Origin of the sequence: Dyella dinghuensis (assembly GCF_003977615.1) — a bacterium.
Classification (GTDB): Bacteria; Pseudomonadota; Gammaproteobacteria; order Xanthomonadales; family Rhodanobacteraceae; genus Dyella_B; species Dyella_B dinghuensis.
The window spans coordinates 574,996-688,142 of sequence record NZ_RYZR01000003.1 but is presented as its reverse complement, the minus strand read 5'-3'; the positions used below and the strand labels follow the sequence as shown (position 1 = coordinate 688,142).

The window sequence follows — 113,147 nt, the reverse complement described above, 5'->3', positions numbered from 1 at the left end:
AGCGCGATTATCACGCCGAGCACATTCCGGGCGCTGTCTTCGCGAGCCTCGATCACGATCTGGCGGATCTTGGCCGCATACCGCTTGGCCTCGGGCGCCATCCGTTGCCTTCAGAAGAAGCATTCTCCGCATCGCTTGGAAAATGGGGCTGGCGTCCGGGCCTACAGGTGGTTTGCTACGACGCTGGGAATGGTGCGCTGGCGGCTGCGCGATTGTGGTGGTTGCTGCGCGTGACGGGCGTAAAGGATGTCGCCGTGCTCGATGGCGGTTTCGCTGCATGGAAGTCAGCGGGGAAACCCGTCGAACAAGCGGCGCCGCAACGCCAGTCGACGCACGTGTCGTTGCACTACGACGCGAATCAGTACCTTATCGATCACGCTGCTGCGGGTCATTTGAAGCAGGAGTTGCTGCTGGATGCGCGCGCCACACCGCGTTATCGCGGCGAGGTAGAACCGCTCGATCGTGCAGCGGGTCATGTGCCGGGTGCGGCGAATCGGCCGTTCACCGAGAACCTTGATGCCGATGGACGCTTCAAGCCTGCTGCGGCACTCAAGCGGGAATTTCTCGCCGTGCTTGGCGATCACGCACCGGATCAGGTCGTCCACATGTGCGGCTCGGGCGTGACGGCCTGCCATAACCTTCTCGCCATGGAGCACGCCGGACTTTCCGGTTCGCGTCTTTACGCGCCGTCCTGGAGCGGATGGGTGAGCGATTCTTCGCGGCCCATCGAAACGAGTGCCGGTAGCACCGGCAACTCGTAATCGTCGAAGACTGCGTCAGTCCTTCTTCTTCAGGCGCGCCACCAGTTGCTGCAGGGTGGTTTGCGTTTCCGGGTGATAGAACGCGTCGACGAAGGTATCGATCGGCAGCGCATCGACGTCGGCGTACGCCGCCATCAAATCGGCACGTGCAATTTGGCGAGTCCCAAGCATCGCGTGCGCAGGGAGTGCCAGCATGCCGTTGAGCCAATGCAGCGCACGCGTGGTGACCTGATCGATGGCGGTGAGTTCATCCACAAAGCCGCACGCCAAGGCTTGCTGCGCATCGATCAACGCTCCCGATACCAACAAGCGCTCCGCGCGATAGGCCCCGACGATGCGGCGCAACGCCATTTGAATACAGTCCGGTGCAATCAGCCCGACCTGCACTTCGTTAAGGCCGATGCGATACGGACCTTCGGCCATCACACGGTAATCGCAGAACAGCGAAAGCACGGCGCCGCCTGCGGGACTATGACCGGTAATCGCCGCAACAACGGGCACCGGCGAATGCGCCAATGCCGCGCAGGTGACGAAGAATTCGCGCCAGAATCCGCGCACGCCGGCACGGTCGAGTGTGAGCAGGGTGGGGACATCCACGCCCGCGGAAAACATGCCTTGCGTACCCGATAGCACGATACCGCGCGCACCGCCTTGAACCGCTTCATTCACTCCGTTTTGAATCGCGCGCAGCAGATCGATGTTGAGCGCGTTGACGGGCGGCCGAGCCATCTGGATTTCGGTGATGGCATCGTGCTTGACGAGATTGAGCATGGTTGGCTCCAAAGAGAAGGTCAGGATTGAGGCTGATCGTCGGCCGTCCATGTGTAGCGTACGGCGTAATCGAGCGTTGCTTTTCCGTTCGCCGGTACGTTGATACGGAACTCCAGCGTATCGGTTGTCTGGTTGCTTGGCTTGGTCGTGGAGGACGTCACCGTCCACTGGCGCCAGCGATTGGGATGTTCGCGCACCAGCACCGTGCGTGCCGTGTCGCCAGTGTTGGTCAGCGTGATGCGAAATGCCTCGTCCAGTGTGCGCCCGGCTTTGTCGACGTGGAAGCTGGTGCGCTCGCGGTTACCGCGAAGGTCGAAAGCGGTGCCGAGCGTGATGGTGGCATCTGCACCTTTCGGCGTGTCGGTGATACGTCCTTCGCCGATGAATTGCGGTACGCCGTTGCGATCCGCCGTCAATACGCGCAGATAGCCGGCCGGCAAGCTATCAAATGCTGTCAGGCGAAATGTGCTGGTGATGCTGGTGTTGTTGTCGGTGTTGAATTGATCGTTCAACATCGGCTGCGGCGGCATCCAGTTGCCACCGTTCTCGTAAAGCGCCGTGCGCTCGCACGTCATGGTTCGCGTGGCGTAGAGCGGCACCTGGCTGATGCTGCCATCAGGGAGATCGACGGGAGCGGGCAGGGCGTAGCTGCGATAGTCGGCCAGCGTGGATTGTTCTGGCATGGCGCCTCCCAGGATCGTTCCCTCGGGAACGGCTTTCGCCATCATCATCGGACGCGGTCCTGAAGGCTTGGCGAAATTCGGTTCACCGGCGATCAGTGTCACCTTCGCATCGTGCCAGTCCCGGCCGCTGCGGTTGGCGATGCTTGCGCGCGACTCAAATTGCGCGCTGCAAGCGCTACCCGATTGAAGCGTCGCCACATATGCGGCGCGCCAACCGATGCCCGACGTGGGATAGCTCAGCACGGCATTTGCATCGCCGCTACGCGATGCATCGACGCGTAAGCGCAGGCTTGAGCCGGTAGGGAAGCTGTTGCTGCCGGTGTTTACCGCGGCATAGTTGCGTACGAGTGTGGTTCCACCGCTGGTGTTGTTCACTACCAGCCCGTCATCACCCGCGCGAAGCAGCGTGCCGCTCGCGAGCGGTTGGCCATTGTCGCCAAGCACACTGATCGTGCTGCCGGTCAGGCCGGTGAGCGCAGCATTGGCGCCCTGGCCCAACAGCAAGCGCTGCGAGACGACCTTGGCTTCGCCGCCGGGAAAACCCAGCGCCATGGCTTCGGCGTCGAGATTATTCGGCAAATCCCCAATAACGATGTCGTGCACACCGGATTGCAACGATACGCTGCGCTGCTCGCGCACGACCGCGTACCCCTCGTCGATGGAGCCGCTACCGTTGCTCGCGTAAAGGCCGGGGTTGTCGCTGCGATAGAGCGTTATCGATGCATTGTCCGCTGCGTTAACCAGCGACGCGAAACAAAAAACGGCACAGGCAACGGCGAGGGCGGTTCGATGTTGAATCGTCATGGGGGCGCTCCATCGGCAGGGGTCCGCCGCCATCATAACGATGCTGTGTGAACGCCGTACGCGGTTTAAGCAGCTGCTCCGGTGGCCGATTCGCGAACCGTTTGGGGAAGCGGCACGGACTTGCCGCTGGCCGGGTCCATCCAGACCATGACCACGTGGCCATCGCAATAAAGCTGGCTCTCATCGCTGGCATCGACAATGCGATGGCCAATCGTCATGGAGCTATTGCCGAGCCGGGTGCAGAGCAGTTGAACGACCAGCTGCGCTGGCCATTCGATGGGGCGGCGATAGTTGATCTCGCTGGCCGCCATCACCGGCGCTGCATTGCCGGTCATCCACGTTCCCGGCAAGTGCTGCAGCCATTGCAGACGCGCTTCTTCCAGAAAGGTGAGATAGCTTGAATTGTTGACGTGATTGAACGCATCGAGATCACGCCAGCGCACACTGATCGACGCCGTGTATAGCAATACGGCTTCATTGTTTGAATCGTTCGAGCTCATGCTTACGACGCTACCTTGCGTTTGGCCTTGGTGGTGCTTTGACCGGATCTTGCGCTGGCCGCTTTGACCGGTTTCAGATGCGGCGCCAGGAAGTGCCCAGTATGCGAGTTGGGCGTGCTGGCCACAGTTTCCGGTGTACCCGTCACGAGAATCCGGCCGCCGCCGGAGCCACCTTCCGGTCCCAGGTCGACAATCCAGTCGGCCGTTTTGATGACGTCGAGATTGTGCTCGATCACGACCACCGTGTTGCCTTGTTCGACCAACTGATGCAGCACGTCGAGCAGCTGTTCGATGTCGTGGAAATGCAGGCCTGTCGTGGGTTCGTCGAGAATGTAGAGCGTGCGCCCGGTGTCGCGCTTGGAAAGCTCTTTCGACAGCTTCACGCGCTGCGCTTCACCACCCGACAACGTCGTCGCGCTCTGCCCAAGCTTGATGTAATCCAGCCCCACGGCACGCAGCGTATCGAGTTTGCGCGCAATCGTAGGCACGTTCTCGAACAGCTTGGACGCGTCTTCCACCGTCATGCCGAGCACGTCGGCAATCGTGTGACCCTTGTAGAGAATCTCCAGCGTCTCGCGGTTGTAGCGTTTGCCGTGGCAGACGTCGCAAGGTACGTACACGTCGGGGAGGAAGTGCATTTCCACCTTGATCATGCCGTCGCCTTCGCAGGCTTCGCATCGGCCACCGCGAACGTTGAAGCTGAAACGACCGGGTGTGTAGCCGCGCGCACGCGATTCGGGAACTTGCGCGAACAGCTCACGCAGCGGTGTGAAAAGACCCGTGTACGTGGCCGGATTCGAACGCGGCGTGCGTCCGATGGGCGACTGGTCGATGTCCACCACCTTGTCGAACAGTTCCATGCCTTCGATGGATTTGTACGGCGCAGGCTGTGTGCTCGAACCATTCAGTTCGGCGGCGGCAAGCGCGAACAACGTGTCGTTGACCAGCGTCGACTTGCCCGATCCGGATACGCCCGTGACGCACGTAAACAGACCTGCAGGAATGGCCAGATCGACGTTCTTCAGATTGTTGCCGGTCGCGCCTTTCAGATAGAGCCACGAGTCTTTATCCAACTGTTCGCGGCGCTCTTCAGGTATTTTGATGCCGCGTTTGCCGGAGAGAAATTGACCGGTGACGGAACGCGGCGATGCGAGGATATCTTTCATCGTCCCCTGCGCAACGATTTCGCCGCCGTGCACGCCTGCGCCAGGTCCAATATCCAGAACGTGGTCGGCCGCGCGAATCGCATCCTCGTCATGTTCAACGACGATCACTGTGTTACCCAAATCGCGCAGGCGAGTCAGCGTGCCGAGCAGGCGTTCGTTGTCGCGCTGATGCAAACCGATCGACGGCTCGTCCAGCACGTACATGACGCCGACGAGACCTGCACCGATTTGCGAGGCCAGACGAATGCGCTGCGCTTCGCCGCCCGATAACGTATCGGCCTGACGATCGAGCGTGAGGTAATTCAAGCCCACGTCGTTGAGGAAGCTCAGGCGCTCGCGAATTTCCTTCACGATCTTCACGGCAATCTCGCCGCGCCAGCCGGTGAGCTTAAAGGTGTCGAAGAAGCCCAGCGCATCGTCGATAGAGCGTGCCGTGAGTACGGGCAACGCTTGATCGGCAACGAATACGTTGCGTGCTGAACGATTCAAGCGTTGACCGTTGCATTCCGGACACGGATTGTCGGTGATGTATTTCGCCAGCTCCTCGCGCACCGCTGACGATTCGGTTTCCTTGTAGCGCCTTTCGAGGTTCGGAAGAATTCCCTCGAATGCATGCTCGCGCGTAACTTTTCCGCCGCGCTCGGTGAGATAGCGGAAGGCGATCTTCTCTTTGCCGCTCCCGTACAGAATGGCCTGCTGCACGGTCTTGTTGAGCTTCTGCCACGGCGTGTCGACATCGAAGCCGTAGTGGTTGGCCAGCGACATGATCAACTGGAAGTAATGCGCGTTGCGGCGATCCCACCCGCGAACAGCGCCGCTTGCCAGCGACAATTCCGGATGACCCACGACACGGTCGGGCGAGAACACCTGTGTCACGCCCAGACCATCGCACGACGGGCATGCGCCCACGGGCGAGTTGAACGAGAACAGGCGCGGCTCGAGTTCAGGCAACGAGTAATCGCAAACCGGGCAGGAGTAGCGCGAGGAGAACAACTGTTCGTTCGCCTTGGCGTCGTCCATGTCCACGACGATGGCCAGACCGTCGCCCAGACGCAGCGCCGTTTCGAATGATTCGGCCAGGCGTTGCTTGATGTCATCGCGTGGACGGAAGCGATCGATCACCGCTTCGATGGTGTGCTTCTGTCTCAGCGTGAGCGCAGGCACGGCATCGAGGTCATGCACGGTGCCATCGACACGCGCACGCACGAAACCCTGTGCACGCAGCTGTTCGAACACCTGCACGTGCTCGCCCTTGCGTTCGCGGATCACCGGCGCCAGCAACATGAAGCGCTTGTCCGGATTCATCGCCAGCGTGGTGTCGACCATCTGGCTGACCGTTTGCGCTTCCAGCGGAATACCGTGATCAGGACAGCGTGGCGTACCCACGCGCGCGTACAGCAGGCGCAGGTAGTCGTAGACCTCGGTAATCGTGCCGACCGTCGAACGCGGGTTGTGCGAGGTGGACTTCTGTTCGATCGAGATGGCGGGGGAGAGACCCTCGATGTGATCGACGTCCGGCTTCTCCATCATCGAGAGAAATTGCCGGGCGTAGGCCGACAGCGACTCCACGTAACGACGCTGCCCCTCGGCGTAGATGGTGTCGAACGCCAGCGAGGATTTGCCCGAACCGGACAGGCCTGTAATCACGATCAACCGATCGCGCGGCAGGTCAAGGTCGATGTTCTTGAGGTTGTGCGTGCGCGCGCCGCGGATGCGTATGGTGTCCATTACGCCTAGATATTTGGGGGACCGCTCACTATAGCAAGAGGGTGCGTTCAGCCCGTGTGGGGATCGAAATAACCTGCTGACAACGTGGTGTCAGCAGACGCGTTTGAAGGATTGCTAGGCAGCGAACCGCGGGGCGAATATGCTCGGCCGCTGTTTCCGAAATTCCTTATACGGCCGGAGGGTGTGACATGGCGGTAAGCAAGCGGGTGATGGGCGTGGGACTTTGCGTGGCACTGGCGTCCGGATCGGCCATTGCCGCACCGCCGAGCACGGAGAAGGTGCAGCAGCTGATCGAAATGATGGGCGTGCCGGCGCAGTTCACCGACATGAACAACCAGATGACCTCAATGATGAGCCTGCAATTTCCTTGCGTGGACGCGAGCTACTGGCAGACCTACATCGACAAGAACGGTCAGGCCCAGCTCGTCCAGGCGATGATTCCTGCTTACCAGCACCACTTCTCGGCCGAGGACGTCGACGGTCTGATCAAGTTCTATAAGACCCCGCTCGGCCAGAGACTGGTGAGCCAGATGCCAGGCACCATGACCGAAGCCGCCCAGGCCGTCCAGCAGTGGGGCCGTCAGCGGACCAGCGAGATGTTCGCGGAGCTGCAGAAATCCGGAAAACTGGACGCCCAGGGCAGGTGCCCGGCTTCGACTTCCGGCGGTAGCACCGGCAGCCCGGGGGCACCTTCGGGTGGCGGTTCGCCGAGCCAACCCTGAGGCTGAACGGGTTGCCGGACGCCCTTTTCGTGCACTGGTCACTTGTTGACCAGAAAAGCGCCTAGTCGATATAATCCACAGTTCACTGCGCCCGAATAGGTCGCGGTGAACCCAAGAGAATAACGACAGAAGGGCTATTGCCATGAGTTATGCAGTCATCAAGACCGGCGGCAAGCAGTACCGCGTCCAGCAGGGCGATGTCCTGCGCGTGGAACTGCTGAACGCCGAAGAAGGCGCCAATGTGAAGTTCGACCAGGTGTTGCTGGTCGGCTCCGGTGAAACCATCACCGTCGGCGCACCCACCGTGTCCGGTGCCACCGTGAGCGCCACCGTGCGCAAGCATGGCCGCGCCGACAAGGTCCGCATCGTCAAGTTCCGCCGCCGCAAGCACTACAAGAAGCAGCAGGGACACCGTCAGCATTTCACCGAAGTCGAGATCACGGGCATCAACGCCTGATTAGCCGGAGTAAAGAGTCATGGCACATAAAAAAGGCGTAGGTTCATCCCGCAACGGTCGCGATTCGAACCCCAAATACCTCGGTGTGAAGGTCTACGGTGGTCAGGCCATCGAAGCCGGCAACATCATCGTGCGTCAGCGCGGCACCCAGTTCCATGCTGGCACCGGCGTGGGTCTGGGTCGTGACCACACGTTGTTCGCGCTGGTCGACGGCAAGGTCGAGTTCAAGGTCCGCGGCGAGAACAATCGCAGGTACGTCAACGTCGTTAAGGGTTAAATCCTTTCCGACGCGATAGCGAAGGCCCCGCCTGGCGGGGCCTTTGTTTTTTGTAGCGCTTCTTCGGACACGCCGCGGCTCGTAGTGCCGCTGCACCCAGCGAAGTCACGTCGTCATTGGCCGGCTCCGCCGTTGAAAAGCGCTTCGGCGCAGGCCGGAATCCAGTGACCTCAGTAGTGAATCAAGTGTTATCGCCAGATTGCGCGCCTTCGCGGCCTGCCATCTCGCGACGAGGCACCAACCCTGCGATAACGTCACTGGATTCCAGCCTGCGCCGGAATGACGGTGTGGCAAGATCGCTTATCCCCACTGTTCCCCAACTCCGGCCTATCCCATGAAATTCGTCGACGAAGCGATCATCAAAGTCCACGCGGGGGACGGTGGCAACGGCTGCATCAGTTTCCGCCGCGAGAAGTTCATCCCGTTCGGTGGTCCGGATGGCGGCGACGGTGGCACGGGCGGTTCCGTGTGGCTCGTTGCCGATGAAGGCCTCAACACCCTGATCGACTTCCGTCACCAGCGCAGCTTCAAGGCACAGCGCGGACAGAACGGCATGGGCAGCGACATGTACGGCAAGGGCGGCGAAGACACCACCATTCGCGTACCGGTCGGAACCGTCGTGACCAACGTCGATACCGATGAGCAGATCGGTGATCTCACCTCGCACGGCCAGCGTTTGCTTGTGGCGCAGGGCGGCAAGGGTGGCCTGGGCAACATCCACTTCAAGAGCTCGGTCAATCGCGCGCCGCGCAAGTCCACGCCCGGTACGCCCGGCGAATTGCGCGAATTGAAGCTGGAACTCAAGCTTCTCGCGGACGTCGGTTTGCTTGGATTTCCCAATGCAGGCAAATCCACATTCATTCGTGCCGTATCGGCTGCAACGCCGCGCGTCGCGGATTATCCGTTTACGACGCTGCATCCCAATCTGGGCGTTGTGAGCCTCGGCACGGATCAGAGCTTTGTGATTGCCGACATTCCCGGCCTGATCGAGGGCGCTGCAGAAGGTGCGGGTTTGGGCATTCAATTCCTGCGTCACCTCGCACGCACACGTTTGCTTTTGCATCTGGTGGATGTCGCGCCGATGGATGGTTCCGATGTCGTCGAGCAAGTGCATGCCATCGAGCAGGAACTGGAGAAGTTCGACCCCGAACTGCTCGGACGCCCGCGCTGGCTGGTGCTCAACAAGGCCGACGTGTTGCCCGAAGACGAGCGTCAGGCCGTCGCGGAAGACATCGTCAAGCGTCTGGGTTGGACGCAACCGTGGTTTCTCGTCTCGGCGATCGCGCGCGAAAACACGATGGCCGTCTGTCAGCAGGTGCAACGTTTCTTCGAAGAGCAGAAGCAGGCACGCGAAGGCCGCAACGACATGCTGCCGGGCGACGTGCGTTTGCGCGGCGAAGATCACAACTAGGACGATCTGCAGGGTCGCCTGATCGCGGCGCATCGTTCATCATGTGACCTTTGCGGCCGCTGGCCGCTGTTTGGAGGCCTTGATGAGTAATCGCCGCGACTTTCTTAAAACCACTTTGCTCGCCACATCAGCGCTGGCCGTCGTGCCGCGCATTTCGCGCAGCGCCGCACAAATGAGTGGCTCCGTTCCTGGAAATGTCGGCGCGCGCGTTGTGTCGACATGGGATTTCGGCGTTCCCGCCAATCAGGCTGCCTGGACGGTGTTGGGTCCCGGTGGCAAGCCACTCGATGCGGTGGAAACGGGTGTGCAGGTGCCCGAGTCCGATCTGAACAATCACAGCGTCGGCCGAGCGGGCTATCCGGACCGCGACGGCAAAGTTACGCTGGACGCCAGCATCATGGATGGCGACGGCCGCTGCGGTGCGGTCGCGGCGCTCGAACACATCGGTCACCCGATCAAGGTGGCGCGCAAGGTGATGGAGAACACACCGCACGTGCTACTGGTCGGCGATGGCGCGCTGGAATTTGCGCTGCAACAGGGTTTCACCAAGGAAAATCTGCTCACGCCCGAGTCGGAAAAAGCGTGGCATGAGTGGTTGAAGCATTCCCAATACAAGCCTGTCGCCAACAGCGAAAACATCGACTACCACCAGGCGCAGCAAAGCCTTGGATTGCCGGGCGGGAAGAACAATCACGACACCATCGGCATGCTTGCTGTCGATGCCAACGGGCGCCTCGCCGGCGCATGCACCACCAGTGGCATGGCGTGGAAGCTGCACGGGCGCGTGGGCGACAGCCCGATCATTGGCGCCGGTTTGTATGTCGATAACGAAGTCGGTGGCGCAACGTCCACGGGCGTCGGCGAAGAAGTGATTCGCAACGCGGGTAGCTTTCTCGTCGTCGAACTCATGCGCCAAGGTCGCAGTCCGCAGGAGGCGTGCGAAGAAGCCGTGCGGCGCATCGTGAAGAAGCGTCCTGATGCTGCCAAGGAATTGCAGGTCGGTTTCCTGGCCTTGCGGCGCGATGGCGAGTGCGGTGCGTACGCTATCCAGAAAGGTTTCACTTACGCTGTGTGCGACGCGCATAAGCAGGATCTTCTGCTGGCGTCGCCCAGCGTTTATCAAACGACATTTAGCTGATGACCACGCCAATCACACTGGAAATTGCAGCCGGCTCACTCACCTCCGCGCAAGCCGCGCAGGAAGGTGGTGCCGATCGCATCGAGCTATGCGGCAGTCTTTCTGAAGGAGGCATTACGCCTTCTTACGGCGTCATTGCCACAACACGCGATCACGTGCGCTTGCCCATCTACGTGCTGATTCGTCCGCGTGGGGGCGATTTTCTGTATGGCGATGCCGAATTCGATGCCATGCAGCGCGACATCGAAACCTGCGCGCGTCTTGGTTGTGATGGCGTGGTGGTTGGCGCGCTCACGGACGATGGCGCGGTCGATCCGCGCTGTCACGGGCTCGTCGCTGCGGCAGGGAAAATGGGTGTGACCTTCCATCGCGCATTCGACGCGAGTGCGGACTTGCAACGTTCGCTGGAAGACGTCGTAGCGCTTGGCTGTGAGCGAATCCTGACGTCCGGCGGCCGTGCGAATGCGTTGCAGGGCGCGGATGTGATTGCGGGATTGGTCAGACATGCGGCTGGCCGCATCGCGATCATGGCTGGGGCGGGTATTCGCTCGGGGAACGTGGTCGATATCGCCCGGCGAACCGGTGCGCATGAATTTCACGGCTCCGCGCGGGGTGTTCAGCCCTCGCGGATGCGTTACCGCAATCCGGCGCTGCAGGATCTGTCGCCCCATACGGACCAGACGAATGTGGACGAAGTGCGTGCCATGAAGAAGCAGCTGCTGGCGCTGCGCTGATCGCCGTGCGCTGCGAGGCGAGGCCGCAAACGCCGGAGACGAAAAAGCCGGCGTTTCCGCCGGCTTTTCGACAACCCGTTTGGACGCGGAAGCTTAAGCCAGCTCGTGGATCTTCGCGTTCAGGCGGCTCTTATGACGAGCAGCTTTGTTCTTGTGGATCAGGCCGCGAGCGGCATAACGATCCATGACCGGCTGGGCAGCAGCAAAAGCGGCTACGGCGCCGTTCTTGTCCTTAGCCTCAATGGCCTTGACGACCTTGCGCAGGGCGCTGCGCACCATGGAACGGGCGCTGACGTTGCGCAGGCGGCGCTGCTCGGACTGGCGCGCGCGCTTCTTCGCGGACTTGATGTTAGCCAAGGTAGAACTCCGGAATTGCTTTGGGTTGGAGAAAGACGCCGATTATGGCTTCAATTTCCCGATGGGTCAAGCGGTTGGGCCGCTTCCGATGGCCCGTTGCGGGCTATTTTCGCTCATTTGGGACCAGAAGTCTCAGAATGGTTCCGTCTCTGTGCTGGAGTCGGGCCCGTGAAGCGTTTCGGAGGTTTACGAAAACTGCTTTTCATCCATGGGCTGGCGACGCTGGCCGCGGTGGTTGGGCTCACCGTCTCGCCAGCGGCGATACCCGCAGTGGCCGGTATCCATCTGGACCCCGGTTCTTATCTGATGGCCTATTTGCTGGCTGGTGCGGAGTTTGGCCTCTCGTTCCTGTCGTTTGGCGGCTGCCGCCTGACGGATGCGCGCGGCCTGCGGCTGATTGCGTACAGCTGCATCGTTTTCCACGGAACATCGGCGCTGCTCGAGGCCTATGTCGCCTATGGGCAGCGAGAAAACACGGTGCTGTGGATCAACATCGCGGTCCGCATCGTCATCATCGCGCTGTTCGCCTTTTTCGCTCGCCCGGCGGCCAAATCGGCATCCGAGTCGTAAATCGGGGTTATGCATCCGATTTCCGCCAGATCAGTGACCATTGCAACACCTTCGGCGACTGTCAAAATCCACGCCTGCGCAACGCGCCGTGCAAAGTCATTGAAGAAGTCGGGAGAGGCATGAAGTCGCCAAGCTTGTTACGCGGGCTGTTGTCGTTCAGCAGCATGACGATGGTGTCGCGCGTGCTTGGGCTGCTGCGGGATATCTCGATCAGTCACGTCTTCGGCGCTAACGTGGCGACCGACGCGTTCTGGGTGGCGTTTCGCATTCCCAACTTCATGCGCCGTATGTTTGCGGAAGGCTCATTCTCTACCGTCTTCGTGCCGGTGTTTACGGAAGTCAAAGAGAAGGGCACTCACGAGGATTTGAAGCGGCTGACGGTGTCGGTTGCAGGCACGCTCGGCGGCATATTGCTGGTGATCACGGCCATCGGTGTGTTGTTCGCGCCGCAAGTGACGACGATATTTACACCGGGCGCTATCGACGAACCGCACAAGTTCGCGCTGACCGTCGAACTGTTGCGGCTCACCTTTCCGTTTCTCTTGTTCGTGTCGCTGACGGCGTTATCGGGCGGTGTGCTGAACAGCTTTCATCGCTTCGGACTGCCAGCGCTCACGCCAGTGATCCTCAACCTGTGCATGATTGCTGGCGCATGGTGGCTATCGAAGCATCTGCAAACACCGATCCTCGCGATGGGCTGGGCGGTGTTCGCAGCGGGCATTTTTCAGGTGATTTTTCAGCTGCCTGCATTGCGGCAGCTTGGCTTGCTCGCATGGCCGCGCTGGGGCTGGAATCACCCTGATGTACGCCGGATCATGAAGCAGATGGTGCCGACATTGTTCGGCTCATCGGTGTCGCAGATCAATCTGTTGTTCGACACGGTGATCGCATCGCTACTGATTTCCGGTTCGCAGACATGGTTGTCGCAAGCGGATCGGTTTCTCGAATTGCCGCTCGGCGTGTTTGGTGTCGCGCTGGGTACGGTGATTCTGCCGTCGCTGTCGCGTCATCACGTGGCGACCGATCACGAAGGTTTTTCCAAGGCGCTCGATTGGGGATTGCGCATAACGCTGTTGATTGCCGTGCCTGCCATGTTCGGCTTGATGCTGCTTGCCGAACCCTTGGTGGCCACGCTATTTCAGAATGGCCAATTCACGCCGTTCGACACGCGCATGGCCACACTCTCGGTGACGGCGCTGAGTTTCGGTGTTCCTGCTTACGCACAAGTGAAGGTGCTGCTGCCCGCTTTCTATGCACGCAAAGACACGCGCACGCCGGTTCGTGCTGGCGTTGCGGCGTTGATCACCAACATGCTGCTCAACGGCCTGTTCCTTGTGCTGCTTTATGCGCTGTGGGCGCCGCCGGCATTGAAAGCGGGGCCGCTGTTCGAAGGTCTGTCGAAGGTGCCGGGGCTGCACTTGGCACTGGGCATGGCGAGCGCCGTTGCCAGCTACGTCAATCTGCTGCTGCTATGGCGCTGGTTGGGGCAGGCCAATATTTACGAGCGTCAGCCGGGATGGCGGCGTCATCTGATCCGTCTGGCACTCGCTTGCGCGGCGATGACGATCGTGTTGCTGCTCGGCCGCTGGTATTGGCCGGACTGGACGCAGATGCACGTGATCGGACGCGTATGGCGGCTGGCATTCCTTGTCGGCGCAGGCGGTGCGACGTATGTGGCGGTTCTGTTCGCCACCGGCTTTCGTCTACGCGAATTGCACCACGCTTGAACGCTATACTGGCGCGATGATGAAACTGTCCCGGGACGTTGCGGGGCCGTGTGTGGCCCCCGGCGGCAGTGTGATTGCGGTCGGCGCTTTCGATGGTCTGCATCGCGGTCACCAAGCCTTGCTCAATCAGGTGCGAGAGCGCGCGCAGGCGCTCGGCTGTATGCCTATCGTGGTGAGTTTCGAGCCGCTGCCGCGAGCGTACTTTTCGAAGGAGCCGGTGCCGCGGCTGTCCAGCGTGCGCGAAAAGTTGCTGGGCTTTGCGGCTTCCGGCATGGAGCACACGCTGCTGCTGCGCTTCAACCAGGCGCTGACTGCCATGTCGGCGGAAGATTTTATCCAGCGCGTATTGATCGAGCGATTGAATGTGCGTGAGGTATGGGTCGGGGCGGATTTCCGTTTCGGCCACAAACGCGCGGGCGATGTCGCGATGCTGGAACGTGTCGGCGCCGAGCGCGGTTTCGCCGCGCACACGATGCCGGTGGTGTTGCTCGACGGCGAACGCATCTCCGCCAGCCGCGTACGTGCCTTGCTCGCCGCCGGCAATTTTGGCGCGGCCGCACCCTTGCTCGGGCGTCCCTTTGTCATGGAAGGCAAGGTCGAATACGGCAAACAGCTGGGCCGTACGCTGGGTTATCCGACCGCCAACATCCATCTGCGCGATCGGGTGACCCCCGTGCACGGCATTTTTGCGGTCCGGGTGGGGCTGGGCGAGGGTGAGTGCAGTTGGCCCGGCGTCGCCAGCCTCGGCACGCGGCCGACGGTCAACGAGGTCGTCGAGCCCTTGCTGGAAGTCCACCTGTTCGACTTCGACGGCCATCTGTACGGCCAGCGCATGGCGGTGGAATTCGTCGCCAAGCTCCGCGACGAGATGAAATTCGACGGATTGGACCCATTAAAGGTACAAATGGATCATGATGCGCGTTCGGCCCGGGAGATCCTGGGCATGAACCCGGTACTGATCGGCGAGTAGAAGGCGAGCCCCATGGCGAAGAAAAACCTGCCTGTTCTATCTGATACGACCGCAACAGCGGCCGTGGCGATCATTATTATTTGAAGCACCCGCCGAAGCGCGTGCGTCTGGGGTGACCTAGGCACGCATTCGTAGTCGTCATGACTTCTGAAAGCGCCGCGGGGTGTGTCGCGCGGCGCAGGGAAGACTGGCTGTCTTTCCAAGCCGTGAGGCGCAGCCCGCGGCGCTTTCAGAAGTCACCCGAAGGGCCGGCTCTGTTTGCCCGCATCTCTTCGGGGCATCGGTTCGACAGACAGCCAGTCTGCCTTCACCGATGCCCCTGTGATCTGCGGACAAACAGAGCCGGTGCCGACCACGAATGCGTGCCTAGGTCACCCCTGACCGCCGCGCGCGGCGAGCAAACGTAAGACGCTTCGGTTCCTCGGGTGATGCTCGGTTATCGAAGCGGGAAGAACGACCGGCGGTGCCGTCACGGTGATGGCATCCCATAGCACGGCGCCCGAGCGATGACCCAGGACTACAAGAGCACCATCAACCTGCCACAGACCACCTTTCCGATGCGCGGGGATCTCCCCAAGCGCGAACCGGGCTGGCTGGCCGATTGGGAAAAGGCAGGCCGCTACCACCAGATTCAGGCGAAGACCGCAGGGCGTCCGATCTTTCTGCTGCACGACGGTCCGCCGTATGCGAACGGCGCGATCCACATCGGGCACGCGGTCAACAAGATTCTCAAGGACATCGTGGTCAAGTCGAAGGTGCTTGCGGGCTTTCACGCACCGTATGTGCCCGGCTGGGATTGCCACGGCATGCCGATCGAAATCCAGGTCGAGAAGCAGTTCGGCAAGAACCTTCCCGCTGCCGAAGTGCAGCGCAAGGCACGCGCGTACGCGCTGGAGCAGATCCAGACACAGCGCGCGGACTTCAAGCGCCTGGGTGTGCTCGGCGATTGGGATCGTCCCTATCTCACGATGGATCACACCAACGAGGCGTCGGAACTGCGCGCGCTCTCGGAGATGTTGCGCAAGGGCTACATCTATCGCGGCTTGAAACCGGTCAACTGGTGCTTCGATTGCCGTTCGGCGCTGGCCGAAGCGGAAGTCGAATACGAAGACAAGACCGACATCGCGATCGACGTGGGCTTTGCGTTCGATGATCCGGCCGCGGTCGCCAAAGCATTCGGGTTGGAGAAACTTCCCAAGCCTAACGGCATGATCGTGATCTGGACGACTACGCCATGGACGATCCCCGCCAACCAGGCGCTCAACCTGCATCCGGATTTCAGCTATAGCCTCGTCGATACGACGAAGGGCTTGCTGATTCTCGCCACCGAGCGCGTGGAAGAGTGCCTGAAGACCTACGGTCTGGAAGGCCATATCGTCGCGTCTGCACCGGGCAGCGCACTTGGCGACTTGCGCTTCCGTCATCCGCTTTACAACGTCGATCCGGGTTATGCGCGCTTGTCGCCGGTGTATTTCGGCGATTACGTGACGCTGGATACCGGTACCGGCATCGTGCACTCATCGCCTGCTTACGGCGTGGAAGACTTCCTGTCGTGCAAAGCGCACGGCATGAAGGACGCGGACATCATCAATCCGGTGATGGGCGATGGTCACTATGCGTCGACGCTGCCGCTGTTCGGCGGCATGTTCATATGGAAGGCGAATCCGAAGATCGTCGAAGCGCTGGATCAAGCCGGTTCGCTGTTGCATCAGAACAAGTACACACATAGCTACATGCATTGCTGGCGCCACAAGACGCCGATCATCTATCGCGCCACGTCGCAGTGGTTCGCGGGCATGGATGTTGTGCCCAAAGATGGCGGCAAGACGTTGCGTGAGACAGCGCTCGACGGTATCGAGGCAACACGCTTCTTTCCGGCGTGGGGCAAGCAGCGTCTGCATGCGATGATCGCCAATCGCCCGGACTGGACATTGTCGCGTCAGCGTCAGTGGGGCGTGCCGATGGCGTTCTTCGTGCATCGCGAAACCGGCGAGCTGCATCCGCGCACACCGGAGTTGCTGGAAGAAGTGGCCAAGCGCATCGAGCAAGATGGTATCGAGGCATGGCAGAGCATCGAACCCGGCGATTTCCTCCCTGCCGACGAAGCAGCGCAGTACGAGAAAAATCGCGACACGCTCGACGTGTGGTTCGATTCGGGCACGACGCACTGGCACGTCCTGCGTGGTTCGCATGTCGATGTGTCGACGTTCCCGGCCGACCTCTATCTGGAGGGTTCCGATCAGCATCGCGGCTGGTTCCATTCGTCGCTGCTTACGGCCTCGATGCTCGATGGCCAGCCGCCGTACAAGGAGCTGCTCACGCACGGTTTTGCGGTGGATGGACAGGGCCGCAAGATGTCCAAGTCGCAAGGCAACGTCGTCGCACCGCAGAAGGTGATGGACACGCTCGGTGCCGACATTCTGCGCCTGTGGGTCGCTGCAGCGGATTACCGCAACGAAATGTCGGTGTCCGATGAAATCCTCAAGCGCGTTGCCGATGCGTATCGCCGCATCCGTAACACAGCACGCTTTCTGCTCGGCAATCTGGATGGGTTCGATCCGGCCAAGCATCTGGTGCCGGTCGAAAGCAGCGTACTGCTCGATCAGTGGGCCGTGGGGCAGGCGTACGAAGTGCAGCAGGCCGTGATCGCCGCTTACGAACGCTACGATTTCCCCGAAATCGTTCAACGCGTCCAGAACTTCTGTACGAACGAGATGGGCGCGTTGTATCTGGATATCACCAAGGATCGTCTGTACACGATGCCGACCGAAAGCGTCGGCCGCCGCAGCGCGCAGAGTGCGATGTATCGCATTCTGGAAGCATTGGTGCGTTGGTTGGCACCGATCTTGTCGTTCACGTCGGAAGAAATCTGGCAGCTCATGCCGGGTACGCGTGGCGAAAGCGTGTTGTTCGAAACCTGGTATGACGGTCTTGAGAATACGCAAGGTTCGCCCGAGCAGCGTCGTTATTGGGCCGATCTGTTGGCCATTCGCGACACGGCTTCGCGTGTACTGGAAGACATGCGCAAGGCCGAACGCATCGGTGCTGCGCTTGAGGCGAAGCTCGTCTTGCACGCCGACGCTGTCATCACTGCGCGTTATGCAGAAGCGACAAAAGCGGACGAAATGCGTTTCTTCTTCATCACGTCCGACTTCAGCTTTGCACCGTTGCAGCCACGACCCGATGACGCGGTCGCCGTTGCGCTGGAAGATGGGGCGGCGTACGTCACCGCGAGTGTGAGCAGTGCTGCGAAGTGCATCCGCTGCTGGCACCGTCGCGATGATGTCGGCAGTCATCCGGATCATCCGGAAATCTGCGGGCGCTGCGTGAGTAATGTGGAAGGGCCGGGCGAAAACCGTCACTGGTTCTGAGCTTTCGCTTTGCTCCCCTCTCCTCCGGGAGAGGGGCTGGGGGTGAGGGTTCGGGCAGCGCGCGATGATGATCTCTTGCAGTGAAATTCATCGCAGTGCTTCGATCGGACCCTCACCCCAACCCCTCTCCCGAAGGGAGAGGGGCTTTTATCGGGAATCTTCGAGAATAAAGATGCAATCCAAACCCAACGCATTGCCCTGGCTGCTGGTTTCCGTGCTGGTCATCCTGCTCGATCAGCTCAGCAAATGGTGGGCGCTGACGACGTTGCAGCCAGCTGGCGTCCCGCATCCGGTCATTCCCGGATTTCTTAACTGGACGCTCGCCTTCAACACTGGCGCTGCTTTCAGTTTCCTCGCGCAAAGCGGCGGTTGGCAGCGTTGGTTCTTCGTCGGATTGGCCGTCGTCATCAGCGTCGCGTTGATCATCTGGCTCGCACGCACGGCACGACGCGAATGGCGTACGGCGTTGCCGCTTGCGATGGTGATTGGCGGTGCGCTGGGCAATCTTATCGACCGACTGCATGCTTCGCAGGTCACCGATTTCATCCAGGTCTATTACCACGACTGGTACTACCCGACGTTCAACGTTGCCGATAGCGGCATCTGCGTAGGCGCCGTGTTGTTGATTTTTTTCGGCTTGCGTCAGTCGGCGCCGAACAAGGCATCGTGAATATTTGATCGCCGCGCCACGCGCGAACTTCGGAAAGGCCTGCCATCGCGCAGGCCTTTTTATTCGCATGAACGCCGCACCGTTTTATTTGCGGTCTCTTTACGCCGGGTTTCCACCGACGGCGTATACGCATAGGGGGCGTGCCCGTTCTTCGTCCGGCTCGAAGGAGGCGTTTATGCGTTGCCGTCTCGTTGGTTGTTGCCTCGGTCTGGTTGCGATATTGCCGCTTGGCGCCGCGTTTGGCACCGCAACGCTCCGGCCCGGTCCGCGTACGACTTATGTGCTGGCGGCCATCCTCGACGTATGCATGAAGACGCACCCTGATCTGACGGACCAGGGGCTTCGCGCGTACGCCAACAGCGTCGGACCGTACGTCAAAGAAGCGCGCGATTACGTCAGGCAGCACCCTAACGCGGCTTATGATGCGCAGTTCAAGATTCCCAATCTGGGCATCACGCAGGCCCAGCTGGACGACATCTGTCCAAAGCTCGCCAGCGCCGGCTGGCCGATGCGTCGCCAGGGGATCGTCAACTGGCAGTTTCGCCAGGGGTATGTCGAAAACATCTGGTGACGTGACACCTAACCCCTACGAATCATGCGCCGCCGATCTCTTCGCGTGGCGGGGGCACTCTTTGTCGCAATAGGACGCGTACGGGCAGTCAGTGCCCGGCGGAGTAGCCGCCTTCAGCCCGCCGAAAGCCTCGCAGACCACGTTCTGATCACCCTGGTGGGCGATCGCCGCGAGCTGGGGGCGCCCCACTAGCGCTGTTATGGCCGAAGCCTCCGAGCATGGGGGGCAATTCGGTCATATTGCGGTGCAGCACGGCACCAAAATGAGAACTACGTCACAAATGGCGCGGTTCTTGCCAGTCCTAGCGCAAGAAGTGGGCATCCGGTGATGAGTCGTTTACGTATGACCTTGTCACTATGCGCCATCTAGGTACTACCTCGATCTAAACGCTGACGCTTGGGTGACGTAGGAACGGGCATGTCGTTGAAACAAGGACAAAAATTTCGCGTGCAACGTTTGAGGCAAGCAAAGACCGCATTGTTCGTGTTTTTGGCCCTATACGGCGTTGGTGATGCCGCATTGGCGCAATCAGCGATCCAATCCGCGACCGATCCCGCGAATCTGTTGGCTATGGCCCGCAAGGAGCGGGCCGCGGGGCATCGCATCGAGGCACTCTCCTATACCCAGGACGTTCTGGCCCGCTGGCCGGACAACCTCGAGGCGCGCGAGCTCAACATCCAGATTCTCTCCGAGCTGGGCGCTGCGGCGCGCGCCAAAGAGCTGGGTGCAAGCCTGCCGGACGCGGCTCAAAAGATGCGGCTCGCCGCCGACTACGACGCCCACGAGGTCCGCTGGGCGCGTGGCGAACCCGTCAATCCGCATCGTCCGTATGACGAAGCCGACAAAGCCGCGGCCGATATCGAGAAACTTGCCGACGATCCCACCGCATCGGCCGATATTCGTGAGCGTGCGCGGATGGACTTGCTGGCGGTACTCGATCAGGACGATCGCGCCAAGGAAGTTCTCGGCGATTACGCGCCGATGAAAAAACGCGGCGTGCAATTGCCCGCCTACGCCGAGGAAGCCGTCGCCGACGCGATGATGCAAGAGCACGACGCGCGCGACGCGATTCCGCTTTACGAAGACAGCATTCGCCGCGATCCAGGCCCTTACGATCCGAGCCAGACCGATCCGCGCATCGGCCTGGCGTACGCGTATCTCGCAGCGGGCCGCACGCACGACGCACTCAAGACGATTAATGATCTCGACAAGCGCGAACCGAAGTGGCTGCATCCACGCGATGTCAAAGGCGCGAAGGAAAACCAGCGCAAGGTCGATGCCGACACCAACGCTGCTTCGATCGAACAAGATGCGGGTTATCTGCGCGATTCCTACAACCATCTCTCCGCACTAAGCGCCGAAGCGCCCGCCAACGCCGATATTCGCCGCGAACTGGCGATGGCAGAGCTTGCGCGTGGCTGGCCGCGCCGTGCGATGGAGACATTGAAAGTCGCCGACACCTATGACGAGCGCGACGCCGCTGCCGCACTCGATCAGGCTGAGGCGCATCGCGCGATGTACGACTATGCGGACGTCGAAGCCGACCTTGCCCAGGCGCAACGGGAAGCCGGCCGCAGCGGCCGCGTGCAAGATGCCCAAGCGGCATGGCAGCGCGACAGCGGATGGCAGTTCGATATCTCGCACGATAACGGCTGGGGCAACAGCCCTGATTACGGCGATCGCGATCAGGAAACCGAAGCATCGCTGGCCAGTCCGTTGCTCGAAAATCATTGGCGCGTCGTCGCGCTGGCCCAGTACGCCTCGGCATCGCTGCCGGAAGGCGATGTGTCGCGCGAGCGTGCCGGTCTCGGCGTGCAGGCTTTTTTCCACGGCATCGAGCTGTACGCGCAGGCGTTGCCGGCGATCGACAACTTTGTTCGCCGCACCGATTTCACGGCCGGTTTCAATTGGTCTCTCAACGATCAGTGGACGTGGTCGACGGACTGGAGCAGCGCAAGCAACGACGTTCCGTTGCGCGCTCAGTATTACGGCATTACGGGTGACGGTCTGAGTACGGCCGTGCAATGGCGCGCCAGCGAACTGACGTCAGCGCGTCTGGCGGTGTATCGCGATCGTTTCACCGACGGCAACTTGCGCGAAGGCTGGCTGGCCGATTTCGTCCAGCGTTTGCATACAGGGGAGAACCTGACATGGGATGGTGGCGTAGAAATTGGCGGCTCACACAACAGCGAAGTCGATCGCCCTTACTTCAACCCGTCGGAAGACCGTTCTTACGCACTGACCAGCGTGTTTCAGAACACGCTCAACCAGTACGAAGACCGCAGCTGGACCGAGCGCGTTGATCTGGCGGTCGGCGGATATGCCGAACGCAATTACTCGACGGGACTGCTGGTGAGCGCGCGTTACGGACAGATATATCAACCGCGCGCGGGTCTGCGTTTCGGCTGGGGCCTGGCATGGCATTACCAGCCTTACGACGGCCGATACGAGTCACGGGTCGTGCTCGACCTCACGATGCATTGGGGAGAGTAACGATGCGCGCCTTTCTGCTGACATTGCTGCTGCTCACCTTCGCCAATCTCGCGCACGCGGGCGAGATGGTGTACGCCAAGCCGAATTTCATCGTGCTCGCGTATCACGATGTGCGTGACGATGTGCCCGACGAGGGCTATCACGATGCCGACGCCACCAACACCGATCATCTCATTGCTCAGTTCGACTGGCTGAAGGGCAACGGTTATCACGTCGTCAGTCTCGAAGATGTGGTCAAGGCATCGAAGGGTGGTCCGGCATTGCCCGATCACGCGGTGCTACTCACCTTCGACGATGGTCTGGAAAGTTTCTACACGCGCGTGTATCCGCTGCTGCGTGCCTATAACTATCCCGCAGTTGCGGCGCTGGTGGGTTCGTGGATGGATATGCCGAAGGGCCAGACGATGGCCTACAACGGCGCCGACTGCACGCGCGATTGCTTCCTGACCTGGGATCAGGTGCGCGAGATGCAGAAGTCCGGCCTGGTCGAGTTCGCCTCGCACACGTGGGGACAGCATCTGGGCATTCCGGGCAATCCGCAGAACAACCAGATGCCCGCGGTCGTGAGTCTGCGCTACAACATGGCGACATCCAGTTACGAAGCGCAGGACGCCTACATGGCGCGACTGCGCGACGACCTTCGCCATAGTTCGGATGAATTGTTCAAGGAAACCGGGCACCGCCCGCGCGCGATCGTCTGGCCGTACGGCGCTTACAACCAGATCGCGGTGCGAATCGCAGCGGAAGAGGGCATGCCGATTTCCTTCAGCCTTGGCGATGCGCTGCCCGATGTTCAAACCGATACGACCATTCCGCGTTTGCTGGTGAGCGGCAACATCTCGGCCAATCGTCTGGGTTGGGTGATTCGCCATCAGCAACGTGTCGATTCGGTACGTGCGGTGCAGGTCGATCTCGATTACGTCTACGACCCGGATCCGAAACAGCAGGAACGCAATCTCTCGATTCTGCTCGACCGTATCAAGCGTATGCATCCGAGTCAGGTGTGGTTGCAGGCGTATGCCGATCCCAAAGGCGATGGTGTTGCCGAAGCGGCGTATTTCCCGAGCCGCCATCTGCCGATGCGCGCCGACTTGTTCTCACGCGTCGAATGGCAACTTCGTACGCGCGCTTTCGTGCGTGTCTACGCGTGGATGCCGGTGATCGCGTTCCGTTTTCCGGATGCACCGAATCTTCCTTCACTCGGCGGAGAACCCAAGCCCGGCGGCGATCACTATCGTCTGGCGCCGTGGGATCCGCGCGTGCGCCAGTGGATCGGGGATACCTATGAAGATCTGGCGATGCACGCCGATGCGGCAGGCATCCTGTTCTCCGATGATGCGTACATCCGCGACACCGACAATCTTGGTCCGTGGTCGACGATGAGTCCTGCGCAGCGCACGCAGGCGCTGATCGATTTCACGCACGAACTTACCAATCGTTTCCGCCGCTGGCGACCGCAAGTGAAGACGGCGCGCAACATTTACACGCGCCCGATCTTCCAGCCGGAAGCCGAGGCCTGGTTTGCGCAAAGCTTGCCCGCATTCCTTGCCAACTACGACATGACGGCGATCATGGCGATGCCGCAACTGGATAAGCATTCCGACCGCGCGAGCTGGTATCGCGATCTGGCTGCGCGTGTGAAGGCGGCCGCGCCGAACGCCATGGATCGCTCGTTGTTCGAGCTGGCGACGCAGGACTGGCGCACACAGCAACCGATCGCCGAGTCGGATCTGACAGGCCGCATCGAATTGCTTGAGGCCAATGGCGTACGTCACGTTGGCTACTATCCGGACGATTTCATCAAGAACCACCCCGGGCTGGAATCGATTCGTCCGTCGATTTCCATCGCCGATTATCCGTATCCGGAGCGCTGACGATGAACGGTCATGCACTCCACGTCCTGCTTGAATTCGCCTTCTTCTATCCGTTGGCGATGTCGCTCGTCTGGATGAGCGGCGGCCTGATCTATTTCATGCGCTGGGAACGCAAGGAGCCGTCGCGCGTGAAGCCGCCGGCGTTGTCGTCGTATCCGATGGTGTCGCTGATCGTTCCCTGTCACAACGAAGGCGAACAGGTGCGCGAGACGATTGCCTATCTGGCGGGACAAACCTATCCGTACTTCGAAATCATCGCCGTGAATGACGGTTCGACGGACGACACCGGCGAACAGCTCGACGAATTGATGAAGGAATATCCGGAGCTGCGCGTGCTGCACCTTGCCAGCAATCAGGGTAAAGCGATGGGATTGCGCGCCGCGGCGCTCGCCTCCAAGGCGGAGTATCTGGTTTGCGTGGACGGTGATGCATTGCTCGATCCGTATGCCACACACTGGCTGGTTTCGCATCTGATCGACAGCTCACGCGTGGGTGCGGTGACAGGTAATCCGCGTATCCGCAATCGTTCTACGCTGCTCGGCAAGCTGCAGGTTGGCGAGTTCTCGTCGATCATTGGCCTGATCAAGCGCGCACAGCGCGTGTACGGCCGCATCTTCACGGTGTCGGGTGTGATCGCCGCGTTCCGCAAGTCGGCGTTGCACGATGTCGGTTACTGGAATACCGACATGGTGACGGAAGATATCGACGTCAGCTGGCGTTTGCAGATGCGTCACTGGGAAATCCGCTACGAACCCAATGCGTTGTGCTGGATTCTGATGCCGGAGACGTTGCGCGGTTTGTGGAAGCAGCGTCTGCGTTGGGCGCAGGGCGGTTCGGAAGTATTGCTTCGCTACGGATTGAAGCTGTTGCGCTGGCGTCAGCGCCGCATGTGGGTGGTTGCGGCGGAATACCTGGTCAGTCTGCTTTGGTCATTCGACATGGCGACCATCGTGATGCTCTGGTTCCTCGGCAAATTCATCGATCTGCCGCAGGAGATTCGCGTCGATACTCTGCTGCCTGAGTGGAACGGCGTGGTGCTCGGCATGATCTGCATGGGGCAATTCCTGATCAGTCTGTTGATCGATCGCCGTTATGAAGCGCGCATTGGCCGCAACTACTACTGGATGATCTGGTATCCGCTGGTCTATTGGATGCTCACGACCGCGACATCGATTTGTGCACTACCCAAAGCCATATTCAAGCGCAAAGGCACGCGCGCTGTGTGGACAAGTCCCGACCGAGGTTTGCGATGAAAGCCGAATTCATTATCGAGAAGCCCGAAAATCAGCGCCCGTTGCAACGAGCCACTTTCGCATTTATCACCATGGTGGCGTGGACGCTCTGGATTTCGCTTTGGATGCCGGTGCTTACGGCGATCGCATGGTTGCTCGGCATGCATAATGCGTACAAGCAACTGGGTTTGGTACACCCACTGCATGCGGTCAGCGATTTGAAACTGGTGGTGATGGTGGCGCTCGTAAGCTCGCTGTCCATCGGTACGTGGTCGCAATACAACCGTATGCGCTTCTCCGGTAAACAGAAGCGACGCGCGAACCGCCCGTTGGATATCGCAGAGATGGCACCTGCGCTAGCGTCTTCGGTCAATACCGCAAGGCAACTGCGGGCAGGGCGCCGAGCAGTCATTCACTTCACCGACAACGGCCACATGTTTCTGACGGACGACGCAGGGTCGCCTTCCAGCTAATGCGTATGAATGCCTTGTTCGACGCGGTTGCGGCCGTTGTTTTTGGCGTCGTACAGAGCGCGATCGGTGGCGGCTATCAACTCGTGCGGTAGGGTGCCTTCGCTAGGTGTAACCGTTGAAGTACCTACGCTGACGGTGGCGCGCCCATGCGGACTGTTGTCGTGTGGTATGTTGAGTTGGCGCACAAGCTTGCAGACGCGCGTTGCTACCTCGCGTGCTCCGGATGAGGATGTGCCCGGCAGGATGACGGCAAACTCCTCTCCTCCATAGCGTGCAACCAAGTCGGCTGGGCGTTGAAGCGCTGCATGCAATGCTGCAGCGATATCACGGATGCACTTGTCACCGGCGAGATGTCCGTAGCGATCGTTGTATTGCTTGAAGAAATCGATATCCACAAGCAGCAATGAAATGGATTGCTGCGTACGCAGCGCGACACGCCACTCCTTTTCGATAGCCTCCTCGAAAGCACGCCGGTTGCCTACGCCCGTCAAGCTATCGCGCAGGGCGAGCTCAGCGAGTGCTGTGCGGTCACTACGCAGCTCGTCCTCCATTTCGATCTGACGCACTTGGCTAAGGATGCTGCGCAAGCCGTATCCAAACACCGCAACAAGAATGCCGGCAACGCCGAGGTTGAATCGCCTGTGCAGCAGCAGCAAGGAAATGGTGAGCACCGCCAGGGAAAGCAAAAGCGGGCTGCCGATGCGCACGAAACGCACCAGGCCCGGCGGCGGGTTGATCGCCTTGGGTATGCGCGAAGGCTCGCGCAGTGTCATCAGGGCGAAGGCAAGAAAGGGTACGTCCACGATTCCGTCGTATGCGCTGCCGATATTCGGCGAAACGTCTAACGCAACATGATGGTTGTAATACGCGGCGGTGATAGCGTAGAGCAACGTCAAGCCAGCCAATGTGCCGAAGAAATGGCGTTGCCTGAGCATGTCCGCGGCGAAGAAGCGGATGAGTGTCGTGATCGCGAGAAACGCATTTTCCACATCGAACATCAACGCAACCATGCGCGTGGAAAACTCGTCGGGAGAACCACGCAGCGTCACCCACGAAAACGTCAGCGCGAAATAGAGATAACCAAGTGACGCGACCAGTACCGCATCAATGCCGCGCTGCAGGCGACTGCGGCTGTAGACCCCCACAACAGCTGTCGCGTAGGAAATGGGTACCCCGAACAGGATGTAAAGCAACATGCTGTCGCCGGGCACCTGATTGCTGTTGCTCAGGAAAATGTCCTGGCGAGCGCTGAAAACCATGCCCAGCGTCCAGAAGATCAGGCTAAGCGCGGCGAGAATCCAACCCTGGCTCAGCGCGAAACCCTCGATCATGCAGCGACGTATCGCGAAAGCCGACGCAAACAACGGGGCTGCAATCAGAAACGCGTACGACACCACGATGGCGTGCGCGGGGATAAGCATGACGAGCACTACGTGCAAAAGAATGAATCCGATTGCGAGCAGCACCATCATGTTCTGGCAAAACCCCCTTGTTTCTTTGGCTCTACCTTAATACATCCGGCGTGTGATGAAAGCGTTTACATGACAACGGCCCGCACGATCATGCGGCTGTACGTGGCGCACAAAAAAGCCCCGCTGAACGGGGCTGATTTGTTTGCCGATTCCCTCTGTGCTTTCGCAAGCTGGAACAGCGCTTTGTTGATACCGGTGATAGGACTCGAACCTACACGACATCGCTGCCAGTGGATTTTGAGTCACACTCATAAATGCTTGCACATCAACAGCCTAAAGGAAATTTCGGTCCGCAATTGAATGTTTGATAGCTTCCCGAAGCCGTTGGTGCACAAGGGCGGGAAAATAATTGCGGACCGGAAATCGGGAGCAGGGCCGGCTTCCCCAGCTCGTGGGGCATTTCGCATACGGTTCGCAGCACTATGGGCACCGTAAGTGGTCCGCCGAACTCGGTTCTTTTATGTACGCTCTGGGTCGAAAGCGGACGTTGCTTTGAAAGGCGCGCAGCGCAAAGCCCCCCTAGTCCGGCAGGCTAACTACCGACTCGAAGCCGCCAAAGATCATGCGCTTGCCATCGAAAGGACAGTCGGCTGCGGCCTTCATGCGCGGGTCTTGCATGAATTTCGCCATGCCGGCATCGCGAGCGGCCTTGTCGGGCCATTCCACCCAAGAAAACACCACGGATTCGTCCTGCGTCGCCTGCACGGCGCGGCGGAAATCGGTGAGCTTGCCGTCGGGCACGTCCTCGCCCCAGCACTCCATCACCCGGATGGCGCCGAACTCCACAAAAATAGCGTCAAAAGTTCGGGCGTGCACGATGAACTTCTCGCGGTTGGCTTTGGGCACCGCGATCACAAAACCGTCGATATAGGACATAACTGTCTCCTCAGCGTGAAGCGTGACCGACATGGTCAGTTTCATGGATGCGACGAATGGGAGATTACGGGATCGACACGAGATATCTGGAGAAACTGTCCGCTATGGGTCGAAAGCGGACATGATAAATCGGCTACGGACGCGACTTGATAAAGCGACGTTCGGTCATGAAATATCCCATTGCCTCGTAAAAACGATGTGCGCCATCGCGATGATCGCCACTTGTGACTTCTATACGAGCAGCCCCAACTGACCAGCCCCATCGTTCGGAAGCCTCAATGAGCATGGCGCCGACGCCTTTCCGGAACCATCCCTCTAATACAGCAAGTGAGGTGATTCGAACTAGTTCGCCCGAGGTATGAAACAACGGAATCGCATGCAAGCTAACGACGCCAACCACCGAATCTCCGAACTGGCAGACAAAGACCACATCCCTCCGCGAATCGTCAATCCCATCCAGCTTTACTTGAACCAGCGCAGAGGTAGTTCCATACCCCAGAGATGAGAGGCAAGCAGCAATCTGCTCCGCATCTCTCTTATGTGCCCTACGGACAACCGCGGTCTCCGCCATACGAACCTCGTATCAATCTTGCCGAGTGTTTCGTAGATTAGCTTTTTCAAACATATTCATCGCGACTAAAACATGGCTTTGCCATGTCCGCTCTGGGTCGAAAGCGGACACAACCAGCTTGCCGATAAAACTGCTCGACAACAATGCCATCGAAGTCGCATTTATCACATCGATCGATATGTGCGGCCACAACCGGATTCAGTGTTCGGTCCGCAATAATTCGAGATTGCGGACCAAAATTCTCGCGCATTTCGGGCAATAAAAAACGCGCTAAGCGCGCGTTTTTTAAGTGGTACCGGTGATAGGACTCGAACCTACACGACATCGCTGCCAGTGGATTTTGAGTCCACCGCGTCTACCATTCCGCCACACCGGCCCAGATAGAACGCCTATTATGCCGGGTTCAATTGACCGGGTCGAGACTCAGTTGACGGTCCGAGCGCTCGTAGCAGTGATCCGTGCCCTTGGGCTGGAAGACGGCGCAGTGGGTCATGTTGCCGGAGTAGATGTGCAGGCTCACGGCGACGGTGTCGTCGCTGGGGTTGCGGATCGTGTGGTACTCGTGCGGCGGGATCAGGCTGCCCGCGGAACCCGGGCCTGCCTGGATCGAGCCGACGGGCTGGAAGCGGTACAGATCGCCTTCGCCAGCCAGTTGCTCGTACTGCACGACTTCCAGCGCGCCGCTCCAGACGCCTTCCACGCACCACATGCCGCAGTGGTCGTGGATCGGGGTGCCCTGGCCGGGACCCCACGTCATCGCAACCACGCAATAGCCGTGTTCGTCGCTGTGATAAAGCTCGCGGCGGGCGTAACGGCCCTGCGCGGTTTCGAACACGCATTCGGGCAGGGTAATTTCCTTGCTGCGAATCAGCTTGCAGAGACTGTTGCGAAGACTGTCGGTGATCGCGGGCGTGGACGGTTGGGCAATTGCCTCGTCGATAGCATCGATCAACGTCTGACAGCCGGGGAATTCCTTGGTGAGCATGGTGGTCTCGGGTAAATCCAGGGGTTGCAACACAACCCTATTGAAAAACGAACCGGCTGAAGCCCAGCTAAGGCTTCTCTGCTAGCCTACTCCGATCGGTGCCTGATCAGGCCCGAAGGGGGCGTCCATGGGAAGAATGGTCATTGTAGCGTACCGTCCGAAACCGGGGTGCGAGGCAGAGCTGGACGTGCTGGTGCGCGAACACGTGCCGTGCCTGAAAGCCTTGGGTCTGGTGACGAATCGCCCGGCGCAGGCGATGCGCGCCAAAGACGGCACCGTGGTCGAAGTATTCGAATGGGAGGACGGCGCGATTGAAGCGGCGCACTCCAGTCCTCGCGTGGTGGAATTGTGGGAGCGTTTTGGCAACGCCTGCGATTACGTACCGCTGCGGGAGCTGCCCGAAGCCGAGGCGATGTTCGCGGATTTCGAACCGATCGCGCTTTAAAGCCGCGACAGGAAGCCGCCAATGGCGCGGCTGTAGTTTTCGATGTCGACCAGAAAGGCGTCGTGGCCTTGCGGTGAATCCAGGGCCACGAATTGCACGTTCGCACCCGCCGCTTCCAGACCCTCTGCAATCTGCTCCTGCTGCTCCAGCGGAAACAGGATGTCGGTGCTGACGCCAATCACCAGCGCCTGCTCGATGTGGATGCGCTTCAAGCCTTCGAGCACGCTACCGTTTCCGTATTCGGAAATATCGAACCAGTCGCTCGCGCGCGACAGATAGAGATAGCTGTTGGGGTCGAAGGTGCGCACAAAACGTTGCGCGTGTCCTTCCAGATACGACTCGACCTGAAATTCGAAGCCGAACGGCTGATCTTCTCGTTGCTCCGGGTCGAGCCGGATACGTGCGAAGCGTCCGTTCCATTCCATTGCGGAGCGATACGTAATCACGCCAAGCTTGCGCGCAATGCTCATGCCGATATCGGGATAGCGCTCGTTGTCGTACTGGCCATCGTTCCAGTGCGGATCGAGGCGGATCGCTTCGCGTTGCAACGAGCGGATGGCGATGGCGAACGGTTGCGCTTGCGGCGCGGTATCCACACTGATATGTGTACGCACGCTACCGGGATGCAGCAGCATGTAAGCCAGCGCACTCATGCCGCCCATCGAGCAGCCGATCAGGCAGGCGAGTTTGTCGATGCCCAGGCTTGTGACCATCGCGTGCGATGCATGAGCAACATCTTCCAGCGAGAGATCGGGGAAAGTCAGCCGATAAGGCTCACCGGTGGCCGGATCGATCGAAGCAGGGCAGGTGGAACCTTTGTCGCTGCCGAGTGAATTCACGCAGATCACAAACCAGCGTGATGTGTCGATGGCCTTGCCGGGGCCGATCATCTCTTCCCACCAGCCGGGCGAAGGATCGATGTCGTTCGCCGCCGCGTGTGCACTCGGGGACAGGCCGGTGAGGATCAGCAGCGCATTATCACGTTCGGCACTCAATGTGCCCCACGTTTCATAAGCGACATGCGCGCCATGCAGCGAGCCGCCACGCTTCATCGCGAAGGGCGTCGGCAGCTGGAAGTATTGGCGTGCGTCGCTCATAACCGTTCCCTAGTTGTGCACCTTATCAATCACAATGTTGATGGGTGTCGTGCTGTCCACCGCAACCACGCCGGCATCTCCTTCGAGATCGCCGGCCTGCGCGATAGCCTGTCCACTATGGCTGATTCGCGCGCCGACGAAAACATTCGGGGTGGACGACAGCTTCATCGCCGGCACCATGCTCATGGCATCCGTAAGCGTCACCGTCGTCGGAAGCTTGCTTGCATCGAGGCGCGCGACCGCGAGTGGCATGGGCGGGCCGTTTTCGGCTTTGGCGTAGACGAAGAGCGTGTCGCCTGCCTTAAGCTTGTTCTTGAGTGAAGGCGCCAGAGATACGTTCACCTGCAAGGCAGGCTCCTGCGTGTTGGCGGGGTGTTCCGTGGGATCGGACTTGCCACTTACGCGTGCGTCGGCCATCGCGATTTGCTGCGCGACTGCTTGCGCCACGGTGGATCCCGGCTGCAATTGCGGTTGCAGGATTCGCCACGTTGCGGCGGCGTCGGCATATTGGCCTTGCTGGAAATCGCTGATGCCAAGCAGCCAGAGCCCCCGCTGATTATCCGGAGCAAGCTTTACGGCTTGCAGCAATAGATCGCGTGCACGGCCTTCGATGCGATGATCGGTGCGCGATGCCGCGTCGGCCTCGGCCCAGCCAACCATCGCGTTGGTGTCATTGGGCGTCAGCTGCAGCACATGATCGTACGCATCACGCGCTTGATCGGGTTGCTGCATTTCCGTTTCGGCTTGCGCCAGCAGCAGCCAGCCTTGTGCGTCCTTGGGTGTGGCGACCAGATGTGCACGCAACTCGTCGAGCGCCTTGTGGATGTCCATGCCGGCCTGCGCTTGCGTGGGCACATTGTCGATCGCGGACGGCGTGCCGATCAGCTGATACACACCTGCTGTGCCGAGCGGAACAACGAGCGCGATAACCAGCATCAGCGCGAACACGCTGCGCGAACGACCCGTACGTCGGCCGTGCCGCAGCAAGGGAATCAACAGCAATGCGAGCGCCACAGCGATCATCACTGCGGCGGCAATGTAGAAAGCGAACTTCACCAATCGTCCCCAGTATCGGTCGGTGCTGCGGGTATGCTGGCTTGGCTGCGTTTGCGGATGGTGTATCCGACAACGAAACCGCCTGCGATCAGGATCAGCAATGGTCCGAACCACAGCAGCCAGGTATGCGTGTTGACGGGTGGGTCATACAGCACGAATTCGGAATAGCGATCGACCAGATACTGCTTGATCTCGGCGTCGCTTTTGCCTTCCTGCATCAACTCGAACACTTTGTGGCGCAGATCGCGCGCGAAATCGGCGTTGGAGTCGGCGAGGTTTTCATCCTGGCAGACCAGGCAGCGCAGTTCGCCGGTGAGATGCTGGAAGCGTAGCTCTTCGGCGTGATCGCGGAATGGCAGGGGATCGATAGCTTGTGCGGCGGCCATGTTGCTCAAAAGCATCATCAGCGCCGCTAAACCGATCAGCATACCGCCGCGCAACTTAGCCCCTCTCCCCTCGGGAGAGGGGTTGGGGTGAGGGTGCGCTCGAAGCGCGAGATCCGAGTCGTTCGAGAGACGTGATTGGTTCGCTCCGGTCGAACCCTCACCCGCCTGCCGGCACCCTCTCCCGGAGGGAGAGGGGTTAGCCAGGAGGTTTGCAATAGGCAGAAGCATCACGGCGCCTTTTCCAGCGCTGCAATGGCCGGCATCAGCTGCTGCGCAATGACATCCGGCGTAAGCGGCCCGATGCGCTTATAGCGAATCACGCCTTTACCATCGATCAGAAACGTTTCAGGTGCGCCATACACGCCGAAGTCGATGGCGGTGTGACCGGATTGATCGGTGATCACCATGTCGTACGGATTACCGTGCTGACCAAGCCACGCTTTTGCGTCAGCGGGTTCGTCCTTGTAGTCGTAACCGACGACCGGAATGCCCAGCTGCTTGGACTGTTCCATCAACACCGGATGTTCTTCGCCGCACGCAAAGCACCAGCTGGCAAACACATTGACCAGATAAGGTTTGCCAAGCATCGAGTCTTTGCTGACCATCTGCTTGGGATTGTCCAGCTTCGGCAGCACAAAGGCCGGTGCAGGCTTGTTGATCAACGGCGACGGGACGGCGGTCGGATCGTGCGAGCTGTTCCACCAGATGCCAAAGCCAAGCAATGCCGCCAGCAGCACAAAGGCGAAGAATGGAACGAGACGGCTCATGCCTGCGATTCCCGCACGGGCGTCAGGATCGTTTGCACAGCGTCAGCCTCGCGTTTGACGCGGAAGCGGCGATCGGCGGCGCTGACGAAGCCGCCAAGCATCATGAACAGGCCGCCGCCCCAGATCCAGCGGATAAACGGTTTGGTGTACAGGCGCAACGCCCATGCGCCTTCGACATGGTTCGCATCCATCGGCTCGCCCAGCGCGACATACAGATCGCGTGTGACGCCCGGATCGACCGCCGATGTCGTCTGCACTTGTTCGTGCGAATACGTGCGCTTTTGCGGATGCATTTCAGCGACGAGCGAACCGTTACGCATCACCGTTACCACACCTTGTTCGGCCATCCAATTCGGGCCCGTCGTCTGCATGACACCATCGAAACGAAATTCGTAGCCGCCAACGGTGGCGGTTTGCCCGGGGCTCAGGCGGACATCGCGCGTAACGCTGAGGGATTCGGAAAGCAGCACGCCGATCACAAAGATGGCGACACCAAAATGCGCGAGCAGCATGCCCGCCATTTCAGCGGGATAGCGGCGCCCACGCGGCATCTCGCGCCAGCGTTTCGCCATATAAAGCACGATCCCAACGCTCACCCATGCCGCGCAAGCGACGCCTGCAATCGCCTTCAGTTGCCCGTGCACGAAGAACGCCGCGATAAGAGCACATGCCGCAGCGGCAATGCCTGTGCGGCTCAATACTTGAGAAAGAACGGGAACATCGCTTTTGCCCCAGCGCAGGAACGGGCCGAAGGGCAGCAGTACCATCACCGGCAGCATCAGCAACGGAAACAGCAAGCCGAAGTAGGGCGGTCCCACCGAGACCTTGCCGATATCCAAGGCATCGCCCAGCAATGGGAACAATGTGCCAAGCAACACCATGGCTGCTGCCACGGTAAACATCAGGTTGCCGACCAAAATTGCGCTTTCGCGCGAGATCAGTGCAAACGCTTTACCACCCGCAACCTTGGGAGCACGCAATGCATAGAGCAGCAGCGATCCGCCAACTACGAACGCAAGGAAACAAAGGATGTAAGTGCCACGCCGCGGATCGGAAGCAAAGGCATGCACTGATGTGAGAATGCCCGAGCGCACCAGGAAGGTGCCGAGCAGGGAAAGCGAGAACGCAAAAAGTGACAGCAGGATCGTCCATGCGCGCAGGGAGCCGCGCTTTTCGGTTACGGCTTGCGCATGTATCAACGCCACACCCACCAGCCACGGCATAAAGCTGGCGTTTTCAACCGGATCCCAGAACCACCAACCACCCCAGCCGAGTTCCGAGTAGGCCCACCAGCTTCCCGCGACGATGCCGCAAGAGAGGAAACCCCACGCAGCGTTGGTCCATGGACGCGCCCAGCGAACCCATGACTGCTCCATCGAACCGCCAAGCAACGCAGCAATCGAAAAAGCAAACGCCACGGAGAAACCGACATAACCCATGTAGAGCACGGGCGGATGGAACGTCATGCCGGGGTCTTGCAGGATCGGATTGAGGTCCGCGCCATCCGGCGGCATCGGCAGCAAACGTCCAAACGGATTCGACGTAAAAAGAATAAAGCAGAGGAATCCGACAGAAATGATGCCGAGCACTGCCAACACGCGCGACACAAATACGTCGGGCAACGACCTGCTGAAAAGCGCGAGCGCGACGGTCCATACGTTGAGAATCAGCACCCACAGCAACATCGACCCTTCGTGCGCTCCCCACACCGCGGCGATGCGGTAATACCAGGGCAGCTGGAGGTTGGAGTTGTCGGCGACGTATTGCACCGAGAAATCGAAATGCACGAACGCCCACACGAGGATGAAGAACGCGAGGGCAACGAATACGGCCTGTCCTGCAGCGGCAGGGCGTGCGACGGCCATCAGCGCATTGTTTCCACGCCATGCACCGACAAGCGGAAGGATGCTTTGCGCCAGCGCGAGCAGCAGCGCAAGGATCAGTGCAAGTTGACCCAGTTCAGGTGTCATAGCTGCGATTTGTCCTGCGACGCGGATTCGTCGATGTGCTTGCCCTGATGCGCTTTCGCCATCGCGTCTTTCAGCTCTTTCGGCATGTAGGTTTCGTCGTGCTTGGCCAGCACTTCGGTGGCCACAAAACGCGCGCCGTCCATGTGACCGGTGGCGATCACGGATTGGTTCTCGCGGAAAAGATCCGGAAGAATGCCGGTGTATTCGACTGGCATCGCACCGGCCGCATCGACCACGGTGAACGTGACCTTGAGCGAATCGTTGCTGCGCTGGATGGAGCCGGCTTTCACCATGCCGCCAAGACGGAAGTTTTTGTAGCGCGTCGCATCGCCGTCTTGCACCTGGCTGGGGGTGAAGAGGTAATTCATGTTCTGCTGCAACGCATACACCACTAGCGCCGACGCGACGACGGCGGCACCGAGAATGCTGAGGATGATGGTGAGCCTGCGTTTGCGCGTGGGATTCATGAGCGATTCGTTGAGCTGTGCGGCAATCAGGCCGAGGTGGCGGAGTTCCGGTTAGTGCGCTCCCGGCGGGTATTTTGTCGTGCCATGCGGCCACGCAATTCACGTAGCGTTCGGCGACGCCGGAATTGCGGCGCCAGCCAGTCGATCAGCAGCACGACAAAGAACACCCCGTAAGCCGGCCACACGTACGCGGCGTAACCGCCCATCGCGAAAAACGATTGCAACGAGCCGCTCATCCGCGCACCTCTTTCTCGGCGATTTCGCGCACCCAATCCTTGCCGCTTTCCAGCGACAGGAGATCGGCACGCGTGCGGCCGAAGAGACTGGCGATGTAATAGAACTTCGTGGCTGCCATCATCGTTAGCAGCGGCCAGATCATCGAGGACGCCATCGTGGAGGGTCCAAGCAAACGGATGGTCGAACCCTGATGCAGGGTATTCCACCAGTTCACCGAGAAATGCACGATCGGCACGTTGATGATGCCGATCAGCGCGAGAAACGCTGCCGTGCGTGCGCCCTGGCGGCGATCTTCAAACGAGTGGTAAAGACCGATCACGCCCAGATACAGAAACAACAGCACGAGTTCTGATGTAAGACGCGCATCCCACGTCCACCACGTGCCCCACATGCGTTCGCCCCAAAGCGAACCGGTGACCAGCGTGATGAAAGTAAATGCGGCGCCGATCGGTGCCGATGCCATCGCGACAATTTCAGCGAGCTTGATACGCCACACCAATGCGATAAACGCAGCCACGCCCATGACGGCGTAGATGAAAAGACTCATCCACGCGCAGGGCACATGGATGAAAATGATGCGGTAGTCGTCGCCTTGCTGATAATCCGGCGGCGCCAATACGAGGCCGCCATACAGACCGATGGCGCCGAGGATGAGTGCCAGCGCAATCGCCCATGGCCGCAGCTTGCCCGCAAAGCCGTAGAACACCGGCGGCGAGCTCAGCTTGTGCAACCACAGAGGGATCCACTTGGCCATCTTTAAGAGTCCAGCGCAATACGGAGTGCGGCGGCGCAGGCCAGCGGTGCCAGCACGACAGCCAGGGCAAGTGCTGCACCCAGCCATGCGATAGGGGCGATCCAGGGCAGCCCCTCCTGGGCAGCTGCCAGAGCCCCGGCGGCGAAGATCACCACCGGCACGCACAGCGGCAGCAGCATCAAGGCGAGCAGCATACCAGAGCGCCGCGTACCGGCCGTAAGTGCCACCAGCACCCCGCCGAAGAGGCTTAGCAACGGGGTCGCAAAGAGCAACGCCAGCAGTAACACCGGCATGACGATCGCCGGCAGATGCAGCATCCCGGCTAGCAGTGGAGCGACCAAAATCAGCGGCACGGCGGTGGCGATCCAGTGCGCCAGGATCTTCATCCCCATCATCGCGGCAAGTGGCTGCGGTGCGAGCATTAATTGCTCGAGCGAACCGTCTTCGATATCGCTGCGGAACATCGCATCGAGCGCCAGCAACATGGCGAGCAGCACCGTCACCAATACCGCACCGCCAGCGATGCGCCGTAGCAACGCATCTTCAGGACCAAGCGCGAACGGAAACAACGAAGTGACGATCAGTGCGTACAACACTGGCAATGCCATGTCGCCGCGCTGGCGCCATGCGAGAGTGAGATCGCGCCGTAACACAGCCATGCAGGCGTGGCCGAGTCCGGGGCGTCGCGGATCAGTCATGCAGGCGAATCCGATGCGGTTCGCCGCCGTGGAATTGGACGGCACCGTGGCTCGTCACCAGCGCAGCGCCGCCGTGCGCAATGTGCGCTTCGAGCAATCCGTTGACTAGTTCGATGCCGGTGCGATCAAGGTTGGCGTATGGCTCGTCGAGCAACCACAGTGCAGCGGGGATAAGCAGCAATCGGGCGAGCGCAACGCGTTTCTTCTGACCGGCAGAAAGCTTGCGCACCGGTTCGTTTTCGTAACCGGAAAGCCCAACATGTGCGAGCGCTTCGTCGATATGACTATGTTCGCGATGACCGTGCAGGCCGATGGCAAAGCGCAAGTTTTCGTGGGGTGTCAGGTCGGCTTTCAGTCCCAACTGGTGACCGAGGAACACGACCTCGCCGCTGCAGCGGTCCCACGTCAGTGGTTCACCACGCCAGTAAAGCTCGCCTTCTTCGGGCCGCAGCAATCCGGTGAGGATGCGCATCAAGGTCGTTTTGCCGCTGCCGTTGTCGCCTTCGATCAGCGTGAGTTCGCCGGCATCCAGACAAAAATCCAGCGGGCCGAACACCGGTTCGTCCTGACGATGGAAGGTAAGCGCCCGTGCTTGAAGCAGGGGCTTGGCTGGCGAGGCGTCGGTCATCCCCGGCATTGTCGGCAATGCTTATCCGGCTTGTCCATGTGGCGTGCTGCCACCGGTGAGGCGCAATCGGGCGGGGCTGGTGCCCAGGCCGTGTACATAGGCGTTTTGCCTGAAATGCTGCGCAAAACGGTCGGTTTCAAATAGATCCGGGCCGACGACGAACAAGCTCGGTTCCCGCCAGTCTTCACCCACGCCCATGCCGGGGCGCACACAGACGGTTTGCCGCAACTCCCGAATCGCGCTGAGCAACGATTGCTGCGCAGCACGGTTCTGCGTGCGCGCTTGAACTTCGGAATGAGGATTCCACGCAGTGATGAATGCCCAGGCGTACTTGCCGGTCCACGGAAGCAATTCCTCCGGAATCGCAGCATCGACGCGGATGCTGACCCAGCCGCCGCGCGGCAGGCGGACGCGGTAATCGGTGGTGCGATACGCCTCGATCAGTTTTTCATCCATGGCGTAGCTTCGGTAGCGGAGGGAGTGTTGCTTCAAGCGTGCTGATAGCTGCGTCGAGTTGCACGTCGTTGGCGCTCGTCGAGCCACGCAGCAATTGTTCCAGCAGCATATCTTGCGCGCGGCCGCGCTCGAACACGTACGCATACGGCAGATGCGTGAACGTGACCATGCGATAGCGCGCCATGAAGTGGTTCGGGGCACGTTCGGCAAGGCGCGCGCCGAGTTCGCGTTTGGCCAGGTAATGCGGATCGGCGACGGAATCGCGCATCTCGATATAGTTTTCCAGCGCCATGGCTGCAATCGCGTTCGCGTTGGGCTGGCGAATGCGCTGGAATTCGGCGAAGGCATCGCGGGTGCCGTTCCCCGATTCGGCAAGCAGATCGGCAAGCACCACCGTGTCTTCGAAGCCGCAATTCATGCCTTGCCCATGGAAGGGGACGATGGCGTGTGCGGCATCGCCGATCAGCAGCGCACGGTCGTCGATGTGCCAGCGGTCGAGATAGAGCGTGGACAACGCGCCCACCGGGTGGCCGTCGTAATCCTCGGCAAAACGCGGAATTTGCGGCAGCAAATCCGGGAATTCCTCGCGAAAAAAAGTGGCCGCTGCAGCCGAATCCGGCAGCGTATCGAAACTGGGGTGCGGTCCGTGGGCCGGCAGGAAAAGCGTGACGGTGAAGCTTCCTTCCGTATTCGGTAGCGCGATGCACATGTAGCCGCCGCGCGGCCAGATGTGCAGTGCATTTGGTTCGATCGCAAAACGGGTGGCGCCAGTTGCTGGCGGAATCTCCAGCTCCTTGTACGCGTGACCGAGCGGTTCGACACGGATACCCAGTGGCGTGTGATCGTTCATCGCTGCGCGCAGTGCAGAGCCTGCACCGTCGGCACCTACTAGAATCGGCGCGTCGTGATGGCGCTCGACACCTTTCTCATCGACAAGCGTGATGCGGCGTTGATCGATATCTGCGTCAGCCAGCGACTGGCCGAAGTGAAACGTTACGCCGGCGGCCTCTGCAGCATCGAGCAACAATGTGTTGAGACCGCCACGCGAGACGGACCAGATCACTTCGCTATCGTCAACGCCGTAACGCTGCAAACCTGGCGTACCGTTGAGCGGATGCACCATGCGTCCGCGCATCATCACGGCACGCTGCAGCACATCGTCGGCGAGACCGGCCGTGCGCAAGGCTTGCAGACCACGTTCAGCCAGCGCGAGATTGATCGAGCGCCCACCGATAAAGCCCGCAACACGCGGATCGGGGCGCTTTTCGAAGACCTCCACGGCAAATCCGCGCTTGGCGAGCAACTGGGCGAGCAGGGCGCCTACCAGGCCCCCGCCGATCAGAGTGATGGATTGCCGTGTCATGCCGCATCCCATAGAGGTAAGCACGACACTTTTCCGCAAGTATGCGTTTACCGCAAGTACGCCCGCCGGGATTTTTCAGAAGCTCATGAAATACCCGCCGTTTACCGGCAGGTTGGCGCCTGTGATGTAGCCGGCGTCCTCCGCAGTCAGGAACACCACGGCGCGAGCGATGTCCGCTGGCGTGCCGAGGCGACCGACCGGGATGTCGGAAATGATTTGCTGGCGAATGTCCTGGGGCACCGCGGCCACCATGGGCGTGTCGCAGTAACCCGGCGAAACGGTGTTCACCGTGACGCCCTTGCGCGCGGTTTCGCGAGCGAGCGCCATGCTGAAGCCGTGCACACCGGCCTTGGCCGCCGAATAGTTGGTCTGTCCGAATTGGCCGGTCTGCCCATTCACCGAGCTGAGATTGACGATGCGGCCGAAACCGCGCGTCGTCATGCTGTCGACTACGTGGCGGCACATATTGAACACGCCATCCAGGTTCACGCGCATCAAGTCGTGCCATTGCTGCGGGTCCATCTTGCGCAGACTGGTATCGCGCGTGATGCCCGCTGCATTGATCAGGATGTCAGCGTGACCGATGCTGCGCTCGACGTGTTCGATCAGGCCGCCGCATGCCTTGAAGTCGCTGACGTCGCAGGGCTCGAAACGGATGGCGCCGTTGTAAGCCGAAACATGCTCGCGGAACGCCTCGATGCGATCGCTTCGCGTGGCCAGATCCACCGCAATCACCTGCCGCCCGGCATCGGCCAGACGCATGCAGATTTCCGTGCCGATACCGCCGATACCACCAGTCACCACGGCGACGCGTGCGTTGGACGTTGACGAAGTCATCACATCATTCCTTCCACGCATGCCGCGCGGCAGCACATGTTGTGCTGCAGCGGAATGCGGTTAAATCGATTTAACCTGGCTTTTTGCCCGGTGTGCCGGGACGCGTGGGCTGAGCCGCGGGCTGCGCTTGTGCTGCGGTGTCCAGGAATCCGCGCTGCATCGATTTCCAGGCATCCAGATTGCGCTCGGTCAGCTCATTCAGCAGCGACCACGGGGTCTGGCCCATGAGGCTGTTGAGCTGGGAGCGGAATTGCTGCTGCTGGTCGAGGAAGACCTGCAAGCTGCGCTCCAGATACGGCCCCATGAATCCCTGCAAGGAGTCGCCATAGAAACGGATGATCTGACTGAGCAGTTGAGGCGACAGCATCGGCTGCCCTTTCTCCTCATGCTCAGAGATGATCTGCAGCAGGACGGAGCGGGTCAGGTCCTCGCCGGACTTGGCGTCGCGGACCTCGAAGTGTTCGCCATCCAGAACCAGCTGACGGACTTCTTCCAGCGTGATGTAGCTGGAGATTTCCGTGTCATAAAGACGACGGTTCGGGTACTTTTTAATGATGCGATTTGTTTGTGCCATGCGGCACACGCTAGCAGAACGTATTGCGCCGCACCAGCTAGGTGGCCGTTCCGATGCTGCACCCCAGGGTGCAGCAATCAGTCCCGTTCAGTGTCCCGCCGCCCCGCCCGCCGAACCGAAGGGCGGCCGGGTCATCCAGATGAACGGGATCAGCAAAATGAACAAAATGGCGCACATGTAGAAGATATCGTTTACGGCCAAAGTCAGGCCTTCGCGCGTAACGATTTGATCGATAAAGCCCAGTCGCTGGCTGGCGCCCATGCTCATGTGCGAGAGCTGCTGGATGTATTGCGCAGCGCCAGGTTGCGCGGAGCTGACGTACTCGGTCAGCGTTGCGTGATGGTAGATACCGCGGTGCTGCCACAGCGTGACAGTGACCGCCGTCGAGACGCTGGAGCCAAGCGTACGGAAGAAGTTGGAAAGCCCCGACGCGCTGGCGATCTCTGTCGGAGGAAGTCCCGACAGGTAGATCTGGTTCAGTGGAATGAAAAAGCAGGGGATCGCCAGACCCATCACGAAGCGCGGCACGATCAGCGTGGCAAACGACGCCGCACTGTCGAAGGTCGAGAACCAGTACGACGTCATCGCAAATATCAGAAAGGCGAACGTCACCAGGATGCGCAGGTCGAATCGCTGCAGGTTGCGCCCGATAATCGGCGACAGCAGGAACGCCAGTATGCCCACTGGCGCACTCGCCAAACCCGCCCACGTGGCGGTGTAGCCCAGCGTGGTCTGCAACCACAGCGGGAACACGACGTTGATGCCGAAGAACGCGAACATGCCCAGCGAGAGGCTGATCACGCCCATCGTGAAATTGCGCTGCTTGAACAGCGTGAGATCCACGACAGGGTGTTTTGCGTGGATTTCCCACACCACCAGAAAGACCAGGCATACCAGCGCGGTAAGTCCCAGCGTCAGGATCAGCGGCGATGCAAACCAGTCATGATCGTTGCCGTTGTCGAGCATGAACTGCAGGCAGCCAACGCCCGCAACGAGCAGGAACAGACCGACGACGTCGATGGGCGCCTTCATCGTCTTCGTTTCGCGCTTGTGCAACAACATCCACGTGATGATGGCGGCGAGGATGCCCACCGGCAGGTTGATGTAGAAAATCCAGGGCCAAGAAAGATTGTCGGTGATGTAACCGCCGAGAATCGGGCCGAAGATGGGCGCCACGACCACCGTCATGGCCCACAGCGCGAGTGCGATGCCTTGCCGTTCTTTCGGATAGCTCGATAGCAATAGCGTTAGCGACAGCGCCACCATCGGGCCCGAGCCCGCGCCTTGCAGCAGGCGAGCGATAACCAGCATCGGCATGCTGGTGGCCAGGCCGCACATCATCGAGAAGATGACGAACAATGCGACCGATACGCAGAACGTGCGCACCTCGCCGAAGCGCCGCGCAATCCAGCCGGTGAGCGGCTGCATGATCGCGCTGGCGAGCGAATACGAACTGATCGTCCAGGTACCTTCGCTGGCGCTTACGCCGAGGCTGCCGGAGATGTGCGGCACCGCGACGTTCACGATGGTCATGTCCAGCACCTCCATGAAGGTGCTGAACGCGACTGCGATGGTCAGCAACACCAAAGGTGTGCCGTGCAGCGGCTTCGGGGGTGCCGCGTTATCGGGCGTGACGGCCATGCTGACTCACCGGGCTCGTTTTATTTATTTGGACGCGTCAACGGAACTGCCGAGGTTAGCGCGGATGATCTTTTCCGCTTCCGCGTCGGCCTGTGCCGCTACCTGGTCGTACACATCGGTTTGTGCGACCGGCTGTTGCGGCGCCGAAGCGAGTACCGGCCCTTTGTCGTTGGTGATGTCAACTTTGACATCCGCCGACAGGCCCACGCGCAACGGATGCTTGTCGAGCTCGTCGTTGTCCAGCGCAACGCGGACGGGCACGCGCTGAACGACCTTGATCCAGTTGCCTGTCGCGTTCTGCGCGGGCAGCAACGAGAACACGCTGCCGGTGCCTGCACCCAGACCAATCACCTTGCCGTGATATTCGACGCTGCTGCCGTAGATATCTGTTGTGATCTTTACCGGTTGACCGATGCGGACATGACGCAGCTGGTTTTCCTTGAAGTTCGCGTCGATCCACAGGTTGTGCAGTGGAATGATCGTCATCAGCTGCTGGCCGGGCGTGATGCTGCTACCCAGCTGCACGCTACGCTGCGCGACGTAACCGGTGACGGGCGCAACGATCGTGTTGCGTTGTGCGGCAACCCATGCAGCGCGGAAGTTCGCACGCGCCTGCAGTACGGACGGATTGTCGGCAATGTCCGTACCTTCTACCGATGCGCGCGACGCCTTCGCTTGTGCCTTGGCCTGATCCAGCGCCGCACGCGCCTGCGCAACGCTGTCGCGCATGTGCTGCACTATTTCCGGCGATTCGGCTTGCGCGGCGACGAGCGGCATATGTCGCTGCAGGTCGGCTTCCGCCTTGCGCAGATCGACCTCGCGTGCGGCTACGGTTGCGTCGGCGCCGGTGACGGTATCCGTCTGCTCACGCACCTGGCGTACTGCTTGTGCCAGCGCGCTGCTCGCTTGACGCAGACGCACGTCCGCATCGGTGCCATCGAGTTTCACCAGCACCTGTCCGGCATCAACATGCTGCGTGTCGTCAGTCATGATCGCGGTAACCGTGCCAGACACCTGCGATGACAGCGCGACCTGATAGCCGCCGACATAGGCGTTATCGGTGGTTTCGCGCGTTGAGAAAATGAAGAACCACAGCAGGAACCATGTGAGTCCTGCGAGCACGAAAACGGCAGCAACGATAAACAACGCACGGCTACGCTTGGCAGGGTCCTTGGCAGCGAGACCGCTGTCCTTGGCATCCTTGGCAACGGAGGACTCAGAAGCGCTCATGGGCGGGGGCTCCGGGGATGGTCGAAGTAGAAGCAGTGGGGGCGGAAGATGACGACGTGGCGGGCAGCGGCGCGGTATCGATATCCGAGCGATAACCGCCGCCAAGCGCCTTGATCAGCGCCAGATCCGTGCTCAGCGCCTGAGCGTGCAGGCTGATCGCCTGATCGCGCTGCTGAAGCAGTTGCAGTTCCGCGCCGAGACTTTCGCGTGCATCTTTGGTGCCGCGAGCTTCGCGTGCGTGCGCTGTCGAAACCAGCATGGTGTTGGCGCTTACTTCGGTGTCCTGCTTGTTTCGGCGCGCAGCAATTTGCTTCGCAGTGACGGCTTGCGTGGCGACGTCGCGCGCGGCGTCTCGCACTGTCACGTCGTATTGCGCAATCGCGGCGTCGAGCTGTGCGCGGCTTGCACCGTAGTTCGCTTTCAGGCGGCCGCCTTCGAAGATCGGAAGGTGCACCGCGGGCGTAATGCCGAACACGCGGCTGCCCCATTCGAAGAGGTTTCCGAGATCGCCACTGCTGCCTTCGGACAGGCCGGGAAATTTCGGAGCCCCTTGGTTCGTGCTGGACAGTCCCGCCATCGCATTGATGCTGACGTCAGGGAAAAATTCGGCACGCGCTACATCGGTTTGCTTGAGCGCAGCTTCAACCTGCCAACGGCTCGCCGTGATATCCGGGCGACGTGCGATCAGATCCAGGCGCGCATCGTCCGGCAACGCACCTTCGATGCGCGGCAATGCATGCGGATGCAGCTCGGGAAGATCGGCAGGAGATACGTCGACCAGCGCAGCGAGCACTACTTTGCGAAGTTCGATGGAGCCTTGCAGCGTCACCACCATTTGCTGGGTGCTGGCGAGTTGAGCGCGAGCTTGCTGAAAGGTATCGGGCAAATCCACACCCTGCTTTACGCGCAACTCGGCAATCTGCAGCAAGCGCTGCTGGATCGCGACGGATTGCTGCGCCAGATGAAGACGGCCCTCATCTGCAAGCCAACCGAAGTAGGTATCGGCAACGGTATTCTGGATTTCCAGTGCCGCGGCACTGCGTTGCGCCTCGGCGGCATGAGCCTGATCCAGCGCGGCTTCGATCGATTCGCGCTTCTTGCCCCACCAGTCGAAATCGTATTCGGCCTGGATACCGAGATCGGCCTGGTTGTACCAGTTAAAACCGAGCAGCGATGGTGGGAACAAGCCGTGATCGCTCATGCGCTGGCGAGTGACCTGCGCATTGCCGTTGATGTTCAAGCCCGCTTGCGCAGCCGCCACCTTCACCGACTGTTCGGCCGTTTGCACGCGCGAATGCGCCTGCGCAAGGTCGGGCGAGTTCTTCATCGCCATCGCGATCAGGTTATCCAACTGCGGATCGTTGTAAACGCGCCACCAATCGGAATCGGGCCAGCCTGCTTTCGTGGGTACATGCAAGCCGGCCAGCGGTACGTCATCGCGTAGCACTGGGTGCTGCACTTTCTTGGGGATGAAAGAACAGCCGGCAATGCCGATCGTCAGACATAACGTCAACAGCGCCAACGGCCGAAGCCGCAAAGGGGAGGGAGACGAAACGACGTTCATGGCGGATCACCCGCTTCGTTTTCGAGTTGGCAAAGGTTGTGGGCAAGCTTGCGCAGAAGCCGCATGAGGTTGCGGCGGTCTGCATCGCTGAAACCAGCGAAAATGAGATGGAGACTGGGAAACATCTCGGGCAGCATCTTCAACACGAAGCGCTTGCCGGTTGCTGTGATTTTCATCAACACGCGGCGCCTGTCTTCGGCGCTGGGGGCGCGTGTAATCAAGCCGCGTTTGATCAGCGCATCGGCGATGCGCGTCATGTTGGTCGCGCCTTGCGAGGTGAATACGCAAAGTTCACTGGGTGTGAAACTACCATCCGGCTTGGAGAACAACATCATCAGCGTGCGAAATTCGCTGTCATTGAGCTTGAAAGGCTTGAGCTTGTTCTCCAGTTGCTCGTGCATGCGCTGGCTGACCAGCAACATGACACGGCACAGCGCAGCGTCTTCCGGCATTTCCGGAATGATCTCGCGGACGCGCGCGATGCCCTCATCGAGCATCTGGAGGTCGTAACTTAGCGACATTTCATCGGTGCATATTTCACTGGTGAAATAAATTGTGCAACGCAAATATCGCTTTTGGCAAGTGCCAGCTCGTACAACTGATGGACTAGTCAGGTAATCCCGAACAGGCGGCGTGTGTTTGCCGTCGTGACCGCCGCGATATCGGCGGGATCTTCGCCACGGAGCGCGGCAATGCAATGAAGTACGTCAGGGATGTAGGAAGGCTCGTTGCGTTCGCCGCGGTGTGCGGCTCCCGATTGATCCGGCGCATCGCTCTCAAGCAGCAGATACTCGATGGGCATCTTTGCCACGATCTTGCGCAGGCGTTGCGCGCGATCGTACGTGACGGGGCCGCCAATACCCAGATGAAAACCGATCTTCCACAGCTGCTCGGCCTGCTGCTCGCTACCGGAAAAGCTGTGCACGACGCCACGTAAACCGCCCATGTGGCGCAAGGTAGTTGTGACTTCATCCATCGCTGCACGTGCGTGGAGAATCACGGGCAAGTCAAAATCGCGCGCCAGCATAAGTTGCCTGCGAAAGTAATCGCGTTGCCGTTCTGCGTCGTGATCTTCGTGGTGGAAATCGAGGCCGATTTCGCCGACGGCAACAGGGCGTTTTGTTTCAAGCCACTGCGGCAACGTGGCCAGGTCCTCGTCGCGATGAACATGCATTAACATCGGATGCAGACCCCAGGCCGGAAAAAGGCCGCTGCCAGGCGTACACAGCGCTTCAATGCGCGTCCAGCTGGCGGCGTCGACGCCAGGCACGACTTGCAGCATGACTCCCGCGGCATGAGCGCGACGGAGCACCGCATCGCGGTCGGCGTCGAAGCGCGCGTCGTCCAGATGTACGTGACTGTCGGCAAGCTGTGGCATGGGGTCTTTGCGAAAAGTTGGATCCCGGACTCGTTTCCTATGAGCCAATCGACAGTTCTTATATCGATCTAGCCCTTATTCAGCCGTCCGGCGTTTCAATTCACCGGCATAACATACCTTGGGGAGGCGGCTCGTGCCGCCGTAGCTTTCGTGCAGGAGATTCAGAAATGGGCAAGTTGGCGGTGAATGCGTTTTGCGTTGGCCTTGTCACCACGTTCGCCTTGGGCGTGACAGCGTGCAGCAAGCAAGCGGACAACGGTACGACAGGTAGCGCTGCGGCCAGTAGCAGTGCCGCGGGCGCGGCGGTTGCCAGCAGCGTGGCGGCAAGCGGGCAGGCGGTGCCCCCGGGCGATGACGGGTTGGTTGGGCAGGTCGTCAGCGTGACGCCGGTAAACGATCCAGCTGCCGCTCCGCAACAGGTTTGTCACGACGAAGTGGTTCAAAAGAAGGTGCCGCCGAAGGATAAGCACCGTATCGCAGGAACGGTCATCGGTGCCGTGGCGGGCGGCTTGCTGGGTCACCTGGTTGGCGGCGGCAAAGGCAACGGTGTGGCCACGGCGGTCGGTGCGGTGGGTGGCGGCTACGCCGGCAACCGTATCGAAAAAAGCGAGCAGGATAAAAAGGTCGAAAATGTTGTCGTACACCGTTGCAGCACCGTTGCAAATCCCGGCGGTAATATCGTCGCGTATGACGTGACTTACGTGTACAACGGGGTTACGCGCACTACCCGCATGGACCAGGATCCAGGCAACGTGGTCAAGGTTGACCAAACCGGTGTCGCCGTTCCGGACGCGCATTAATCGAACAACCAGGAGGTCGTCGTGAAAATCAAGTCAATCAGGTGGGGTTTGTTTGCAGGTTTGATGGTGGGACTGGCGGCCCTTTCCGGATGCGAGACGCCGCAGCCTTACCGTGGCTCGACGCAATACGGTCCGCCGCCGAACGTTTGCACAACGTGCGGTGTGGTGCAGAGCGTGCAGCAGGTCTACGTGCAGCAGCAAGGCACCAATAACAGTGGCGTGGGCACCGTGATCGGCGCAGTGGCCGGCGGCCTGCTTGGCAGCACGATCGGCCATGGCCGCGGCAATACGGCAGCCATCGTTGGTGGCGCGGTGGTCGGTGGCGTGGTCGGCAACCAGGTTGGTGCGGCAAACAGCCAGCCAGGTGGTACCTCGGTCGCATTCCAGATTGTGATTCGCCTGGATAATGGCCAGTACGCAACGGTAACGCAGATGCCCAATCCCGGCGTTCGTCCCGGCGATTACGTCTACATCAACAACAATCTGGTTTATCCGCGCTGATTCGAATCAGGCGTTTAGACGTCCAAATGAAAAGGCCCTCGAAAGAGGGCCTTTTTTATGCGTTGTGCTTGAGCTGATCAGTTGATCGCGTAGAACTTGTGGTCGCCAATGGTGATGGCGTTGCGATTGCGCGACCATGCAGGTGCTACCGACACAGTGGCAAAGTGATCGGCGCGCGGCACAAAAAAGCGACGTTCGTCGGCGGGGCGTCCCCAGTTGATGATCGACTGTCCTGCAATATCCCAAGCCTTCTGGAAAGCCTGGAGATTGTCGATGTCCTGGGATTGCGGTGTCGTCGTGAGTGCAAATTGATGCGGTGATTTCACCACATCGCAAACCGTACCACCCCATTGACCGCGTTCGCGTCGACGCATGGCAACTTCTGCCACGGCCATCTGACCGATCGTCGACTGGCTACGTGCTTCCAGATAGACGGTGGTCGCCAGACAAGTCTGGTCTGCGAGCGGTTGGGGCAATACGGACATTAGCCACAACAGCATGGAAAGTTTCATACCTGCCTCCAACTTGCAGTCACGCTTAGGCAAAAACCATGCTTGCCACAACGCAGTTGCGGTGGACGGGCGGGCAGACCGTGCCACCTGGATTAATCGCATGCACCGAAACTTGTGATGCATACGGTTAGCTACGACAACGTAGCGAAATCGACCGACATGTCCGATGTCGATCGGCATTAAATTGGCTTTGACGCTGCGGGCTAATGAGCCCCTACATGCAGCGTGTTCGCGCATACGGCGAATTGTCCACCGGCAAATACTTCTGCCGGGTCGCGCCGATCCGGACCCCTCCGGTTCGTCGCGTGTAACAGCACCCTGCGGGCTTGATTGGGTGCCGTAAAAAGTTTGGCGGAATCTAGTGGGGGTTTTTTATCTTTGCAAGTGCCTGCACTGTTTGATTCACATTTCAATCACGTCGCGGCGATGCGATAAATATCGTAACTATCAGTCTTGCCAAGCATTTAGCGGCGTTATCGAAACACCATCATCGCTCATCGTTTCTGAATGAGATGTCATGTTTTGCGCAACATCATCAGCTATGACAGCAAGTGATTCGATGCGTTCATGATGTGAGATAACAGTTAGCAATCGCACAAATTCGCGATCGTCGCGTTGCATCACCATGCCATCAGTAACGCATTTTGAAAGTTCGACACGATGCAGATGTCGCTTGTTGCCGCCGCGATAATGCAAGCGCGCAACAATTTCCTGTCCTGGATAACAACCTTTGTCGAGTGCAATCGCACCGAGGCGATGCAGCGATAACGCAGGCGGCGTGAACTCGTTCAATGCATTGTTTGGAAGCCACGGCCAACCTTCTTGCAACTGCGCAAATTGCCATGTGTCGTCATCGGCAACGTCGCTTGCAATGTGCATGGAATGCGAGCCGCAGCCGAAACGAAAAACATTGTTTTCTGTGTCGATGACATGCATGGGTAGCGCAGCGCCGCGTGCAATTTTCAGTCCATCTTTTGCAATCAGCGTGACGCGCGAGCGGAATACGAAGCGCCGCAATGCATCAACAAATTCGTGTGCATTGCCACCGCGCAAAACGATCAGGAATGTTTCATCACTCAATCGCGCCAGATGAAACAGTGCGCGCACGCGCCCCTGTGCATCGAGCCAGCTGCTGAACTGCCATTGGCCGTTCGACAGACTGGTCACCGGACTGGTGAATTGGTTGTGCGCGAAGGCGAGGGCGTCCGGGCCTTCGAGAATGACAGCTTGGGCGATATTGGATGTGGGCATGCGTCTGGGCAGATGGGGTCGGTTTGCGTATGGTGCAAGGCCGCACGCCAGGGCATGCAACGCTTGGCGCCGCGCGTCAACTGGTTGTGCCGCTATGCCGCAAGTATTACGCTTTTAGCGATACCAACCATGCCCGACACTTCCTCCAAACCCGTAACCGATTCTGATCCCGCCAAGACGGAGCGTGCTGTCACGCCTGTTTCGCCATTGCAGGAAAAGGAAAAGGACGGGCGACCGGCACCGGATCCCACCCGCTACGGCGATTGGGAGAAGAACGGACGCTGCATCGACTTCTGATCCACTGCGCGTCCGCGTTGTGGACGTGGCGATAGAGCAGGGGACAGGTGGCGGTGCGGGCATCAGCGATTCCACCCCAGGATAGCCGCCATGGCACAGACGCAACGACCGCTTTCTCCGCACCTACAGATATATAAGTGGCAAGTGCAGATGGTGACTTCCATCTTGCATCGCGCCACCGGCATTGCCCTGGCGGTGGGCACGCTGATGGTTCTGTGGGGTTTGCTCTCGCTGGCTGCCGGTGAAGATGCCTTCAATCAGTTCAAGGTATGCACGGGCAGCCCGCTCGGCATGATCCTGATGATCGGTTGGACCTGGGCGCTCTTTTATCACCTTTGCAACGGCATCCGGCATTTGATCCAGGATGCGGGCGCCGGTTACGCAATCGCTCAGTTCGTGCGTTCGAGCTGGCTCTCCATCGTCATAAGCCTCGTGCTGACGCTGCTGGTCTGGGCCTATGTGCTGACTGCCGGAGGTGCCGCATGAGCACGAATGCCAAAGATCTGCCCAAGGATTTGCAAAACCCGCTCAAGCGGGCGCGCGGACTGGGCTCGGCGCAGTTCGGTGTGGGCCATTGGTGGACGCAGCGTGTTACGGCGGCAGGCCTCATTCTTCTCGGATTGTGGTTCGTGGTTCTGGTGCTGGGTCTGCTGCATGCCGACTACGCGACAGCCCGCGCCACCGTTGCCAAACCTTGGAATGCCGTTCTGCTGGTGGCGTTTATCGTCACCGCGTTCTGGCACGCGGTGCTGGGCCTGCAAGTGGTGATCGAAGATTACGTGCACACCCGCTGGAAGGAAATCTTCCTGATGGTGGCGATTAAGTTCCTCGCGGTGCTGGGCGTGCTGGCTGGCGCGCTGGCTGTACTGCGCATCGCATTGGGAGCCTGAGGCCGATGGAAGCCTATAAAATTCAGCAACACAAATACGACGTCATCGTGGTCGGCGCCGGTGGTGCCGGTCTGCGTGCCACCTTTGGTCTGGCAGAAAAGGGTCTGAAAGCGGCCTGCATCACCAAGGTGTTCCCGACACGCTCGCACACGGTGGCCGCACAGGGTGGTGTCGCCGCGGCGCTCGGCAACATGGGCGAAGACGACTGGCGCTTCCATTTCTACGACACAATCAAGGGTTCGGACTGGTTGGGTGACCAGGACGCCATCGAATACATGTGCCGCGAAGCCATTCCGGCCATTTACGAACTGGAACATTACGGTGTGCCGTTCTCGCGCACCGATGATGGCCGCATCTATCAGCGTCCGTTCGGCGGCATGACGACGCATTACGGCAAGGGCACGGCGCAACGCACCTGCGCGGCGGCTGACCGTACGGGTCACGCCATTTTGCATACGCTGTATCAGCAGGCACTGGCGCACGACGCCACGTTCTTCATCGAATACTTCGTCATCGACCTGATTTTCGATGAGGAAGGTGTATGCCGCGGCGTGCTCGCGCTCGATATGAACGAAGGTACGCTGCACTTCTTCCGTGGTCAGGCCGTGGTGCTGGCGACGGGTGGCTACGGCCGCGCTTACTTCAGCGCAACCTCTGCTCACACCTGCACGGGTGACGGCGGCGGCATGGTGCTGCGCTCCGGTCTTGCGCTGCAGGACATGGAATTCGTGCAGTTCCATCCCACCGGTATTTACGGCGCTGGCGTGCTGATTACCGAAGGCGTGCGCGGCGAAGGCGGTTATCTGACCAACTCCAAGGGCGAGCGCTTCATGGAGCGCTATGCGCCGAGCGCGAAGGACCTTGCTTCGCGTGACGTCGTCAGTCGCGCCATCACGCTCGAAGTGCGCGAAGGCCGCGGTGTGGGTGAGCAGAAGGACCATGTGCATTTGAATCTGATGCACCTTGGTGCCGAAGTGATTCACGAGCGCCTGCCGGGCATTGCGGAATCCGCACGCATCTTTGCTGGCGTGGATGTGACGAAGGAGCCGATCCCGGTTCTGCCGACGGTTCACTACAACATGGGCGGCATTCCCACCAACTATCACGGCGAAGTGGTGCAGAAGAAAGGCGACGACGTCGACTCCGTGATACCAGGTCTTTTTGCCATCGGCGAAGCAGCCTGCGTGTCGGTGCACGGCGCGAATCGTTTGGGTTCCAACTCGCTGCTCGATCTGGTGGTTTTCGGCCGCGCCGTTGCACATCGCTGCGCAGAACTCATTAAGCCGGGCTCATCGCAAAAAGATCTTCCCGCCAGCGTGCTCGACAAGGCGCTCTCGCGCTTCGACGCGTTGCGTAACGCCAACGGCAGTACGCCGACGGCGCAGATCCGCATGGACATGCAGCGCACCATGCAAAAGGACGCCGCCGTGTTCCGCACCGGCGAAACCCTGCAGGAAGGCAGCAAGAAGATCGGCGACGTCTACGATTCGTTCAAGGACGTGAAGGTCAGCGACCGTTCCATGGTGTGGAACTCCGATCTGATCGAAACGCTGGAGCTGTCCAACCTGCTGCCGCAGGCGGTGGCGACCATGCAGTCTGCCGAACAGCGCCATGAAAGTCGTGGCGCGCATGCACGCGAAGATTTCCCGGATCGCGACGATCACGAGTGGATGAAGCACACCCTCGTGAAGGTCGACGATAACGGCAAGAGCAGCTTCGATTTCCGCCCGGTGCACATGTATACCTTGACCAAAGATGTCGAGGTTGTGCCGCCGAAGAAGCGCGTTTACTAAGCATCACCGACTGGAGAGGCAATCGTGGCAGAGTTCACGCTACCCAAGAATTCGAAGATCCAGCCGGGCAAGCACTTTCCGGCGAAAGACGCGAAGAAACCGCGTACGTTCCGCATCTATCGCTGGTCGCCGGATGACGGCCAGAACCCCCGCATCGACACGTACGAAGTCGATCTGGCCGCTTGCGGTCCGATGGTTCTGGATGCACTGCTGAAGATCAAGAACGAAATCGATCCGACGCTGACATTGCGTCGCTCGTGCCGCGAAGGCATCTGCGGTTCGTGCGCGATGAATATCGACGGCACTAATACGCTGGCCTGCACACGGGCCATTGAAGAATGTGCGGCGGGTGATGTGAAAATCTATCCGCTGCCGCACATGCCGGTGGTGAAGGATCTCGTGCCGGACCTCACGCATTTCTACGCGCAATTCGCTTCGATCAGGCCGTGGCTGCGCACACAGAGTGCCGCACCGGATCGCGAGCGTTTGCAGTCGCCGCAAGATCGCAAGAAGCTCGATGGCTTGTACGAATGTATTCTTTGCGCCTGCTGCTCGACCAGCTGCCCGAGCTACTGGTGGAATGGCGATCGTTACCTCGGTCCGGCCATTTTGCTGCAGGCGTATCGCTGGATCGTCGATTCGCGCGATGAGGACACCGGCACACGTCTGGACGATCTGGAAGATCCGTTCAAGCTGTATCGCTGCCACACCATCATGAACTGCGCACGCACCTGTCCGAAGGGTTTGAATCCGGCCAAGGCGATTGCGGAGATCAAGAAGTTGATCGTGGAGCGTCGTTCGGCGTAATCGATTTTTCCTTCTCCCGTTGGGAGAAGGTGCCCGTAGGGCGGATGAGGGTGCGGCCTCGAAGAATGGATGTGACTCGTCTCAAGATGCGTACCCTCACCCCAACCCCTCTCCCACCGGGAGAGGGGCTTTGACCGAGGCGTTTCTCATGGATGCTGATCGCATCAAACGTCTTCGCTGGCGTACGCGTCGCGGCACTCGCGAACTCGATTCATTGTTTGGTGGTTGGCTGGAGACCTCGTTTCCTGCGGCCGATGAAGCGCAACGCCAGGCATTCGAAGAGTTACTCGATGTGCAAGACCCCGATCTATGGGATTGGGTGATGGGCCACGCGCAAGCACCCCGATCCGACTGGCAAGCCATCATCGATGACATCCGCACCCGCCATCGGCTTTGAATATCGGCCCTCGCGCTGGCCCGGTCGCTTGTTCATTGCTGTCAGCGTGATCGCCGTTCTGGCGGTGGTTTTATCGGGCATGCCGTCATGGGGGCAGGTCTGCGTGGCCTTAGGTGTCGCGATCGCTTGCAGGCTCGCTTTGCGGCAGCTGCGCAGTCCCGTGAATGCCGCGGGTTGGGCCCACTCCAGCGGCTGGACTTTGCGCGGCCTCGATGCCACGGATGAACCGGCGTCGCTGCACTCCTTCAAGGTGATGGGGTCGCTGGTTTTGCTGCGGCTCAGCAGCCCCCGCTATGGCAAACTTAGCCTTTGGCTGATGCCCGACAACAGCGACGCGGATATCCGCCGTCGCCTGCGCATGCGCCTTGCGGTCATGAAGGCAGTCGCTCAGGAAAGCGCGGCGTGACCGCTTGGTTGCCGGGTCGACCCGCTTCGGGCACTCTGCGCGCTCGGCGTGGTCTGAAGGATTTCACGATGATTGTTGATCATCGGGCATCCGGGCGGCCCGTCACCCGAATTCCACAAGCGAATCCTCCATGTTCCGACCGCTCGAGCTCTTCGTAGGCCTGCGCTATACCCGCGCCAAACGGCGCAACCAGTTCATCTCCTTCATTTCATCCGTATCGATTATCTGCATCACGATCAGCGTGATGGCCTTGATCACGGTGATGTCGGTGATGAACGGCTTCGACTACCAGCTGCGTTCGCGCATTCTTGGCGCGATTTCCGACGCGACGGTGTCCAGCGTCGGGGGCGAAAGTCTGCAGAACTGGCAGTTCGCCGTGAAGGCGGTCGACGGTAACCCTCACGTGAAGGGCGCCGCGCCGTACGTCGAGATTCAAACGTTCATGCAGGCGCAGCGATCCACCGGCGCCATCGTGCGCGGTATCGACCCGTCGCAGGAACCAAAGGTTTCCAACATCAATCAGCACATGGTGGAAGGGTCGTTCGATACGCTGAATTCGGACGGCTGGAACATTATTCTTGGCAAGGATCTGGCGCTGCAGCTAGGCGTTGGCCTTGGCGATCGCGTCATCCTCGTCGTGCCGCAAGTCACCTCCAATCCGCTCACCGGCGCTACGCCGCGAATCCGCGCATTTACGGTTAGCGGCATCTTCGAAATGGGCATGGAGGAGTTCGATTCGGGCCTAGGTCTTATCAGCATCGGCAACGCCGAAAAGCTGAAGAACATCGCGGGGCCGACCGGCATTCGCCTGAGCTTGGACAATCTCGATAACGCGCGATCGATCGCGATGGAACTCGCCGATTCGCTGGGACAAACCTACGAAGTGACCACGTGGATGGACAGCCACGCCAACTTCTTCAAGGCCATCGCCATGGAGAAAAAGGTGATGTTCATCATCCTGTCGCTGATCATTCTCGTTGCGGTGATCAATCTTATCTCGATGTTGATGATGCTTGTCACCGACAAGCAGGCCGACATTGCCATTCTTCGCACCTTGGGTTCCACGCCGCGTAGCATCATGGGTATGTTCATGGTGCAGGGCGTGTTGGTAGGTGTGGTGGGCATCGCCTTTGGTGTGGGTTTGGGTTCGCTGCTCTCGTGGCAGCTGCCTGCGATTGTGAAGATGATCGAGCACCTGACGGGTGTGGTGTTCCTGTCGCCCGACGTTTACTACATCAGCGAGGTGCCCAGTAAGCTCGACGCGTACGACGTGTTGTGGGTGTCCCTGGTCACTTTCGCGTTCTCCCTGCTTGCCACGCTTTATCCCGCATGGCGCGCATCGCGTACCCAGCCTGCGCAGGCGCTGCGCTATGAGTAATCCCATGACGAATGCTTCTCAGGACATCGTGCTGCGCGCCAGCCATATCGCCAAGACGTACGAAGAGGGCGATCTGCGGACCAAAGTGTTGTCGGATGCCAGTTTCACGCTCAAGCGTGGTGAAACGCTTGCTATCGTCGGTGCGTCGGGTTCCGGCAAGAGTACGTTGCTGCACATCATTGGCGGTCTGGATACGTTGACCAGCGGCGAAGTGGAGGTCGAAGGGCGCCTTCTCTCCAAGCTCTCTGATGCCGAGCGTGGCCGCGTGCGCAACAAGTCCTTGGGCTTCATCTACCAATTCCATCACCTGCTGCCCGAGTTCACGGCGATGGAAAATGTGTGCATGCCCTTGCTGATTCGCGGCACGAACATTGCCGACGCGCAAAAGCAGGCGAAAGTGCTGCTCGAACGAGTCGGGCTGGGACAACGTCTGGAACACAAACCTGGCGAACTGTCGGGCGGTGAACGTCAACGCTGTGCGGTAGCTCGTGCCTTGGTGACGCGGCCATCCTGTGTGCTCGGTGATGAGCCGACCGGTAACCTCGACGAAGACAATGCCGCTCAGGTCTATGCCTTGATGCTTGAATTGAATCGCGAGATCGGTACCAGCTTCATCCTCGTCACGCATGACAGCCGGCTTGCCAAACGCATGGACCGCACGCTGGAACTGCACAACGGCGAGTTGCGCGAAAAGGTGTAGCGCTCGTTTGACGGAAAGTCGGCATAGCCCTAAGCCTTCGGAGCGTGCCCGGAGGCTTCGCTGCAGCACGTGGCCTACACGAAGTTATCCGACCTTGAATTAGTGTTGCCTGCTCAAAGAGTCAGGCGGCACGGATATGCTGCGATCAGGGAAGTGGCCGAGTGCTGTTTCAACCGCGATAGCGCTCATCGCGGGCATATTGTCCGTGCAATGGCTTCCGGTGTTACCGCCGTTATGGGCGATTTTGTTTTTTGCACCCTGTGCGCTTGGATTGATCTGGCGTGCGCCGTCGTGGCGTTGGTTCGCCATAGCTTTGCTGGGTTTTGCCTGGGCCGCATGGCGCGGCAGCGCTGGCATGGAAGCGCGTTTGCCACGTGTGTGGGAGGGCCAGGATTTCGTCGCCCTCGGCCAGGTTGTCAGTCTTCCGGAAACCAAGGCCGATGCCACAAGCTTTCTCTTCCGGATCGAGGAAGCAACGCTCGATGGAAAGACGATCTCATGGCGCGGTCTTGCGCACATTAGCTGGTACGACGCACGCGCTATCGAGCTAACACCCTGTTCACGCTGGCAACTCATAGTGCGTTTGCGACGGCCGCGTGGCCTGATCGATCCCGGTGGTGCGGATGGAGAGCGAAGTGCGCTTGCACATGGCATCGATGCCGTAGGTTATGTGCGCGATGACGCTGCGAATCGTCGTCTATCAAACGCATTTTTTTGCATTGACCAACTACGCGCTTACCTCGCTCACGGTATCCAGACACGCGTCTCCGATGCGCACGATGCCGCATTGCTAAGGGCCTTTACTGTCGGCGATACGGGCGGACTCAACGAAAACGACTGGGACGTCGCGCGCGCCAACGGTGTTTCGCACCTTATCGCCATCTCCGGATTCCACGTTGGCGTCGCCGCCTTGTTCGGTGTTTTGCTATGTGCGATGACGTACTGGCTCCGGCCGTCACTCGCATTGCGATGGCCCAAAGTCCAGGCGCAGGCGTTATCGGCACTGATCGTTGCTTTCGGCTACGCGGCGATTGCCGGATTCGGCATGCCCACGGTTCGCACGGTGTTGATGATTGCTGCTGTCGCACTCAGCAAGTGCAGCAGGCGCGCATTTAGCCCTGTTCACGCACTCGCATTGGCGTTGGTTGCGATACTCATCGTCGATCCCCTTGCCGTTCTGGAGGCGGGATTCTGGCTTTCTTTCGTAGGTGTCGGGTTTCTGGTGCTATGTCTTGAAACGCAAGGGCGTGGCGTTCGCGCATTCCTGCGCGATCTGACACTGGGACAACTGGTGATGACTGTTGCGTTGTTACCCCTCACACAATCGTTTTTCGGCGAAGCATCGTTGGTAGGCGCTTTATCCAACCTTCTGGCCGTGCCGATCGTGAGTTTCGTCATCGTGCCGTGTGCCTTGATGGGTGTGCTCTTGCTGCTGATCTGTCCGCCACTGGCCACACCCGTGCTCCAGCTCGCCGCATGGTTGACGCACATGCAGTGGTGGGTGCTTGAGAGAACTGCAACGTGGCCGGGTGCACATTGGTTTCTGCCTGAAGTAAAACTAGTCGCGCTGATACTGGCGATTGTTGGCGCGGCATGGTTGTTCATGCCACGTGGTGTGCTGCTGCGAGCTTTGGGCGTGCTGTTGTTTCTTCCCTTGATCTGGCCTGTGCGTCAGCAGCCGGATATCGGCGCCTTTCAGGCATGGATGCTCGATGTTGGACAGGGACTTTCGATGGTGGTGCGCACGCGTGATCACGTCCTTGTGTACGACACCGGTGCGCTCTATCCATCCGGATTCGACCTGGGTGAAGCCGTGGTCATCCCGTCGTTGCACGCGCTTGGAATGAACCGCGTGGACGTACTGATGATCAGTCACGGTGATAACGATCATGCTGGTGGTGCGCCCGCAGTTGCCAAAGCATTTCCTGCTGCAAAGCGTTACGCAGGCGAGCCGCAGCGCATGTCGATACCGATGGACCAGTGCTTGGCGGGTCAACACTGGGAATGGGACGGTGTGCATTTCGAGGTGTTGAGTCCCGCCACGTCTGCGGCGTCGACCGACAACGATCGCTCATGCGTTCTGCTCGTCACAGGTACCGGCGGCCGTTTGTTGCTGACCGGGGATATCGACAGCGACGCTGAATCGCGCATTGCCAGACAGTGGCAATCCGGGTTGCCGCTGGTATTGCAGGTGCCACATCACGGCAGCCGGACATCGTCGAGTTCGGATTTTATTGCGACAACAAGGCCGGAGCTGGCGGTCGTTTCCACCGGCTGGCTGAATCGTTTCGGGCACCCGCGGCCGGAGGTGCTGCAGCGCTACGCCAGCGCGGGTGTGCCGGTACTTAACACGGCGCTGGAAGGTGCCATTCAGATTGATTTTCCGGCACGCACCGCCACCTATACCGCTATACGCTGGCGGCAGCGGGAGCGGCGCTATTGGCGGGAATGAACTGCCACTGGCCGCACGGTATGTAACTACGACGCTGCTATGATGCCGACTTCAGGCACACGGCAAGTCCAGGAGTTGGGTGTGGGTGATTTGTTTCAGATTCTGATGGCCGGCGGCTGGGCGATGGCGCCCATTCTGATCTGTTCGGCGGTGGCCCTGGCGATCGTACTGGAGCGCTGCTGGACCCTACGTCGCAAATCCGTATTGCCGCCTGGTCTATCTCAGGAAGTGCGCGAATGGGCGCAATCCGATCAGCTCGATCCGGAGCACATCGAGAAGCTTTCCAACGGCTCGCCGCTGGGTGAGTTGCTTGCTGCCGCGCTCGCCGTGCGCAATCGTCCGCGCGAATTGATCAAGGAGCGCATCGAAGACACCGGCCGCCACGTGGTGCATCGCATGGAGCGCTATCTCAACACGCTCGGCACCATTGCCCTGATCGGCCCGTTGCTCGGTCTGTTCGGCACAGTGATTGGCCTAATTCGCATGTTCATGCAGGTGATGGTTGGCGGTATGGCCGATCCCACCAAGATGGCCGGCGGTATCGGCGAGGCGCTGATCTGTACGGCCGCCGGTCTTACTGTCGCGATTCCCGCCTACGTGCTGCACCGCTACTTCCGTTCGAAGGTCGCGGGTTATTGCGTGGATATGGAAAGGCAAGCCACGCTGCTGCTGGATGATCTGACCATGTCTGCAACACCTGCTGCGACGCCACGTCCGCGTCGCGCGCCGGTGGCTAGCGGGAAGGCGCAGGTCTGACGTATGCGTATCGGGAACGACCGTCGCAACGATGATTTCGAGATCAACGTGGTGTCGTTGATCGATGTGCTGCTGACGCTTTTGATGTTCTTTGTGCTCACGACGACGTTCGTGCAGCATTCGCGCCTGAAGGTGGAGTTGCCGCAGGCGAGCGCGGAAGATCGCGATATGCAGCCGCCCGCGGTTACCGTCATGGTGGATCGCGAAGGCCATTTCTACGTGGGTAGCGACGAAGTGATGGGTGAGGGCGTCGAGCCGTTGAAAGCGGCCATCGCCAGCGTGGCCGGTGACGACCGCAACCAGACCGTCACCATCCGCGCAGATGCGATGACAGCGCATCAGAACGTTGTCACCGCCATGGATGCGCTCGGTCAACTTGGCTTTACTCATCTCTCCATCGCCACGACGCCGACGCAGTCGGAAACGGGCAAATGAGCGAACGCAAAAAGAAGGTTGCCCTTTGGGACGCGGAAAGTCGGGGCGTCTACAAACGGCTGCTCAGCTACTCGGCGAAATACTGGCCGGTGCTACTGATTGCCATCATCGGTTTCGTAGTGGACGGTGGCGCGTTGGCGCTGTTCACTCAAAAACTGCAGCCGATCATGGACAGCCTTCTGACTAAGAAAGATCCGTATCTCATACGGTGGATGCCGATCTGGATCATCCTGATCTTTCTCGTTCGTGGCATTGCCATCTACGTTAGCAACTATGGGATGGGGTACGTCGGGCGCAATGTTGTGCAGACCATGCAACGCGATGTATTCGGTGCGTATCTACGCCTTCCGGTCACCTATTTCGGCAACGAACATTCCGGCCATCAGGTTTCGCGCATTACCTTTACCAGCGAGCAGATCGCGGGTGCCTCGACGGATGCGCTAAAAGTTGCTGTGACGGAAGGCGTGACGGTTATCGGCATGTTTGTCGTTATGGTTCATACCAGCCTCTATCTCACAACCGCGTTGCTGGTGCTGGTGCCCGCCATTGTGTTGATAACGACGGCAGTGAGCCGTCGTTATCGCGTGATCAGCCGGCGTATCCAGGGCATGATGGGTTCTGTGACGGGCACGGTTGAGGAAATGCTTGACGCACATCGCGAAGTGCGCATTTACGCGGGGCAAGAACAGGCGGCGCAGCGCTTTAGAGAGGTTTCGGGTCGCGCGCGCTATCTCAATATGAAGATTGTCGCGACGAGCGCTTTTTCTGGCTCGACAGTTCAGACCGTCGCCTCGTTTGCGTTGGCGGGCATGGTGTTTTTGGCGTCGCGTCCGGCGGTAATCGCGAGCATTTCACCCGGCGTTTTCATCGCCGTGCTTACCGCCATGGGCGGCATGCTGTCATCGCTCAAACGGTTGTCGAACGTACAGTCGACGATCCAGACGGGCATTTCGGCAGCGGAGAATCTGTTCGCGCTTATCGATACGCCGCCAGAAGTGGATCACGGTACGCATGTGCTGGAACGCACTCGCGGCGATCTGCATTTCGACAATGTTGGCTTGATTTATCCGCGTACGAATACCGAAGCGCTTGTTGCTGTCGATTTGCACTGTAAGTCAGGCAGCGTGACTGCCTTAGTGGGACGCTCGGGCAGTGGCAAGAGCAGCTTGGTAAGTCTATTGCCGCGTTTTAATGAGCCTAGTAGCGGCCGTGTGTTGCTCGATGGAGCCGATTACGAGACATATACGTTGCCTTCCCTGCGCAAGCAGATCTCATGGGTAGGGCAGCAAGTTGTATTGTTCGACGGTACCGTCGCTGAAAACATCGCATATGGCGAACTGGCTGCCGCCAGCGAACGAGAAATCATCGCCGCTGCCGAAGCGGCCAATGCGATGGAATTCATCGAGCGCTTGCCCAAAGGCATTCACAGTCAGATTGGCGAGGGCGGCAACATGCTCTCGGGTGGTCAGCGCCAGCGCATCGCCATCGCTAGAGCCATTCTGAAGAATGCGCCCATTCTTGTTCTTGATGAAGCGACCAGTGCACTCGACACCGAGTCGGAACGCCTGATCCAGCAGGCGCTACAGCGTTTGATGAAAGATCGAACCACGCTGGTCATCGCGCATCGTTTGTCGACCATTGAACACGCTGATCAGATTGCCGTGATGGATCATGGAAAGATCGTTGAGCGCGGCACGCATTCCGAGTTGATTGCGATCGGTGGGCACTACGCTGCCTTGCACCGTATGCAGTTTAACGAGCGTCCTGTCGCTATCGTCGCCGACTGATCTATGACCCTAGCCGAAGCGCTCCAAGCGGGCTGGTATGGCAAAGGGCGCCTGCCTTGGTGGTGTTATCCGCTTGCGGGTTTGTACGGTGCAGTGATCGCGGTTCGTCGCGCGCTATACCACTGGGGTTTGCTTCGTGCGGTACGGTTGCCGTGCCCTGTCATCGTGGTGGGAAATATCACCGCAGGTGGCACGGGCAAAACCCCTCTTACGTTGGCGTTGGTCGAAGGGCTTCGTGCGCGCGGTCATCGGCCGGGTGTTGTGAGTCGAGGCTACGGCGGTACGCAGCGCGAACCCATGCTGCTGGGCGATGCGCCGAATCCTTCCGAGGTCGGTGACGAACCTGCACTGATTCGCGCGTCCGGCGTGCCTGTGGCCGTCGGGCGCGATAGACCGGCCGCTGCGCAGCTATTGGTGAATAGTGGCTGCGATGTGCTAATCGCGGACGATGGCTTGCAGCATTATCGGCTCGCGCGCGATGTCGAAATTTGCGTCATCGATGGCGAACGTCGTTTCGGTAACGCACAACTATTACCTGCGGGGCCATTGCGCGAACCGCTAAGTCGCCTGGGTGTCGTTGATTTTCGAGTTTGCAATGGCGGCGATCCTCAAGCGGGCGAGGTGCTCATGCTGCTTCGCGGTGGAGTGGCGCGTGCGCTGGCCGATGGACACGAGCAAGCGATCACGAGCTTCTCAGGCACGCGTGTGCATGCCGTCGCTGCGATCGGTAATCCGCAGCGTTTTTTCGCGAGTCTTGAGGCGCAGGGTGTTCACGTGATCGCGCATCCATTCGACGATCATCACGCGTTCGTTCCCGAAGACTTCGCTTTCGGCGACGATTTGCCGGTGCTGATGACCGAAAAAGATGCGATCAAATGTCGCGGCTTCGCGAAGACGAACTGGTGGAGTGTGCCCGTCAAAGCGGAGCTTCCGGCCGCTTTTTACGACGAATTGAGCACGCGGATACGTTCAAAGACGCGATAAAGGCCTTCCGGCGGCGTTATCATAGGCGTTATTCCGGCCCGAGCCGGCTAAAGTCTTTCGTTACGAGGTTGTCATGAGCCTGATCCAGGTACCGGTGTCTTTCGGCGAGTTGATCGACAAGATCACGATTCTCGAGATCAAAGCGCGCCTTATCACCGATGAGTCGAAATTGGCCAACGTGCATAACGAGCTGAATTTGCTCAATGCGACATGGGCCAATCATCATGCTTCGCAAACGGACATCAGCAAGGAGCGCGCACGCCTGCTAGCCGTGAACGAAACCCTGTGGGACATCGAAGACCGCATTCGCCTGAAAGAAAAAGCACAGGAATTCGACAAGGAGTTCATCGAGCTTGCGCGCTCGGTGTATTTCGAGAACGACGAACGCGCGGCTGTGAAGCGCGAGATCAATGTGAAGCTGGGTTCGCAGTTGGTCGAAGAAAAGTCGTATCAGGATTACCGTCAGAAATAATCGCTAACGGATGTTCAAACGGCCGCAGCGGCCTCGAAGCGATCGATGACGTCGTTTACCTCGATCAGCTCCATCACACCGGGGCGTTCGATTTTGCTGCCCCAGGGGATTTCGCTCGCGGGTTTGCCCAGATATTTGCGCGACGCCGCGTCGTATTTGTCGACGCACCAGCGCCGGTCGGAATAGGGGCCGGAGCGGTTTGGATTGCTCGCCGCATGCAGTCCCAGCACCTTCAAGCCGACCGTGTTGGCCATGTGCATTGGCCCGGAATCTGGCGTCAGCAGCAATTGCGCGCGGCAGAACATCGCCATCAGTTTTTTGAGCGTGTCCTTGCCGGTCAGATCGAGCGGTTGGTGACGGCAGGCTGCCAGTACGGCATCCGCCATGATGCGCTCGTTGGCAGAAGGGCCGCCGATCAACACCACACGCCATTGACGCGAAGCCGCGTGATCCATCACAGCGGCGTAGCGCTCCGGTAGCCAGTTCCGCAGCGCGTGGCTGGAGGTTGGGCTTACCAACAACGTCGGTTGATCGCCGGGTAGCTGCTCCGCCGCCCAGACGTGCGCATCATCGGGAATGGGAATATCCCAACGCACACTGGTTTGTTTCAAGCCGAGCGGCTCGCAAAAGCTGCCGATGGCATCCAGGACGTGTTCGCCCGTGCGTGCGGGAATACGTTCGTTGATGACCAGCCCATGCAGATCCTTGGCCCGGGCATGATCGTAGCCAATGCGACGCTTCGCCTTGATACCCAGACTCAGCATGTTCGAACGCAGCGCGACCTGCATTTGCAGCAAGGCGTCGAATCGATGGCCGCGTAGCGCCGCATTGACCTCACGCATACCGGCCCAGCCTGCGCTTTTGTCGAAGGTCACGAATTCCACACCCGGCAGGTCGCCCACCAGCTTGCGTTCCAGTTTGCCGACGATCCAGGTCAGCGAAGCCTGCGGCCACGCTTGCTGCAACGTACGTATCAGCGGCACCACATGGGTGACGTCGCCGATGGCGGACGTTCGCAGAAGGCAGATGGATGCAGGATCAGACATGTAGAATCGCCGGGCAATGAACCGATAGGGAGCTACGGCAGCACCGATGCACGAGCAACTGCGCCAGGACACCGAAGGTGCGATTCTGTTCGACGCCACGGTGTCGCCACAAGTCGACGCCTCGTGGTTCGACCCCGACCACTGGCGCGAGCGTGGCGCATTGAGCGCCCAGGCCGGCGGCCGTGGCGGTGTTGCCCTGATCGATACCCCGGCCGGCGAGTGTGTGCTGCGCCATTACCGCCGTGGTGGCATGGTCGCCCGGTTGATGGGTGATCGTTACTTCTGGACCGGTGCGGACGAGACTCGCTGCTTTGCCGAATTCCGTTTGCTGCAAGCCGCCGCGCGGTGGGAGTTGCCGGTGCCGCAAGTGGTGGCCGCCCGCTATCAACGCGCCGGACTTTACTATCGCGGCGACCTGATCACGCGTCGTATTGCCAACACACACACGGTGGCCGAGTGCGTCGCGGCCGCGCGATTCGATGCGGAGCTGGCGCAGGAAGTGGGTGCGCTGGTGGCGCGCTTTCATCGCAAGGGTGTATGGCATGCGGACCTCAACGCGCACAACATTCTGGTTGCCGAGTCGGCGCTTTATCTGATCGACTTCGACCGGGGACAGATTCGTACACCCGCAGAAGGCTGGCGCATGGCCAATCTCCAGCGGTTGCGACGTTCCCTGTTCAAGCTTGGCGCGGCGGAAGAGGGCGAGGCGCCCTTCGATAAGAAGATTTGGACACCCCTCATGTACGGCTACGAGCGTACTCTCAGCGCATGAACTGGTATCTGCACTTTCTTGGAACAGGGGCCGCACATGCGGTGGAGCTTGGTTCGTCCTCGGCGGTGGTAGAGCGCGACAGCAAGCCACTGCTGCTGATCGATTGCGGCCCCGATACGCTCGACCGCTATATGGCCTCATACGGTGAACCGCCGCATGCGTTGTACATCACCCACACGCATATGGATCACGTGGGTGGTCTGGAGCGTTTGTTCACACGACTGTGGTTCAACGATGCGCTGCGTGGGCAAACGCGCGTGTTTACGCACGCAGCACTTGTTCCATGGTTGCAGACACGCATCGCCGATTATCCTGGCGTGCTGGCAGAAGGTGGTGTGAACTACTGGGAAGCGTTTCGCCTGGTGCCATGCTCGCGCGGTTTCTGGCTCGACGGTTTCTGGTTCGATGTGTTTCCAACGCGGCATCATCGTCCTGGTACGTCGTTTGGAATCGCCTTGCAGGGGAGTTTCGCTTTTACTGGCGATACGCGGCCGATCCCGGAAATGCTGTCGCAATACGCGGGCGGCAATGAAGTCATCGCGCACGATTGCGGACTGGTCGGCAATCCCTCGCATACCGGCATCGACGATATCGAGCGCGAGTACGACGCTGCGATGCGCAGGCGTCTGGTGCTCTATCACTACGGCAGCGCCGCCGATGGTTCTGCGCTGGGCGCACGCGGTTATCGCATCGCCGGAACGGGCCAGCGAGTGCCGATTATCGCACCGCCTCCGCCCCGGTCCGACGCAGGTTGAAGCCGTCTCTCTCTTGTCTGAGTCGAGGGCAACCGTTATCCTTCCGCTTCTTTGCCGCTGGATTGTCGGCAAACGAGTCGTGCGTGCGGAGAGATGTCCGAGTGGTTGAAGGAGCACGCCTGGAAAGTGTGTATACGGCTTATCCCCGTATCGAGGGTTCGAATCCCTCTCTCTCCGCCAGTTATTGAAAGAAGCGACGGCTTGGACGCTGGCGCAGCAGCAAGGGTTTAAGGATAAGAGAGAGGGTGAGAACCCTCGCGGTTCGACAAATTCGTCGGGAACGAATTTGGACAGCCGCAGGCTGGTCCCTCGCGATAGCGAGGGATGAGGTCCATGGATGGGCCGAACAATCCCTCTCTCTCCGCCAGTTATTGAACGAGGCGACGGCATGGACGCTGGCGCAGCAGTAGGAAATTGAAGGGTACGAGGAGGGAGGATCCCTCTCTGAACCAATATTCAGCACGTCTATGGTGGCCCCGTCGGTCCCCCCGCGACGATAGTTCGCAAACCCCGCCAGGTCCGGAAGGAAGCAACGGTAGCGAATGATTCGGGTGCCGGGGTGTGGCTGGCGGGGCCGCCGCCTTTTGCGGGTGCCGAAAAGGTTTGCATGACTTGCCTTGACCGACTTGGCACAATCGGGTTTCGCCCCCAACTGACCGTGACGCATGTCTTATCAGGTACTCGCGCGTAAGTGGCGCCCCCGCAAGTTCGCCGAACTCGTCGGACAGGAACACGTTGTACGCGCGCTGACCAATGCGCTCGACAGCGGGCGCATGCATCACGCCTATCTGTTCACCGGCACGCGCGGCGTGGGCAAGACGACCATCGCACGCATCTTCGCCAAGTCGCTCAACTGCGAACGCGGTGAATCGGCCGATCCCTGTGGCGAGTGCAGCGTCTGCACCGCGGTGGATGCCGGTCGGTTCGTGGATCTGCTGGAAATCGACGCTGCCAGTAACACGGGCGTGGACGATGTGCGCGAAGTGATCGAGAACGCGCAATACGCTCCGGCGCGCGGCCGCTTCAAGGTCTATCTGGTCGACGAAGTGCACATGCTCTCCAAGCCGGCTTTCAACGCGCTGCTGAAGACGCTGGAAGAGCCGCCGCCGCACGTGAAATTTCTTTTGGCGACGACGGACCCGCAAAAGCTGCCGGTGACTGTGCTTTCCCGCTGCCTGCGCTTCAATCTCAAGCGCTTGCTGCCGGATCAGATCGGCGGACAGATACGCCATATCCTTGGCGCCGAACACATCGAATACGAAGACGCGGCTATTGGCGAGCTTGCGCGAGCCGCCGACGGGTCGTTGCGCGATGGTTTGTCGCTGCTCGATCAGGCCATCGCTTACGGCGGTGGTTCGCTGAAAGCGGAAGATGTGAGGGCGATGCTCGGCAGCGTGGAGCGCGGCCAGGTGCTTGGCCTGCTCGCTGCACTGGCTGCTGGCGATGGTGAGGCCTTGATGGCCGAATGCACGCGCGTGGCGTCCTACTCGCCGGATTTCGGCAGTGTGCTCGACGATCTTGCGGCCGCACTGCATCGCATCCAGTTGATCCAGCTGGTGCCGGGTTATCGAACGGAAGCCAATGACGCGGACGACAGCACTCTGCTGAGCCTCGCCGAACGCATGGCGGCCGAAGACGTGCAGCTTTACTACCAGATTGCAACGACCGGCCGCCGCGATTTGTCGCTCGCGCCGGATGCGCGTACTGGTTTCGAAATGGCGTTGCTGCGCATGCTGGCGTTTCGTCCATCCGACGATGCAGCGCCCGCACCCAGCGGTGGACAGCGTTCCGCCGCTGCGCCGGTTCCGCGTCCGCCAGCTCCGTCGCCAAGCCATGCGGCAGCGCCGCCTGCCGCCGCGCGGCCTTCCGCCTCCGTACCTCCTTCTGTGCCGACGCAGGAGAAGCCAGCGGCTTCCACAGCGCCGGCCGCTCCCATGAGCGGCCCACTCGATTGGGAAGCACTGATCCAACGTGCCGACCTGCGTGGACCGCTCGGGCAGCTCGCGCAGAATTCGGCCTTGCATCATCGCGATGGCCACACGTTGGTACTCGCGCTGCAACCGACGTACATGCATCTGGCCGTCGAGCCGATGGTGAGCCAAATCGCCGACCGCATCAGCGCCGTGATGGGTGAAACCGTTCGGCTGCGTTTTGTGAGCGACAGCCAGGGCGTCGCCGAAACCCCCGCGGCGCGTGCTGCGAGTGCGCGCAGTGCGGCGCAATCGGCCGCCGAACAATCCATCGAAGGCGATCCGCTGGTGCAGGCACTAAAGCGCGAATTCGGTGCGCGTGTCGTGCCGCAATCCGTCAAACCTTTTGAATCCTGATATTCCGGAGTACACGCTATGAGAGGACAACTTGGCCAGCTGATGCAGCAGGCGCAGCGCATGCAGGAAGACATGAAGCGCGCGCAGGAAGAAATCGCCAAGCTGGAAGTGACCGGCAGCTCCGGCGGCGGTCTGGTGAGCGTGGTGATGAGCGGTGCGCATGAAGTCCGTCGCGTCCAGATTGATCGCAAGCTGTTTGCGGATGATCCGGAAATGGCCGAAGACCTCGTCGCCGCCGCGATCAACGATGCCGTGAACAAGGTAGCCGAGGCCAGCAAAGCCAGGCTGGGCAATGTGACGTCCGGCATGAGTCTGCCGCCCGGTTTCAAGATGCCGTTCTAAAGGGCGGCGTCGCCGATGAGCGGTTGGACCAAGCGCATCGTTCCGCCAAGCATCGTTGCGTCATTACAGGTTTTTTTTCGGTAGATCATGAGCGGCTCTCCACTCCTCAACGAATTGATCGAAGCGCTTCGTTGCCTTCCCGGCGTGGGTGGCAAGAGTGCGCAGCGCATGGCGTTCCATTTGCTGGAGCGCGAGCGTGAGCGCGGCTTGAAGCTGTCGAAGGTGCTTGAGCAGGCGATGCAGAAAATCGGTCATTGCTCGCGTTGCCGCAATTTCAGCGAGACGCCCGTTTGTGCGATCTGCGCAAGCTCCAGTCGCGATCGTCATGTGCTCTGCGTGGTCGAGTCGCCGACCGATCTCGCCGCCATTGAACAGGCCACCGGTTATCGTGGACAGTACTTCGTGCTGATGGGCCGGCTTTCGCCGTTGGATGGGCTGGGGCCGGAAGAGCTCGGACTGGGCTTGTTGAGCGAGCGCCTTGCCGAAGGCGATGTCGAGGAATTGATTCTCGCCACCAACCCCACCGTCGAAGGTGAAGCGACGGCGCACTATCTGGCACAACTTGCGCGCGCCGCAGGCATACGTCCAACGCGATTGGCGCACGGTGTGCCGCTGGGCGGCGAACTGGAGTACGTCGATCGAAGCACGCTGGCGCATGCATTTGGCAGTCGGCAATCGGTGGAATGACCGGCCTGTAACGGAAGGAGAGATCTATGGGCGACACTATTTTTGGAAAGATCATCCGCCGCGAGATTCCGGCCGATATCGTCTATGAAACCAATGACGTGCTGGCCTTTCGCGACCTGAATCCGCAGGCGCCGGTCCATGTGTTGTTTATTCCCAAGCGGGCGATTGCAACGTTGAACGACGCCACGGCAGCCGATGCGGAACTGATCGGCAAGCTAGTGCTTGCGGCTGCCGATTACGCCAAGCGCGAAGGGTTCGACAAGGACGGCTATCGCACGGTGATCAACTGCAATGAACATGGCGGCCAGACCGTTTTTCACCTGCATGTGCATTTGCTGGCGGGCCGCCGGATGACGTGGCCGCCGGGCTGAGTGGGTGCTCCACCTTTCACCCATAAAAAACGCCGGCAGATGCCGGCGTTTTTTATGCTTCATCCAGAACGATCAGCGGTGACGAACGATGATCACCGGGCCGCCCCAAAAACCGCCCCAATACGGGCCGCCCCAGTAAGGACCCCAATAGGGACCCCAGTACGGGTCGTACCAGCCCGGGCCATACGGATAACCGCCGCCGACCGGGCGCTTGGGCCACAGGTAGACCACGGTCGCATCCACACGCGGGTAGTTGTAGTCGTAATCACCCACCTTGCGGCTCATCGAGCCCTGGACGGTACCGGTGACGGTGATCTCGCGGCCGCGTGTAAACACTTCCGGATCGTAGAAGCCGGCGCGGCAGGCGACGAAACGGCCTTGGGTGTTGGCATCGCCGCCGTTGCGGATGGGGCGTGCCTGATCATCCAGCTGACGGCCCAGCACGTAGAAGCAGGTGGCTTGCTGACCCGGTTCGGTGCTGATGATTTCGCCACCCCAGCGCACCGTCTGGCCGCTGGCACTACCGGCCTGCGCATTCAGCGATGTAACAGGGGCGAAGGTGCCCTGCAGCGGCTGCGGCACCGTGGCGCACGCGGCCAACAGGGCAGAGGCCGCTGCGAGGCTAAGAAATCGAAATAGGGGAGACATGACTTTTTTCTCCATCGTGGGCGGTTGCATCCTACAGCGTTGCGCTTTGATTAGACCACGCGGTGCGGTTGGAAATTCCGTACTGCCTGCCGAAAAGCGCGTAAAGATTCGGGGTGAGGTTCGACAGTGGCGTAGCGCAGTTCGATATAACACCTCATCAAATGATCCAGTTCCGTGCGCTGCCCAGGCAACGAACGAATTGCGCGGCGAAGGTAATTGCGAGGCCCTTCGCTACGCCCACGGATGACCCCGGCACGGGCGAGTTTGCGCTCCAGCGCGCGCATCGCCGCGAGGGCGGGATCACCCTCCGGTCGACGCCACAACGCCCACAGCAAACCCACTGCACCGAAAAACGCAATGCCAACGCCCAGCAATCTTTCCAGAATGCCGGTGTCAGCGTCGCGTATGCCAAACGGCGTTAGCAGTCCGCGTTGGCGCATGGCGTCAAAACCGATAACGCCCTTGTCCCACCATCGGTTGACGATGTCCCAGTGATTTCGTATCGACTCCACCCATTCGGATCGATACCAGGCGAGCTGATCGCCACCGGCATCCTGAGCGCCAAGGTTGATGCGTTGCGGCTGCACGGCAGCGGTAGGGTCCACACGTATCCAGCCGCGCCCCGGCAGCCACACTTCGCTCCACGCGTGCGCATCGGAATTGCGCACCAGCAGATACGCTCCCATCGCATTCCAGTAGCCACCCTGATAGCCGGTGACAACGCGTGCGGGAATGCCGGCGGCGCGCATGAGCACCGTGAAAGAAGATGCGTAATGTTCGCAAAAACCTTCGTGTGTATTGAACAGGAAATCGTCAATCGCGTTACGTCCCAACGGCGCGGGTCCTAGCGTGTAGCGGAAACCACCGTTGTGGAAAAGGCTGAGCACTGCGTTGATGATGGCGACGTCGTTATTGCCGTAACGCTTTCGAAGTTCCGCAGCGAGCTGGTGACTGCGTGGGTCGAAACCTGACGGCAACTGCAACGCCATCGTGCGCACGTCGGCGTCGATGTTTCCTTCGAGTCGATAATTCACCGCCGAACGCAATCCGTAATCCATCACGTCATCGACAGGCTTTTCGGCGAACACTTCGCCGTCCGAGCGCATGTGCGATTGTGCGGGTGCCTGCATCGGAACATCGAGCGTGGGCAGTACGCGCTGGTGAGTCGGCTCCAGGTTGATTCGATAGTTGACGGCACCTGTTGTTTCGATCGGCAGGGAAGCGACCTCGGGTCGATCGGCGCGTGTCCAGTTTTCGCCGTCGTAGTTCCACAAAACAAAGGCGCGGAAATAACGCAGGTGATTCGGTGGCGGTGCCCCATCGAACGTCACCCGCATCGCTGGGCTGTCGTCGCTGAGTATTTGGGTGAAATCGCTGGGCGACATTTCATCCGACAAGCCGCTTCGCGCTGCCTGTTGTCCGGACGTGCCCCACAAGGGTGAGCTCAGGCGCGGCACCAGCAGGAACGCTGTTGCTGCGAGAGGGAGCGAGACAGCAAGCAGCACGACGGCAGGCAACAACTGACGAGGTAAAGTTGACGTGATCTGCGTGGGCTCGAGCGAGCGCCATGTACTCAAGGCAGGCAGCAAACCCAGCCCCACGACGACGGTTGCGACAAGACTTTGACCGAATAGCAGCGCGGCCATGAGAAGAAAGCATGCAAACGCAGCGCCCACGCGTACATCGCGCGACGATTCGCTCTCGGTGAGTTTCAGTACCAGCAAACCTGCCGCCAATGCGGAGCCGGGCTCACGGCCAAACACATTGCCGTATTGCGCAATCACGGCAGCGACCAGGATCAGCAGCATCGGCACTTTGATCCAGCCGGAAACCTTGCCGGGGCGGTGCTTTCGTTGCCACCAGCGCAGCGCGAGCCCAAGCGCGAACGCGATAGTGAGCGACCATGGAACATGCGGAGCGTGCACGGCCAATACGAAAGCCGTCGTCAGGCACATCAGGTTGAACGTGCGCTCGCTGACGTTCGGCTGCAACGGGGTGCGATGGAAAAGTTGCGCGAGGTTGATCATGGCATCAATGCCAGCGCGGTCATGCAACGCGCATAGTGTGCCGAACCGCTGCTGATCGTGATCACTTCCGTCGGAAGCCACAGACTGTACTGACGCCCCTGCGCCTGGGCCTCGCCAAGCCAGCGTGCGAGGCGGGAAATACGCGATTCGTCGTCCAGTCCACGCAGGTCTCGCCAATCCAGGCGCCATTCCTGACGGGCTTCGGGTTGCTCGTAATCTTTCACCAGCAACATATCGTGACGTGCACTCGCTTTCCACGCCACGTGACGCATGGAGTCGCCGCTGCGGTAATCGCGAAGTGCGGCTAGATCTTCGCCGCGGTGCAGGCGTTGGCGGCGATTGTCTTCCACCGGCTGTGCAGGGGCGGGCCCGGAAAACTCCGGCCGTGGCCATACAAGCACAGCGTATTCGGGGTTGGACCAACTCCACGCGCGAAACAGACCCATCGGCCAGGTCGTCCAGATGCGAAAACGCGGAATGGCAAGCCAGCCGCGTTGTTCCGTAGGAAGACTCACCGTGACGTCGGTTCGACCGGTGACATCAAACGCATGCATGCTGTCTGCAATATCCAGCCGGACCGCTTGCCGCAGACGCGTCGCCTGGAAATCGAACGTGACATCAATCGGATTTCCAGCCGTTGCATAACCGGCGCGCAATCCATGGATGCGCAACCCATTCAAGGTGCGAAAGGCGATGAGCATGCTGATGGATGTCGCCGCGCCGAGCACACATGTCAGCAACAACGCAGCATTGTTTGCATAGTTGAGACTGCCGGTCAGCATCACCATCAGTAACGCGGTGAAGGCGACACCGAAGCCGGTGGGAACGATGTAAATGCGCCGCCGATGCAAGATGACGGGCAACTGCTCCTGCTTTCTGTGCCGCGTGAGTGACGGCAGCCGGCGTTCGGCCCATCGCTGCAGACGCTGAAATGGCGCGCGCATCAGTCGACGGCGACTTCGCTCAATAGCGTGCGCGCAAGCGTTTCACCGCTTGCACCGCGTGATGCCACAAGCCGATGCGCCGCCAGTGGCACGAACAGCGCCTGTATGTCTTCTGGCAGCACGTGTCCGCGATCGCTCAGCATCGCCCAGGCGCGTGCCGCGGCAAGCAGCGATAGCCCCGCGCGTGGCGACAGACCCACTCGGATATCGGGATGACGGCGGCTCGCGGTCAGCAGCGCCTGCAGATAGTCGAGTAGTGCGGAGCTGGCCGTGATGGTTTGTACTTGCCGGTAAAGCGCGTTGAGGCCCGCTGCATCCAGTTGCGGAGTCAGCCGCGTGAGCAAGTCGCGGCGATCCGTACCCGTGAGCAATTCGCGTTCGGCGCTGGCGTCGGGATAATCGAGCGATACGCGCAGCATGAAGCGGTCGAGCTGCGAATCGGGCAACGGGAACGTGCCCGCAAGATCCAGCGGATTCTGTGTCGCCACCACGAAGAACGGTTCCGGCAACGCGTGTGTCTGGCCGTCGACTGTGACTTGTCCTTCGGCCATCGCTTCAAGCAATGCGCTTTGTGTTTTGGGCGTGGCGCGGTTGATTTCGTCAGCTAACAGCAACCCCGCGAACACCGGGCCTTGATGAAAACGAAATTCTCCGGTCTCGCGCTCGTACATGCTGACCCCGATAATGTCCGAAGGCAGCAAGTCGCTGGTGAACTGCACGCGCTGGAAATCGAGCGCGAAAGTTGCCGCGAGTGCATGCGCAAGCGTGGTCTTGCCGACGCCTGGCACGTCTTCCAGCAACAGGTGGCCACCTGCGATCAGGCAGGTAAACGCCAGTTTGACCTGACGCGCCTTGCCGAGCAGCACCTTATTGACCTGGGCAATGGCAGCATGGAGATGCTGCTGCAGAATTTCATCACGAAGCGGGGTGATGGCTGACATGGGATGGGAGGCAAGGACCGACGTGGGGAACGATCCCAGTGTAGTCGCGGGTGTTGCTCGCTGGCGAGCGGCATTCGTCACAGTCTTCTTGTGCCTGCTCGTCATCAAGCTGGTGCTTGCGCTAACGCTGCAGCCTTTGGGCGATGAGGCCTTTTATTGGCAGGAAAGCCGACACCTCGCCTGGGGCTATAGCGATCTGCCGCCGCTTACCGCGTGGCTGATCCGAGCAGGAGAGAGCGTGGCGGCGCATGGCGTATGGGGAATGCGTTGGCCCTTCTTGTTGCTGGGGAGTTGTTTGCCGTGGGTGCTGGTGGCTTTTGGTAGGCATGCGTTTGATGAACGAGCAGCCTGGCAATCTGGGCTGCTGTGCATGTGTTTGCCGCTCGCGGGAAGCCTAGGAGTGGTGGCGCTGCCCGATGTGCCGCTCACCGTTGCCGGTGCCATGGCGATGTTGGCACTACTGCGTGCGATGGACGAGAGCCGTTTGCGCGATTGGTTGCTGCTGGGTGTTGCGCTTGCGGTGTGTTGGCTAAGCCACTACCGGGCGGCGATGTACATGGTGGCGGGGTTGTTGCTATTTCTTTTCACACCGCGTGGCCGCCAGCAGTGGACGCGCGGTGGTTTCTGGTTGGCGATGCTGATCGCTGCGCTGGGTTTGATTCCACTTGTTGTTTCCAACTGGCAGCAACATGGTGCGGGGCTGGCGTTTCAGCTGGTGGAACGCAATCCATGGCGCTTTCATGCGGATACCCTGGTGCAGCCATTGGAACAAGCGGTCACGTGCACGCCTTTCTTGTACATCAGTGCGTTGTGGGCAGCGTGGTGTTGCTGGCGACGACGCAGGGAAGGCGGTCCGTGGGATGTGATCGCGTACTTGTCGCTTACGTTTATCGTCGTCTATTTCGTTGCCGGACTTTTTGCAGACGATCAGCGCTTTCGTGTGCATTGGCCTTTGCCTGGCTATTTGCCGTTGATGGCGGCGTTGCCTGTCTTGCTGCGTGACGCTGTCAGAAAGAATTGGCGCACGTTTACCGTTGTCTGCGCAGGGATCGCATTGCTCGCGCAAGTGGTGGGTCTCTGTTACTTGGGTTTGGCAGCCAATCCTGTTTCGTCGCACTGGTTGGGAGCGGCGCGTGCCTTTCCGACCAGTTTTATCGGCTGGAAACAGAGTGGGGACATCGCAAAGGCGCAGTTAGCTGCACGCCCGGCTTTGCTGGTTGCCGACAACTTCATGATGGCTGCCGAACTGGATTTTCAATTCAATAGCCAATATCCGGTGTATTCGCTGGATAGCCCGTTGAACGTGAAATATGGACGCGCTCCCCAACTCGCCTTATGGGGCTTGGACGAAACGGCCTTGCGTCACGCGCATGCAGGGAGCCAAGTGTTGCTTGTTGTCGACGAGCATGCGTTGCGCGAGCGCGAACGTGCGCCGTGGCTGGGTTCGCTTTGTGCGCGCATCGATAATTTGCAGCCTGTTCAAAGACTGGCTCTGTTCGACAATCGCAAGAGCATTGCGTTCTATCGCGGCAATGTTGCAGCGGTTGATGAAACAAACAATTCGAATAATTGTGTGGCCTGGCGCAATGCCGCAGCAGGCGAATAACGTCAGGGAATGTTGACGCCCGTGTCGCGTAGCAATCGCGTCAATGCAATCAGCGGCAAGCCGATCAATGCGGTCGGGTCGCTGTTATCAATGCGCTCAAAAAGCGAGATGCCCAATCCCTCGCATTTGAAGCTGCCCGCACAATCCAGCGGTTGTTCGCGATCGATATAGCGTTTGATTTCCGCCGCATCGAGCACGCGGAAGTGCACGCGCGTCAGATCGACATGAGTTTGGTGCTTGCCGTTTCGGCAATCGAACAGGCAAAGCGCCGTATGAAAATTGACGACGTGGCCGGAACACGCAACGAGTTGTTCAAACGCGCGCTGCTCGGAGCCGGGTTTGTCGAGCACGTGGCCCTCCAGTTCAGCCACCTGATCCGACCCGATCACCAGCGCGTCTGCCAAGCCAGCACCCGCATCCGTGGCCTTGGCGATAGCCAGACGCAGAGCCCGATCGGCCGGAGGCTCGCCGGCGACGACATGCTCGACGGTGCCGGGCGCGCGGGCCTCGAAGTCCAGCCCGAGTCGCCGAAGCAGCTCGGCGCGATAACGTGAGGTCGAACCTAAGACGATGCGCGCAGGCGTCACTGCCCGGCATCCTGCCGGATGTGCTCGCGCATGGCCGTATCCAGCTCGTTCTGTGCCTGTCCCAGCGCCTGCAGGAGCGGCTGGAGCCGCTCACGGGTCTGGTCCATGTCACGGATCGCGGCGTCCAGCTCGCCTTGGCTGGCCGTGGGCGCGCGATCGCGAATCCAGATGCGCTGCTGGAGCAGGGCACGCAAACCGGCTTCGACCGCGTGGTCCGCCTCCTGCTCACTGGCGGCGGGCAGGTCCGGGTTGAGTGACATCACCGCGTGGGCCTGCTGGAGCCGGGCACGGCAAGCCTTCAGGTCAGCCTCCAGGCGGTCTGCCAGCTCCAGCAGCTGACGCAGGCTGGTGGCGCGACGAGTCATTTTTCGCAGCACGAACGCGCCCACCAGGGCCGATGCAAGTAAGATGAACAGGATGGCCAGGCCGATCGAAAGGTAGGTATCCACTGGTTCGAATCGGCTCAGGGCGGGGGACAGAGACCAGTCTGCCGTATGAGCCCGATTCAGGCAAAGCGCGATGATCCGAGGCGTGACGCGGTTTACGCCCCGATCAGCGATGTCGATCGCGGTTGACTTGAAGGGGCCGGAAACTTAATATTTCCAAGTTATGTCCGCCACACTGCCAGAGTCTGTGGACGCTTGGCGCATGGTTTCGGCGCGGCGTTCGTTTCAGGGGTCACTACCCGTCGCCGCAATGCCTCGCCTCTGTGAAGTGCTGGCAAGTAAGGAAGGTTTGGCGCAGTACGAGCTCGATTTCGGTCGGGACGAGTACGGCACGGCATACCTAGACGTTCGTGTTCAGGCGCCTCTGTGGCTGATTTGTCAGCGCTCGCTCGAACCGTTCGTGATGCCGGTCTCGCTGGAAAGCCGATTGGGTCTGATCCGTTCCGAGCGCGATGAATCTGCGCTTCCGGCCGGATACGAGCCGCTGCTGATCGGCGAGGACGACAAGCTGAGCCTGCTTGATGTCATCGAAGACGAATTGTTGTTGGAGCTGCCGCTGATACCGATCAACCCGGACAGCGAGTTGCCCGAAGAAGTCACCCGCCCGCCGGAGGAGCAAGTGCCCGCCGATGAGCGTCCCAAAAACCCGTTCGCGGTATTGCGCGAACTCAAGAAGACCTGATTTAGCTGGAGAACCATCATGGCCGTTCAAAAGAGCCGCAAGACCCCGTCCACCCGCGGCATGCGTCGTTCGCACGACGCGCTGAGCACCGTGCAGCTGGCCACCGATCCGACCAGCGGTGAAGTGCATCGTCGTCACCACGTGACCGCCGATGGCTACTACCGCGGCAAGAAAGTGATCGACACCAACGTTTCGGTGGTCGAAGAAGATTAAGTTGGTTCTGCGAGCCGTCAGGCTCCGGAATCCGGTTCCGCAAAGCGGCGCGGTGACGCGCCGCTTTGCGTTCTTGCGTCAGGCAACGTAACGTTGCGGTCTTGGTGTGCCGACTCCATGTGAGACGGAAGACGAAAGCACCGTCCGCCCGCTGATGGAAATTCAATGGCTCAGATTTACTCCCGCATCATGGCCACCGGCAGTGCCTTGCCGGAACGCGTTCTGACCAACGCGGACCTTGAGAAATTCGTCGATACCAGCGACGAATGGATTCATTCCCGCACCGGCATTCGCCAGCGTCACGTTGTTGTAGAAGGGGAGACCACCGGCGACCTGGCCACGCTTGCTGCGCAGCGCGCGCTGGACGCCGCGGGCGTGAAAGCGGCCGACCTGGATCTGATCATTCTGGGCACCACCACGCCCGACATCATTTTCCCGTCCACCGCATGCCTCGTGCAGCATCGTCTTGGTGCGAACGGCTGCGCCGCGTTCGACGTCAATGCAGCGTGCTCCGGTTTCGTTTACGCGCTGGGCATCGCCGACAAATTCATTCGTAGCGGTCAGTCGAAGAAGGTGCTGGTGATCGGCGCCGAAACGCTGACACGAATGGTCGACTGGACCGAGCGCGAAACCTGCGTACTCTTTGGCGACGGCGCTGGCGCTGTGGTGCTTGAGGCGTCAGACGAACCGGGCATCTACGCAACCTGCTTGCACGCCGATGGCGGTCACAAGGAACTGTTGTACAACCCGGTCGGCGTCTCTGTCGGTTTCAAGGACGAGCCCAATCACGGCGTGCGTATTCGCATGTCCGGCCGCGAAGTGTTCAAGGTTGCCGTCAAGACCCTCGATTCGCTGGTCGAAGAAACGCTCAATGCCGCCGGTATGGACGCATCGCAACTCGACTGGCTGATTCCGCATCAGGCGAACCTGCGCATCATCGAGGCTACGGCCAAGCGTTTGAACATGCCGATGGAACAGGTGATCGTCACCGTCGACAAGCACGCCAATACATCGTCCGGCTCGGTGCCGCTCGCGCTGGACTTCGCGGTGCGCTCGGGCAAGGTCAAGCGGGGCCAGAACCTGTTGTTGGAAGCGTTCGGCGGCGGTTTCACCTGGGCTTCGGCGCTGTTGCGCTACTGATCCAGGCAAACGCCTGCGATAAACATGGCGTGCGTCAGCCGAATACGGCTGCGTACGTCACGCAATGATGGCACCATTTCGTTTTTACCCGATGAATTGCGCCTCTTCATGACCCAAACGTCCGCATCGCTCGCCTTTGTTTTTCCTGGCCAGGGTTCGCAATCGGTCGGCATGCTTGCCGATCTCGCCGCTGTTAACAGCGACGTCAAAGCAACTTTCGATGAAGCCTCGCAAGGTGCGGGTGTCGACCTGTGGGCAATCAGCCAGCAGGGACCCGAAGATCAGCTCAACCGCACCGAAAACACGCAGCCCGCTTTGCTCGCAGCGAGCGTTGCCGTGTGGCGCGTGTGGCAGAAACTTGGCGGTGTGCAACCCGCGCAGCTTTCTGGCCACAGCCTCGGCGAATACAGCGCGCTCGTGTGCGCTGGTGCGTTGTCGCTACATGATGCCGCGGCACTGGTTGCCGAGCGTGGTCGCTTGATGCAGGCCGCTGTGCCGGCAGGCGTTGGAGCGATGGCTGCGATTCTCGGTGGCGATGACGAACAGATCGCTGCTGTCTGCGCCGAAGTCGCACAAGGCCAGGTGGTATCGCCGGCCAACTTCAATTCACCTGGACAGCTGGTGATTGCCGGTAATGCCGAAGCGGTCGATCGCGCGTTGGCCAAGCTCGCCGAATTGGGTGTGAAGAAAGCCATCAAGCTGGCGGTGTCTGTCCCATCTCACTGCGCACTCATGCGCGATGCGGCGGACAAACTCGGCGAACGCATGGCGTCTATCGCGTGGCAGCAACCGGCCATTCCTGTCGTGCAGAACGCTGAAGCACGCAGCTATACATCCATCGACGACATCCGCGGCGCACTGCAACGTCAGTTGTATCTGCCGGTGCGTTGGACGCAATGCGTGCAGACGCTCGTTGCAGGTGGCGCCACGCGCATGGCCGAATGCGGGCCGGGCAAAGTGCTGTCGGGTCTGATCAAGCGTATCGACAAGAGTGTGGAAGCGCGCGCGCTTGGTGCGCCGACGGATATCGACGCCGCGCGCAGCGAGTGGGCGTGAGCGCCTCCCGGTCTTCGTTTCTCAAGGAAACTAACGAATGAGCACACTGAAAGGCGAAATCGTACTGGTCACCGGCGCCAGCCGCGGGATTGGTGCGGCGATTGCGGATGAACTGGCGTCGATGGGCGCAACCGTCATCGGCACGGCGACCAGCGAATCCGGCGCTGCGGCCATTGGCAAGCGTCTTGCGCCGCACGGCGGTCATGGCCGTGTGTTGAATGTCACCGAAGGCGCCGCCGTGGATGCGCTGATCGACGACATCACCAAGCAATTCGGTGCCGTGTCGATTCTCGTCAACAACGCAGGCATCACGCGCGACCAGTTGCTGATGCGCATGCGCGATGAAGATTGGCAGGCGATTCTCGATACCAATCTCACCTCGGTATATCGCACGTCCAAAGCCGTGATGCGCGGCATGATGAAAGCGCGCAAGGGCCGCATCATTTCGATCGCTTCGGTCATTGGCCTTACCGGTAATCCGGGACAGTCCAACTACGCCGCCGCGAAGGCTGGCATCATTGCGTTCTCCAAATCGCTGGCGCGCGAGATCGGTTCGCGCGGCATCACCGTCAATGTGGTGGCGCCGGGCTTTATCGATACCGACATGACACGCGGCCTGCCGGAAGAATCCAAGCAGGCACTGCTCGGTCAGATCGCGCTCGGGCGCCTGGGTGATGCCAGCGACATCGCCAAGGCGGTTGGCTTCCTCGCATCGCCTGCTGCCGGCTATATCACCGGAGAGACTTTGCACGTGAACGGCGGCATGTACATGCCCTGATCGCGGTCTTCACGGGTGCTGGCCTATTGCATGCGCGAGCCGCACCTCCATAACACCGTTTGAATTTTTCGGGCCCTAGGCGGCCTGGCTGATATGAAAAAGTCGTCAAGTCGTCCTTTTTAGGCGACAATCGGCGCCTTCGCCTCGGCGCAGGCACTGTGGCGGTTAGTTCCCACTGGCATATAATTGGCGGCTTCGCGGCTTAGCCACTACAATGCCGCAGAATTTGTCGGCAAAAAGTCCGGCAAGACAAACAAATCCCCTTGGGAGGTAAAGGCAACATGAGCACCATCGAAGAACGCGTCAAGAAAATCGTCGTCGAGCAGCTGGGCGTCAAGGAAGATGAGGTCACAGCGAACGCTTCGTTCGTGGACGATCTGGGCGCAGATTCGCTGGACACAGTCGAGCTGGTGATGGCTCTCGAAGAAGAATTCGAAACGGAAATTCCGGACGAAGAAGCCGAGAAGATCACCACCGTGCAGCAGGCTGTGGACTACATCAAGGCTCACAGCAAGCCTAACGCCTGAGCATGAATCGTTGTGTCGGGATCGCGGAGCCCGCGGCCCATGCACTACGTAGTGACACCGGAACCTGCGCCATCAAGGCGCAGTTTTCGTTTCTGCAATGTGTAACGTCCGATCCCGTATGGTATGCGCGGCCGGTACACATCGCGACTCGCGGACGGTGATGCCTGCCGGCTGATCCTCTCCGAACCAGTTAGGAAATTAAGTCCATGAGCAAACGACGAGTGGTAGTGACCGGCCTGGGCATTATTTCGCCGGTCGGTAACGACATCGCCACCGCCTGGGAAAACATCCAGAAGGGTGTCAGTGGCATCGGTCCGGTGACGCACTTCGATGCCACCGCCTATGCCACCCGCATTGCGGGCCAGGTGCGCGACTTCGATCCAGCCCAATGGATGGCACCGAAAGATGTGAAGAAGATGGATCCGTTCATCCATTACGGCGTGGCGGCGGGCACTCAAGCCCTGCGCGATTCCGGACTGGAAATCACGGAAGCCAACGCGCCGCGTATCGGCGTGGCGGTGGGTGCTGGTATCGGTGGCCTGAACACCATCGAAGACACGTCGATCGAGCTGCACGAGAAGGGACCGCGCCGCGTGTCGCCGTTCTTCGTGCCCAGTTCGATCATCAACATGGTGTCGGGCAATTTGTCGATCATGTTTGGTCTGAAGGGACCGAACATCGCGTGCGTCACGGCGTGCACCACGGGTGCACATAACATCGGTCTCGCGGCGCGCATGATTCAGTACGGCGATGCGGATGTGATGGTGGCTGGCGGTGCTGAGTTTGCTACGACCGGCACGGCGATGGCGGGCTTCTGTTCGGCCAAGGCGATGTCCACCCGCAACGACGATCCGCACCGGGCAAGCCGTCCGTGGGATAAGGACCGCGACGGTTTCGTGTTGTCCGACGGTGCCGGCGTGCTGGTGCTGGAGGAATACGAAATGGCCAAGGCGCGCGGTGCGCGCATTTATGCCGAGCTTGTCGGTTTCGGCATGAGCGGCGATGCGTTTCACATCACTGCGCCGAGCGAAGGTGGCGAAGGCGCGGCCCGCTGCATGGTTGCGGCGTTGCGCGATGGCGGCATCAATCCGACCGATGTGCAGTACATCAATGCACACGGCACCTCTACGCCGCTGGGCGATCTGGGCGAAGTGCTCGCCGCCAAGAGCGTGTTCGGCGATCACGCGTACAAGCTCGCGATGAGTTCGACCAAGTCGACCACTGGTCACTTGCTCGGCGCAGCAGGTGGTGTGGAAGCCATCTTCAGCATTCTGGCGCTGCGCGATCAGGTCATTCCGCCCACCATCAACCTGGATGAGCCGGGTGAGGGCTGCGATCTCGACTTCGTGCCGCACACCGCACGCGATGCGAAGCTCGACATCGTCATCTCCAACTCGTTTGGCTTCGGTGGCACCAACGGTACGCTCGCTTTCCGTCGCATCTAAGTGACCTGCGCAATACGTACACTCGCCGGCCGGCGCGATCTGCTCGCGCCGGCCGCTGCGTTTCCAGAGCGCTATCCGGCGTTGCTTGAAAGCGTCACGCGCGTCAGCGCGCAGGCGCGGTACGACATTCTTTTCGCGTTCCCGCAAGACACGCTGAGTCTTTCATCGAGTGGGCAGGTGCAAGGCGAAAACGGTGAGGTCGTGCCAGGCCGTTTTCTGGATGCACTCGATGCTGCGTGGCGCGCTGAACGTGTCGCACAAAGCAAAGATGACGGCTTGCCATTTCACGGTGGCTGGGTGCTATTGCTGGCCTATGAGCTTGCTGCGGAAATAGAACCCACTCTTCGCTTGCGTCAAACGCAGGATTTGCCTGTGGCGCTGGCGGTGCGTTGTCCCGCCGCGATCATCGTCGACCACGTGCGCGAGCAAACGATTCTGGTTGCGGAAACGGGACAAGAACGCTTGCTCGATGCAATGGAAGCGGATCTGCACGCGGAGCCATTCATTGCTGCACTCGCCGCGCCTGAAGTCATCGAAGAAGACGATCCTTCGCTATTCCTTGGCGGTGTGGAGCGCATTCACGAACACCTGCATGCGGGCGATCTCTTTCAAGCGAACCTGTCGCGCGCGTGGCGTGCAACCTTCGCTTCACCACCGACGCCCACATCGCTCTACGCATCACTGCGCAACGCCAATCCGGCTCCGTTCGCTGGGTTGCTGCAGCAGAGCGGTTGGGCCGTCGTCAGCTCGTCACCCGAACGCCTGGTGGAAGTACGTCGCGGTATCGCGCAAACCCGGCCTATTGCGGGCACTCGGCCGCGTGTCGAGGGCGACGATGATCTGGCCCGCATTCGCGAACTCACGGCGCATCCGAAAGAACGTGCCGAGCACGTCATGCTGATCGACCTCGAGCGCAATGATCTCGGCCGCGTTTGCCGACCCGGTACGGTTGAAGTAAACGAACTGATGGTCGTGGAAAGTTATGCGCACGTGCATCACATCGTTTCAAACGTCCGCGGTCGTGTACGCGATGGCGTTACGCCAGGGCAGGTGATCGCTGCAACCTTCCCGGGCGGCACGATTACCGGTTGCCCTAAAGTACGTTGCATGGAAATCATTGCATCGATCGAAGATGCCCCGCGCGGTGCCTATACCGGCGCATTGGGCTATCTCGACCGTAATGGCGATCTGGATTTGAACATCCTCATTCGCACGCTGACCTTGAGCGGAAACGAGGTGACGTTGCGCGCAGGCGCGGGCATCGTTGCCGATTCCGTGGCGACGAAAGAACTGGACGAAACGCGCGCCAAGGCACGCGGCATGCTTCGTGCTCTGGGAGTCACCGGCTGATGATGCTGGTGAATGGCCAGCCGCTGGATAGCGTATCGGCGCTTGATCGCGGGCTTGCCTATGGCGATGGCCTGTTCGAGACGATCCGTTTCCTTGGCAACGATGCGCCATTGTGGGGCAGGCATATGCATCGCTTGCTGACCAGTTGCGAGCGCTTGCACATGCCTGCGCCAGACCCGCACCTGCTTCGTCAGGAAGCGCAACAAGCAGTGGGCAATCAGCGAGAAGCTGTCGTGCGAATCACCGTAACGCGCGGTGTAGGAGAGCGTGGATACGCGCTGCCATCCGCCACGGTAACCACGCGCATCGTCGCGGCGTTCCCCATGCCCTCTGTCGCATCGTCGATCTATCGCGATGGCATTCGCCTGCATCCATGCCAAACCACTCTGGCCGATCAGCCTTTGCTGGCCGGCATGAAGCACCTCAATCGTCTCGAGCAGGTGCTCGCTCGTGCCGAATGGAACGATCCGGCCATCGGCGAGGGACTATTGAGCGATCAGCACGGCCACGCGATCTGCGCGACGGCGGCGAACCTCTTCGCTGTTGTCGACGGCGTTCCCGTGACGCCGTCGCTGGAGCGTTGCGGCGTTGCGGGTGTCGCACGTGCGGAAGTATTGGAAGCTTTGCCCGCCTGCCAAATCCGCGACTTATCCGTAGCGGAATGTCTCGGGGCTTCCGAGCTCTTCCTCAGTTCCAGCATTCGCGGCATTCTGCCTGTTCAGGCGGTGGGCGATACCGTGTACGCTCCCGGTCCGGTAACCCGTGCCATGCAACAGCATTGGCGCGATCTCGGATTTGCGATGGAGCAGGCATGACCCGTAGTGGAGCGAATCTGGGGCGTTCATCGTGGCGCTTCGTCTTATTGGTGCTGGTACTCGCATGCGCAGTCATTGCCGCATGGTTCTGGCGCGATTTTTCGCGATTCGGCAACACCCCATTGCGAGTGACCGCAACAGGCCAGAGCATCGAGTTCGGACGTGGGACCAGCTTCAAGGACATCGTCCATCAGCTTCGTGCGCAGGGCCTTAGCACGGCGGCTCCGCTCTACTGGCGCCTGCTTGCGGAGGAAATGCATGTGGCCGGTCGATTGCATGCGGGCGAATACGCGTTAGTTGCAGGCATGACACCGCAACAGCTGCTTACCAATATGGCGCAAGGCAAGGTCATGCAGCGCGACGTCACCATCGTCGATGGCTGGAATTTCCACGACGTGTTGCAGGCGCTGTCCAAAGCCGACCAGTTGAAGCACGACACTGTTGGCCTCGACGACGCCACGATCATGCAGAAGATCGGCGCTCCGAACGAGAAACCGGAAGGGCGCTTTCTTCCGGAAACCTACGCCTACGTAAAGGGCGATAGCGACCTGGATGTACTGCGGCGCGCGCACGACGCCATGTCGAAAACACTCGATGCCTCGTGGGCGAAGCGCGATCTCAACCTTCCGCTGGCGACGCCTTACGACGCACTGATTCTCGCCTCCATCGTGGAGAAGGAGACCGGTCGTGCGGATGAGCGCCAGCGCGTCGCCGGTGTGTTTATCCGCCGGCTGCAGAAAAACATGTTGCTGCAGACCGATCCCACCGTTATCTACGGCATGGGCGCCAGTTACACCGGGACGATCCACAAGGTCGATCTGACCACCGATACGCCTTACAACACGTATACCCGTCCCGGTCTGCCGCCAACGCCCATTGCGATGCCGGGCAAACTCTCGATTGAGGCTGCGCTGCATCCGGCCGCGGGCGATGATCTCTACTTCGTGGCGAAGGGCGATGGCACGCATGTATTCGCCCCGACGCTGGACGAGCAAAACCGCAACGTCGCCTGTTATCAGCTGAAGCATTGCCAATGAACCGACACGGACGCTTTATTTCGCTCGAAGGTGGCGAGGGTGCTGGCAAAAGCACATTGCTGGCGGGGCTGCATGACTACCTCGCCGCGCGTGGCGTGACGCTTTTGCAAGTGCGCGAACCGGGTGGTACTGCGCTGGGTGAAGCGATTCGCGCCATCGTGCTCGACCCTGCGCATCCGGATATCAGTGCGGAAAGCGAATTGCTGTTGATGTTCGCCGCGCGCGCGCAGCTGGTGCGCGAACGCATTCTCCCCGCGCTGGAAGCGGGGCAGTGGGTGCTGTGCGATCGCTACGTCGATGCCAGCTACGCGTATCAAGGTGGCGGCCGCGGTCAGCCGGTCGAGCGGATTGCCGAACTTGAACGCTGGGCTTGTGCAGGACTCAAGCCCGATCTGACGTTGTTACTCGATCTGCCGGTGGCGACGGGACGTGCGCGTGCCGCCGGTCGCGGTGCGGCCGATCGCATCGAGACCGAGGCGGATGCCTTCTTTGAACGCGTGCGGCACGTCTATCGTCAACGCGCCGAAGCGGAACCTGCACGCTTTCGAGTGATCGATGCCGGCCAGACGCCCGAATACGTGCTGCGCGACGCTTTGGCAGCCACCGCGCATTTGTTCGAGAGCGCAGCATGAGCACGCCGCCTTGGCACGCCGAACACTGGGCGCGTCTGCAGGCACGCCGGCAACGCAATGCGTTGCCGCATGCGTTATTGCTTTGTGGTCCGCGTGGATTGGGCAAGCGAGACTTTCTGCGCCGCTTTGTGCGTGGACTTCTTTGTCAAAATTCAAGCGATGGCGATGCCTGTGGCACGTGCCGCAGTTGCCTTTTGTTTGATGCAGGCACGCATCCTGACTACGTGTCGCTAAGTTACGGTCTGCGCAAGGATGGCGTGCAGCGTTCGGAAATTGTCGTCGATCAGATTCGCGAATTGTCCGCACGTCTGGCGACGTCCAGCCAATTTGGTGGGTGGCAGATTGCGAGCATCGATCCTGCCGATGCGATGAATAATGCTGCAGCGAACGCATTGCTCAAGACGCTCGAAGAACCCGCATCGCAAACCATGCTGTTACTGCTGGCTGACGAACCGTGGCGCATGCCTGCCACTATCCGCAGCCGCTGTCAGCGCATTGAATTTCAGTTGCCTTCACAGGCTGAGTCGTTGGCATGGCTGCAGGGTGAGGGCGTGCGCGACGCTGCAGCTGCGCTTGCCGCGGCCGGCGGCAATCCTGGTCTTGCGCGCATCTGGGCACAAGAAGGTTCGCTGGCGCAGCGGCAGGATGTGCGAAAGGATCTCGCAGCGCTTGCTGCGGGCCGCGGCGATCCGATCGAAATGGGTCGCCGCTGGCTGGATAACACGCCAGACCAACGGCTGTGGTTTGCAGCGCAAGCGGTCGCCGACGAAATACGTGCACGCGCTACCGCTGGAAATGGTCCGCTATCCAGTTCGCTGGACGTCGAGCAATTGGGTGCGTGGTATGACGCAGCCAATCGCACGCGCGAAGCGTTACGCGGTCCGCTGCGTGGCGATCTATTGCTACTGGAACTGCTTGGACGCTGGCGCTGATGCAGCCGTTGCCGCTGTCTGCGCAAACACGTTTGCTGGTGGTAGCGCCTCACCCGGATGACGAAACACTGGGATGCGGCGTGCTTATACAGCAGGTGTTGGCGGCGGGCGGAGCAGTTCACTTGTTGCTGCTGACGGATGGCGACAACAACCCGTGGCCGCAGCGTTACATCGAGCGTCGTTTGCATATTGGCGACAGCGATCGTCAACGCTGGGGTGCACGCCGACGCGGCGAAGCGAAGCATGCCATCGCGCATCTGGGCCTTCCGGCCGATGCACTGGAATCGCTAGGTTGGCTCGATATGGATGTGACACGCCATTTACGCGACAACACCGCTGCATCCGTTGCCATGCTTCAAGGCATCTTTTCCTCCTTTAGTCCCACGCTGGTCTGTTTTCCGGCGCTGGAGGACAGTCACCCCGACCACGGTGCCGCGCATGTGCTGTGCCGCCTGGCGCTCGCCGGCATTCATCCCGCACCGCTGCAATGGGCTTATCCGGTCCACAGCGCAGGGGGGCTCTCCGAATACCCGATTCGGATCGACGCCACCCCGGAGCAGCAGCAGCGCAAATTGCAGGCCTTGGCGGAGCATCGGTCGCAAATGGTGTTGAGCGGAGGGCGCATGCGGCGCCTGGCGCTTAGTCCCGAACGTTATATGGCAGCCGATGTTTCGGGAGATATGCGCTTACCCTGGCGGCCGCCAGCCATCCTGCATCGCTGGCTTCGAGTGCTGGTCGCGACGCCCGCCGGCGTCAGGGACTGGGCCTGGCAGGACGCGCCGATCATGCGGAACGCAGACGGCTCGTACCGGCTGGAGTGGCCGTCAAGCCAACCCTCACCCCATCCAGGCTTTGTGAAACTGCACCTCGATTGGCCCTCTCCCTGGATCTTTGATCACTGGGGTTGGCACGCTTTGTGATTTCAGTCTCCCAAAGCTATCCCGCCGCCTTTGCGAAGGCGCAGGCAGCTGGTTAGGATGGGACATAAGGTAAACGCTTACGTTGTGGCACCTCAGGAGCAGGCATGAACCCGGCCGTCGCCCGTCAGGGCATTATTTCGCTGAAATTCAAGGATACGGCGTCGCTTTACAACGCGTACATGCCCTTCCTGAAGCATGGTGGTCTGTTTGCGCCGACCGCTCAGCGTTACTCGCTGGGTGACGAAGTCGTGTTGCTGATCAGCCTGATCGACGAAAGCGAGCGTCTGTCCGTGGCCGGAAAAGTCGTCTGGATCACGCCGATCGGTGCGCAAGGCAACCGAACGGCCGGTATCGGCGTGCAATTCAATGAAACGTCCGATGGCGAAGCAGCACGTGGCCGTATCGAGACATTGCTTGCCGGCATCATGGGTTCGGAACGCGCTACGCAAACCATGTAATCGCGCATCGCAGGACGTTGCGCGGATTGTCATTCGTGCGCGGAGCAGGGGATATCCGCTGCGTTAAGACGTTAATGCAAGCCTTCGCGTCGCATTTGCTGCACCGATATTGCAGAAAACGTATCTCCATTGAAGGAAATTCGCGTGATGCCGCACAAAGGCTTGTCGGCCTACCCGTGCGCGCTGATACAATGTCGCGATCCCTAGGGCTCATCCCTTAGGATCGTCGAGCACCTGCAACCTGCACGTCAGCGTACAGGGCTGGACAGCCCGCTGATTCGAACTTCCGGACCGTTGCCCCGACGGTCACTGATGCACCTTTTGGGTGCGGAGGTAAGTTAAACCGTGCTTGCCGAATATTGGCCCGTTCTCCTGTTCATTGGCATTGCCTCTGGCCTGGGGTTAGCCCTCCTCGTGATCGGCATGCTTGTCGGTCCCCGCCGTCCCGATTCCGAGAAGCTTGCGCCGTACGAATGCGGTTTCGAGGCCTTCGAGGATGCGCGCATGCAATTTGACGTGCGCTATTACCTCCTTGCCATTCTCTTCATCATTTTCGATCTGGAAATCGCCTTCCTTTTTCCGTGGGCGGTCGTGTTCCAGCACATCGGCATCATTGCGCTGATTGAAATGGCGCTGTTCCTGCTGTTGCTGGTGATTGGTTTTGCCTACGTGTGGAAGAAGGGAGCGCTGGAATGGGAGTGATCTCCGCCATTGATCGGGTGATGCACAACCCGCAGCCGTTGAATGTGGTGGACGACATCCTGCGTCCGGCTGGCGACAACCCCGTTATCCAGCGCGGTGCAGTGACCACGACGGTCGATGCGCTGATGAACTGGGCGCGCACCGGTTCGATGTGGCCGATGACATTTGGCCTCGCCTGCTGCGCCGTCGAAATGATGCACGCTGGTGCTGCGCGCCTGGATCTTGACCGTTACGGCGTGATCTTCCGTCCCAGTCCGCGTCAATCGGACGTGATGATCGTGGCCGGCACGCTGGTCAACAAAATGGCTCCCGCGCTACGCAAAGTTTATGACCAGATGCCCGATCCCAAATGGGTGATCTCGATGGGCAGCTGCGCAAACGGCGGTGGCTATTACCACTATTCCTACTCCGTCGTGCGCGGCTGCGACCGTATCGTGCCGGTAGACATCTATGTGCCGGGCTGTCCGCCCACGGCCGAGGCGTTGATTCACGGCATTTTGCAGTTGCAAAAGAAGATCCGTCGTACCAGCACCATCGCGCGTTCCTGAAAGGCGTCGTCATGAGCGATACACAAACGAACTCGCTGGCCGAGCGCCTCTCCGCGCGGTTTGGCAATTTGCTGAAAATCACCGTTTCGTACGGTCAGACGACGGCCGAAGTCGCTGCAGCGAATCTGCTGTCCGTGGCGACAGCCTTGCGCGACGAACCGGGTTTCCGTTTTACCGAAGCCGTCGACCTGTGCGGCATCGACTATCTCAGTTACGGTCAAACCGAATGGGATACCACCGACGTCACCAGCACCGGCTTCTCGCGTGGTGTGGAAGGCGAAGCGATTGGCCGCTTCACATGGGCGGATCGTCCGCGCCAGGTTTCCATTCCGCATCGTTTCGCCTCGGTCGTGCACCTGTTGTCGATCGAATTCAACCAGCGCCTGCGTCTGCGCGTGTACTGCGAAGACGACAGCCTGCCGGTGGTGCCGTCGCTCGTGCACACCTGGCCGGGCCTGAACTGGTTCGAGCGCGAATCGTTCGACCTCTACGGCATCATCTACGACGGTCACCCGGATCTGCGCCGCATCCTTACCGACTACGGTTTTGTCGGCCATCCGTTCCGCAAAGACTTCCCGCTGATCGGCAACGTCGAAGTGCGTTACGACCCCGAGCAGAAGCGTGTCGTCTATGAACCTGTTTCGATTGAACCGCGCGTGCTGGTCCCGCGCGTGATCCGCGACGACGCCGACCTGATGCAGGCCAAGGCCGAAGCCGCCGACCACTGGCGGGAGAACTGAGCATGTCGAGTCAAGAAATCCGCAATTACACGATGAACTTCGGCCCGCAGCATCCCGCTGCGCACGGTGTGTTGCGCCTGGTGCTGGAGATGGACGGCGAAACCATCGTCCGCGCCGATCCGCACGTCGGGCTGCTGCATCGTGGTACCGAAAAGCTCGCCGAATCCAAGCCGTTCAATCAGTCGATCGGCTATATGGATCGCCTCGACTACGTGTCGATGATGTGCAACGAGCACGCTTACGTGCGCGCCATCGAACACTTGCTCGGCATCCAGGCACCGGAACGTGCGCAGTACATCCGCACGATGTTCGACGAAATCACCCGCATCCTGAATCATCTGATGTGGGTGGGTTCGAACGCGCTCGACCTCGGTGCGATGGCCGTGTTCCTGTACGCCTTCCGCGAACGCGAAGAGCTGATGGACTGCTACGAAGCGGTCTCCGGCGCACGCATGCACGCCACATATTATCGTCCGGGCGGCGTCTACCGCGATCTGCCCGGCAAGATGCCGCAATATCGCGAATCGCCGTGGCACAAAGGTAAAGATCTCAAGCGCATCAACAGCTGGCGCGAAGGTTCGATGCTCGATTATCTCGACGCATTCACCAACGACTTCCCCACGAAAGTCGATGAGTACGAAGATCTGCTCACCAACAACCGTATCTGGAAACAGCGCACCGTCGGCATCGGCGTCGTGTCGCCCGAGCTTGCCCAGCAGTGGGGCATGACGGGCGTCATGCTGCGCGGGTCCGGTATCGCCTGGGATCTGCGCAAGAAGCAGCCGTATGCGAAATACGCCGAAATGGATTTCGACATCCCGGTGGGCGTGGGTGGCGATTGCTACGACCGTTATCTGTGCCGCATCGAAGAAATGCGCCAGTCCAATCGCATCATCAAGCAATGCGTGAATTGGTTGCGGGCCAACCCGGGCCCGGTAATGGTGGAGAACTACAAAGTTGCGCCGCCCAAGCGCGAAGTCATGAAAGAAGACATGGAAGCGCTGATCCATCACTTCAAACTGTTCACCGAAGGCTACGGCGTTCCCGCTGGCGAAACCTACGCAGCCGTCGAAGCGCCGAAGGGCGAATTCGGTTGCTATCTGGTTTCCGACGGCGCCAACAAACCTTTCCGCGTGCATCTGCGTGCACCGGGCTTTGCCCACCTCTCGTCGATGGATGCCATCGTGCGCGGCCACATGCTGGCCGATGCCGTGGCAGTGATCGGCACCTATGACCTCGTGTTCGGCGAAGTCGATCGCTGAGCCCGGAGGAATACATACATGAAAGCCACCGGAAATTACGATCAAGTCAAGCATGTCGATCCGCTCGTCGTGCTCAATGATCACACGCGTCATCACATCGATCATTGGCTGGGCAAGTTCCCGCCGGATCGCAAGCGCTCCGCGCTGATCCAGTCCTTGTTTGCCGCGCAGGAACAGAACAACGGCTTCCTCACCGATGAGCTTATCGCCGCTGTCGCACGCTATATCGATGTGCCGACCGTGTGGGCTTACGAAGTGGCCAGCTTCTATTCGATGCTGGAAACCAAGCCGGTCGGCCGCAACAACGTGGCGATCTGCACCAACATTTCGTGCTGGTTGAATGGCGCCGAAGATCTCGTGCGTCATTGCGAAAAGAAACTCGGCATCAAGCTTGGCGAAAGCACACCCGACGGGCGCGTCTACCTCAAGCAAGAAGAAGAATGCATTGCTGCGTGCGTGTATGCACCGGCGATGACGGTCAATGGTCATTACCACGAGCATCTCACGACCGAAAAGGTCGACGAGATTCTCGATGGCTTGAAATAAGGGCAGGGCAATGGCAGTCGGACCCGCACCCCAGGAACACCAGGTCGTCTACACCACGCTGCATTTCGATAAGCCGTGGGCGATGGACAGCTACCTGCAAGTGGACGGCTATAAGGCGTGGAAGAAAATCCTCGCCGAGAAGCCCGATCCCGCTTCCATCGTCGAGGAAGTGAAGAAGAGCAATTTGCGCGGCCGTGGCGGCGCAGGCTTTCCGACCGGCTTGAAGTGGTCCTTCATGCCCAAGGGGGATATGCAGAAGTACATCCTCTGCAACTCCGATGAATCGGAGCCCGGTACGGCAAAAGACCGCGACATTCTTCGCTACAACCCGCACTCGGTCATCGAAGGCTTGGCGATTGCTTGCTACGCCACCGGTTCGACGGTTGCGTACAACTACCTGCGCGGCGAATTCCATCACGAGCCCTTCGAGCATTTCGAAGAAGCGCTGAAGGAAGCGTACGAAGCCGGTCTGCTCGGCAAGAACATCCAGGGCACCGGCATCAACGTCGATATCTACACCGCGTTGGGTGCTGGCGCTTACATCTGCGGCGAAGAAACCGCATTGATGGAATCGCTGGAAGGCAAGAAGGGCCAGCCGCGTTTCAAGCCGCCGTTCCCGGCCAATTTTGGTCTGTACGGCAAGCCGACGACGATCAACAACACCGAAACCTATGCATCGGTGCCGGCGATTCTGCGCAACGGTCCGGATTGGTTCCTCAATCTGGGCAAGCCCAACAATGGCGGTCCGAAGATCTTTTCGGTCTCCGGCCACGTCAACAATCCCGGCAACTTCGAAGTTCGCCTCGGCATCCCGTTCAAGGATCTGCTTGAAATGGCGGGTGGCGTGCGTAACGGCAACAAGCTGAAAGCCGTGATTCCGGGTGGTTCATCGATGAAGGTGCTGCCGGCCGACATCATGATGGATTCCACCATGGACTATGACTGCCTGCAGAAAGCAGGCTCGGGTCTTGGTTCGGGTGCGGTTGTCGTGATGGATGACACTACCTGCATGGTGAAAGTCTGCCATCGCATCTCGCGGTTCTATTTTAAGGAGTCGTGCGGTCAGTGCACGCCGTGCCGCGAAGGCACCGGCTGGATGTACCGCGTGCTCACACGCATCGTGGAAGGCAAGGGCACGCAGGACGACTTGCACCGCCTCAAGGCCGTTGCGGGTCAGATCGAAGGCCACACCATCTGCGCGTTCGGCGAAGCCGCCGCGTGGCCGGTGCAGGGCTTCCTCGCCCGCTTCTGGGATGAATTCGAATATTACGTGCAGCACGGTCGTTCGATGACCGAAGACCGGCTTGCCGAAACACGTCGTGGAGTCGCTGCATGAGTGCGCAGCCAGCCAATACCGCGCCCGATCTTCTGAACATCGAGATCGATGGCAAGCCCACGCAGATCCGCAAGGGCGCCATGATCATCGAAGCGGCCGACGCCATTGGCGTCGCGATTCCGCGCTTCTGCTATCACCGCAAGCTGCCCATCGCCGCCAACTGCCGCATGTGTCTGGTGGAAGTGGAAATGGGCGGCCGTCCCATGCCCAAGCCGCAACCTGCGTGTGCAACGCCCGTTGCCGAAGGCATGAAGGTCACCACGCGTACCGCTGGCGCACTGAAGTTCCAGCGCGACGTGATGGAATTCCTGCTGATCAACCATCCGCTCGACTGCCCGATCTGCGATCAGGGCGGCGAATGCGAACTGCAGGACGTCGCGCTCGGTTACGGCCGCAGCGTGTCGCGTTACACCGAACGCAAGCGCACGATCGCTGACGAAAATCTCGGTTCGCTCGTCGCCACCGAAATGACGCGTTGCATTCAGTGCACACGCTGCGTGCGCTTCACCAGCGAAATTGCAGGCACGTACGAGCTCGGCGGCATGAGCCGCGGTGAAAACCTGCAGATCGGTACGTACATCGGCAAGACGCTGGAGACCGAACTCTCCGGCAACATCATCGATGTCTGTCCGGTCGGCGCGCTCACCAACAAGCCGTTCCAGTTCAAGGCGCGTGCGTGGGAGCTGATCGCCAAACCGTCGGTGGCTTACCACGACGCGCTGGGTTCCAACCTGTGGCTGCATACGCGCCGCGGCGAAGTGCTGCGCACCGTGCCGCGCGACAACGAAGCCATCAACGAATGCTGGTTGTCCGACCGCGACCGTTACAGCTACCAGGGTCTGTATGCCGCCGACCGCGTGCGCACACCCGAAGTGAAGCGCAATGGTCGCTGGCAGGGCACGACCTGGGACGACGCGCTCGCCGTCGCCGCAGAAGCGTTGAAGGATGTTGCGGGTAGCGACCTCGGCATCCTCGTGCATCCCGCCACGACCAACGAAGAAGGTGATTTGCTCGTTCGTCTCGCTCGTGGTCTTGGCAGCGCGCACATCGATCATCGTCTGCGTCAGCTCGACTTTGCCGACAACGCCGTCGCACAGCCGTTCGGCATGGCCGTTGCGGATGTCGACAAGGTGAAGGCCGCGCTGCTGGTCGGTTCCGATCTGCGTTACGAGATGCCGCTGCTCAATCACCGCATCCATCAGGCGGTGAAGAAGGGCGCGAAGGTCTACACGATCAATCCGGCTGAATTCCACTTCAACTACAAGCTTGCCGGCGAAGCCATCGTTGCGCCGCATGCACTGGTTGATGCGTTGTTGTCGCTCGCCAAGGCTGCCGTCGCTGCGGGTGCAACGGCTCCAGCCTATCTTGCCGATGCCATCAACGGTGCTGCAAACGATCAGGGCGACAGCGATGCCATCGCCGCGCTGAAGTCCGGCCACGCTGTTGTGATTCTGGGTGAGGCGGCTGTTACGCATCCGCAGGCATCCTGGCTACGTTCGATTGCGCGCTTCGTCGCCGAAGCGACGGGCGCGGCGTATAACGAGCTGCCGACGGGTGCCAACGCCATTGGTCTGGCCAAAGTGGGTGTGGTTCCCGGTAACGGTGGTCTCAATGCGCAGGCCATGCTCGCTCAGCCGCGCAAGGCTTACGTGCTTTATGGCCTGGAGCTGCCGCACGACTTTGCCGACGGTTCTGCCGTCATCAACGCATTGCATGGCACGCAGCACATCGTTGCCTTTGCCTCGTTCGCCACACCGGAATTGCGCGATGTGGCTGATGTGATCCTGCCGATCGGCCTGTTGCCGGAAATCGACGGCACGCTCGTGAATGTCGATGGTCATGCGCAGCGCGTCGAAGCCGGCGCGAAAGCACCGGGTCATGACGTGCGCGCAGGCTGGAAGGTATTGCGTGCGCTCGGTGGCCAGATGAAGTTGCCGGGCTTTGAGTTCGATGACATAGCCGGTCTGCGTAACGGGATCAATGAACAGAACGTTGCAGCGAAGCAGGAACTTGCCGAACGCAAAGCAGTGCAGGGCCTGAGCCGTCTCGCTACCTGGCCGATCTACCGCAGCGATGCGGTGCTTCGCCGTGCAACGGCGCTGCAGTCGCATCCGCTCAATCGCGCACCTGCCGTACGCGTGAATGCGGAAGAGGCCCAACGTCAAGGCTTGGCAGTTGGCCAACAGGTGAAAGTGGCCAATGTGGTCCTGCCGCTGGTGATCGATGCATCGGTGCCCGACGGCGCAGCGTGGATCGAAGCCGCACATGATCAGACCGCGACGCTGCCCCCTTACGGCGCAGCCATCACTTTGAGCAAGGCGTAACCCATGGGCGAGCAGATTCTCAACCAACTTGTCTGGCCGATCATCTTCACGCTTTGCGTCCTGCTGCCGCTGGTTATCGCGGTTGCCATGTACGTGTACTGGGAACGCAAGATAATCGGTTGGATGCACGTCCGCATGGGGCCAAACAAAATTGGCCCGCTCGGTTTGCTGCAGGCCTTTGCCGACGTGGTGAAGTTGTTGGTGAAGGAAGTGATTCTTCCGACCAATGCCAATAAGTTCCTGTACTACTTGGCACCGATGATCGCGCTTGTGCCTGCGCTCGCTGCTTGGGCGGTGATCCCCTTCAGCGACAAGATGGTGTTGTCCAACGCCAACGCGGGATTGCTGTATCTGCTGGCGATGACGTCGCTTGGTGTGTACGGCATCATCCTCGCGGGCTGGTCGTCGAACTCGCGTTATGCGTTGCTTGGTGCCATGCGCTCGGCAGCGCAGGTTATTTCCTACGAACTGGCGATGGGCCTGTGCCTGGTCTGCGTGCTTGTTCTTGCAGGTAGCCTGAACCTGACCGACATCGTGCATGCTCAGGCAGGCAAGGGCATGTTCGGCTGGTTCTGGCTGCCGCTTTTCCCCGTGTTTATCGTGTACTTCGTCTCGGGCGTGGCAGAAACCAACCGTGCACCGTTCGACGTAGCGGAAGGTGAATCGGAAATCGTGGCCGGCTTCCACGTGGAATATTCGGGTTCGGCCTTCGCGCTGTTCTTTCTGGCCGAATACGCCAACATGATTCTGGTTAGCTTCCTCGCCCCGATCCTGTTTTGCGGCGGCTGGCTCAGCTTTTTCCCGGAGAGCTGGGGCGTCATTGGCCATCCAAGCATCCTGTGGTTATTCCTCAAGGTCTTCCTGTTCGCCAACCTGTTCCTGTGGTTCCGCGCGACATTCCCGCGCTACCGCTATGACCAGATCATGCGCCTGGGCTGGAAGGTGTTCATTCCCATCGCCATCGTTTGGGTTCTCGTTGCCGGCTGCATGAAGTACTACGGCTGGGTTCATGTCGGCACAGGGGGCTAAAGACAGTCATGTCTCGCGTTACTAACTACTTCAAGAGCCTGCTGCTCATCGAATTGCTCAAGGGCATGGCGCTCACGCTTCGGTATTTGTTCGCACCGAAGTACACGATGCGCTATCCGATGGAGCACATCCCCAAATCCAACCGCTTCCGCGGTCTGCATGCGCTGCGCCGTTATGCTAACGGCGAAGAGCGTTGTATCGCGTGCAAACTGTGCGAGGCGGTGTGCCCGGCACTCGCCATCACCATCGACTCCGCACCGCGCCCGAGCGATGGTCAGCGTCGTACCACGCGCTATGACATCGACTTGTTCAAGTGCATCTACTGCGGCTTCTGCGAAGAAAGCTGCCCGGTGGACTCGATCGTCGAAACGCATGTGCACGAATACCACTTCGAGCATCGCGGCGAGAACGTCGTGACCAAGCTGCAGCTGTTGGCTATCGGCGATCGTTTCGAAGCCGATATCGCAGCCGCTCGTGCGCAAGACGCGGCTTATCGCTGAGGACGGGACATCATGATCGATCCGCAAATGTTCCAACTCGTCTGTTTCTACGCTTTCGCGGCGGTGACTGTGCTCGCGGCGTTGTCGGTGATCACGCTGCGCAACTCGGTGCACGCTGTGCTGGCGCTCGTGCTTACGTTCTTCAGTACCGCCTGTATCTGGATGCTGGCCGAAGCTGAATTTCTGGCTATCGCGCTGATCGTGGTCTACGTCGGCGCGGTGATGGTGCTGTTCCTGTTCGTCGTGATGATGCTCGACATCGATCAGGAGAAACTTCGCGAGGGTTTCGTGAAGTATCTGCCCGTTGGTCTTATCGTCGCGATTGCCATGCTCGTGGAAATGCTTGGCCTGATCGGCGTGCGCATCATGCATGCGCAAACGATGGGCGATAACCCGGCAACCGCCGCAGGCCTTTCCAATACCGCGTGGCTGGGTATGGCGCTGTATTCGCAATACCTGCTGCCGTTCGAAGTTGCCGCACTGATTCTTACGGTGGGCGTGATTGCCGCGGTGGCACTTACGTTGCGCCAACGCAAGGGTGTTCGTCACCAGCAGGCTAGTGAGCAGGTGGCGGTCAAAGCCAGCGATCGCGTTCGCATCATCAAGATGGCGGCGGAGCGTTCGGCCGATAGCGAGCCGACGCCCGCACAGGAGTCCAAGCCATGATCACGCTTTCGCATTACATCGTGCTTGGCGCGATCCTGTTCTGCATTTCGGTGGCGGGTCTGTTCATCAACCGCAAGAACGTCATCGTGTTGCTGATGGCGATCGAGCTGATGCTGCTTGCCGTGAATATCAATTTCGTTGCCTTCTCGCGCTTCGGTCACGATGTGGCGGGGCAGGTCTTCGTCTTCTTCATTCTCACCGTGGCCGCGGCCGAATCCGCGATCGGTCTGGCGATTCTGGTGTTGTTGTTCCGTAACCGTAACACCGTCAATGTCGCCGAAATCGACAGCATGAAGGGTTGAGCACATGGAAATTTCCACCTCCATTCTGTTGACCATTGCGCTGGCGCCGCTTGTCGGTTGCTTGCTTGCTGGCTTTTTCGCCAAGCAAGTCGGGCGCGTGGGCGCACACAGCATCACCATTCTCGGTCTGCTGATTTCCTGCGGGCTGTCGTTCTATGTGCTGTACCAGATCACCGCTGGGAATGCGCCGGTCTACAACCACACCATCTATACCTGGTTTGATATCGGTCGCTTCAACGCCAGCATCGGCTTCCTGATCGACCGTCTCACCGCGATGATGATGGTGGTGGTGACCTTCGTGTCGCTGCTGGTGCACATCTACACCATCGGCTACATGGCCGACGACGACGGTTACCAGCGTTTCTTCAGCTACATTTCTCTCTTCACCTTCTCGATGTTGATGCTCGTCATGAGCAACAACTTCCTGCAGCTGTTCTTCGGCTGGGAAGCGGTGGGCTTGGTGTCGTATCTGCTGATCGGCTTCTGGTACAAGCGCTCGACGGCGACCTTCGCGAGCCTCAAGGCGTTCATCGTCAACCGCGTGGGCGACTTCGGGTTCCTGCTCGGTATCGCAGCGATTCTGTACTTCCTTGGTACGCTGGATTACGCGACGGCGTTCGCTCACGCGCCAAGCCTGATCGGCAAGACGTTGACCATTACGCAGAACACGCAGTGGGATGCCGCGACGGTCATCTGCATCCTGCTGTTCATCGGTGCGATGGGTAAATCGGCGCAGGTGCCGCTGCATGTGTGGCTGCCGGATTCGATGGAAGGTCCGACGCCGATCTCCGCATTGATCCACGCGGCAACGATGGTGACTGCCGGTATCTTCATGGTGGCGCGTATGTCGCCGCTGTATGAGCTGTCGGATACGGCGCTTAGCCTTGTGTTGGTGATTGGCGCGACTGGCGCGTTGTTTACGGGCCTGATCGGTATCGTGCAGAACGACATCAAGCGCGTGGTCGCCTATTCGACGCTATCGCAGCTTGGCTACATGACCGTCGCACTGGGTGTGTCGGCGTATGCAGGTGCCGTGTTCCACCTGATGACGCATGCGTTCTTCAAGGCGCTGCTGTTCCTCGGCGCTGGTTCGGTGATCATCGCCATGCACCATGAGCAGGACATGCGCTACATGGGCGGTCTGCGTAAGTACATGCCGATCACATGGATCACCATGTGGATCGGTGCGTTGGCGCTGTGCGGCGTACCGTTCTTCTCGGGTTTCTACTCGAAGGACGCGATCATCGAGGCGGTACACGACTCGCATCGCTGGGGTTCTGGTTACGCATACTTCTGCGTCCTCGTTGGCGCGTTCGTGACGGCGACTTACACGTTCCGCCAGATGTACATGACGTTCCACGGCAAAGAGCGTTTCAAGGTCGTCGAACATCACGGTCATGGCGATCACCATGATGATCATCACGACTCACATGACGAACATGGCGGTCATGAACCAGGCGTGCTGGACCATGCACCGAAGGAATCGCCGTGGGTGGTGACGTTGCCGCTGATCCTGTTGGCCATTCCGTCGCTGTTCGTGGGTATGTTCACGGTCAAGCCGATGCTGTACGGCAACTGGTTTGGCGATGCGATTTACGTACAGCACTTCCACAATGTGCTGGAAGAACTCGGCAAAGGCTTCCACAGTTGGTGGCAAACCGGTCTTGAAGGTCTGACGCAGCTGCCGTTTATCTTTGTCGCAATCGCGTTTGTCATAACTACCTACATTTATCTGTTCAACGTCGCCCTGGCTGACAAAATCAAGCGCGCGCTGTATCCGATTTGGGTGATCCTCGACCGTAAGTACTGGGTCGACAACATCTACTTCGCAGTCTTCGCGCGTGGTGGCGTCATGCTCGGTCGTATGTTCTGGAAGGGCGGCGATGCTGCCGTGATCGACGGTGTGCTGATCGACGGTTCGGCTAGCATGATTCAGCGCATCGCTTCGGCCATGCGTCGTCTCCAGTCTGGTTATCTGTACCACTACGCCTTCGCGATGATCCTCGGCCTGATCCTGCTTCTGGGCGGGTACTGGCTGGTCGGCGGGCACTAAGGGAAGCGAGCTCCATGTTCAATCATCTGCTCAGCCTGCTGATCTGGCTGCCCATCGTAGGCGCAGTGCCTGTGCTGTTGGCCGGCTCCAGCCGTCCGAACACGGCGCGCTGGATATCCCTATTGATGGCGATTCTCACCTTCGCCGTCAGCCTGTTCCTCATCCCGCAATACAACGCGACTACCGGCGGCATGCAGCTGGCGGAAAGCCATCTGTGGATTGATGCGCTGAACGTGCACTACAGCCTGGCGGTCGACGGCATTTCGGTCGCGCTGATCCTGCTGACCACGTTTGTCGGCATCCTGGTGATCATCGGCGCCTGGGAAGTGATCCAGGACAAGCCGCATCAGTACATGGCCGCAATGCTGGTGCTCGAAGGCTTGATGATCGGCGTGTTCTGTGCCACGGATGCGTTGCTGTTCTACGTGTTCTTCGAGGCCATGCTGATACCGATGTTCATCCTGATCGGTATCTGGGGTGGCCCGCGTCGCGTCTACGCAACCCTGAAGTTCTTCATCTATACGTTCCTCGGCTCGATCTTCATGCTGATCGGCTTGATCTACCTGTATTTGAAGGCAGGTACGTTCGATCTGCATACGCTGGCGATGTTGCCGCTGACGATGACCGAGCAAAGCTGGCTGTTCTTCGCCTTCCTGATCGCCTTTGCGGTGAAGGTGCCGATGGTGCCGGTACACACATGGTTGCCGGATGCGCACGTGGAAGCGCCGACTGGCGGTTCGGTGGTGCTGGCTGCCGTCATGCTGAAGATCGGCGGATACGGGTTCCTGCGCTTCAGCCTGCCAATTGTCCCCGATGCATCGGCGCATTTCGCATGGCTCATCATTCTGCTCAGTCTGATCGCCGTGGTGTACATCGGCTATGTCGCGCTGGTGCAGGAAGACATGAAGAAGCTGGTGGCCTATTCGTCCGTGGCGCATATGGGCTTCGTCACGCTGGGCATCTTCATTGCCTTCATGCTGGCGCGAGAGTTGGGTAACACCGATGCGGCGCGTCTGGGCATGCAAGGTGCCATGGTGCAGATGATCTCGCACGGTTTCGTTTCAGGTGCGATGTTCTCGTGCATCGGCGTGCTGTATGACCGCCTGCATACGCGTCAAATTAAGGACTACGGTGGCGTCGTCAATGTGATGCCGTGGTTCGGCGTCTTCTACGTGTTCTTTGCCATGGCGAACTGCGGGTTGCCGGGCACCAGCGGCTTCGTCGGCGAATTCATGGTGATCCTGGCTTCCTTCAGTGCGAATCCGTGGATTGCCCTGTTTGCCGCATTCACGCTGATCATCGGTGCCGCGTACACGCTGTGGCTGGTCAAGCGCGTGTTGTGGGGCGAAGTGACGAACCCGCACGTGGCGGAAATGAAAGACATCAACGCACGCGAAACGCTGGTACTGGGTGGTTTTGCCGCCATGGTGCTGATCGTTGGTATCTGGCCGGAACCACTTATCCATCTCATGGACAGCTCGGTAACGCAGCTCGTCCAGGTGCTGGCCATTCATAAGGTCTGATCGAGAGCGACCATGCCGACTTTCAACGACATTCTCATCATGGTGCCAGAGTTCTTTCTGGTGGCCGCGGCGTGCGTCCTTCTGCTGGCCGACGCTTTCATGAAGCCATCCGAGCGCGTCTATCTGCACTGGATGTCCATTGCGGTGCTCGCCGTAACGATCTATCTGGTCGTCTTCAAGCAAACGGGTGGAACAGTCACCGCGTTCAACGGCATGTTCATCCGCGATGGTGTTGCCAGTATCTTGAAGGTGTTCGCGTTGCTGACCACGATTCTGGTGTTCATCTACGCGCGTCCTTATCTGCAGGATCGCAAGCTGTTCGTGGGCGAGTTCTACACACTCACCATCTTCGCGGTGATCGGTGTGATGCTGCTGGTGTCCGCCGGCAACCTGATCATGATTTATCTGGGCCTGGAATTGCTGACGCTTTCGTCGTACGCACTGGTGGCCTTGAATCGCGATTCGAGCCTTTCGTCGGAAGCCGCCATCAAGTACTTCGTGCTGGGTGCGCTTTCGTCAGGCATGCTGCTCTATGGCATGTCGATGGTTTACGGGGCGACGGGCACGCTGAGCCTTGCTCAGTTGCATACCGCGATTCCGAGCAGCACGATGCCGCATCTGTTGGTGTTCGGTTTGATCTTCATGATCATCGGTATCGCGTTCAAGTTGGGCGCGGCGCCGTTCCACATGTGGATTCCCGACGTCTACCAGGGTGCACCGACTCCGGTGACGACCTTCATCGGTTCGGCATCGAAGCTCGCTGCATTCGGTATGGCTTATCGCCTGCTCGAAACCGGCATGGGCGATCTTGCGCAACATTGGCAGCTGATGCTCGCCGCACTGGCGGTGCTTTCGCTGGCGATCGGCAATCTCGTCGCCATCGTGCAGACGAATATCAAACGTCTGCTGGCGTACTCAACCATCTCGCACATGGGCTATCTGCTGCTCGGTTTGGTCAATGCCACGCCGGAGGGTTATTCGGCAGCGATGTTTTATGCGATCAGCTACGCGCTGATGTCCACCGCAGCCTTTGGTGTGATCCTCGCATTGAGCCGCGCCGGCTTTGAAAGCGAAGAAATCGACGACTTCAAAGGCCTCAATCAGCGTTCGCCGTGGATGGCTTTCCTGATGATGCTGGCGCTGTTCTCGCTGGCCGGTGTGCCGCCGATGTTTGGCTTCTTCGCCAAATTACTCGTGCTGCAGGCTGCGATTCACGCGGGCATGATGTGGCTGGCTATCGTTGGCGCCGTGTTCGCCATCATCGGCCTTTACTACTACCTGCGCGTCGTCAAGGTGATGTACTTCGACAAGCCTGTAGAAGGCGCCCAAGTGCGCCTTCAGCCCGATTTCACACTGCGCGTGGCTTTATCGTTGAATGCGTTGGTGTTGCTTGCGCTGGGTCTGTGGTGGGGACCGCTGCTGGGTTGGTGCAAGCAGGCTTTCGTCGGTTGAGGTGTGTGTTCCGCACGTGCGGATTTGAGGCATTAACGAGTTTCAGGCTTGCAAGAATCTAGCCATCTCGTTAAACTCCTCGGACTCTGATGCGGGGTGGAGCAGTCTGGCAGCTCGTCGGGCTCATAACCCGAAGGTCGTAGGTTCGAATCCTACCCCCGCTACCAGATCTTTCTTGGACAAGAAAGCCTCCTCGCGAGGCTTTTTTGTTGGGCGCAAGGATTGCGGTGCACTTTGTCAGGCATTTTTTGCTATGAAAGGGTGCGGGAAAGAGCCTGGAAGAGTCGGGACATCGGCGAGATAAGGGAATGGGCCGCTTGAGCCCATTTTTTGTTTCTGGCGACAGTAGACGGATCACATGGATACGCAAGCTCTGGCACAACGATTCACCGACGTTCTGGCTGATCTTCAGCTCGAATGTCTTGGCATCGAATTCAGCCCTTCGCAGGGACAGAGCACGCTGCGCGTCTATCTCGATGCGGAAGGGCGCGAAGTGACGCTCGATGATTGCGAATCGGCGAGCCGCGAGCTTTCCGCGATGCTGGACGTTGAAGATCCGATTCCAGGGCATTACGTATTGGAAGTTTCCTCGCCTGGCATCGATCGCCCGCTGTTTACGGCTGCGCAGTTCGCCAAGGTGGTCGGTCAGGAAGTAAAGGTGCTGTTGAAGGCACCGCTTGAAGGTCGCCGGCGTTTGCGCGGCAAAGTGGCATCGGTGGAAGGCGATTTAATCGCGCTGGAAGCCGAAGGCAAGGTTTTTGAGTTTGCGCACGATGCAGCGGAAAGCGCTCGTATCGTGCCGGATTGGGCCGCGCTCGGTTATGTGCCGCAGCCCAAACTCGGCGGTCGCAAGCCAGGTAAGAAAGCGTCGAAATAATTCAATCTGTCGATGGGGCGCCGGATGGCGTTCACGGAGTGGTTGCAATGAGCAAAGAACTTTTGCTGGTCGTTGATGCAGTAGCCAATGAAAAGGGCGTATCGCGTGACGTGATCTTCCTGGCAATGGAAGCTGCGTTGGCATCGGCTGCCAAAAAGCGTTACCCGGATGAAGATCCGGAGATTCGCGTGAGCATCGATCGCAATACGGGCGACTACGAAACCTTCCGCCGTTGGGAAATCATCGCCGATGATGGCGAAATGGAATCGCCGTTCCACCAGCTGCGACTAATGGACGCCATCGACGAGCGCGCCGATTCGGCCATTGGTGAATACATCGAACAGCAGATCGAAAATGCCGAATTTGGCCGTATCGCTGCGCAGGCTGCCAAACAGGTGATCGTGCAGCGTGTGCGCGAGGCCGAGCGCCAGCAGGTGGTCGATGCGTTCAAGGATCGCGTCGGCGAACTGGTTACCGGCATCGTCAAGCGCGTCGAACGCGGCAATGTTTATCTGGATCTTGGCGGCAACGCCGAGGCCTTTATTCCGCGCGACAAGACCATTCCGCGCGAATCGCATCGCGTCGGCGATCGCGTACGCGGTTATCTGCAGGAAGTGCGCTCCGAAGTGCGCGGTCCGCAGTTGTTCGTGTCGCGTGCTGCACCGGAATTCATGATCGAGCTGTTCAAGCTCGAAGTGCCGGAAGTCGGCCAGGGTCTCGTCGAGATCAAGGGCTGCGCGCGTGATCCGGGCGATCGCGCCAAGATCGCCGTGGTTGCACACGACAGCCGCACCGATCCGATCGGCGCGTGCATCGGCATGCGCGGTTCGCGCGTGCAGGCGGTATCGAACGAGCTCAATGGCGAGCGCGTCGACATCATCCTGTGGCACGAGAACCAGGCGCAGTACGTCATCAATGCGATGGCTCCGGCGGAAGTGCAGTCCATCATCATGGACGAAGACAAGCACTCGATGGATATCGCCGTCGCCGAAGACAAACTCTCGCAGGCCATCGGCCGCGGCGGTCAGAACGTGCGCCTGGCCAGCAAGCTCACCGGCTGGCAGCTCAACGTGATGACGCAGGACCAGGTCGCCGCCAAGAGCGAAGCCGAGCAGGAATCCGCTCGCCAGCTCTTCATGGACAAGCTGGAAGTGGACCAGGAAATCGCGAACATCCTCGTGCAGGAAGGTTTCTCCAGCGTCGAGGAAATCGCCTACGTGCCGAGCGCCGAGCTGCTGGCCATCGAAGGCTTCGACGAAGACATCGTCGAAGAACTTCGCGCCCGTGCTCGCGACTCGCTGCTCACCGAAGCGCTGGCCGTCGAAGAAAACATCGACGAACACCAGCCTTCGCAGGAACTACTTGATCTGGATGGCATGGACGAACCGACGGCCTATGCGCTTGCTGAGCGCGGTGTCGTCACGGTGGACGATCTGGCCGACCTCGCGGTCGACGACATGATCGACATCGAGGGCATGGATGAAGAACGCGCAGCGGCACTCATCATGGCGGCACGTGCGCCGATGATTGCGCGGCTGGAGAAGGGCGGCTAACCCGGCGGCAGCGCCCTGGATGGGCGCGCCGGGAGACTGAAACGTCTCCACCAAGGACGGAGGTGGCCGTGCAAAGAGGTTTTGTACGGACGATAAGCGCGGGAACGGCGGAGAAAGAACACGATGTCGGACGTTACGATTAAACAACTAGCCCAGGTTCTGGGCATGCCCGTCGACAGGCTGCTTACGCAGCTTGGCGAAGCAGGCATGAAATTCTCCGATCCGGAGCAGGTCATCAGCAGCACCGAAAAGGTGAAGCTGCTGGGTTTTCTGCGTCGCACACACGGCAAGAACGATGTGGCGCCAGAAGCCGACGACTCCTCGCCCAGGCAGATCACACTCAAGCGCCGCAAGATCAGCGAACTGAAAGTCGCCACGCCGGGCGGCCGCGGTGCGCCAAGCAGCGCCAAGACGGTGAACGTGGAAGTGCGCGCCAAGCGCACCTACGTCAAGCGCAGCGTGATTGCCGAAGAGGCGAGTGCCGAGCCGGAGCGCGAAGACGCATTGCGCAAGCTGCACGAATCGGCGCAGCAGCGCGAGCATGAAGAAAGCGAACGCGTCGATCTGGAGCATCGTCGTCAGGAGGAAGCGCGCCAGCGTGCTGAAGAAGAAGCGCGCCGCGAAGCAGAAGCCGAACGCGCACGCCTTGAGGCACAAGCCGCTGCCGAAGCACGCGCTGCCGAAGCCCAGGCACCGCAGCGTCCGGTGGAAGAAGAACGTCACGTTCCGGCCGACAACGAATTCGTCGAAGCCAGCGACAAGAATGCGCCGGATCCGGCATCGGTGCAGCGCATTGATCAGCATTCGCTGGGCATGATCCTTCCGCGCATTCACGAACCGCGCAAGCGCGACAAGAAGCCCGTGGCAGTTGCTGCGGCTCCCGCGCCTGCACCCGCTCCGGCGCCAGCGCCGAGCAGCGGTGCCGATCGCGGCAAGGCGCGTCATGGCCATCAGGATCGCGACGATATGCCGGGTGGAAAGCGTTTCGCCGCTGGCGAACTGCATCTGTCCGAAGCCGATCGTGCACGCCGTTCCAACAAGCGTGGCAAGGCAAACAAGGGCTCTTCACGTGACGCAGCACGTTCGGGCTCTCCGGCTTCAGCTGGAGCCCACGGCTTCTCGCGTCCGACTGCGCCGGTTGTGCGCGAAGTCGTCGTGGGCGATGCCAACGTGGTTGCCGAGCTTGCGCAGAAGATGGCAGTCAAGGGTTCGGAAGTCGTCAAGGCGCTCTTCAAGATGGGCGTGATGGCAACGATCAACCAGACCATCGATCTCGACACGGCTGTGCTCGTGGTGGAAGAACTGGGCCACAAGCCAGTCGAAGCCAGCGATCAGGGCGCAGAAGCCGCACTGGCAGCACACACGCAGAACGCCGAACTAGACGGTGAGCGCTCGTTGCGTCCGCCAGTTGTCACCATCATGGGTCACGTCGACCACGGCAAGACCTCGCTGCTCGATTACATCCGCCGCACCAAAGTGGCTTCGGGCGAAGCGGGTGGCATTACGCAGCACATCGGTGCCTATCACGTGGAAACGCCCAAGGGCGTTATTACGTTCCTCGACACCCCGGGCCACGCCGCCTTTACGTCGATGCGTGCACGTGGTGCGCAGTCCACTGACATCGTGGTGCTGGTGGTTGCAGCCGATGACGGCGTGATGCCGCAGACCCAGGAAGCCGTGCAGCACGCACGCGCTGCCAAGGTGCCGCTGATCGTCGCGGTCAACAAAATGGACAAGTCCGACGCCAATCCGGACAACGTCAAGCAAGGCCTCGGCAACCTGGAAGTGATTCCGGAAGAATGGGGTGGCGACACGCCGTTCGTGCCGGTGTCGGCGAAGACCGGTCTGGGCATCGACGCCCTGCTGGACGCGATCCTGGTGCAGGCCGAAGTGATGGAACTCACGGCCGTGAAAGACGGCCCGGCCTCGGGTGTGGTTATCGAGTCCGCGCTCGATCGCGGCCGCGGTCCGGTGGCTACCGTGCTGGTGCAGCAGGGCACGCTCAAGCGTGGCGACTTCGTCGTGTGCGGTATCGAATACGGCCGTATGCGTGCCTTGATCGATGAAACCGGCAAGACCGTGCAGGAAGCCGGCCCGTCGATCCCCGTGCAGGTGCTCGGTCTTTCCGGCGTGCCGGAAGCCGGTGACGACTTCGTTGTCGTCGCCGACGAACGCCTGGCACGTGAAGTCGCTGCAGAACGTCAGCTCAAGCGTCGCGAAACGCGCATGGTGAGCAAGGCCAATCGCCTTGAAGACATCATGGCGCTGATGGGTCAGGCGTCCGAACAGCAGACGCTCAACATTCTCGTCAAGGCCGATGTGCAGGGTTCGGTACAGGCACTGCGTGAATCGCTGAGCCAGATCGGCAACGAAAACGTGAAGGTCAACGTGATCGCAGCCGGTGTCGGCGGCATCACCGAATCGGATGCAACGCTCGCTGCAGCATCGAAAGCGCTATTGATCGGCTTCAACGTGCGTGCGGATGCGTCGGCACGCAAGGTGATCGACACGGCCGGTCTGGACGTCCGTTACTTCTCGATCATCTATGACGTGATCGATCAGGTGAAACAGGCTGCGTCCGGTCTGCTGGGCGTGGAAGTGCGCGAAGAAATCATCGGTACCGCTCAGGTGCGCGATGTGTTCCGCAGCTCCAAGTTCGGCGCCGTGGCCGGTTGCATGGTGGTGGAAGGTACCGTCAAGCGCAGCAAGCCGATTCGCGTGCTGCGTAACAACACCGTGATCTTCCAGGGCGAACTGGAATCGTTGCGCCGCTTCAAGGAACTCGTCGACGAAGTGCGCAGCGGCATGGAATGCGGTATCGCCGTGAAGCAGTACAACGATGTGAAGGTGGGCGATCAGATCGAGTGCTTCGAGCGCATCGAAGTTGCCCGCACGCTGTAACTAAACACCTTTCCTTCGGGAAAGGCGACACGCCGCTGCGCGATCGCAGCGGCGTGTTCTCTCTTTTTGGAGCGGCCTATGCCCTCACGTGACTTCAAACGAACTGACCGCGTCGGCGCCGAGCTTCGCCGTGAAATCGGCACGATGGTGCATGCTGCCGTGCGCGATCACGGACTGCCTTCGTGCAGCGTCTCGGATGTGGAAGTGACGCGCGACCTGGACTTTGCCACGGTGTGGGTTACTGCACTGCTGCCGGCACAGTCGAAAGAAGCGGTGAAGGCGCTCAACGAATTGGCCGTCGAATTTCGCCGCACGCTATCGCGCCAGATGCGTCTGCGCCGCGTGCCGGAGTTGCGTTTCAAATACGACGACTCGGTCGACAAAGGCGAGCGCATCGATCTGCTGCTGCGCCAGGATGCCGATCGCCCCGTCTCCGACGAAAACGACGACTGAGTTCTCCCGACCTTGCACTATTCACCATGAGTCGCCGCCGCAAACGCTCCGGTGCCCGTGAACTGCACGGCATCCTCCTGCTCGACAAACCGCTCGGCATGAGTTCGAACAAGGCGCTGCAGATCGCGCTGGGAACACTTCGCGCCGCCAAAGGCGGTCACACCGGTGCGCTCGACCCGCTCGCCACCGGCCTGCTGCCGTTGTGCTTTGGCGAAGCGACCAAGATTGCCGGCATGCTGCTCGGATCGCGCAAGGCGTATCTGGCCGAATGTCAGCTCGGTGTGACCACGACGACGGCGGACAGGGAAGGGCAGATCGTCGACCAACGGCCGGTGCCCGAGCTGGATGACGCCACGATCGAGGCTGCGCTGATCCCCCTGCGCGGGACGATCGTTCAGGTTCCGCCGGTGTATTCGGCCATCAAGCAGGACGGCGAACCGCTCTACCTTCGCGCACGGCGCGGCGAGGATGTTCAGGCGCCACCACGCGAAGTCGAGATCGATCGGCTCGAACTGGTTTCCCGCACTGCCGACACCCTGACCCTGCTCGTGGAATGCGGCTCCGGCACGTATATCCGTAGCCTGGCGGTTGATCTGGGCGAGCGGCTGGGTTGCGGGGCCCATCTGACCGCTCTGCGGCGCCTGTGGGTGGATCCGTTCCGCGAGCCGGTCATGGTGACCGTCGAACAGCTCCAGGAAGCCTCCGGGCAGGGCGAGGACGTGCTCGATCAGCTCGTTCAGCCGATGGCGACCGGCGTGGCAGACCTTCCCGCCATTCACCTGGACGAGGAGGCTAGTCAGGCCGTCTCACAGGGCCGTCAGATCGAATGGCCCGCAGATTTGCCCCGGGATCGCTCCGCAACCTTCGCCAGCGACGGTCGTCTCCTGGCGCTGGTGGAGTGCAGCGAGCAGGGCCGCATGCGCATTTTGCGCGGCTTCAATCTGCCCCAAGAACCTGAAAAGACTTAACGCAGCATGTGATGGTCTTGTTGCAATGCACTCCCTGTCGGTACAATAACCCTCTTGATTCAACGCTTTCGTTCAACCGCCGGAGCTTGCGCAACATCATCGGGTGGTGATGTTGCGCAAGTTCCGCACACGTTTTTATAGGAAGAGATACTCATGTCCCTCACTGCAGAACAGTCCAGCAAGATCATTGCTGACTTCGGCCACAAGCCTAACGACACCGGTTCGACGGAAGTGCAGGTTGCCCTGCTCTCCGCGCGTATCGATCACCTGACCGATCATTTCAAAGCACACAAGCAAGATCATCATTCCCGCCGTGGTCTGCTCAAGCTGGTTAATCAGCGCAAGCGCCTGTTGGGCTATTTGAAGGATCGCGATCTAGGCCGATATCAGAGCCTGATTGAGCGCCTCGGCTTGCGTCGCTGATCGGACCGAGGACAAACCACGTGGCGAAAGTAACCAAGTCATTCCAGTACGGTAATCACGAAGTCACACTGGAGACGGGCGAAATCGCCCGACAGTCTTCTGGTGCTGTCATGGTCAGCATGGGCGGTACCGTGGTGCTCGTCACCGCAGTCGCAGCCGCCAAGGCGAAGGAAGGGCAGGATTTTTTCCCGCTCACCGTCGACTATGTCGAGAAGTTCTACTCCGCCGGCCGCATTCCCGGTGGCTTCTTCAAGCGCGAAGGTCGTCCGACCGAAAAGGAAACGCTCACCTCGCGCCTGATCGATCGTCCGGTGCGTCCGTTGTTCCCGGAAGAGTTTAAGAACGAAGTGCAGGTCATCGCACAGGTCGTCTCGCTGAACCCGGAAGTCGACGGTGACATTCCCGCCATGCTGGGTGCCTCCGCTGCGCTTAGCCTTGCCGGCATCCCGTTCAAGGGACCGATCGGTGCTGCGCGCGTTGGTTATACCAACGGCAAGTACCTGCTCAATCCGTCCGTCACCGAGCTGAAGACCTCGGATCTGGACCTGGTTGTCGCCGGTACGTCCAACGCTGTGCTGATGGTCGAATCCGAAGCCAAGCTGCTGAGCGAAGAAGTCATGCTCGGCGCGGTGGTGTTCGGTCACCAGCAGCTACAGGTCGCGATTCGTGCGATCGCCGAGCTGGCCGCTGAAGCTGCCAAGCCGTCGTGGGACTGGCAGCCGCCGGCCCGCAATGAGTCGCTGATTGCTGCGCTCAAGGGCGAAGTCGGCAACAAGCTCGAGGAAGCCTTCCAGGTACGCGACAAGCTGCAGCGCCGCGACGCCATCGCTGCGATCAAGTCCGACGTGCTGGCATCGCTGAAGGATCAGGCCGAGCAACACGGCTGGGCCTCGGCCGAACTCGCGAAGGAATTCGCCGAGCTCGAATACCACACCATGCGCGACAGCGTGCTGAAGACCAAGATCCGCATCGACGGTCGTAAGCTCGACGACGTGCGTCCGATCACCGTTCGCGTCGGCGTCCTGCCGCGTACGCACGGCTCGGCGCTCTTCACCCGCGGTGAAACGCAGGCGCTGGTTATCGCCACGCTCGGCACCACGCGCGATGCCCAGATCATCGATGCGCCGGAAGGCGAGTCGAAAGATCCGTTCCTGTTCCACTACAACTTCCCGCCGTTCTCGGTGGGTGAAGCCGGTCGTTTCGGCGCACCGAAGCGTCGCGAAATCGGTCACGGCCGTCTCGCCAAGCGCGGCGTGCAGGCCGTCAAGCCGAGCATCGAAGAATTTCCGTACGTGCTGCGCGTGGTCTCCGAGATCACCGAGTCGAACGGTTCCTCGTCGATGGCATCGGTGTGCGGTTCGTCGCTGGCCTTGATGGACGCTGGCGTGCCGCTCAAGGCGCCGGTCGCCGGTATCGCCATGGGCCTGGTGAAGGAAGGCGGCGACTTCGTCGTGCTCTCCGACATCCTCGGTGACGAAGATCACCTCGGCGACATGGACTTCAAGGTAGCCGGTAGCGCCGATGGCGTGTCCGCGCTGCAGATGGACATCAAGATCGACGGCATCACCGAAGAAATCATGAAGGTGGCGCTGGAGCAGGCTAAGCGTGGCCGTCTGCACATCCTCGGCGAAATGGCCAAGGTGATCAGCACGCCGCGTTCGGAAATGAGCGAATACGCACCGCGTCTGCTCACCATCAAGATTCATCCGGACAAGATCCGCGAAGTCATCGGCAAGGGCGGCGCCACCATCCGCTCGATCACCGAAGAAACCGGCACCACCATCGACATCACCGACGATGGCACGGTCGTGATCGCCTCGGTCAACCGCGAAGCGGCCAACGCCGCCAAGGCGCGCATCGAGCAGATCGTGTCCGACGTCGAGCCGGGCCGCATCTACGAAGGCAAGGTTGCCAAGCTGATGGACTTCGGTGCTTTCGTCACGATCCTGCCGGGCAAGGACGGTCTCGTCCACGT

Annotated in this window: 114 protein-coding genes, 3 tRNA genes and 1 other RNA gene (2 of these 118 only partly in view); 80 read left to right on the top strand and 38 right to left on the bottom strand. The window is 60.1% G+C overall.

The genetic code is table 11. From position 1 onward, the window contains the following. A protein-coding gene (locus EKH79_RS06250) for a sulfurtransferase (RefSeq protein ID WP_126672903.1) crosses the window boundary here: on the top strand, positions 1-761 show its 3' portion. Its footprint begins 103 nt before the window's first position; the window shows 761 of its 864 coding nt (coding positions 104-864); its start codon lies beyond the left edge, outside the window; the stop codon is at positions 759-761. A gap of 15 nt (positions 762-776) precedes the next feature. Here EKH79_RS06250 and EKH79_RS06245 read toward each other — a convergent pair whose 3' ends face one another. The 4 genes from EKH79_RS06245 to uvrA form a co-directional block, all read right to left on the bottom strand. After that, complete coding sequence (locus EKH79_RS06245; RefSeq protein ID WP_126672902.1) at positions 777-1,532, bottom strand: enoyl-CoA hydratase/isomerase family protein; 756 nt, start codon at positions 1,530-1,532, stop codon at positions 777-779. A 20-nt stretch (positions 1,533-1,552) separates the two neighbouring features. Continuing rightward, complete coding sequence (locus EKH79_RS06240) at positions 1,553-3,019, bottom strand: DUF4139 domain-containing protein (protein WP_126672901.1); 1,467 nt, start codon at positions 3,017-3,019, stop codon at positions 1,553-1,555. Between the two features lie 65 nt (positions 3,020-3,084). After that, a complete protein-coding gene (locus tag EKH79_RS06235; RefSeq protein ID WP_126672900.1) occupies positions 3,085-3,519 on the bottom strand; it encodes an acyl-CoA thioesterase in 435 nt (144 codons plus the stop codon). Positions 3,520-3,521: 2 nt separating this feature from the next. Next, positions 3,522-6,413, bottom strand: a complete 2,892-nt coding sequence (uvrA, locus tag EKH79_RS06230; protein WP_126672899.1) for an excinuclease ABC subunit UvrA — start codon at positions 6,411-6,413, stop codon at positions 3,522-3,524. A gap of 188 nt (positions 6,414-6,601) precedes the next feature. On the opposite strand from uvrA, the gene EKH79_RS06225 reads away from it, so the two are divergent. The 6 genes from EKH79_RS06225 to EKH79_RS06200 all read left to right on the top strand — a co-directional run bounded on the left by EKH79_RS06225 (position 6,602) and on the right by EKH79_RS06200 (position 11,152). Next, the gene (locus EKH79_RS06225; protein ID WP_126672898.1) at positions 6,602-7,135 is read left to right on the top strand and encodes a DUF2059 domain-containing protein; all 534 of its coding nucleotides are present in this window, start codon (positions 6,602-6,604) and stop codon (positions 7,133-7,135) included. Between the two features lie 142 nt (positions 7,136-7,277). Next, a complete protein-coding gene (rplU, locus tag EKH79_RS06220; RefSeq protein WP_126672897.1) occupies positions 7,278-7,592 on the top strand; it encodes a 50S ribosomal protein L21 in 315 nt (104 codons plus the stop codon). Positions 7,593-7,611: 19 nt separating this feature from the next. After that, positions 7,612-7,869: a 50S ribosomal protein L27 gene (rpmA, locus tag EKH79_RS06215; protein ID WP_126672896.1), complete on the top strand. Its 258-nt coding sequence runs from the start codon at positions 7,612-7,614 to the stop codon at positions 7,867-7,869. 334 nt (positions 7,870-8,203) lie between these two features. Next, entirely contained in the window at positions 8,204-9,280 is a 1,077-nt protein-coding gene (cgtA, locus tag EKH79_RS06210; RefSeq protein ID WP_126672895.1) for an Obg family GTPase CgtA, read from the top strand. 82 nt (positions 9,281-9,362) lie between these two features. Further along, a complete protein-coding gene (locus EKH79_RS06205; RefSeq protein WP_126672894.1) occupies positions 9,363-10,418 on the top strand; it encodes a glycosylasparaginase in 1,056 nt (351 codons plus the stop codon). Beyond that, entirely contained in the window at positions 10,418-11,152 is a 735-nt protein-coding gene (locus tag EKH79_RS06200; protein ID WP_126672893.1) for a copper homeostasis protein CutC, read from the top strand. The genes EKH79_RS06205 and EKH79_RS06200 overlap by 1 nt, the downstream gene beginning before the upstream one ends. 93 nt (positions 11,153-11,245) lie before the next feature. Here the strand turns inward: EKH79_RS06200 and rpsT are convergent, their stop codons facing one another. Then, positions 11,246-11,509 carry a 30S ribosomal protein S20 gene (rpsT, locus tag EKH79_RS06195; RefSeq protein ID WP_126672892.1) on the bottom strand — a complete coding sequence of 88 codons (264 nt, stop codon included), beginning with the start codon at positions 11,507-11,509 and terminating at the stop codon, positions 11,246-11,248. A 168-nt stretch (positions 11,510-11,677) separates the two neighbouring features. On the opposite strand from rpsT, the gene EKH79_RS06190 reads away from it, so the two are divergent. The 10 genes from EKH79_RS06190 (at position 11,678) to pgaD (ending at position 25,460) form a co-directional block, all read left to right on the top strand. Then, the gene (locus EKH79_RS06190) at positions 11,678-12,079 is read left to right on the top strand and encodes a hypothetical protein (protein ID WP_126672891.1); all 402 of its coding nucleotides are present in this window, start codon (positions 11,678-11,680) and stop codon (positions 12,077-12,079) included. 134 nt (positions 12,080-12,213) lie between these two features. Then, positions 12,214-13,806 carry a murein biosynthesis integral membrane protein MurJ gene (murJ, locus tag EKH79_RS06185; protein WP_199754190.1) on the top strand — a complete coding sequence of 531 codons (1,593 nt, stop codon included), beginning with the start codon at positions 12,214-12,216 and terminating at the stop codon, positions 13,804-13,806. 16 nt (positions 13,807-13,822) lie between these two features. Further along, entirely contained in the window at positions 13,823-14,776 is a 954-nt protein-coding gene (locus EKH79_RS06180; protein ID WP_126672889.1) for a bifunctional riboflavin kinase/FAD synthetase, read from the top strand. A gap of 506 nt (positions 14,777-15,282) precedes the next feature. Next, positions 15,283-18,147, top strand: a complete 2,865-nt coding sequence (gene ileS / locus EKH79_RS06175) for an isoleucine--tRNA ligase (RefSeq protein WP_126672888.1) — start codon at positions 15,283-15,285, stop codon at positions 18,145-18,147. Between the two features lie 172 nt (positions 18,148-18,319). After that, positions 18,320-18,817 carry a signal peptidase II gene (gene lspA, locus EKH79_RS06170; RefSeq protein ID WP_126672887.1) on the top strand — a complete coding sequence of 166 codons (498 nt, stop codon included), beginning with the start codon at positions 18,320-18,322 and terminating at the stop codon, positions 18,815-18,817. A gap of 175 nt (positions 18,818-18,992) precedes the next feature. Continuing rightward, positions 18,993-19,388: a hypothetical protein gene (locus EKH79_RS06165; RefSeq protein WP_126672886.1), complete on the top strand. Its 396-nt coding sequence runs from the start codon at positions 18,993-18,995 to the stop codon at positions 19,386-19,388. 417 nt (positions 19,389-19,805) lie between these two features. After that, the gene (locus EKH79_RS06160; protein ID WP_126672885.1) at positions 19,806-21,881 is read left to right on the top strand and encodes a tetratricopeptide repeat protein; all 2,076 of its coding nucleotides are present in this window, start codon (positions 19,806-19,808) and stop codon (positions 21,879-21,881) included. Between the two features lie 2 nt (positions 21,882-21,883). Next, positions 21,884-23,755 (top strand): poly-beta-1,6-N-acetyl-D-glucosamine N-deacetylase PgaB, encoded by a 1,872-nt coding sequence (gene pgaB, locus EKH79_RS06155; RefSeq protein WP_126672884.1) that lies wholly within the window; start codon positions 21,884-21,886, stop codon positions 23,753-23,755. Between the two features lie 2 nt (positions 23,756-23,757). Then, positions 23,758-25,008, top strand: coding sequence for a poly-beta-1,6-N-acetyl-D-glucosamine synthase (pgaC, locus tag EKH79_RS06150; protein ID WP_126672883.1), 1,251 nt, complete (start codon positions 23,758-23,760; stop codon positions 25,006-25,008). Then, complete coding sequence (gene pgaD, locus EKH79_RS06145) at positions 25,005-25,460, top strand: poly-beta-1,6-N-acetyl-D-glucosamine biosynthesis protein PgaD (RefSeq protein ID WP_126672882.1); 456 nt, start codon at positions 25,005-25,007, stop codon at positions 25,458-25,460. Before pgaC ends, pgaD begins: the two co-directional genes overlap by 4 nt. On the opposite strand, the gene EKH79_RS06140 is transcribed toward pgaD, so the two are convergent. The 5 genes from EKH79_RS06140 to EKH79_RS06120 form a co-directional block, all read right to left on the bottom strand. Further along, on the bottom strand, positions 25,457-26,932 hold the full coding sequence (locus tag EKH79_RS06140) for a GGDEF domain-containing protein (protein WP_126672881.1): 1,476 nt from the start codon (positions 26,930-26,932) through the stop codon (positions 25,457-25,459). The genes pgaD and EKH79_RS06140 overlap by 4 nt on opposite strands. Before the next feature lie 519 nt (positions 26,933-27,451). Beyond that, complete coding sequence (locus tag EKH79_RS06135; protein ID WP_126672880.1) at positions 27,452-27,808, bottom strand: DUF1428 domain-containing protein; 357 nt, start codon at positions 27,806-27,808, stop codon at positions 27,452-27,454. Between the two features lie 133 nt (positions 27,809-27,941). Further along, positions 27,942-28,379: a GNAT family N-acetyltransferase gene (locus EKH79_RS06130; protein WP_126672879.1), complete on the bottom strand. Its 438-nt coding sequence runs from the start codon at positions 28,377-28,379 to the stop codon at positions 27,942-27,944. 290 nt (positions 28,380-28,669) lie between these two features. After that, positions 28,670-28,755, bottom strand: a tRNA-Leu gene (locus EKH79_RS06125). Between the two features lie 27 nt (positions 28,756-28,782). Continuing rightward, positions 28,783-29,364, bottom strand: coding sequence for a cysteine dioxygenase family protein (locus EKH79_RS06120; protein ID WP_126672878.1), 582 nt, complete (start codon positions 29,362-29,364; stop codon positions 28,783-28,785). A gap of 127 nt (positions 29,365-29,491) precedes the next feature. Here EKH79_RS06120 and EKH79_RS06115 point away from each other — a divergent pair, with 127 nt between their 5' ends. Next, complete coding sequence (locus tag EKH79_RS06115; protein ID WP_126672877.1) at positions 29,492-29,809, top strand: hypothetical protein; 318 nt, start codon at positions 29,492-29,494, stop codon at positions 29,807-29,809. Here EKH79_RS06115 and metX read toward each other — a convergent pair. The 19 genes from metX to EKH79_RS06020 all read right to left on the bottom strand — a co-directional run bounded on the left by metX (position 29,806) and on the right by EKH79_RS06020 (position 46,912). Continuing rightward, positions 29,806-30,906: a homoserine O-acetyltransferase MetX gene (gene metX, locus EKH79_RS06110; protein ID WP_126672876.1), complete on the bottom strand. Its 1,101-nt coding sequence runs from the start codon at positions 30,904-30,906 to the stop codon at positions 29,806-29,808. The two genes, EKH79_RS06115 and metX, sit on opposite strands and share 4 nt — an antisense overlap. Before the next feature lie 9 nt (positions 30,907-30,915). Next, entirely contained in the window at positions 30,916-31,962 is a 1,047-nt protein-coding gene (locus EKH79_RS06105; RefSeq protein WP_126672875.1) for a tetratricopeptide repeat protein, read from the bottom strand. Continuing rightward, on the bottom strand, positions 31,959-32,390 hold the full coding sequence (locus EKH79_RS06100; RefSeq protein WP_126672874.1) for a cytochrome c-type biogenesis protein: 432 nt from the start codon (positions 32,388-32,390) through the stop codon (positions 31,959-31,961). The genes EKH79_RS06105 and EKH79_RS06100 overlap by 4 nt, the downstream gene beginning before the upstream one ends. Positions 32,391-32,575: 185 nt before the next feature. Continuing rightward, complete coding sequence (locus EKH79_RS06095) at positions 32,576-33,115, bottom strand: DsbE family thiol:disulfide interchange protein (RefSeq protein ID WP_126672873.1); 540 nt, start codon at positions 33,113-33,115, stop codon at positions 32,576-32,578. After that, positions 33,112-35,085: a heme lyase CcmF/NrfE family subunit gene (locus tag EKH79_RS06090; protein WP_126672872.1), complete on the bottom strand. Its 1,974-nt coding sequence runs from the start codon at positions 35,083-35,085 to the stop codon at positions 33,112-33,114. The genes EKH79_RS06095 and EKH79_RS06090 overlap by 4 nt, the downstream gene beginning before the upstream one ends. Further along, positions 35,082-35,552 (bottom strand): cytochrome c maturation protein CcmE, encoded by a 471-nt coding sequence (ccmE, locus tag EKH79_RS06085; RefSeq protein ID WP_126672871.1) that lies wholly within the window; start codon positions 35,550-35,552, stop codon positions 35,082-35,084. The genes EKH79_RS06090 and ccmE overlap by 4 nt, the downstream gene beginning before the upstream one ends. 26 nt (positions 35,553-35,578) lie before the next feature. After that, complete coding sequence (gene ccmD / locus EKH79_RS06080; protein WP_126672870.1) at positions 35,579-35,788, bottom strand: heme exporter protein CcmD; 210 nt, start codon at positions 35,786-35,788, stop codon at positions 35,579-35,581. After that, positions 35,785-36,543 carry a heme ABC transporter permease gene (locus EKH79_RS06075; protein WP_126672869.1) on the bottom strand — a complete coding sequence of 253 codons (759 nt, stop codon included), beginning with the start codon at positions 36,541-36,543 and terminating at the stop codon, positions 35,785-35,787. The genes ccmD and EKH79_RS06075 overlap by 4 nt, the downstream gene beginning before the upstream one ends. A 2-nt stretch (positions 36,544-36,545) precedes the next feature. Beyond that, the gene (ccmB, locus tag EKH79_RS06070) at positions 36,546-37,241 is read right to left on the bottom strand and encodes a heme exporter protein CcmB (RefSeq protein WP_126672868.1); all 696 of its coding nucleotides are present in this window, start codon (positions 37,239-37,241) and stop codon (positions 36,546-36,548) included. After that, on the bottom strand, positions 37,234-37,869 hold the full coding sequence (ccmA, locus tag EKH79_RS06065; RefSeq protein WP_126673079.1) for a cytochrome c biogenesis heme-transporting ATPase CcmA: 636 nt from the start codon (positions 37,867-37,869) through the stop codon (positions 37,234-37,236). The genes ccmB and ccmA overlap by 8 nt, the downstream gene beginning before the upstream one ends. A 21-nt stretch (positions 37,870-37,890) precedes the next feature. Further along, positions 37,891-38,325, bottom strand: a complete 435-nt coding sequence (locus tag EKH79_RS06060) for a DUF3293 domain-containing protein (RefSeq protein WP_126672867.1) — start codon at positions 38,323-38,325, stop codon at positions 37,891-37,893. Continuing rightward, positions 38,318-39,688, bottom strand: a complete 1,371-nt coding sequence (locus EKH79_RS06055) for an FAD-dependent oxidoreductase (protein ID WP_126672866.1) — start codon at positions 39,686-39,688, stop codon at positions 38,318-38,320. Before EKH79_RS06055 ends, EKH79_RS06060 begins: the two co-directional genes overlap by 8 nt. 75 nt (positions 39,689-39,763) lie before the next feature. Beyond that, a complete protein-coding gene (gene phbB / locus EKH79_RS06050) occupies positions 39,764-40,525 on the bottom strand; it encodes an acetoacetyl-CoA reductase (protein ID WP_126672865.1) in 762 nt (253 codons plus the stop codon). A 70-nt stretch (positions 40,526-40,595) separates the two neighbouring features. Next, entirely contained in the window at positions 40,596-41,099 is a 504-nt protein-coding gene (gene phaR / locus EKH79_RS06045) for a polyhydroxyalkanoate synthesis repressor PhaR (RefSeq protein WP_126672864.1), read from the bottom strand. Positions 41,100-41,186: 87 nt separating this feature from the next. Beyond that, positions 41,187-42,740: a DHA2 family efflux MFS transporter permease subunit gene (locus EKH79_RS06040; RefSeq protein WP_126672863.1), complete on the bottom strand. Its 1,554-nt coding sequence runs from the start codon at positions 42,738-42,740 to the stop codon at positions 41,187-41,189. Positions 42,741-42,764: 24 nt separating this feature from the next. Continuing rightward, on the bottom strand, positions 42,765-43,970 hold the full coding sequence (locus EKH79_RS06035) for an HlyD/EmrA/EmrK family protein (protein WP_126672862.1): 1,206 nt from the start codon (positions 43,968-43,970) through the stop codon (positions 42,765-42,767). Then, entirely contained in the window at positions 43,957-45,534 is a 1,578-nt protein-coding gene (locus EKH79_RS06030) for an efflux transporter outer membrane subunit (RefSeq protein WP_126672861.1), read from the bottom strand. Before EKH79_RS06030 ends, EKH79_RS06035 begins: the two co-directional genes overlap by 14 nt. Continuing rightward, positions 45,531-46,055, bottom strand: coding sequence for a MarR family winged helix-turn-helix transcriptional regulator (locus EKH79_RS06025; RefSeq protein ID WP_126672860.1), 525 nt, complete (start codon positions 46,053-46,055; stop codon positions 45,531-45,533). Before EKH79_RS06025 ends, EKH79_RS06030 begins: the two co-directional genes overlap by 4 nt. An 89-nt stretch (positions 46,056-46,144) precedes the next feature. Then, complete coding sequence (locus EKH79_RS06020; RefSeq protein ID WP_126672859.1) at positions 46,145-46,912, bottom strand: TatD family hydrolase; 768 nt, start codon at positions 46,910-46,912, stop codon at positions 46,145-46,147. A gap of 167 nt (positions 46,913-47,079) precedes the next feature. Between EKH79_RS06020 and EKH79_RS06015 the strand changes: the two genes are divergently transcribed. Continuing rightward, the gene (locus tag EKH79_RS06015) at positions 47,080-47,712 is read left to right on the top strand and encodes a glycine zipper 2TM domain-containing protein (RefSeq protein ID WP_126672858.1); all 633 of its coding nucleotides are present in this window, start codon (positions 47,080-47,082) and stop codon (positions 47,710-47,712) included. A gap of 21 nt (positions 47,713-47,733) precedes the next feature. Beyond that, a complete protein-coding gene (locus EKH79_RS06010; protein ID WP_126672857.1) occupies positions 47,734-48,213 on the top strand; it encodes a glycine zipper 2TM domain-containing protein in 480 nt (159 codons plus the stop codon). Between the two features lie 77 nt (positions 48,214-48,290). On the opposite strand, the gene EKH79_RS06005 is transcribed toward EKH79_RS06010, so the two are convergent. Both EKH79_RS06005 and ygfZ read right to left on the bottom strand, forming a co-directional pair. Next, the gene (locus tag EKH79_RS06005; protein WP_233590200.1) at positions 48,291-48,725 is read right to left on the bottom strand and encodes a cell wall hydrolase; all 435 of its coding nucleotides are present in this window, start codon (positions 48,723-48,725) and stop codon (positions 48,291-48,293) included. A 447-nt stretch (positions 48,726-49,172) separates the two neighbouring features. Continuing rightward, positions 49,173-49,778: a CAF17-like 4Fe-4S cluster assembly/insertion protein YgfZ gene (gene ygfZ / locus EKH79_RS06000; protein ID WP_233590224.1), complete on the bottom strand. Its 606-nt coding sequence runs from the start codon at positions 49,776-49,778 to the stop codon at positions 49,173-49,175. On the opposite strand from ygfZ, the gene EKH79_RS19185 reads away from it, so the two are divergent. The 15 genes from EKH79_RS19185 to EKH79_RS05925 all read left to right on the top strand — a co-directional run bounded on the left by EKH79_RS19185 (position 49,758) and on the right by EKH79_RS05925 (position 63,530). Further along, entirely contained in the window at positions 49,758-50,273 is a 516-nt protein-coding gene (locus EKH79_RS19185; protein ID WP_484481982.1) for a DUF1674 domain-containing protein, read from the top strand. The two genes, ygfZ and EKH79_RS19185, sit on opposite strands and share 21 nt — an antisense overlap. Positions 50,274-50,363: 90 nt before the next feature. After that, positions 50,364-50,759, top strand: a complete 396-nt coding sequence (sdhC, locus tag EKH79_RS05990) for a succinate dehydrogenase, cytochrome b556 subunit (protein ID WP_126672855.1) — start codon at positions 50,364-50,366, stop codon at positions 50,757-50,759. Then, positions 50,756-51,163 (top strand): succinate dehydrogenase, hydrophobic membrane anchor protein, encoded by a 408-nt coding sequence (gene sdhD / locus EKH79_RS05985; RefSeq protein ID WP_126672854.1) that lies wholly within the window; start codon positions 50,756-50,758, stop codon positions 51,161-51,163. The genes sdhC and sdhD overlap by 4 nt, the downstream gene beginning before the upstream one ends. A gap of 5 nt (positions 51,164-51,168) precedes the next feature. Further along, on the top strand, positions 51,169-52,956 hold the full coding sequence (sdhA, locus tag EKH79_RS05980; RefSeq protein WP_126672853.1) for a succinate dehydrogenase flavoprotein subunit: 1,788 nt from the start codon (positions 51,169-51,171) through the stop codon (positions 52,954-52,956). A gap of 24 nt (positions 52,957-52,980) precedes the next feature. Beyond that, complete coding sequence (locus EKH79_RS05975; RefSeq protein ID WP_126672852.1) at positions 52,981-53,763, top strand: succinate dehydrogenase iron-sulfur subunit; 783 nt, start codon at positions 52,981-52,983, stop codon at positions 53,761-53,763. 148 nt (positions 53,764-53,911) lie between these two features. Continuing rightward, positions 53,912-54,160: an FAD assembly factor SdhE gene (locus tag EKH79_RS05970; protein ID WP_126672851.1), complete on the top strand. Its 249-nt coding sequence runs from the start codon at positions 53,912-53,914 to the stop codon at positions 54,158-54,160. Then, positions 54,132-54,566, top strand: coding sequence for a hypothetical protein (locus EKH79_RS05965; RefSeq protein ID WP_126672850.1), 435 nt, complete (start codon positions 54,132-54,134; stop codon positions 54,564-54,566). Before EKH79_RS05970 ends, EKH79_RS05965 begins: the two co-directional genes overlap by 29 nt. A 130-nt stretch (positions 54,567-54,696) precedes the next feature. After that, on the top strand, positions 54,697-55,944 hold the full coding sequence (locus EKH79_RS05960) for a lipoprotein-releasing ABC transporter permease subunit (RefSeq protein ID WP_126672849.1): 1,248 nt from the start codon (positions 54,697-54,699) through the stop codon (positions 55,942-55,944). 4 nt (positions 55,945-55,948) lie between these two features. Then, a complete protein-coding gene (gene lolD, locus EKH79_RS05955; protein ID WP_233590197.1) occupies positions 55,949-56,644 on the top strand; it encodes a lipoprotein-releasing ABC transporter ATP-binding protein LolD in 696 nt (231 codons plus the stop codon). Between the two features lie 136 nt (positions 56,645-56,780). Beyond that, on the top strand, positions 56,781-59,096 hold the full coding sequence (locus EKH79_RS05950) for a DNA internalization-related competence protein ComEC/Rec2 (RefSeq protein ID WP_126672847.1): 2,316 nt from the start codon (positions 56,781-56,783) through the stop codon (positions 59,094-59,096). Between the two features lie 105 nt (positions 59,097-59,201). Then, complete coding sequence (locus tag EKH79_RS05945) at positions 59,202-59,852, top strand: MotA/TolQ/ExbB proton channel family protein (RefSeq protein ID WP_126673077.1); 651 nt, start codon at positions 59,202-59,204, stop codon at positions 59,850-59,852. Between the two features lie 3 nt (positions 59,853-59,855). Next, positions 59,856-60,287 carry an ExbD/TolR family protein gene (locus EKH79_RS05940; RefSeq protein ID WP_126672846.1) on the top strand — a complete coding sequence of 144 codons (432 nt, stop codon included), beginning with the start codon at positions 59,856-59,858 and terminating at the stop codon, positions 60,285-60,287. Then, positions 60,284-62,074 (top strand): lipid A export permease/ATP-binding protein MsbA, encoded by a 1,791-nt coding sequence (gene msbA / locus EKH79_RS05935; RefSeq protein WP_126672845.1) that lies wholly within the window; start codon positions 60,284-60,286, stop codon positions 62,072-62,074. The genes EKH79_RS05940 and msbA overlap by 4 nt, the downstream gene beginning before the upstream one ends. A 3-nt stretch (positions 62,075-62,077) precedes the next feature. Continuing rightward, the gene (gene lpxK, locus EKH79_RS05930; protein ID WP_126672844.1) at positions 62,078-63,058 is read left to right on the top strand and encodes a tetraacyldisaccharide 4'-kinase; all 981 of its coding nucleotides are present in this window, start codon (positions 62,078-62,080) and stop codon (positions 63,056-63,058) included. Positions 63,059-63,131: 73 nt separating this feature from the next. Next, positions 63,132-63,530, top strand: a complete 399-nt coding sequence (locus EKH79_RS05925) for a DUF6165 family protein (protein WP_126672843.1) — start codon at positions 63,132-63,134, stop codon at positions 63,528-63,530. A 14-nt stretch (positions 63,531-63,544) separates the two neighbouring features. On the opposite strand, the gene EKH79_RS05920 is transcribed toward EKH79_RS05925, so the two are convergent. Then, positions 63,545-64,576: a glycosyltransferase family 9 protein gene (locus tag EKH79_RS05920; RefSeq protein ID WP_126672842.1), complete on the bottom strand. Its 1,032-nt coding sequence runs from the start codon at positions 64,574-64,576 to the stop codon at positions 63,545-63,547. 46 nt (positions 64,577-64,622) lie between these two features. On the opposite strand from EKH79_RS05920, the gene EKH79_RS05915 reads away from it, so the two are divergent. The 8 genes from EKH79_RS05915 (at position 64,623) to EKH79_RS05880 (ending at position 69,830) form a co-directional block, all read left to right on the top strand. Beyond that, positions 64,623-65,348: a 3-deoxy-D-manno-octulosonic acid kinase gene (locus EKH79_RS05915; RefSeq protein ID WP_126672841.1), complete on the top strand. Its 726-nt coding sequence runs from the start codon at positions 64,623-64,625 to the stop codon at positions 65,346-65,348. Beyond that, a complete protein-coding gene (locus EKH79_RS05910; protein ID WP_126672840.1) occupies positions 65,345-66,103 on the top strand; it encodes an MBL fold metallo-hydrolase in 759 nt (252 codons plus the stop codon). The genes EKH79_RS05915 and EKH79_RS05910 overlap by 4 nt, the downstream gene beginning before the upstream one ends. Positions 66,104-66,190: 87 nt before the next feature. Further along, positions 66,191-66,283: transfer RNA gene (locus EKH79_RS05905), tRNA-Ser, on the top strand. A 297-nt stretch (positions 66,284-66,580) separates the two neighbouring features. Further along, positions 66,581-66,677, top strand: an RNA gene (gene ffs / locus EKH79_RS05900) — signal recognition particle sRNA small type. A 91-nt stretch (positions 66,678-66,768) separates the two neighbouring features. Then, the gene (dnaX, locus tag EKH79_RS05895; protein ID WP_126672839.1) at positions 66,769-68,430 is read left to right on the top strand and encodes a DNA polymerase III subunit gamma/tau; all 1,662 of its coding nucleotides are present in this window, start codon (positions 66,769-66,771) and stop codon (positions 68,428-68,430) included. Positions 68,431-68,448: 18 nt separating this feature from the next. After that, entirely contained in the window at positions 68,449-68,772 is a 324-nt protein-coding gene (locus tag EKH79_RS05890) for a YbaB/EbfC family nucleoid-associated protein (RefSeq protein ID WP_126672838.1), read from the top strand. 87 nt (positions 68,773-68,859) lie between these two features. Next, positions 68,860-69,459: a recombination mediator RecR gene (gene recR / locus EKH79_RS05885; protein ID WP_126672837.1), complete on the top strand. Its 600-nt coding sequence runs from the start codon at positions 68,860-68,862 to the stop codon at positions 69,457-69,459. A gap of 26 nt (positions 69,460-69,485) precedes the next feature. Beyond that, a complete protein-coding gene (locus EKH79_RS05880; RefSeq protein WP_126672836.1) occupies positions 69,486-69,830 on the top strand; it encodes a histidine triad nucleotide-binding protein in 345 nt (114 codons plus the stop codon). Between the two features lie 72 nt (positions 69,831-69,902). Here the strand turns inward: EKH79_RS05880 and EKH79_RS05875 are convergent, their stop codons facing one another. Genes EKH79_RS05875 through EKH79_RS05860 form a run of 4 tightly spaced genes read right to left on the bottom strand, consistent with a single transcriptional unit; the run spans position 69,903 to position 74,390 of the window. After that, entirely contained in the window at positions 69,903-70,478 is a 576-nt protein-coding gene (locus EKH79_RS05875) for a Slp family lipoprotein (protein ID WP_126672835.1), read from the bottom strand. Positions 70,479-70,528: 50 nt separating this feature from the next. Beyond that, the gene (locus EKH79_RS05870) at positions 70,529-72,505 is read right to left on the bottom strand and encodes a transglutaminase TgpA family protein (RefSeq protein WP_126672834.1); all 1,977 of its coding nucleotides are present in this window, start codon (positions 72,503-72,505) and stop codon (positions 70,529-70,531) included. Next, entirely contained in the window at positions 72,502-73,449 is a 948-nt protein-coding gene (locus EKH79_RS05865; protein ID WP_126672833.1) for a DUF58 domain-containing protein, read from the bottom strand. Before EKH79_RS05865 ends, EKH79_RS05870 begins: the two co-directional genes overlap by 4 nt. Continuing rightward, the gene (locus EKH79_RS05860; protein WP_126672832.1) at positions 73,449-74,390 is read right to left on the bottom strand and encodes an AAA family ATPase; all 942 of its coding nucleotides are present in this window, start codon (positions 74,388-74,390) and stop codon (positions 73,449-73,451) included. The genes EKH79_RS05865 and EKH79_RS05860 overlap by 1 nt, the downstream gene beginning before the upstream one ends. Here EKH79_RS05860 and EKH79_RS05855 point away from each other — a divergent pair. Beyond that, positions 74,380-75,996 (top strand): ArnT family glycosyltransferase, encoded by a 1,617-nt coding sequence (locus EKH79_RS05855; protein ID WP_233590196.1) that lies wholly within the window; start codon positions 74,380-74,382, stop codon positions 75,994-75,996. The genes EKH79_RS05860 and EKH79_RS05855 overlap by 11 nt on opposite strands. Positions 75,997-75,998: 2 nt before the next feature. Here EKH79_RS05855 and EKH79_RS05850 read toward each other — a convergent pair whose 3' ends face one another. Together EKH79_RS05850 and EKH79_RS05845 are read right to left on the bottom strand one after the other, a co-directional pair. Next, entirely contained in the window at positions 75,999-76,583 is a 585-nt protein-coding gene (locus tag EKH79_RS05850) for a Maf family protein (RefSeq protein WP_126672831.1), read from the bottom strand. Beyond that, on the bottom strand, positions 76,580-77,032 hold the full coding sequence (locus EKH79_RS05845; RefSeq protein ID WP_126672830.1) for a hypothetical protein: 453 nt from the start codon (positions 77,030-77,032) through the stop codon (positions 76,580-76,582). The genes EKH79_RS05850 and EKH79_RS05845 overlap by 4 nt, the downstream gene beginning before the upstream one ends. Before the next feature lie 199 nt (positions 77,033-77,231). Here EKH79_RS05845 and EKH79_RS05840 point away from each other — a divergent pair, with 199 nt between their 5' ends. The 36 genes from EKH79_RS05840 to pnp all read left to right on the top strand — a co-directional run. Further along, positions 77,232-77,711 (top strand): YceD family protein, encoded by a 480-nt coding sequence (locus EKH79_RS05840; RefSeq protein WP_126672829.1) that lies wholly within the window; start codon positions 77,232-77,234, stop codon positions 77,709-77,711. Between the two features lie 18 nt (positions 77,712-77,729). Continuing rightward, positions 77,730-77,924 (top strand): 50S ribosomal protein L32, encoded by a 195-nt coding sequence (gene rpmF, locus EKH79_RS05835; RefSeq protein WP_126672828.1) that lies wholly within the window; start codon positions 77,730-77,732, stop codon positions 77,922-77,924. Positions 77,925-78,089: 165 nt separating this feature from the next. After that, positions 78,090-79,064: a beta-ketoacyl-ACP synthase III gene (locus tag EKH79_RS05830; protein ID WP_126672827.1), complete on the top strand. Its 975-nt coding sequence runs from the start codon at positions 78,090-78,092 to the stop codon at positions 79,062-79,064. Between the two features lie 108 nt (positions 79,065-79,172). Then, the gene (gene fabD, locus EKH79_RS05825) at positions 79,173-80,120 is read left to right on the top strand and encodes an ACP S-malonyltransferase (protein ID WP_126672826.1); all 948 of its coding nucleotides are present in this window, start codon (positions 79,173-79,175) and stop codon (positions 80,118-80,120) included. A gap of 37 nt (positions 80,121-80,157) precedes the next feature. After that, the gene (fabG, locus tag EKH79_RS05820) at positions 80,158-80,898 is read left to right on the top strand and encodes a 3-oxoacyl-ACP reductase FabG (protein ID WP_126672825.1); all 741 of its coding nucleotides are present in this window, start codon (positions 80,158-80,160) and stop codon (positions 80,896-80,898) included. A gap of 281 nt (positions 80,899-81,179) precedes the next feature. Next, positions 81,180-81,425, top strand: coding sequence for an acyl carrier protein (acpP, locus tag EKH79_RS05815; protein ID WP_126672824.1), 246 nt, complete (start codon positions 81,180-81,182; stop codon positions 81,423-81,425). 206 nt (positions 81,426-81,631) lie between these two features. Next, a complete protein-coding gene (gene fabF / locus EKH79_RS05810) occupies positions 81,632-82,870 on the top strand; it encodes a beta-ketoacyl-ACP synthase II (protein ID WP_126672823.1) in 1,239 nt (412 codons plus the stop codon). Then, entirely contained in the window at positions 82,871-84,220 is a 1,350-nt protein-coding gene (locus tag EKH79_RS05805; RefSeq protein WP_126672822.1) for an aminodeoxychorismate synthase component I, read from the top strand. Continuing rightward, a complete protein-coding gene (gene pabC, locus EKH79_RS05800; protein WP_126672821.1) occupies positions 84,220-85,035 on the top strand; it encodes an aminodeoxychorismate lyase in 816 nt (271 codons plus the stop codon). The genes EKH79_RS05805 and pabC overlap by 1 nt, the downstream gene beginning before the upstream one ends. After that, on the top strand, positions 85,032-86,072 hold the full coding sequence (mltG, locus tag EKH79_RS05795) for an endolytic transglycosylase MltG (protein WP_126672820.1): 1,041 nt from the start codon (positions 85,032-85,034) through the stop codon (positions 86,070-86,072). The genes pabC and mltG overlap by 4 nt, the downstream gene beginning before the upstream one ends. Then, the gene (gene tmk / locus EKH79_RS05790) at positions 86,069-86,704 is read left to right on the top strand and encodes a dTMP kinase (RefSeq protein WP_126672819.1); all 636 of its coding nucleotides are present in this window, start codon (positions 86,069-86,071) and stop codon (positions 86,702-86,704) included. The genes mltG and tmk overlap by 4 nt, the downstream gene beginning before the upstream one ends. Then, on the top strand, positions 86,701-87,636 hold the full coding sequence (gene holB / locus EKH79_RS05785) for a DNA polymerase III subunit delta' (RefSeq protein WP_126672818.1): 936 nt from the start codon (positions 86,701-86,703) through the stop codon (positions 87,634-87,636). Before tmk ends, holB begins: the two co-directional genes overlap by 4 nt. Beyond that, a complete protein-coding gene (locus tag EKH79_RS05780) occupies positions 87,636-88,556 on the top strand; it encodes a PIG-L deacetylase family protein (protein WP_126672817.1) in 921 nt (306 codons plus the stop codon). The genes holB and EKH79_RS05780 overlap by 1 nt, the downstream gene beginning before the upstream one ends. A gap of 104 nt (positions 88,557-88,660) precedes the next feature. Then, the gene (locus EKH79_RS05775; RefSeq protein WP_126672816.1) at positions 88,661-89,014 is read left to right on the top strand and encodes a PilZ domain-containing protein; all 354 of its coding nucleotides are present in this window, start codon (positions 88,661-88,663) and stop codon (positions 89,012-89,014) included. Positions 89,015-89,359: 345 nt separating this feature from the next. Further along, a complete protein-coding gene (locus EKH79_RS05770; RefSeq protein WP_126672815.1) occupies positions 89,360-89,716 on the top strand; it encodes an NADH-quinone oxidoreductase subunit A in 357 nt (118 codons plus the stop codon). Further along, positions 89,707-90,264 (top strand): NuoB/complex I 20 kDa subunit family protein, encoded by a 558-nt coding sequence (locus tag EKH79_RS05765; RefSeq protein ID WP_126672814.1) that lies wholly within the window; start codon positions 89,707-89,709, stop codon positions 90,262-90,264. Before EKH79_RS05770 ends, EKH79_RS05765 begins: the two co-directional genes overlap by 10 nt. Before the next feature lie 11 nt (positions 90,265-90,275). After that, entirely contained in the window at positions 90,276-91,004 is a 729-nt protein-coding gene (locus EKH79_RS05760; RefSeq protein WP_126672813.1) for an NADH-quinone oxidoreductase subunit C, read from the top strand. 2 nt (positions 91,005-91,006) lie between these two features. After that, on the top strand, positions 91,007-92,266 hold the full coding sequence (locus EKH79_RS05755; RefSeq protein WP_126672812.1) for an NADH-quinone oxidoreductase subunit D: 1,260 nt from the start codon (positions 91,007-91,009) through the stop codon (positions 92,264-92,266). Between the two features lie 18 nt (positions 92,267-92,284). Then, positions 92,285-92,812, top strand: a complete 528-nt coding sequence (gene nuoE / locus EKH79_RS05750; protein ID WP_126672811.1) for an NADH-quinone oxidoreductase subunit NuoE — start codon at positions 92,285-92,287, stop codon at positions 92,810-92,812. 10 nt (positions 92,813-92,822) lie between these two features. Beyond that, positions 92,823-94,148 (top strand): NADH-quinone oxidoreductase subunit NuoF, encoded by a 1,326-nt coding sequence (gene nuoF / locus EKH79_RS05745; RefSeq protein WP_126672810.1) that lies wholly within the window; start codon positions 92,823-92,825, stop codon positions 94,146-94,148. Further along, positions 94,145-96,472, top strand: a complete 2,328-nt coding sequence (nuoG, locus tag EKH79_RS05740) for an NADH-quinone oxidoreductase subunit NuoG (RefSeq protein ID WP_126672809.1) — start codon at positions 94,145-94,147, stop codon at positions 96,470-96,472. Before nuoF ends, nuoG begins: the two co-directional genes overlap by 4 nt. 3 nt (positions 96,473-96,475) lie before the next feature. Next, positions 96,476-97,501: an NADH-quinone oxidoreductase subunit NuoH gene (gene nuoH / locus EKH79_RS05735; protein ID WP_126672808.1), complete on the top strand. Its 1,026-nt coding sequence runs from the start codon at positions 96,476-96,478 to the stop codon at positions 97,499-97,501. 8 nt (positions 97,502-97,509) lie between these two features. Next, a complete protein-coding gene (gene nuoI, locus EKH79_RS05730; RefSeq protein WP_126672807.1) occupies positions 97,510-98,001 on the top strand; it encodes an NADH-quinone oxidoreductase subunit NuoI in 492 nt (163 codons plus the stop codon). Positions 98,002-98,013: 12 nt separating this feature from the next. Continuing rightward, positions 98,014-98,667 (top strand): NADH-quinone oxidoreductase subunit J, encoded by a 654-nt coding sequence (locus EKH79_RS05725; protein ID WP_199754148.1) that lies wholly within the window; start codon positions 98,014-98,016, stop codon positions 98,665-98,667. Continuing rightward, entirely contained in the window at positions 98,664-98,969 is a 306-nt protein-coding gene (nuoK, locus tag EKH79_RS05720) for an NADH-quinone oxidoreductase subunit NuoK (protein ID WP_126672806.1), read from the top strand. Before EKH79_RS05725 ends, nuoK begins: the two co-directional genes overlap by 4 nt. A gap of 4 nt (positions 98,970-98,973) precedes the next feature. Further along, on the top strand, positions 98,974-101,022 hold the full coding sequence (gene nuoL, locus EKH79_RS05715; protein WP_126672805.1) for an NADH-quinone oxidoreductase subunit L: 2,049 nt from the start codon (positions 98,974-98,976) through the stop codon (positions 101,020-101,022). Between the two features lie 14 nt (positions 101,023-101,036). Next, a complete protein-coding gene (locus EKH79_RS05710) occupies positions 101,037-102,545 on the top strand; it encodes an NADH-quinone oxidoreductase subunit M (RefSeq protein WP_126672804.1) in 1,509 nt (502 codons plus the stop codon). 12 nt (positions 102,546-102,557) lie between these two features. Continuing rightward, positions 102,558-103,997, top strand: a complete 1,440-nt coding sequence (nuoN, locus tag EKH79_RS05705) for an NADH-quinone oxidoreductase subunit NuoN (protein ID WP_126672803.1) — start codon at positions 102,558-102,560, stop codon at positions 103,995-103,997. A 90-nt stretch (positions 103,998-104,087) separates the two neighbouring features. Continuing rightward, a tRNA-Met gene (locus EKH79_RS05700) sits at positions 104,088-104,164 on the top strand. Positions 104,165-104,355: 191 nt separating this feature from the next. After that, positions 104,356-104,874, top strand: a complete 519-nt coding sequence (locus EKH79_RS05695; RefSeq protein WP_126672802.1) for a ribosome maturation factor RimP — start codon at positions 104,356-104,358, stop codon at positions 104,872-104,874. A 47-nt stretch (positions 104,875-104,921) separates the two neighbouring features. Continuing rightward, positions 104,922-106,427 carry a transcription termination factor NusA gene (gene nusA, locus EKH79_RS05690; RefSeq protein WP_126672801.1) on the top strand — a complete coding sequence of 502 codons (1,506 nt, stop codon included), beginning with the start codon at positions 104,922-104,924 and terminating at the stop codon, positions 106,425-106,427. 123 nt (positions 106,428-106,550) lie between these two features. Beyond that, the gene (infB, locus tag EKH79_RS05685) at positions 106,551-109,328 is read left to right on the top strand and encodes a translation initiation factor IF-2 (protein ID WP_126672800.1); all 2,778 of its coding nucleotides are present in this window, start codon (positions 106,551-106,553) and stop codon (positions 109,326-109,328) included. A gap of 78 nt (positions 109,329-109,406) precedes the next feature. After that, the gene (gene rbfA / locus EKH79_RS05680; protein ID WP_126672799.1) at positions 109,407-109,781 is read left to right on the top strand and encodes a 30S ribosome-binding factor RbfA; all 375 of its coding nucleotides are present in this window, start codon (positions 109,407-109,409) and stop codon (positions 109,779-109,781) included. 26 nt (positions 109,782-109,807) lie between these two features. Next, positions 109,808-110,749 carry a tRNA pseudouridine(55) synthase TruB gene (truB, locus tag EKH79_RS05675; RefSeq protein WP_126672798.1) on the top strand — a complete coding sequence of 314 codons (942 nt, stop codon included), beginning with the start codon at positions 109,808-109,810 and terminating at the stop codon, positions 110,747-110,749. A gap of 153 nt (positions 110,750-110,902) precedes the next feature. Continuing rightward, positions 110,903-111,172 (top strand): 30S ribosomal protein S15, encoded by a 270-nt coding sequence (rpsO, locus tag EKH79_RS05670; RefSeq protein ID WP_126672797.1) that lies wholly within the window; start codon positions 110,903-110,905, stop codon positions 111,170-111,172. Positions 111,173-111,192: 20 nt separating this feature from the next. Further along, positions 111,193-113,147, top strand: partial view of a polyribonucleotide nucleotidyltransferase gene (gene pnp, locus EKH79_RS05665; protein ID WP_126672796.1) — the 5' portion only. 151 nt of this gene lie beyond the right edge of the window; 1,955 of the gene's 2,106 nt are visible here — the first part of the coding sequence; its start codon is at positions 111,193-111,195; its stop codon lies beyond the right edge, outside the window.

What these genes read in the sequence shown, in the direction of transcription:
- phbB (WP_126672865.1), bottom strand. Translation starts at nt 40,525, where the DNA reads ATGACTTCGTCAACGTCCAACGCACGCGTCGCCGTGGTGACTGGTGGT.
- recR (WP_126672837.1), top strand. Translation starts at nt 68,860, where the DNA reads ATGAGCGGCTCTCCACTCCTCAACGAATTGATCGAAGCGCTTCGTTGC.
- rpmF (WP_126672828.1), top strand. Translation starts at nt 77,730, where the DNA reads ATGGCCGTTCAAAAGAGCCGCAAGACCCCGTCCACCCGCGGCATGCGT.
- EKH79_RS06130 (WP_126672879.1), bottom strand. Translation starts at nt 28,379, where the DNA reads ATGGCGGAGACCGCGGTTGTCCGTAGGGCACATAAGAGAGATGCGGAG.
- EKH79_RS05915 (WP_126672841.1), top strand. Translation starts at nt 64,623, where the DNA reads ATGCACGAGCAACTGCGCCAGGACACCGAAGGTGCGATTCTGTTCGAC.
- EKH79_RS05765 (WP_126672814.1), top strand. Translation starts at nt 89,707, where the DNA reads ATGGGAGTGATCTCCGCCATTGATCGGGTGATGCACAACCCGCAGCCG.
- sdhD (WP_126672854.1), top strand. Translation starts at nt 50,756, where the DNA reads ATGAGCACGAATGCCAAAGATCTGCCCAAGGATTTGCAAAACCCGCTC.
- EKH79_RS05870 (WP_126672834.1), bottom strand. Translation starts at nt 72,505, where the DNA reads ATGATCAACCTCGCGCAACTTTTCCATCGCACCCCGTTGCAGCCGAAC.
- EKH79_RS05860 (WP_126672832.1), bottom strand. Translation starts at nt 74,390, where the DNA reads ATGTCAGCCATCACCCCGCTTCGTGATGAAATTCTGCAGCAGCATCTC.
- msbA (WP_126672845.1), top strand. Translation starts at nt 60,284, where the DNA reads ATGAGCGAACGCAAAAAGAAGGTTGCCCTTTGGGACGCGGAAAGTCGG.
- EKH79_RS05725 (WP_199754148.1), top strand. Translation starts at nt 98,014, where the DNA reads ATGATCGATCCGCAAATGTTCCAACTCGTCTGTTTCTACGCTTTCGCG.
- EKH79_RS05865 (WP_126672833.1), bottom strand. Translation starts at nt 73,449, where the DNA reads ATGCGCGCGCCATTTCAGCGTCTGCAGCGATGGGCCGAACGCCGGCTG.
- pgaC (WP_126672883.1), top strand. Translation starts at nt 23,758, where the DNA reads ATGAACGGTCATGCACTCCACGTCCTGCTTGAATTCGCCTTCTTCTAT.
- EKH79_RS05755 (WP_126672812.1), top strand. Translation starts at nt 91,007, where the DNA reads ATGTCGAGTCAAGAAATCCGCAATTACACGATGAACTTCGGCCCGCAG.
- EKH79_RS06200 (WP_126672893.1), top strand. Translation starts at nt 10,418, where the DNA reads ATGACCACGCCAATCACACTGGAAATTGCAGCCGGCTCACTCACCTCC.
- EKH79_RS05960 (WP_126672849.1), top strand. Translation starts at nt 54,697, where the DNA reads ATGTTCCGACCGCTCGAGCTCTTCGTAGGCCTGCGCTATACCCGCGCC.
- EKH79_RS06225 (WP_126672898.1), top strand. Translation starts at nt 6,602, where the DNA reads ATGGCGGTAAGCAAGCGGGTGATGGGCGTGGGACTTTGCGTGGCACTG.
- metX (WP_126672876.1), bottom strand. Translation starts at nt 30,906, where the DNA reads ATGAGCGACGCACGCCAATACTTCCAGCTGCCGACGCCCTTCGCGATG.
- EKH79_RS06035 (WP_126672862.1), bottom strand. Translation starts at nt 43,970, where the DNA reads ATGAGCGCTTCTGAGTCCTCCGTTGCCAAGGATGCCAAGGACAGCGGT.
- EKH79_RS05970 (WP_126672851.1), top strand. Translation starts at nt 53,912, where the DNA reads ATGGATGCTGATCGCATCAAACGTCTTCGCTGGCGTACGCGTCGCGGC.
- nuoF (WP_126672810.1), top strand. Translation starts at nt 92,823, where the DNA reads ATGGCAGTCGGACCCGCACCCCAGGAACACCAGGTCGTCTACACCACG.
- pabC (WP_126672821.1), top strand. Translation starts at nt 84,220, where the DNA reads ATGATGCTGGTGAATGGCCAGCCGCTGGATAGCGTATCGGCGCTTGAT.
- EKH79_RS06030 (WP_126672861.1), bottom strand. Translation starts at nt 45,534, where the DNA reads ATGAACGTCGTTTCGTCTCCCTCCCCTTTGCGGCTTCGGCCGTTGGCG.
- rplU (WP_126672897.1), top strand. Translation starts at nt 7,278, where the DNA reads ATGAGTTATGCAGTCATCAAGACCGGCGGCAAGCAGTACCGCGTCCAG.
- EKH79_RS05760 (WP_126672813.1), top strand. Translation starts at nt 90,276, where the DNA reads ATGAGCGATACACAAACGAACTCGCTGGCCGAGCGCCTCTCCGCGCGG.
- pgaB (WP_126672884.1), top strand. Translation starts at nt 21,884, where the DNA reads ATGCGCGCCTTTCTGCTGACATTGCTGCTGCTCACCTTCGCCAATCTC.
- nuoG (WP_126672809.1), top strand. Translation starts at nt 94,145, where the DNA reads ATGAGTGCGCAGCCAGCCAATACCGCGCCCGATCTTCTGAACATCGAG.
- nuoK (WP_126672806.1), top strand. Translation starts at nt 98,664, where the DNA reads ATGATCACGCTTTCGCATTACATCGTGCTTGGCGCGATCCTGTTCTGC.
- fabF (WP_126672823.1), top strand. Translation starts at nt 81,632, where the DNA reads ATGAGCAAACGACGAGTGGTAGTGACCGGCCTGGGCATTATTTCGCCG.
- EKH79_RS05920 (WP_126672842.1), bottom strand. Translation starts at nt 64,576, where the DNA reads ATGTCTGATCCTGCATCCATCTGCCTTCTGCGAACGTCCGCCATCGGC.
- nuoH (WP_126672808.1), top strand. Translation starts at nt 96,476, where the DNA reads ATGGGCGAGCAGATTCTCAACCAACTTGTCTGGCCGATCATCTTCACG.
- EKH79_RS06160 (WP_126672885.1), top strand. Translation starts at nt 19,806, where the DNA reads ATGTCGTTGAAACAAGGACAAAAATTTCGCGTGCAACGTTTGAGGCAA.
- uvrA (WP_126672899.1), bottom strand. Translation starts at nt 6,413, where the DNA reads ATGGACACCATACGCATCCGCGGCGCGCGCACGCACAACCTCAAGAAC.
- ccmE (WP_126672871.1), bottom strand. Translation starts at nt 35,552, where the DNA reads ATGAATCCCACGCGCAAACGCAGGCTCACCATCATCCTCAGCATTCTC.
- EKH79_RS06060 (WP_126672867.1), bottom strand. Translation starts at nt 38,325, where the DNA reads ATGGATGAAAAACTGATCGAGGCGTATCGCACCACCGATTACCGCGTC.
- lspA (WP_126672887.1), top strand. Translation starts at nt 18,320, where the DNA reads ATGCAATCCAAACCCAACGCATTGCCCTGGCTGCTGGTTTCCGTGCTG.
- ccmB (WP_126672868.1), bottom strand. Translation starts at nt 37,241, where the DNA reads ATGACTGATCCGCGACGCCCCGGACTCGGCCACGCCTGCATGGCTGTG.
- EKH79_RS06055 (WP_126672866.1), bottom strand. Translation starts at nt 39,688, where the DNA reads ATGACACGGCAATCCATCACTCTGATCGGCGGGGGCCTGGTAGGCGCC.
- EKH79_RS05695 (WP_126672802.1), top strand. Translation starts at nt 104,356, where the DNA reads ATGGATACGCAAGCTCTGGCACAACGATTCACCGACGTTCTGGCTGAT.
- EKH79_RS06180 (WP_126672889.1), top strand. Translation starts at nt 13,823, where the DNA reads ATGATGAAACTGTCCCGGGACGTTGCGGGGCCGTGTGTGGCCCCCGGC.
- fabD (WP_126672826.1), top strand. Translation starts at nt 79,173, where the DNA reads ATGACCCAAACGTCCGCATCGCTCGCCTTTGTTTTTCCTGGCCAGGGT.
- EKH79_RS05840 (WP_126672829.1), top strand. Translation starts at nt 77,232, where the DNA reads ATGGTTTCGGCGCGGCGTTCGTTTCAGGGGTCACTACCCGTCGCCGCA.
- cgtA (WP_126672895.1), top strand. Translation starts at nt 8,204, where the DNA reads ATGAAATTCGTCGACGAAGCGATCATCAAAGTCCACGCGGGGGACGGT.
- holB (WP_126672818.1), top strand. Translation starts at nt 86,701, where the DNA reads ATGAGCACGCCGCCTTGGCACGCCGAACACTGGGCGCGTCTGCAGGCA.
- EKH79_RS06100 (WP_126672874.1), bottom strand. Translation starts at nt 32,390, where the DNA reads ATGCTGATCGGTTTAGCGGCGCTGATGATGCTTTTGAGCAACATGGCC.
- acpP (WP_126672824.1), top strand. Translation starts at nt 81,180, where the DNA reads ATGAGCACCATCGAAGAACGCGTCAAGAAAATCGTCGTCGAGCAGCTG.
- pgaD (WP_126672882.1), top strand. Translation starts at nt 25,005, where the DNA reads ATGAAAGCCGAATTCATTATCGAGAAGCCCGAAAATCAGCGCCCGTTG.
- lpxK (WP_126672844.1), top strand. Translation starts at nt 62,078, where the DNA reads ATGACCCTAGCCGAAGCGCTCCAAGCGGGCTGGTATGGCAAAGGGCGC.
- EKH79_RS06245 (WP_126672902.1), bottom strand. Translation starts at nt 1,532, where the DNA reads ATGCTCAATCTCGTCAAGCACGATGCCATCACCGAAATCCAGATGGCT.
- nuoI (WP_126672807.1), top strand. Translation starts at nt 97,510, where the DNA reads ATGTCTCGCGTTACTAACTACTTCAAGAGCCTGCTGCTCATCGAATTG.
- EKH79_RS06165 (WP_126672886.1), top strand. Translation starts at nt 18,993, where the DNA reads ATGCGTTGCCGTCTCGTTGGTTGTTGCCTCGGTCTGGTTGCGATATTG.
- EKH79_RS05945 (WP_126673077.1), top strand. Translation starts at nt 59,202, where the DNA reads ATGGCCGGCGGCTGGGCGATGGCGCCCATTCTGATCTGTTCGGCGGTG.
- rbfA (WP_126672799.1), top strand. Translation starts at nt 109,407, where the DNA reads ATGCCCTCACGTGACTTCAAACGAACTGACCGCGTCGGCGCCGAGCTT.
- mltG (WP_126672820.1), top strand. Translation starts at nt 85,032, where the DNA reads ATGACCCGTAGTGGAGCGAATCTGGGGCGTTCATCGTGGCGCTTCGTC.
- EKH79_RS06025 (WP_126672860.1), bottom strand. Translation starts at nt 46,055, where the DNA reads ATGTCGCTAAGTTACGACCTCCAGATGCTCGATGAGGGCATCGCGCGC.
- truB (WP_126672798.1), top strand. Translation starts at nt 109,808, where the DNA reads ATGAGTCGCCGCCGCAAACGCTCCGGTGCCCGTGAACTGCACGGCATC.
- EKH79_RS05910 (WP_126672840.1), top strand. Translation starts at nt 65,345, where the DNA reads ATGAACTGGTATCTGCACTTTCTTGGAACAGGGGCCGCACATGCGGTG.
- EKH79_RS05875 (WP_126672835.1), bottom strand. Translation starts at nt 70,478, where the DNA reads ATGTCTCCCCTATTTCGATTTCTTAGCCTCGCAGCGGCCTCTGCCCTG.
- EKH79_RS05710 (WP_126672804.1), top strand. Translation starts at nt 101,037, where the DNA reads ATGTTCAATCATCTGCTCAGCCTGCTGATCTGGCTGCCCATCGTAGGC.
- rpmA (WP_126672896.1), top strand. Translation starts at nt 7,612, where the DNA reads ATGGCACATAAAAAAGGCGTAGGTTCATCCCGCAACGGTCGCGATTCG.
- nuoL (WP_126672805.1), top strand. Translation starts at nt 98,974, where the DNA reads ATGGAAATTTCCACCTCCATTCTGTTGACCATTGCGCTGGCGCCGCTT.
- ccmA (WP_126673079.1), bottom strand. Translation starts at nt 37,869, where the DNA reads ATGACCGACGCCTCGCCAGCCAAGCCCCTGCTTCAAGCACGGGCGCTT.
- EKH79_RS06040 (WP_126672863.1), bottom strand. Translation starts at nt 42,740, where the DNA reads ATGGCCGTCACGCCCGATAACGCGGCACCCCCGAAGCCGCTGCACGGC.
- EKH79_RS06135 (WP_126672880.1), bottom strand. Translation starts at nt 27,808, where the DNA reads ATGTCCTATATCGACGGTTTTGTGATCGCGGTGCCCAAAGCCAACCGC.
- EKH79_RS06015 (WP_126672858.1), top strand. Translation starts at nt 47,080, where the DNA reads ATGGGCAAGTTGGCGGTGAATGCGTTTTGCGTTGGCCTTGTCACCACG.
- EKH79_RS05830 (WP_126672827.1), top strand. Translation starts at nt 78,090, where the DNA reads ATGGCTCAGATTTACTCCCGCATCATGGCCACCGGCAGTGCCTTGCCG.
- EKH79_RS06140 (WP_126672881.1), bottom strand. Translation starts at nt 26,932, where the DNA reads ATGATGGTGCTGCTCGCAATCGGATTCATTCTTTTGCACGTAGTGCTC.
- EKH79_RS05965 (WP_126672850.1), top strand. Translation starts at nt 54,132, where the DNA reads ATGACATCCGCACCCGCCATCGGCTTTGAATATCGGCCCTCGCGCTGG.
- EKH79_RS06090 (WP_126672872.1), bottom strand. Translation starts at nt 35,085, where the DNA reads ATGACACCTGAACTGGGTCAACTTGCACTGATCCTTGCGCTGCTGCTC.
- EKH79_RS06240 (WP_126672901.1), bottom strand. Translation starts at nt 3,019, where the DNA reads ATGACGATTCAACATCGAACCGCCCTCGCCGTTGCCTGTGCCGTTTTT.
- ileS (WP_126672888.1), top strand. Translation starts at nt 15,283, where the DNA reads ATGACCCAGGACTACAAGAGCACCATCAACCTGCCACAGACCACCTTT.
- fabG (WP_126672825.1), top strand. Translation starts at nt 80,158, where the DNA reads ATGAGCACACTGAAAGGCGAAATCGTACTGGTCACCGGCGCCAGCCGC.
- EKH79_RS05780 (WP_126672817.1), top strand. Translation starts at nt 87,636, where the DNA reads ATGCAGCCGTTGCCGCTGTCTGCGCAAACACGTTTGCTGGTGGTAGCG.
- phaR (WP_126672864.1), bottom strand. Translation starts at nt 41,099, where the DNA reads ATGGCACAAACAAATCGCATCATTAAAAAGTACCCGAACCGTCGTCTT.
- EKH79_RS06115 (WP_126672877.1), top strand. Translation starts at nt 29,492, where the DNA reads ATGGGAAGAATGGTCATTGTAGCGTACCGTCCGAAACCGGGGTGCGAG.
- EKH79_RS05890 (WP_126672838.1), top strand. Translation starts at nt 68,449, where the DNA reads ATGAGAGGACAACTTGGCCAGCTGATGCAGCAGGCGCAGCGCATGCAG.
- infB (WP_126672800.1), top strand. Translation starts at nt 106,551, where the DNA reads ATGTCGGACGTTACGATTAAACAACTAGCCCAGGTTCTGGGCATGCCC.
- nusA (WP_126672801.1), top strand. Translation starts at nt 104,922, where the DNA reads ATGAGCAAAGAACTTTTGCTGGTCGTTGATGCAGTAGCCAATGAAAAG.
- dnaX (WP_126672839.1), top strand. Translation starts at nt 66,769, where the DNA reads ATGTCTTATCAGGTACTCGCGCGTAAGTGGCGCCCCCGCAAGTTCGCC.
- ccmD (WP_126672870.1), bottom strand. Translation starts at nt 35,788, where the DNA reads ATGAGCGGCTCGTTGCAATCGTTTTTCGCGATGGGCGGTTACGCCGCG.
- EKH79_RS06020 (WP_126672859.1), bottom strand. Translation starts at nt 46,912, where the DNA reads ATGCCACAGCTTGCCGACAGTCACGTACATCTGGACGACGCGCGCTTC.
- EKH79_RS05855 (WP_233590196.1), top strand. Translation starts at nt 74,380, where the DNA reads ATGGCTGACATGGGATGGGAGGCAAGGACCGACGTGGGGAACGATCCC.
- sdhA (WP_126672853.1), top strand. Translation starts at nt 51,169, where the DNA reads ATGGAAGCCTATAAAATTCAGCAACACAAATACGACGTCATCGTGGTC.
- nuoN (WP_126672803.1), top strand. Translation starts at nt 102,558, where the DNA reads ATGCCGACTTTCAACGACATTCTCATCATGGTGCCAGAGTTCTTTCTG.
- nuoE (WP_126672811.1), top strand. Translation starts at nt 92,285, where the DNA reads ATGAAAGCCACCGGAAATTACGATCAAGTCAAGCATGTCGATCCGCTC.
- EKH79_RS05950 (WP_126672847.1), top strand. Translation starts at nt 56,781, where the DNA reads ATGCTGCGATCAGGGAAGTGGCCGAGTGCTGTTTCAACCGCGATAGCG.
- EKH79_RS06075 (WP_126672869.1), bottom strand. Translation starts at nt 36,543, where the DNA reads ATGGCCAAGTGGATCCCTCTGTGGTTGCACAAGCTGAGCTCGCCGCCG.
- tmk (WP_126672819.1), top strand. Translation starts at nt 86,069, where the DNA reads ATGAACCGACACGGACGCTTTATTTCGCTCGAAGGTGGCGAGGGTGCT.
- sdhC (WP_126672855.1), top strand. Translation starts at nt 50,364, where the DNA reads ATGGCACAGACGCAACGACCGCTTTCTCCGCACCTACAGATATATAAG.
- EKH79_RS06005 (WP_233590200.1), bottom strand. Translation starts at nt 48,725, where the DNA reads ATGAAACTTTCCATGCTGTTGTGGCTAATGTCCGTATTGCCCCAACCG.
- EKH79_RS05925 (WP_126672843.1), top strand. Translation starts at nt 63,132, where the DNA reads ATGAGCCTGATCCAGGTACCGGTGTCTTTCGGCGAGTTGATCGACAAG.
- EKH79_RS05775 (WP_126672816.1), top strand. Translation starts at nt 88,661, where the DNA reads ATGAACCCGGCCGTCGCCCGTCAGGGCATTATTTCGCTGAAATTCAAG.
- EKH79_RS05880 (WP_126672836.1), top strand. Translation starts at nt 69,486, where the DNA reads ATGGGCGACACTATTTTTGGAAAGATCATCCGCCGCGAGATTCCGGCC.
- EKH79_RS06095 (WP_126672873.1), bottom strand. Translation starts at nt 33,115, where the DNA reads ATGAGCCGTCTCGTTCCATTCTTCGCCTTTGTGCTGCTGGCGGCATTG.
- rpsO (WP_126672797.1), top strand. Translation starts at nt 110,903, where the DNA reads ATGTCCCTCACTGCAGAACAGTCCAGCAAGATCATTGCTGACTTCGGC.
- EKH79_RS06120 (WP_126672878.1), bottom strand. Translation starts at nt 29,364, where the DNA reads ATGCTCACCAAGGAATTCCCCGGCTGTCAGACGTTGATCGATGCTATC.
- EKH79_RS05940 (WP_126672846.1), top strand. Translation starts at nt 59,856, where the DNA reads ATGCGTATCGGGAACGACCGTCGCAACGATGATTTCGAGATCAACGTG.
- EKH79_RS06205 (WP_126672894.1), top strand. Translation starts at nt 9,363, where the DNA reads ATGAGTAATCGCCGCGACTTTCTTAAAACCACTTTGCTCGCCACATCA.
- lolD (WP_233590197.1), top strand. Translation starts at nt 55,949, where the DNA reads ATGACGAATGCTTCTCAGGACATCGTGCTGCGCGCCAGCCATATCGCC.
- EKH79_RS06235 (WP_126672900.1), bottom strand. Translation starts at nt 3,519, where the DNA reads ATGAGCTCGAACGATTCAAACAATGAAGCCGTATTGCTATACACGGCG.